We start from the raw sequence: 108,712 nt of genomic DNA, 5'->3' as shown, positions 1-108,712 counted from the left end.
TTACCCATTCGGGTAATTATGAACCGCTAAGAAGAAGTTAATTCTCTAGTTTATTTCGTAAAGTTTTACGATCAATTCCAAGAATTTTAGATGCTTTAGTTTTATTATTATCAGTAGCATTTAATACTTTTAAAATGTAGCGTTTTTCTATTTCTTTTAAAGGTAGTAATCTGTTATCGTTTGGAAAGTCAATATTAATCTTTAATGTATCGGGTAGATGTTCAACTTCTATAATTCCATCACACATAATTACGGCATGTTGAATCACATTTTCTAACTCTCGAATATTTCCAACCCAATGATACCTTTTCAAAACCTCTAAAGCTTTATTGCTAATTTTTATAAAGCGATCTTTATATTCGATACCATATTTTAGTAAAAACTTATCAACTAATAGTGGAATATCTTCTTTTCGTTCTCTAAGTGGAGCAACATTGATTTCAACAACCGTTAAGCGATAGTATAAGTCTTCGCGAAAGGTTTGTTTTTCAATCATTTTTTTAAGATCACTATTAGTTGCGGCAATAATACGAACCTCAATTTTTTCTGCTCTTTGTGAACCAACTTTTACAACCTCTTTTTCTTGTAATACGCGAAGCAATCTTGATTGTACAGCTAAAGAAGCATTTCCGATTTCATCTAAAAAGATTGTTCCATTATTTGCCGCTTGAAAAAAACCATTTCGATCTTTTTCCGCACCTGTAAACGCTCCTTTTGTATAACCAAAGAGTTCAGATTCTAATAAATTTTCTGGAATACCACCACAATTTACTGTAATAAATGGCGCTCTTGAAAATTTACCTTGATAATGAATAGCACGTGCAACAAGTTCTTTTCCTGTTCCGCTTTCGCCCTTTATAAAAATCGTAGCTTTATTATTTTTAACCCGTTCAATAATTTGAATTACGTCATTGATTTTTTCAGACTTTCCAATAATATCTCCATACGCTTGTTGGGTTTGTTCAGACAAGTTTACTTTTGTATTTGATGCTAGATTATCTTTCGGACTGAATGATTTTTCAATTGCTGTTTGTAATTCTGCTTTTGTAAATGGTTTGGTTAAATAATCTACAACACCTACTTTTATAGCAGTTAAAGAATCTTGTACTGATGGATAACCTGTAACCACAAGTTTTGGTACATTAGGATAATGCTCCGAAGCAAATTTTATCAATTCAAAACCATCTACTTCGGGCATTTTTAAATCTGTAATCAGTAAATCAATATGTGTATCTCGTAGAATGTGTACAGCTTCCTTTACTGAGATCGCTTTGTAGGTATGATAGCTCCACGATTTTAAATGTCGTTGTAAAAGTTCTAAAATATCGATATCATCATCTACGATAAGTATATTCTCTTTTTGTAAGTTCATCATTTAAAATTTAGGAAGTGTTACTGTGAACGTTGCGCCGTTTTCTACATTATTTTTTGCTGTGATAGTCCCGTTATGACTTGCTACAATACCGTGTACAACACTTAGACCAAGACCAGAACCATCACCAATTGGTTTTGTAGTGTAAAACGGTTGAAATACTTTCTCTAAGGCTTCTTTAGACAAACCAATTCCTTGATCTGAAACTTTAAGTATTATATTTTTTGAGGTTTGAAAAGCTTCAATAGTGACTAATCCGTTTTTTGGAGAAAAATAAATTGCATTAATAATTAAATTGAAAATGATTTGAGTCAACTGAATTTTGTCAGCTCGTAAAAAGAGTTCTTTATTTATAATTTTAATCGTATAATTTACACTTGCCTTTTTAAAAGAGGCATCAAGTAATGAAATGGCATCTTTGATGATTGGATTAATGTTTAGTTTTTGAATTTCTTGTGGCATTTCGCATGCAAAGAACATAAGTTTTTTAACAACTTCCCTAGCAAATATTGAATTATCAATGATCTTATCTAAGTCTTGTGTAACTTGATAATTATTTTTCAAGTCATCTTTCAATAACTCTGCAAATCCTAAAATATTAGCTAAAGGAGTATTTAATTCGTGGGCTATTCCAGCGGTAATTTTACCAAAAATTCTCAAACGGTCTGAATGTTCCATTTGTCTTTTTAGTAATTTTTCGTTTTCCTGTATTTCAATACGCTCCAAAAGATTGCCTAACTTTAAGGCAACATTATCAAGCAATGGCTGTTCTTCTATTAAAAATGATAAGCTTTTATCTGATAAAGAAGCAGTAATTCTACCCTTAATTTTATTGAAAATTACAATATTAGAAAATAAGGTAACATTACTATTAACTTTTTTAGTTGTGTAGTTTCCAATGGGAGTCTCAATAGCAATTTCTGTTTTTTTTGGTAGTTGAAATCCTTTTTTTAAACTCAATGCTATGGCACGAAATGTATTATTCATTTCATCTACGTCTGCATTGACAATGATTGATGATACTTCGTAGAGACAAGTTAATTCCTTAATACGTTCTTTTAAAGCTTCTTCTGTAATATTCATAAAAGTACTTTATCGTGTCAAGCTATTAGCTTTTTTTTGGATTATACATCACTACAATTTGAACTATAATGGCAAGAAGTATTAAAATGTAGATTTCGATTTGAGTAAATAGTTCGACAGTATCAATAGCTTTTTTGCTGATAGACATTTGTTTTCTTCCTTCGTCTAATTGAATTTTTGATAGACTTGCCAAGTTGCTCTTTAAATCGGTAATTTTATTTTTTAAAGAAGAATTCTCAGTCAAATTTGATTGGATATACTTTTGTTCAATAGTATCTAAAGCTCCTAAATTCGTTTTAAAATTTTTGAAAATAGTTTGTTCATTAGTAGTTAATTTCGTTTGCTCAAATCTTGAAACAAGTTCTTGTAAATTATTATTGATTTGATAATTTTGTTCAGTAAAAAATGAAGAATCAGTTAAAGCTATTGCAACTTCTTTTTTATGGATCGATTCTAACATTTCAAATATTAAATCATTTGCAACAAGTCTATCTTCATAAATTGTTGTAATAGAGTCTTTAACTCTTACAAAGTTACTTCTATCGATTAAATTTGTTAAGGCAATCAAGCCTAAAACCATCAAAATTCCTAAAACCCATTTTATTTTGTTATATACTGTCATAGCTATAATTTTAATTAAGATAAGCGTTAGTAAAGATACGATAAAAAAGAATAATTTAATATATAATGACAACTCGTAGAACGGTTTAATTTGAAGCTTTCCCAATTATCCAAATCTAATTTACCTATAAGCGATTTTCTTTTTATTTGTTCATTTACGTTATGTTTTTTTATGTATTTTTCATTTTTTGGTCACTAAGGAAAACTAATATTTTCAAGTGAATAAAATTAACTAAAAAATCAGTTGAAAATATAGGGCTTAAGGCATCAAAAGTGTACTGTTTCAAATTAATGTTAATTAAGTAAATCAATATTTTTTAGGGTTGAAATTCGTATGTTTGATAGTAATCATGCAAAATATTCACTTTATGCTAAAACCAAATTCAACATCTGAAAGTTCTTTTACAAGAGAAGAAGAAACAAAACTAAAAGTTACAAGATCGAAAGGTGTTTCCATAGAGTTAATGTTAGAAATTAAACAAGAGTTAGAGAATATGCTCTTATTTGCCATGCGAAACGGTAAAATTATTAATACGCAAGTAAATCCCTTAATTGAGAGCAATAATTTAGATAAATTGATTCAAGCTCATAATATTCTGGTAGAAAATATTAAGCCAGCTACACCTAAATCAGTCAAATATTTGAAAACATTATATAATAAAAAAAGAGGTACAAAACTGATAAGTACATTACCCGTAATACGAAATTTGATATTTCTAGCTTTGGTCTTTTTAATACTTTTTATTGGTACGTCTGTATCGGACAAGGTAGATATCAAATCATTATCCAAAGGTATTTTAGATAATCAAGGAGAATCTTTATTTTATAATTTACTATTTTTATGCTCAATGTCAGGTATTGGAGTGGTGTTTTATCTACTAAAAAAAATAAGTTTAAGCATTAAAAATGGAGCTTTAGTTCCTGAACAATCAATTTATTATGTAGCCATAATTATTTTAGGTATTATAGCAGGATTAATGCTTTCAGAAATCATATATTTTGATAGTAGTGACAGATCATCCATATTTAATAAGTGTATCTTAGCACTTGTAGGTGGATTTTCTTCAGATGCTATATTTAGTATACTAAAAGGAATTGTAGATAAAATCAAAACTATTTTAACAGTAAAGAAATTTTAATTAAAACTATAATTATTTATTAATTTTTTCATAATAATAGTAAGTGGAAATGGTATTATTATACCTTCTGGGTCAAATCTTTTTTAATGCTTTCTAAAATATCAATTTTTAAGTTGGAAGCTATCGCTGTAATTACAGCAAGCCCATTTAATTCTATAACCGAAGTCTTTCTTTGTAATAGATTTTATACCCAAATATAAAAACAAGTGAAAATCTGAAAATCACTGTTTTAAAAATTTATAGGTTTGCAAAACTATGTCATTTCTATGCAAAACCATACTTCAAAAAGATACTTCTTATTTTTTAATTTTTAATGGTCACACACTAAAAAATTACCCAGTGTTTAGTGTGTCCTTTTTTTGACCAAAAATACTTAATTATTTTTGACAAGCCATATGTGATTATTTATTTATACTTATATCAATACTGATTATTATCTATTCCTTAATTTATAATTTTGACTTATAATCATTGTATGATAATTTTGATACACTTAGATATAGTAATATATTGCCAAAAAATAAAGTTTCAATAACATTATAAATTTTTAAATTTTTGATATTTAAAAATTAAATTTACACAATCATACTTTTTTTTAATAATGAATAAGCCCTTAAAATCCTTTTTGAAGCAACTTAATATATTAGATGCTGTTTTCTGTAAAGATAATGGAAAGGAATATTACGGCTTTATTTCAGAGGTTCAGAAGAAAATAGAAATTATTAAACCTGATGCTTATTATGTCTTTAATAACAAACCTTTAATATTATTCTTTGATTTAACTTATGAAACTGATAATAATAGAGAAGCAGAAATTCACAAAAAGGTTTGGTCATTTGATAATTCTCCTGTTATTTTTGTTATAAAAGGTGAAGAAATAAAAGTTTATAACGCTCTTAATTACTCAAAAAAAGATGAGCATTTAGAAGAAATTAAACTTTCTGAAAATGAAAGAAATAGTAAATTCTCATTTTGGGAATTGCAAAGTGGTCATACATGGCAATGGTTACAAATGGAATATTTTGAAAAACGTTCAAAAAATCAGAAACGTAAAAGAGTTAATGAACAATTATTTCAGAATATTAAACAAGTAAGACAATATTTAACTAACAAACATTCTGAAAACTCTTTAAATGAAGAAGATGCTAACTCTCTGATATTAAGATTAATTTTCATAAGATATTTAATTGATAGAAAAGTAAAAATTGATAACACTTACTTACCAGGAAACTCAAATGATGTAAATGAAAGAAGAAAAAATTTTATCGAATTAATAAAAAAACCCTTAAAATTAAATTTATTATTCAAAAAGTTGAACACTAAATTTAATGGTGTACTATTTAAAAAACAAAATTTAGTTTTAACTCAAAAACAATCTAACGATTTAGCAGATATTTTTAAAGGGGAATTACAAGATGAGAACAATCTATTTAATGGATTTTTCTTTGAGATTTTCGACTTTTCTATAATACCAGTTGAAGTCATTTCTGGAATCTATGAGTCTTTAATAGATGAAAAGACAAGAAAACTTGATTCAGCAGTTTACACACCACCTTTTTTAGTAGAATATATTTTAAATGATACTGTTGATAAATATTTGGAAGAAAAAAATATTTCAGAATGTAAAATATTTGAAGTAGCTGTCGGTTCAGGTATTTTTCTTGTACAAAGTTTGAGAAAAATGATTGATAAGGAATTAGAATTAAATCCTAGTCAATCTCACAAAGAATTTAGTAAGAGGATTAGACAAATAGCAACAAGAAATTTATTTGGTGTAGATATTAATGAAGAAGCTTTAAAAGTAACTTGTTTTTCTATTTATATTGCTTTATTAGATTATCAAGATCCGAAAGATATAGATTCTTATGAATTTCCAGATTTATTAGATAAAAATTTATTTAAAGCAAATTTTTTTGACACAAATCATCGTTTTAATAAAATAATTAAAACAGAAATTCCAAAGTTCATTTTGGGAAATCCTCCCTGGAAAAATGGAAGTAAAGACAAAATCCATGTTGACTATTTAAAAAGTAATAAACTTTCAGGTGTAGTTAGTGATTATCAATTAGCTCAATCTTTCATATTAAGAACTAAAGATTTTTCACAGAACAATCTTAACACTCCTATTTGTTCTTTGGTTGTAACAAGTAAGGTTTTTTACAATAATAAAGCAATCAATTTTAAGAAAAGATTTTTATCAAAATTTAATTTAACAAAGTATCTTGACTTGTCTCCTGTCAGGAGAGATATCTTCAAAAATGCTATTAATCCTTCTGCAATAATTTTATTTAATTATGCCAATGATGAAATAACAAATAAAAATCAAGTTAAATTCTATTCCATAAAAAAGAATCTTTTTTTGAAAAAGTTTAATATGCTAATTTTTGAAAAACAAGACATTAAAAATATTCCTCAAGAGTATTTTATGAGATATTCCTACATGTTTAAGGTTGCTACTTATGGAAACACATTAGACTTTAACTTTATTAAAAGAATTCTAGAAAATTCTAACAATTATTCACTTAATAGCTTATTCAACGATAATTCTATTATTTCTGGAAAGGGCTTATTTAGGGGGACTCCCAAAAAGCACTACCCCTATCTTGAAGGAAAATCCCTAGTAAAAAGAAAAGAATTAAAAGAGTATTATACCCCTTTTAATGATAAATATTTCGTGTTCAAAAAAGAAGACACCTATTTAGAAGCAGGTAGAACAGAAGCGCTATTTAATGGAAAAAAAATAATTATTCAAAAAAGCACAGATAAAGAAACTAATATTAAGTTTACACTATTAGAAAATGGATATGCATTTGACAGTACAGTTTATGGAATAACTTTCGATGATTCGAACAAGCATTTACTTAAAATTATTTTTTCAATTTTTCTTTCTAAAATATATACATACTATCAATTTATGACTTCGTCAAGTTGGGGTATATATCGACCAGAATTATTAAAGACAGAACATTTATCATTTCCTTTTATAGCTCCAAATAATGAGGAAGAAAAAGTTTTAAATTCTTCTGTAGATTTATTCTTAAATAATCTTAAAAATCATTACGAAAATTTTTCTTTAGGTAACATCGAAATTGACAAAAATTCACTCTTAAAGATAGATTCAACAATCAATGAGCTTTATAAGGTTAATGCTTACGAAAATGACCTTATAGACTATACTTTGAATGTATCCCGTTATCAATTTCAAGAAAATAAACAATATTTAGTATCTAATTTTTCTGATGACAAGACAAGCTACAGATATAAAGATTTTGTATTAAAAGAATATGCTAGCGTTTATCTTAAAGAATTTAAAGAAATTTATTTAGATGAATATATACAAGTGGAAGTTTATCCCTTAGCCCATTTTATTGCTTTAAACTTTGTTTTCACATTGAAGAAACCAAAAAACAGTATAATCTATCCAAAAAACAAAAATAGCGAAAAAGAAGTATTAAAACGACTAGCTCATAATTTAAGTATATCACAACTTACCGATACAACAGACGCTACAAAAAACTTATTTATTCAAAAGGACATAAAAGGTTTTGAGGATAACTCTTTTTATATTATAAAACCGAACGAATACAAGTGTTGGCATAAAGCTATTGCTTGGTATGATGTTGCAGAGTTTAAAGAAGCAATTCAAGAGGCTGAAATAAATCAATTAAATCAAGATATTTAATGAGAATAAGTGCCTTTAATTTTTCAAAAAACAGAAAACATTTATCATTAACCAAATTAAGGATTAATAAAATTCTAACATGTATGATAAGCAGTTATGAGAAAATCCTTTCTGATGGTATAATCTTTAATTACGCTGATAAAGGTAGTATTAAAGAGGAGGATTATTTAAGAAATCGTTTAGTAGATGATTACCTTGAAAACGAATTAAATTCTATTAAAAATTCAACAAATAATTTCACTGTCAACAAAGAAGTTTCAGAGGAATATAGAAGTTCTTTAGATGGTCTATTACATAATGATCCTATTGATATTCATATTGTTGATTACGCTTTGAAAAACTCTTGGGGACAAAATACTAAACCATATTTTGCTATTGAATGTAAAAGATTAGTTAACTCAGTTTCAAATTATGTTAATGATACAAAAAAGGCTACAGAAAGAGATTACTCAAGATTGAGACTACCCTTTGAGGGACAACTAGGTTTCATAGAAAATAATAGCTGGAAACACGATACTGTCGTTCGGCTGATTAACAGAAACCTAGAATCAAATTCAAGTATAGAAACAACTCAAAAATTAGTAACTTTTATTTTAAAAGATAATTTTGATGCTTCTTACATTTCCAAACACAGGAAAAAAAATAAAACTTTATTTTCTGTTTATCATTTATTTTTTAATTATTGTAAAATTACATGTAATTAACATGTTGAAATACTTCAAGATTTTAAATAGGGGTTTAAGAAGCGTAGAATCTTCAGAACAACATTATACAAAAGGATTCACATCTGGTCGTCTCCCTGAAGGATATCCCCAAGCCACATATTGACTTTTATTTTCATCGGTATCAAGATGAACAAATGTCCTACCAACACCAATTCTTTTAAATCCAATATTACGAGCTTCATACACTAATTGATTTCTAATATCTGTGGAAGGTACACCAATATCAACTGCCATACATGTGGGGATTTTGTGCGATGACCTAGAAGCGCCACCCACCTTGCGATTATGCGCTTCACTTCTTGCTCCAGAATTTATCCAATCAAATATCGGATAGCCTGTACGCATTTCTAGCTGTTCTAACATCATAAGCAAACGTCTATCCATACAATTTCCTGATCCTGGCACATCAGGACTATCAAAGACTGATAAATCAATTTTACGAGTTACCCTGCGCGTGGATTTCTTCGACTGTTTCGTCAATCTGTATACAAAATAGACACCTATGGCAGTTAGCGCAAAAGTGCCTATTCCTATATAAAATAACTTATGATTATTTTGAGCCACAACCACAACCTTTCTTTTCTGAAGCTTTTCCTTTTTTATGACGTACATACAGATCAGAACCTAGCTTAAATGTACTAACCAATAAGAATGCTCCAAATAATAAATTTAATGCGCCACCGCCTTTATTTATGTTCATAGTGTGCTACTTTTTATATTTTTTAATTTCCGTTTCTAATTCACTGATACGATCACGTTGCTTGATGATGATTTGATTCATCTGAGTATTCTTACTCTCAAGCTTTATAATGGTTTGACTCATTTCAGCATTTTTAGCTTCTAATCGCCCAATCCGCTCACGTTGTAAGATATTTTTACTCTCAAGTTCTTTGATACGTCTATCCATATTTTCAGTCCATAGCTTGTAATTTTCAACTACCAAACTATTTGCCTGTGTGTTTAGATTATTAATCTCTGCATTTTTAAAACGTTTGTTCATCCTAAATTGAAATAACATTTCAATGAGTTTCCAAAAACCCGTTGCACTAAATACAATGGCACAAATCTTTAGTATTGACATAACACCTTATTTTAAAATTAGTATACCTGATGCCACTGCCAAGCCAGTAGTTAAAATCCATTTGACAAACTTCCCGCGTCTTATTTGTTTGTCCCTGTTTTTAATTATTTTATTTAGCTGATCTATGTGAAGCTGGTCATTTGTTTTGATACTATTCAAGTTTGTGATCTTGGATTCCAAACTGAAAATAATCAGATCCTTTTCATTTAGTAAACGCTTATATCTTGTGATATCAATTTCAAATAAATTGATTACACTATCCTGGTAAATGCTATACTCAAATTTCTTGGCAATAAATCTTGATTGTTCTATAGTGAAGCAAAAGTATTGTTCACGCTCAATGGTTTTTCTGATCGGTTCTAATGTTTGAGAAATACAAATAAAGTTCCATATCAGACATGCGATTGATAGTATTAATTTTCTCTTTAATCTCATAATGTAGATTTTCAATGATAAGCTGATTTTCATTGATTGCAGTAAGTAAGCTATCATTTAACTGTTGTCTTTTAAGTATCAATGAATCAAGCTGTAAATTCTTGTGTTCTAATTTTATATTTTCTTGCTCAAGCTTGATAATTTTTTGATGATCGATTCCTTTTGGATTGAAATAGATCATTACACCAATATTTATAGCAACCATAACCGCAATACAACTAATGAATATTCTAATTCTCATAAGCAGTAGGCTTTGGCTCTTTTATCTGAAACAAGTATCGAATAGTTTTTTGCAAAAGTAACTTGTGAAATACCAAAGCAAATACAAAGGATTGCAGTAAGATTTCTACATCAGTGATTGCATAACCTCTGATGAAATAAATAGCAGTTCCATATAATACTCCAATGATTAATACGCGGTAACGAGTTGCAATTTTGAATCTGAAAATTTTATAAAATAATCCTGTTACGTATTCCGTATTGAATCCGTATGAAATTAGAATGAAGGTAAATATATACGCCCAATCAAGCCTACTGATGTAATTCGATAATTGTGTGATGATCTCTGTCATGTGTTCTATGTTTTTAAATGTGATTTAATGGTTTGTAATTCTGCTTTTATAGCGGTTAATTGTTGGTTAGGAACAAAGTTTTTTACAAAATTTGCAATCACAATAATTGCCACTCCACTCAACAATAAGGCTACTATAACTTTTATCATTGTTTGATTTGTAAGGGTAATGGTTACTTCTGTTTTTAGTCCATCCTTGTCAACAAGTCCACCGATCAAATCTTTAATACTTCTTTTTTGTGGCATTTCTTTTCTTTTTACGTTTGCCTTCCATGTTTAAATCTCTGTAGAGTTGTTCGGTAACATTATCAGCCTTTAAATAACGTTTGACACGTTCTACCGTAAGGACATCATAATCATCGGTTACAACTCCGCTAGCACCATGATTTTTAAGCATGTATACTTTTAAGTTCCACACACGCTTTCCCTTGCTTCCTAGCTGTAGCGGGAAATCATCATTTGCTACTTTTTCTTCTTCAGCTATGGTTATCTTGGTTGGCTGGTTAACAACAATGTCATTGATAGTTGAAGTGTCCTTTGTAGCTACAGCTATATCTTGCACTTGCTTATCTGATTCTTGAATCTCAGGTAGTTCTAATGCTTGATTATCCGTATTATTTTCTAACTGAACCTTTTTATCCTGCGCTTTAGAAATGGATTTTTCCATAGAGACATTTTTAATAACGCTGAGATTTGTAGTAGTTTTTTGCAAGCTAGAGTCATCAGAACTCATTGGCAAATTAGCTGACTTTTTTTCTGTTGTTTCAAACTTTTCTGAGTTTTTATGCTCATCAATAATAACAAAGTCAGCATCTTCTGTTTCTTGTTGTTGCTTTAATGCTTCTTCTTGATTCCTTAAAATGCAGTACACAATGTATCCACATACCAAAATTCCACCTGCGACTAAAAGTCTTTTTTTTAAACTGATTGATTCCATTATTTTCCTAGTGTTTGTAATGCTTTTTTCATGTTGTTAATATCTGTAGCGCTAAAAGTTGTTTTATTTAATTTACTCTTTGCCGCTTTAGCTGTTTTCGGACCATATGCGCCATCAACGCCATCACGCTTTGCGCCCGTTCTGCCCAAATCTGCATTCAAGGTCTTTAGATAGCGTTGTAAAACTCTCACTAGACTACCGCGACTTCCATATTTGACAACGATTCTTGAGGAACTTGTCCCTGTAGGTGTCGTAGTTCTTGTTGTGGAAGGAGTATATGGCGGTGTACTGTATCTTGAAGGTATCGTAGGAATGCTAACGGTAGTTTCACTCATTTTTGTTGTTTTATCACGTTCCTTTTTTTTCTTGGAACTCATTACATAGTAAGCAATACCAATCCCCGTGAGTACAACCACAACACTTCCTATGATAATCGGTGTTTTGTGCTTTGTAAAGAATGACGATGTTATTTGTTTTTGATTTTTCATTTGTTTGTCTGTTTTATGATAATTTATAATTAGGTAATCGGTTTATGTATTTCCATACGTATAGTTTCATTTCCGAATGACTTAAAAAGCTGTTGAGATGTTGCCACAAATCTTTTTGATTGTGGTTGATGTAATAAGCTTTGGATAGACTTGCTACGTCTGTTTTACTTTGCAATTGTTTGAAAACGTCTCTAACGGCGTATTCATCGTCATTAAAAGTTCCCTTTGCATTGTGAAGTGTTTTTACTAAACCTTCTGCCGTTGACGCGCTAAAAACAATGATATTTTTTGGCGCAACCCACTTTTTTACATCTTCCATATAATTCATGTTAAAGGGTTTGTTCCAATTGGGTTCTTGTTTTACCGAAGCTGTGGTTGATGTGTTTATTTTTATTCCATTTCCAATATTGGATTGTGTAGATGCTATGGAGTAGCCTTGCGTATTACTCCCCTTTGTTTTGAAATAAAAAAATGCACCAACACCACTTAAAACAAGCGCGCCACCACCAACTATCCACCATGTATTTTGTGTGCTTTTCATATCTTATGCAGTTCTGTAATTTGGTTTTTTATTGACTATATCTAATACGATCTTGATTTCATTTTTATCGAAACGATCTTTTAAAACATCGATCAAATTCACTGATTCATCCCCACCTTGAAAAGCCTTCGCTACTTGGGAAACTTGAACCTTGTCTTTGAGTTTTCTAAACACGCTGTATACTTTCTGCTCATCGTCGCCACCTTGATACCAAGCACCAAAGGCGCTTTTAATTTGATTTGCATAGTATAAAGCGGTACTTTCTTGTAAGGCTATAACACTCCCGCTTACCCTTTGAGTAACCTTGTCTAAATAATGGATATCAAAGGCATTTTGACCACCTAAACCATTTTTAATTGGTTCTATTCTCGCGCTCAGGGCAATGAGTAATTTGCTTGTTAAGCGTTCTTGTTTTTTAGTGCGATCTCTAATGATGAAACTACCAATTAACAGTATTCCAACTCCCGCGCCCGATATGATGAATATGCTTTTTTTCATTTGCCTAATAATTTTGTAACGCGTCCTGTTGGGCTTAACATGGCTAAATCTTTAACGCTTAGATTTTTTGATGAATTTCGAAGTACCACAACAACACCTATCAGTACAATGATTAATAGAATTGGAATCCCAATAGATAGTATTTTTGTCATGCTTTTACTGAGTCCCAAAATATTACTACCGATCTCAGAGATATCGGCAATAGTTCGCGTGGCTAGGTTTGATACATCTAAATCATTTGCTTTTAACCACTTGTTAAAGGTTGGACTTGTGGTACAAAAAGTAGAGCCGTTAGACTTCCAAGTAACCAGCCAAATCATTTTTGCATTTTGTTTTCCAAGCTTATTTTTTAACTGCCTGTAGTAACTTGTCCAAAAGTCACAACTATCATCCGCTTCAGGAACTAGAAATAATTGATTCTCAACTTGTATTTGAATTGCCATTGTTAAAGATTAAAGATTGAATTGGTATATTCTCTGATTTGCCTTTGTGAAAAACCTTGATTTTTAAAGTATGTTTCTAATTTCCTCTTTTGTCTGATTTGAATTCGGATGCACAATCTCTTATGATATCTCGACGATATTTCTCTAGCAATCCAAAAACCTACGGCAATGCTTATGAGTGTTCTCATACCTTTTCTTGCGGTTTCTTGTAAATATTCTTTTCTGGTATACCGATAGAGACAAGCCAATCACTTACGCTAAAAGCTGGACTATCTTCTGCTATTTTGGTAGGTACTTCATTGAAACCCATAATCACGATATTTGGAAAACGAAGCACATAGAATTTTACAATAGTTTCAAGTGTTTGTTTTTGGGCATCGGTACGGGTGTCTTTATCCCAAGCTTCCTTTAGAGTACGTCCACCTACATAGGCGATGTTTTTGGCAATCCCTGTGAGACTTTCAACTCCCTTTGAGATTCCCCATACATCGGTTTGTGTTGGATTGTCCTCATTGATAATTACTTGTAAACTTCCATCGAAAGGAATCAGATAATCAAAGCCAGGACGATTAAATCCAAGTCCGTTATTGCGCTTAGTCTGCGTATGCTTTTTTATAATGACATCTTTTCCAAAGTCCTTTGCCTCAGAAGTGTCGGTACTGTGTATAATTAGATAATCTATTTCTTTCATCTTTGTTTTGTTTTAGTTATTGTGCGTTTTCAAGTCGTCTAAAACCAAGTAATCTATAAGCGGGATATCGCTGTATATTGACCTGATTTTTTTGATTGCCACCAAGTACATATATGTATTTTTTATCTTCTGAATAATTGATAAATAATCCAACATGACCTTTCCAACTATGTTTTTTCTCTCGCCAAAGAACTACCACATCGCCCTGTTTTGGCTTATCGATTTTTCTACCAACCGATAGCCATGAACGTGCATTTAACTTTCCACTTCTTTGTTTATTTGCCTTTAGTGCCACCCAATTCATAAAGGCGGAACACCATGCTGTCTCATCATTTGAAACCCACCTATGTCCGATTTCTTTGAAATAATTGACAATTACAGGATTGTGCAGTTTTCCTTTTTTCTCGGTAACACCGTACTGACTGTGTGCTATTTGTATTAATGTTCTCATTGCATGTATTTTTTTAAGTGTTTATTTCCAAGCTTCGGGTATGCCATTGCTCATTTGAACACCCGTTGAAATTCTCGCCTTCTCAGGTAAAAAATTGTACATCTCTAATTGCTGATAGTAGATTAAAAAGGTTACTTGTTGATTAGGATGTATGGTAAAGCGCCAACACACACGTCCATCGATGATATAGCCTTCCATTTCAAATACTTCTGATACATTCCCAAAGCCTTGTGGACTTTGATAGCTTCTAAGGGAAATAGACTCACATGTTTGTTTGCCTGATATGGAAGATTCAATAATTTGCAAGGTGTTGATACGCGCACTTGTTGAAGCCACCACTTTCACATGGCTTATAAGCATTGGATTGTATTTGAAATCCTCCCGAATTTGCTGGTAATCATCACTAACTTTGACCAATAGTTTTGAATTTCTTGTATAGACAAATAGCTTTCTAAGGGTTGCGTTGTTAAGTGCTATTGTGCCGTTTTTAGAACTTATGGCAAAGCTTCTATCAAAGCTGACCAATGGTATATGATCTACCACTTCCAAATCAGCATCAATCCGCGTAAATTTCTGCTCGTCTTGACTAGCTACATATATCAAGTTATTTAATGGATTGAATTCAATATCAATGGGCTCTAACGCCGTATTTAATATTTTTTCTGTGGCAAGTGTGGTGGTATTGACCACGACCAATGAATTCAGACTATCGTAGGCGATGTACATTTTTTGATTGATCGTATGATAGTAAAAGCTTACCTTATTCTCATTTGCTGTTGCTCGCTCAATCCATCCCTTTCTTACGCCATTTGAATTGTATACATCAACATTATTATTTGAAATATTGTGTATGTACAGGTCTCCATTATCGGTATTTACACCGAGTGTTTTTACTCCAGCAATAGTTAAATAATCAATAACCGTGTTATCAAAGGCAGTAATTTTTGTGACCGAATCTCTAACACTCTCCGTGATAAAGTAAGCGTCATCTATAGGATTGTACACCAAATCAATAGGATCGTTAGCTAGGGTAATTCTTCTTGAAATATTGAAATTCAAATCAACGGTAAAAAACTCTTTTTCTCGTATACCTGTAATCCCCACATACCCATATTCAATACTGTTAGGGTTGGTATTGACAACGATGTTGTTTGGATTTACAAGGGTAAGTTCATTGATGCGTAGTGATATGGTTTGCAATACTACAGCTTGGTCATTTACTATAATTAAAGAGTCATCCCTACTGCTGAGTACGTAAAATAGATCGTTTACAGGATTGTATACAACCTCTGAGGTAGCTAAAACTAAATCAGCTTCTTTTAATATTTCTTCAAATCCGTTTAAAGGATTAGCAATTGGTGCGCATTTATTTGTGCCCCATAAGGTAATCTCACGGGAGTCATCACTGCAATTAGTGACTGTTATTTGTGCAACTTCATTTTCTTCCAAGAGTTCTTTGTAGAACAATCGCAATCGCTCATGCTGGTCGTACCAATTATCTAGTTGCTTGTTCATTTTTTCTATAGTTTTCAATGAAATTAATAACCTGTTTTGTTCTGCTTATTTGAGATTTACCAACCATTTCAGGGTTGTTCCCAAATACTTTTGTAACGGCATATACCGCTTCGATAGTGGGGAAACCATAATCCAAATATTGTTTGATGCCACACAAATCTGCGGTGGTTTGACTCCGGGTATTTAAAAACCAGTGGCATCCCTCATGTGCCAATATGGCAACGCGTATCGGTACGGTATAGCCTAGAAATAGTTTTCGAGATATTTGTACGCGTGGCATTTTTCGATGTGTTCTCGCGGGTGTAATGAGTTCGTTTCCGAAGGCATCGGTAATTTTAGATAGATATTGAAATAAAAATTCTCCATCTTTGCTCTGATAAAATCCTGGAGCGCAGTAACCCGCTTTCTCTGAAAAATCTACAGCGAATTCAAAAAATTTGTATTGCGCATCAGTTGCCCACATCTTGATCTCAGGCATTTTTTCTACCCGAACATTTTCAATCTCAAAAGCCGTATCACTTGGACTGTTTTTATCGTAAATTTCCATTTCCAAACTCTTTGGAGATACAGGCATTGAGATCATAAATTCACGCTGTATCTCAGCGTTTTTAAATGTTGCTTTGCGTCTGAAATAATAGGAATTAGCATGCATTGGATTATAGAGTCGAATTCCTAGCTCAAAAGGCTTTTTTGACACTATTTTAAGACGTATTCTAAATCGCTTACTATTTGAGGGAATCGTAACTATCATTGGCTAAGGACTTGAACTTGTTTTGCTTTGTTGCTTTGTAAAATAACTAGCGTTACAATGCCAAGAACCGCAACACCACCAGCGATGTAAACGTAGGTTGGAATCCCTTTTTTCTGTTGTTGTTTTTCTTCCACAATTTCGCTGGCTTGACTACCCACTGAAAACTGATAATCAGAAGGTAAGTCACTTGGAATATTTGTAGTTTGTTTATCTTTTGGCATGACAATGGCATCTATAACACCACCAATGGCAGTTGCCCCACCAATATCCCTGTATACCTGTCCGACATCTTTGAAAAATTTACGTCGCTTTTGTTTTCGCTCTTGCACTTTGGCTGAAGAATTTCTTTTTAAACGCCTTGCTAATCTTCTTGCTTTTCGTTTGGCTTTTCGCTCGGCTCGTTTTTTTTTACTCCCAAAAAATTCATCATAATCATCCGCTAGAAAATGATTTTCAACAAGCGCCTGTGTTTCTCCTGATATCATTTATGCTGATTTTTTAAGTTTAACCTTTACTTTTTTTTGATGTTGAACATATTTGTAAATGCCAAAACCTGCCAAAGCGATTATTCCCACACCTGCTACAATTTTTACAATCTTGCTTACCCTAGCGTCTGACTGTTGTGCCTTTTTTACGGCTTGTTTTTCTTGACCTTGAGTAAGAGAACTTTGTTTTGATACCATAGTATCATTCCCTTGAACTTTGCTTGGTATTGCCGTTTTTTTAATGAGTTTGTCTATAGCAATCTTCTTTTTAGAAGCGACTACCGTTGCTTTTTTGTTGGGTATATTTTTTACAAGCATACCAGGCTTTACAACACCTGTATTTTTACTTTTTCTAAAATTTGTAATTGGTGGCAATTTGGTTGGACGACCTTTTACAATTTTTGGTTGTTTTTTTGTGGGTACTTTTACCTGAATAGGAAATCCGCTATTGGTAAAGCGAACAGGCGGTCTTCGCCTGCGGGATTTTCTTCTTACAATGCGACGTACTTTTGTTCTGTTGAAATCATCGTATTGTGCTATCTGTGTATTTGCTAATGAATCTATCATAGTATATTGCTAATATTTGATTTACAGTATCGCCTTTGAAGTGATACTATTTGTATGATCTAGCGCGTGTGAGATTGTTTCTGCTATTTTACAGCCGATCCCCCTACAGGTGGCATTGGCGGATATTGTGCATATGAAGGGATTTGCGGTTGTGGCTTTGGTTTTAGCGCAATAACCAATATGACACCTATAAAGACAACCCCTACGCCAATTCCAATCATCATATTTGTTTTCTTTTTCTCAGCTTCAGCTCTCTCTCTAGCTTCTTTGGCTTCTCTGAGTCTTTGTCTTTCTGCTTCCTGTCTACGCAATTCTGCTTCCCTACGTTCACGCGCCTGTTGGGCTTGCATTTCTCTTAATCGGCGTTCCATATCACGTTTTGCCGCGTTTGCTTGGGCAACTGCGTTTGTGACAGCGCCCGCGCCTGCACTTGATCCTGATCTACGTCGCTTTTTCTTGCCAATGAGTCCACCAACAATACCTAATGCCCCTTTGGCTAATACTCCCCAAAAGGGATCGTTTTCTTGGCTTGAAAAGCGAATCATCAGCTTTTCAAGGGAACTGATAAATCGGGTATTGTCTAATTTGATTTGTTCTACGATTTCACTGATAAGCTGTTCTTTGGAAGGATTTCCTTTGAAAAAAACATTGTGATAGCCTAGTAGCTCTTGAACGGGTTTTGAATAATTTAATACCAAATAGGTCAAATTATCAATCGCCCTGTTGTATAATATTTGTTCTTTATCCATTTATGATGATTTGAAGTTTAAACCATTACCGATGATGATCCCTGCAATAAAAACCACCCCTACGATTATTAAATCATCTTTGGTGGGTGCAAATCCAAAATTGCCTGATGCGGGTCTTTGTTCTGCTTGCTTTTTGGCAATGGCTTTTCGCGTGCGCAATTCATTCCAAATAAGTTGTACTTCTTGTGCTAACTTTTTATTGCTTGGGTTTTTATTGGACTCCTCTAAGATGCGATTGTAGTAATTGTTTAATTCCGCTAGGGTGTAATTCTCAAATTGATTCAGAAAATTATATTCATCCCCTGATCCATTGTATTTTGAATATCCACAAGAGTCACAGGAGTTTTGAGCATTATTGTAAGAATCATTTTGACACGATTCGCATACGCTTTTAATGGGCGCGCTATAGAGTTTTAAAATGGCTTCTTTATCAGGGTGTAAGCCTATGAGTTGTTTGATGACTTTTCTACCGCGCTTGCGTACAAGTTCTTTGATTGCTTCGGCTAGGTGTTTGTCATTATCAGGAACAACAAACCCGTAGTCATATAATAATTGTGAAACCTTTTCAATATTGTGATACACAATATAATCGATGCGGTTTTGCCCTAAATTTGAAAGTGTTTGTGTATTCATAATTCGTGTTTAAAATAATAGCCAGAGAAAGGCTTTTTGCTACCTTGACTCTGGCTATCTGTAAAGACTAACTAACAAGGTTAACTTGTCTTTAGGTTATCGCTTTTTTCGTCTAACTAGCTTGGTGGTAACACGTTTTGCTGGCTTTGGACGAACTGTGCGAACTCTTGGCGGTGTCACACGCGGACGATAGCGTCTTACACGTCTGCGTCTTGGACGCATACCATACGCCGTTGGTCGTCTTCTTCGAATCAAATCCAATTGTGGAAGCCCTGTAGTTCTTGGTGCGCGTGACAATTCTGCCACGTTGCTTCCTTTTAACAGATTTCCTAAGTTTGCTCTTGCTTTGATTGTGAAGGTAAAGACTGCCGTGACACCATCTTCAACAACAACGTTCAAGGAGTCTTGTCCTGTAACGTCCATTTCAAAGTTGTCATCGTCGATTAGCGTTTGTGTGAAGTTCTGCGGAGAAGTGGCATTTCGCGGTTGATACACGCGGGTAGTCTTTGAACCTGATGCGGTTCTACGATCGATACGCAATACATTATCAAATTGTAAGGCGTTGCTAACCGAATATTTCATACCCGCAATTTTAAACGGATTGCTTTTACTTTCTTCGCGGACTTCCTTGTGTGAGGATTCCTCAATATCTACTGTAACTCCTGCGGGTTGTGCTTTTTCAGCATTACCACCAAAGATTACAGCTTCTGCTGATGCGCCTGATGCATTTTTAACCACAACGGTTAACGTTCGGTCATTAGGATCGATCTTACCTAAACTTGAACTTGTGTAATCGTCGTAGTCTTCTTCATCATCATAAAGATCAAATTCTTCATCATATTCATCATCATAACCGACATACTCATCTTCCATGCCTTCAAATCCTGTATCGAAGTCATCCTCGTCATAGATTTCGTTATCGTAATCATCGTACTGATCTTCAGCCGATTCTTCATAACGCATTAATTCGTCTTCGTAACTCATAGTATTTGTGTGTGTTTAAATTGACTGTTGTTAAAAACAGTTCGTTAATTCTTTTTTTAAGGTGCTAAGGCTAGTATCTCTAAATACTATTTTTTAGCCGTTACTTGCTTTTTCTTCTCTGCAAGCTTTTTTGCTTTTGCTTTTTGCATCCAGGGAGCGACAATTAATGTCCCTATTAAAATTCCTGCTACGCCTGTACCTACCATATACATAATTGGTTTCCATGCGATATCTGAGTTTTTACCCATATCTTTTCGTTTTTAATTTTGATTATTGGTCAAGGTTCTCTAAAACCTTTTTATTTTGTTCTCTACGAAGATTATACTTAATTGTGGAAAAACATTTGTACGCGTTTGGTATGATACAAAAGCTTTAAGAAAGAGGGTAAATACTTGGGGAAGGGAAAGGAAAGAAACAAATCATACAGAATCATTTATAAACTCTAAGTAACTTTTAAAAATTATTTAAATGGAAATAGTTCTACTAACGTTCTCATTATAAAAATTATGCTATTTAAAAATATTACAGAACTAATATATAAGAGATTATAATTTTCTATGATTGAAAAAAATATAACTTTATGTAAGAATTTTATTTTACATTTAAACACTACTACTTTAAGTTAAGCATCATAACATCTATTTAAAAAATAAGACAAGAAATTAATGAATGAAGTTACCAAATGGATTAACATCGCTAAAAGCGATATAAAATCCTCAAAAATTTTATTAGAGAATGGTTGTTACAGTCAATCATATTTCTATTTTCAACAAGCTTCTGAAAAAGCAAATAAAGCCTATTGGTTATTTGATGGAACTTTAGATGAAAATCAATTAAAAAAAATTGGACATAATCAATTTAAGCCATTAAGAAGAAATATAGTTTCTGAAAAGAATAAAATTGATTACTTAAGAGATTTTGAAGAAAAGTCAGGTTTTCTATTAAATAGCCCTCTTTTTAAGAATGTAGACATCGACAAATATCAAGACAAACTCAATGAAGGCTTAAAATTCATTGATCGATTCAAAAAACGGAAAATTTTTGATTTTAGAGAAGAAGAACTTGTCGAAATGCTTGAAACTTTAGAGGGAATCAAAGAGATTAAGTTTGAAATGCCTGAGAATATTTCAGATTATTTAAAACAAATACTTAAAGATCAAATTGAATTGCTTCAAAAGTTCAAGACTGAAAATGCTGATGAACAAGCTCATAATTTATCGAATATTTTAAATGACCACAACAAGTTTAGTGAGTGTTTAAAATTAGTTAAAGAATTCCTTGATGGAATAGGAATACTTCTTTATGTCTCAAGTACTTTTAGATTCTGCTCGATTTTAACAGTTAGACATAGTAACTCTACTAGATATCCACAAGAACTTGATGGAAAAAGTCCTATTGACGTATATAATGATGATTTATTTATTATAAGAAAACAAAAAGACTTTTTAGCTCGTCTTGATGAAGCACTAGATAATTTATCAACGATTAGTATAAATTATAAGCCGATAGAAGTAAAGAAGAAGACTGAACTAGCAGTAAAAAATAAGTTATTTAAAATTCCTGATCCTACATGGAGTTACTTCGGAGCAAATAGTGAAGTTGATTTTTATAATTTATTTGTTGTGTTAAAAAACACTCATAAAGATGTACCTGAGAATATTGAAAAAGGACTTATAAGCTTTGAAAAACTTCAACAACTTAGCTATTATCACTATCCTGCTTATGGTGATGCATTTTCAAGATTGACTAAAATTTTTGAAATGTCAGTAAAGGCAAAAGCAAGAATTTTAAATATAGATTTGAAAAATTCTAACAATAAGGAAAAGACTCTGAATATCCTTATTAGAGAAATTAGTAGTGGATACAATAATTCTTTTAAAAAAAACATGGATTGGGGAAGAAAAATGAGAAATATGAATGCACACCCAGATTTGAATATTATTCATGGATATATTTTAAAAAAACCATTGATTCGATTAGTAAATATTATTAATGATATTTTTAGGACTAAAGGCTTTTTTGAAAATGAAATTAGAAATTTTCAGAAGATCAAATCAAATTATAAATCTTTAAATAAAGGGTTGTGGATATTAGATCAATATTTAATCCATTCAGTTGAAATAATAGCTGTAAGAAATAACTATTCTCTTTGGGTATTTTATCCTGTACGACGTAGATATCCTCATAATGAAAAAGGTAATATGTATGCTTTTGAACCGTTATTTGCAGTTATTAAGCATCATAAGTTTATCAATGATTCTCTTACTCTAATTACTTACGATGATATGAAAATAGAATTAATACCTACCAATAAAACTGAAAATATCGAAAAATTAAAACATTATCAAAGCCAAATAGATTCAACTACCGATAAAAACAATAAAATAATGGAATCTTCTAAAGAAAATAGTATTGGATACCAAATTGAAGTTTTTAAACACTTAATCTCTGTTTATTAATATTATGAAAATTAAAGTTGTATTTGACTTATCTATAAAACCTAAAACCAATTTAAATGAATATTTACGAAAGAGATAATATAAGGCGTAAATTACTTACCGAAACCTACAATCATTCAAAAGCTGACACACGTCAACCAATAGACTTAAAAGCATTAGGTCAATCTTTAAATATAGATTATTCTGAAATTCAAAAAGCATACTATTATCTCATAGATGAAGACTTACTTGAGCCTTACGGAACAGGATACACTGTAACAATTTCACATTTTGGAATTAAAACAGTTGAGTCTTACTTAAGGAAAATTGATTTTAGTGAGGATGAAAAATTTACTTCAACAGAAGTCTTTCAATTACGAATAATGCTTGATGAGATTAAAAAGGAATTAGTAAAAGTTTCATTCGGACAGCAAATTATATTTGATGAAATTGAAAAATCATTTGAGAGATCAAAAGTTGAAAATAAAGTAGACTGGAAAGAGTCGCTGGAAGAAAAAATACAGGATTGGACAGTAAATAAAATAATAGACGAATCTTCAAGCTTAATGTTTCAAGGCATTTTGGTAGGATTGAAAGTCGTAAATGAATAATATTTAACATGAAAAATATCAAAATATAAAGTATATAAAAGATATAATTTCCTTAGAATATACATCAAATATCGCGATTAGAATTCCAATACTCATAAAGGGTTTACCTCTTGTTACATAGCTAAAATAATGAAATACGTGCATCAGAATATTTAACCAAAATGTCATAAAAACAGGCATTCTTAAAAGAAATAAAAAGATTATTCCAACCAAAAATATAGATAATAAGTTCTTATTAGGAAAGTAATAATCTAAACTTAACCCCAAAACTACAATTGATACTCCTAAAAGATTTAAAATAAGATATAGACTATATTTTTTATCAAAATAATAAACTGTTTTTCTAAATAAAACGTAAGCATATTCATGGACACTAGAGAGGTAATGTTCTAATTCCTTAGCTTTTTCTGGTAACCATGCTTCAAACATAATTAATATAATACCGATTATAGATAAGATAGATATTTTCAAATAATAACAATTTATAATTCCTATTTAGTAATATATGTAAGTTTTTTCTTTTAAATGTTACGAATTTTATCAAATTCTTATTTTATTATCCTTATATTTATGTAATATTAATCTTTAATTTTTATTATTATGAATGAAGCTCAAAAATGGGAAGACGAAAGAAGGAAAGCTAGAGATAGCCAAAAATATTATCCCGATAAAGCACCCAAAGAAATAGATAAAAAAACTAAAAAAGAGAATAATACTCAGCATTGAATTTGATGAAAACGAAGCTTATCAGTAATCATTTTGATAATAGCTTCGTTTTTAGTCTTATAAATCTTATTGCCTTCAAAATCTTCTTCATTTAATAACATACGAACCTTTTTGCCTTCTTCTTGGTCAATAAACTTTTTACAGGCGCGAATAAATGCGGTTCTACTGCAACCTTTAATGCGTTGCTCGCGCATATTTACATACACAAAAAAACTTTTCTGTACTTTGTACTGATGCTCGGTAATGACTCCTTTTGCGAATGCGTATGAGCATAATTCATATTGTTCGTCTACGATAAGCTGTGCAATACGTACAATTTCATATTTAGGAATTCGATCACGATACCTGGTCACATCATCTACTTGATGATGCAATCGAAGCCAAGTACAATTTTGCCACTCAGAGGTCGTAATTTTAGCAACAGATTGATGCGTTAATAAAATATCAATTCCTTTGTGACGAACCGTACATAAAGCACCGATCATGGATTGCCCTTTTGCTCCAGACATGTAATGATCGATATCATCTAGCACGACCAATCCATTTTTAAAGTACTTCATAATTTTGGTAATAACTTCTTTTTTGTCAGTATTATCCATTGGCGAGCTGTCAGTATTAAAAGGGCGAATACGACGCGCGGAGACTTTGGTAAGCTTTCCCAAATGATTAGGACTTACCGTTCGAAAAGAGGGATAATCGTCATCATTGGTATCAAAGGCAAGTACTTTACGTCCTTTTTTTCCCTTCAAAAGATTATCCATCATATAATGTTTAATTTCTTGTTTGTTTCGATATGTTTTTCCAACTCCTGTTTCGCCACATACAAGCATAATCATGGGTTGGCGTTCAACGTTTTTATTTTTTGATCTCATAGCTACTTATCAACTATTTAGTTTCAGAATCATCTGCATATTCTACAATACTATTTTCAATCGCTTCATTTTGGGCAACAACCAAATTTTTATCATCATCATCATCTAAAGTATCACTTGAAAATTCTTGATCGTTAACAGGTGTTTGGCTTTGTTTAAAATCATCTTTATAGTCCGTTGATATTGTGTCCTTATCGGCTTGCTTTTTTTGTTCTTTGATAATTTCAATCAAACGATTTTCTAGATTTTTATTTTCTGCGCGAATCTCCATAACCGTTTGTCCTTTTTTAATTACTATGGAAGCTACCGCGCCCATTAATTGCTGTTCAGGGGTAAGCTGTTTGGCTTTTTTACGAATGACCTGTGAAAGCAGTGGACGAAGTAATGCTTTATCATCTTTATCAAGTAAAATCCTATCGACATTCTTTTCATTTTGAGTGTCAATCACATCCATAATTTCATTAAATTCATAAAACTCTTGATGCTTCTTTACTTTTACAAAAAAACTACCGCCAGCAGTTAGCATGTTGTTGGTAATTCCCAACAAGGCATCTGCGGTTTGATTTGCTTGTGACAATGGCATTTGAAAATCTTCTTCATTTACTTGCGGGTCACTCTGCGAGTACAGCTCATCTTCATTTATTTCCTGTTCAGGCGCATCCAATGGCTCTTGTTCTTTTTCATTTTCAATTTGATGGGTAACCTCTTTTCTGTAATCAATATCACTTTCCAATTCTGATACTGCTCCTTGATTTTTAGGTTTCCAAACATTCCAATTTTCATCTGCTTGTTCTTCATTATTTAAAGACGCTCCACCGATATCTTTTTCGACAACAGGTGTATTGAGTGGACTGCCATTTTCATTTTGAATTACCTCTAGTGGAATTTGATCTTTGCTTGTGGTTAAGGCTTGTTTTACCTCTGTTGAGATATGATTTTCTTCTGTCATTGCTTTTAAGAATTTAAATTTGAAATATGATTTATGATATAATTTTCTACGATTGTATGGAGACTCATAAATTTTGGATAGAATTTAGGTATGGAAATCATTTCTTCACATTTACTTTGAAAGTACCATACTGAACGCTTCTTTTGCTGGAAGATTTCGGATATTCTACCATAGCTGATTTGAGTATACTTGTGAATAATATAATAACACGACATTCGTGCGTCTTTATATTCAGTTAAATCACTTTGGTAAAATTTGTCCTTTTCAAGATCAAAAACTTCAATGCTTTTTGCAATGGTAAGTTCAACGATCTTTTTTGCACGTGCATCTTTATCTGATCCTACCTGTGTATTATCAATTAATCTTCCCAAAAACTTGACTGAATTTTGCAAACCAAACTTACCGATCATCACTTCAATGTGATCTTGTAAATCTCGATAATTGAACTCCTTTGATTTCATACTTAAAAAAGAATTGCTTTTGTTTTGTGCAAACTACAAAAAGTACCTTTTGGGTACTTTTTGTTCTTTTTTAGTTAAAGTTTGGCAATATTTTGCCTAAAATTTGGTGCTTTTTTATGAAATTTTGTTCTTATTTTCAGATAAACACCCTACTTTAGAATCAAAATATTGTATCGGTATTTAAAAACACGTATTCTTTTGATGAGATATTTTCCTATTGTCGTGTTCCATTTAAGATTCTTCCTAAGTCCTAAATCTATAAAGGTAGAACGTCCAATATTTTCTGTCTGTCCCAGTGCTACCAATTGATCTATAATAAACTCATCTGAATTGGCTTTTGTTTTTGGCTTTATTTTTTTAGAAGCTTCATGTTTTTCTTTGAATTCTTCGGTTAGCTCATTATTAGAAATTTCATCGCCATATACATCGTAGATGTCTTTGATAATTTCAGCATCTAGTTTTTCAAGCTGTTTTAGTAAACCACCTTTTCCACATGGGGTTATTTTTTCTAACAAATCATACATTTTGTCAAAAATCTTTATTTCCTCTTGAATCGCTGAAAGCAATAATTTTTTGTCAATCTTGTTTTTCTTTAAAAATTCTCTGTGTTCTATCTTTTCCATAATGTTAAGCGATTGTTGGTGTTAATTCTAGGTTTTTCCCAACGGCATTTTCAATAATATTTGAGAGTGCCGCTGTAGCGAGTGATGTAGCGATAATAATTCCTGAAGTTTTCAAGAGTTCCATTCCCTTTGGAAACTGTAACTTAAATTCTTCATTATTATCATTCTTGCCTAAATTGTAATAAATCAGGGCTTCGGCAAAACCAATGAGTAATCCCGCGCCTGTGATTATCAATACTTTCTTATTCATCGTTGTCTTTTTTTATTTTTTCTTCTTTCTTTTTGTATTTTTCTTCAATTTCCTGTTGAACCTCTTTGATTTTGAGCTGATCCATTCGATAGACTTTCATAATTTCTCGCCCTGTTTTGGAAAGGATTTTCTGTGAAGCTTCCAAAATATCAAGATTGTCTTTTAGATTATCAGGCACTAAATTTCCGATTGATATCAAATAACCTTCTATTTTTTCATGTCTCTTTTTTGCAGGTTTTTTTGGCTGTTCTTCACGTCTTTTTGCATTGTATTCTTTTATTTCTAGTCTACATTTTTTAATCCTTTCTCCATAAGCATCCATTTCCTCTTTAGTTAGCTTTTTCTTTTTTGGCGATTCTTTTGAAGGCTCATTAGTATTTTTAGACACTTTTTTCTCATCCTTATTTGTTGGTAAAGCTTCAGGGGAATTAGCCTGAATCATTTTATAGACTGCATCAATAGCTTCTTGTGCATCTTTTAAAAAGTCAGCTCTGTTTTCTTCTGCTTCATCAGCATAGTCCTCTAGTAATTCTAATGCCGTTGCTTTGATTGTTGGATATGCTACTTTTTCCAAGTCTATTGCTTGTAAATCTTGAATTGTCATAATTTTATTTTTGATTAATTTTTGCCATTTCTAATTCCAATGCTAAAATTTTGATTTTACGCATTCGTTCTCGTTCTCTGATTCTAATTCTAGCTTGCGCTTTGGTTTCTTTAACTTTTGTACCCTTTTTTGGTTTTATCAGTTCATATAAAAGCGCATCAGCTTTCAAGGCTTCAGCGACTTTATTTTTGAAATTATTGGATAGGCGTTTTACTTCTTCCCAAGCAGTAATCAAACTGAGTTTACTTCCCAAAAGACGAAGGATCTCACGTTGATTTTTAATTTTAACCGCCTTTAATTCATCAAGGGTTATATTTTTTGTTTTGTACATAATTTATAGTGTATGGTCAATTGCAAATTTTTGGTGGTAAAGCGTTTGTAAACTTGTGATAAAGTCATTTGCTTGTTTTTGATCTGTGTAATGAATGGAACAGAGTTCAGGTGTGCCATCCATTTTAAAGCACTCAAAGCGATAGTATTGAATTGGATTATCTTCATTGGATATATCAATGGTTCTCCACTGTAAAATCAGCGAATCTTTTCGCATGGTAGAAGTCATAATTTTAAAATCCCTACATTTCTCTTTGCAAGAATGATTGATCTCAATAGCGCGGTTCATCATCTTGTGTATGACCGCTTGATCTATATTTTTATTATTTTTTTCCATCTAATCTGTGTTTATAATTTGTAATTATGGTAGAAACTTCTCTAACAGCTTTATCCATTGCATAACTCTGCTCGAATACAAAACCATTTTTATTGACTGCTTCCACAAAATTATTCCCTAAATTCTTAGGTAAACTACCTAAGTTTTGTGGTATTTTATATCCAAAATAATCTGCCAAGACAATCAGTGTTTTAAATCCTCTGTACCTAAAATATCTTGGATCGCTTGACATTAACAATAGTTGATTGGTATCTAATTTATCTTGAAAGCGTTTTACTCTAATCTTAGCCAAAACAGTTTGTCCTCTAAAGTGGCTTCCAATCACTACATTGACTTCGACCGATATTCCTCTTTGCTCCATAAAAGCCACAAGCTCTGCGCACGCCAATCCCACAAATAAAATATTGTTCCCTTTTACTTTTGCATTTGCGCCCGCCATGATGTAGAGTTGCAATGAGGGATAGGAATTTTGTTTGTCTTTAAAGTAAGCGTACACACTTTTAACAGAGGTATGTAGTTGTTTTTTGCCTAGTTCAATATTGAGTTTGCTGATGTTTTCTTGCATGGGTGTTGCTGTGTTTATAGTATGAATTTTAAACATTCCCATAGATGCCCGATCAAAAGAGAAAACACCCAAACCACGATCATTGTATGCTATTTTAGGCTTAGGAAGTTCCAACTGCGCTAAATACTGTAAATACTCCGATAATTTATCTTTGATTTGTGGCTGTATTTCTTTTAGTAGTTCCATCCCTAAAAATGAATTATGTGACTCCAATTCTTTTATAGTATTTGGAATTGGCGATCCATACCAATCTTTTTTCATTTCTATTCTCTCTGAAGCCCTATTTTTTACAGCGTTCCAAATCGATTCATTATGGTTACTTAATTTCTTCGCCTTATGATCTATAAATTCATTAAATGCAAATACATTGTCAAATTGTATGTACTTATACGTTAATTCATTGTGAGATAGGATATGCTTTTTTGGAAGTTCCATTGATATATTTGTAAAATTTGATCCTAGAGATTGAAATTATTGATTGTTTTCTATGTGCTACATTCTACGTTTGTACTCCTCTTTGAAGACTTGCTTTTTTATACTTCCTTTGTAAGAGTTCAAAAAAGATTCTAAATTGATTTCCTCTTTAATTTTATGGGCTTTTGCTACACCCATAGCCATAAAGTAACTCTCAATAGCATCTTTGAGTGTCTTGCCGTTTGGTTGCTTTTTATAGGGTTTCCCATGTAAATCAGGCAATCCCAATTCGCGTTTCATCTCCAGGACATAGGCGCGCTGAAAATTCAGCATGGTACGAAGTGTCATAATATCTTCGGTATCATCATCATCGGCACTTTTTCCTTCATATCTTAATATTTCCCCTCGTATTTTTAAACAGATATCCACTAGATCAGGATATACTAATTCACGTTCTAAGGTCTCGTTAAAACCAATACGATAGATACAACCACTAAAACGATCTAACAGCGAAGCATCCTGTTTATTGTTCCCTACATAATTTCCACTTGCACCTTTTCCGATGACGTTTCCTGTGGCAATGCAACCAAAATTGGTATGCTTTACAATGGGCTGGTTATTACCATTGAAAATAATAGCATTTTCTTTGGCACTTTTTGCAAGGGCATCGTTTAATAATCCAGCAGTATTGGCATCCAATTTTGGCATTTCATCCAAAATTAAAATTTTGCCATCCCGCCAAGCTTCAATCAGTGCGCCCTCTTTATAACCTGTAATGGTTTGACCGCCTTTGATATCTATAGGCGAAGTCCATTGATTGCAGTTGACAATAGTAAAGGGCAACTCCCCACCATCATTTTCTTTTCGTCCGTTTATGGCATACGCGACTTTTTCGCCTATGGTAGTCTTTCCTGTTCCAGCACTTCCAACTAAGTAGGGATTGTTTCCCACGCTTAAATCATCCAAAATTTTAGCAAATTGTGGAATTTGATCTATCTCTGGAATGTCATATTTTATAATTCTCATTGTTCTAATGCTATTTGTAATTGACTAATTAATTCTTCGATCTCTGAAATTTCTGCAATTGTATCTTCATAGAAAATACGCCCTAGCTTTGCAATGGTGTAATCGCCTAAGACAAATTCCGCATTTCCTTCTTCATGTAAATTTTCAATAATGAAATTCCCTAGTAAGTTGATGGCTTCATGTAATTTTAATGTTCTTGCTTTTCTAACCACATCGTTAAAAAGCTTTTTGGGAGCGTTTTGGGCAAAGCTATTTTTCCATATCATATACGGCTCGCGAAGGCTTTCAAAAATTGGTTTTAGTGAATAGTTGTAGCGTTCTTTGTCGAGCAATGCACGGTTGTACACAACAATTCCAAAAGGAAATGCGGTTGTTGGCTCGATATAATTTGTAAATCCAACCGTAGGATTTGTTCCCTGACCATAGGCACGACCTAACGCATATTTATATTCTCCTTTGTCCTGTTGACTCCTGGACTTCCAATCTTCTTTGTTCTCGACTTCCCAATCTTCTAACTCTTTGGCTTCCCCTAAAAATTGAAGTTTATAGAAGTCTAGTCGTTTTAGAAATGCTTCTAAATTATCTTTGTGAAGTCTCGCGGTCATCTCGCCCGCATTTTGAATAAATTCAGGTAATGAGTCACTATGTTCATGTGCTTCTCTAAAAAGTAATACGCGTAATTTCTCATCAACCGATGCTTTCCACAATCCCTTTTTTGAAATGTAGACCTTAAATAAGGTGTCACTGATTCGTTTAAAACGTACAAGCACTTTATGATCTTCAAAAAATGCTTCGTTTTCTAAACTACTAATGGTTATGTAGCCGTGTGATATTGGATATAAAGCACCGTTTTTTTCTCCTTCTTGACCAAATTCACGATTCATTAAAATTCCACTTTTGATACGGTTATCTTTGGTGTTGTACTTAATGAGTTTGTTTTTTGAACCAATTTTATAGGAAACCTTTACGATGTTTTCAGTTAAAATCTGCCTGCGCTCTCGTTTTTTAGATGCTTTTTTAATCAGCGCGTTCCATTCTAACTCAACCATTTCCCGATCTGCATCCGTAATATTTTTGCTCTCTGTAAAAATCTGACTGATATACGCCTGTTCTGCGGGTTGAAGATTATAGGTTACTTGTTTTCTTGAGTCAGTTACTAAAAATTGCAAGCTAATGTTACTAAGGGTATAGGGATTTGACATTTTACCGCCTATGGAAATGCCAAGATAAATCCCCCATGAAGATTCTAATGAACCTACAAATGGCACACGTACTACATCGCCAATATCCCACATGGAAACATAATCAAGTATTTTTGATTGTGTGGCTTCTAACCCCGCAATATACATTGCCATATCCGATGTTTTAGAGGCAATGAGTTGTTCTATTTTTTCAAGATCACTTTTAATTTTTTCATTCGCCTGAGCATCAGCTCCGCTTCCTAATTTTGGAAGCGTATCACGATCATCTTTTAACTTTTTAAGGGTCTCTAATCGTTTTTCTTTTCGACTAGCGATGATTTTCGGGTACTTTTCAAGCAATTTGTTTTCAAATTCTTTACGCAGTTGAACTGGCTTGTTGCCTTGTAATTTTTCATAAATACGTTTATCAATTTCCTTTCGTGTATAAGGTCGTCTTAAGTTATTGATAATGGTCTGTTCACGCACAGCATCTTTCCCAAAAGGGGTTGTTCCGCCACTACCTTTGGCATATAGAAATCGTTTTTTTACATCTGCATCCAATCGTAAAAATTCCGTTTCTAAATCATACGTTCCATTTTGCTTTTCAAGTTTTATTTGATTCTCATATCGCTCAAATAGATCATTGTAAAGTGATTCTTGATCTTCTACTTGTAAGAGTCCTGCACGTCCTGTGAGTTGTAACATTGCGCCTTCTTTACTATCTTTTCTTACGCGTACCTTTTCTTTTTTAACTCTAATGTAACGATAGGTAGGATAGCCTAAAATATCCATTTTTTCGGGATGCTCACTAATCCACTGCCAAGCAACCTTATCGCCATATTTATTGAAAAAATCAGGACTCTCTAGGGTATCATCATTCGTATTTTGTGAGCCTGTAGTATTGGCATCTAGTGATTTCATCTTGCCTTTAAGCATGGACATTAATCGCTTTTCTAATGGAATATCACTAACGATGTACTGATATCCTGGTAGATGAACTTGTCCTGTTCTGTCAATACGTCCACGTTTTTGTACTTCAACATTGATATCTAGTTCTAATTGATGAATTAACATCTCACGTGGGCGCTGATCTAAAAAGTCTTTACTTGAATGCGCCGATGCGCCCGTGCTTCCACTTTGATTGATAAGTAAAACATCTATTGTTCCACTATTAAATTCTCGAAAGGCTTTTTCCGTATTTTTTCGATGTCCTACAATCACACCATAATCATCATTAGACATGTCAATACGCTGTGATCGTCCTGTAACTTCTGCCACTGTAAAATGTGAACCATTATGACCGCCTAAATGTTTTGGTTTTTTTTCTTTTTCAATCAAACTAATGAGTTTATCAATAGGAGAAATGGAAAGTCCTGTACGTTCTAAGCGCATCCGTTTACGGATATCTTTATATTTTTGAATTCCGTTATAGGGCAAATCTTCTAATGGAATGCGCTCTCTTGTTTTCTCATTTAAAAATGTAGTATAGTTGTAATAGAAAACAGAATCCAATCCTTTGACAAGGGTTCGTGTAAAGTCCATCGCTTGCAAGGGTAAAATATCGCCACTAAGCATTTTCAAATCTTTTAAAAATGTGCCCATAGTAGATTTAAAGGCGATCACTACTTTTTTATCTTGTTTTAGTAGGGAAATGGTTTCTTTGGCAACATCGACAACTTTAAGGGCAAATAGCATTTGATCCACCACATTAAAGACTCTTGAAAAATAAGGAGCTTGTTTAACGCCCAAACCACGTGGTGCTGACTTGGTAGAACCAGCTTCGGCTCTTGCTCTTGCGTGAATTTCAGCGAGTATCGGTGCAATGTAATCTTCTTCAAATTGAACTACCTCATTCATCAGCGAAATAATACGATTTACACTTGCGCGATTCTTACTTCTTCTTGGTTCTTCGTCCAATACTTTATATTCAATCTTGATGCCTTCACTTGAGCGTTGTCGTCTGATGAGTTGACCACTTTCCGCCAAATTGGAAGCTACTATTTCTTGCAATGCCAAACCGCCACTTTTCATAGCCATTACAAATTCAGAATCTCTGAGTCCTGTTTCCATAATAGCGGTCTTTTTTCCGTAGAAAGGCATCACTTCTGGGTATTTAGCAAAGGTCGCACTTAGGTAACAGCACACTTTGGTTTTGGGTAATACCTCGCGCATCCACCTTCCTATGATCGAATCATAACCGCCCGCCATGTGAGACTCATCCAAAATAAAAACTACTTTCTTGAATTTGGTACTGCCTTCGATACCATTAGAGATCATTTTTTCAAGCCAAAGACGCTTGTATGGGTGTGCCGATTGTATTTGTGAATAGGTGCAAAATACCATATCATAGCCTAATGGCATATGATCTAATGTTTGGGAAACCATCGTCGTTGGTACTTCTTCGGGATCGGGTAGACTCTTACCTATTGTCTTATACCATGCAATAGCTTCAGGACTCTCAGTAGGATATGCTGTTTCTTCTGTTAAAAGCGCTTTTTGTTCCACTTTTCCCAAAGGACTAAAAATGACCAATCCTTTAGCATCTTTGATTTGTGCATCACTACTATTGTTGATGATAAAAGGATTGATATTCTCAAAATTTATAGCTTTTAAGTCTCGATACATATCGGTAAATAAGTTAGGAGACTTGGTAAAGAATACAGGTAAATACCCTTGCATTACTGCATGTCTTATGACACTCGCGCCTTGCCGACCTTTTCCGATTCCTGTTTGATCGGCAATGATAATTCCTTGTTCTTTTTTAAATTGATGTAAATACAATCCAAGCGAATCGATTTGCTCGGCTGATAGCACATTCCACAACTCTTGTGTGGTTTTATATTTAAGTCCATCTCGAACTAAATTGTCAATATTCCCATGTCTCTGTACAATATGATCTAAAGAAGATTGCACTTCATAAGCCATATTTCTTGGAATCAGTGTATCCATGACATAGGATGCCTTTGATTTAGGCTCATATTTCACTAATGCTGTTTGATCTTCTGCTAATTTTAAAATTTCTTCACTGGATTGCGAAAAAAGATTTTCTTGTTCTTCAATTTGTAAAGCTTCACTGTTCATCTGTATAATTTGCTAAGGCTTCAAGGTAAGTTCGAAGCGTAATTTGTGTGTATAATTCGATGGCGTTTTCTTTGGAAATTCCGCTTTGTGAATAGGAATCTTCTGTTTTGATATCTGTTTTTTTCTTCCAACGAATCTCTAGCGACCATAAGGCATTTTGCACCCTGTCTGTATAGGCTAAAAAATGAGCGATTTCCTCTGCACTTCGACCATCGGTGTAGGTAATTCCCAAATAATCTTCAATGAGTCCAATGGGATTTTCCCCTGATGCTATCGATAGTTCCACTAGGGTATGAAGTTGCAAGTAAATACCCGCCTGATGATCTTCAAAGCGTGTAAAAGGCTTACTATTTGTAACCATAAATAGGATGGCACTATTGCTATCGGGCATTAATTCTGAATTGTAATAAATCATTCTCTTTTTGCGATTTGAAGTTGTTTAATAATTGTGTGAATATCAGGTTTGATATATTGTTTGACTGCTGACCATAAATCTTCAAAGGTGTCGATAACAGTATCTAAATGCGGTGCTGTATACTCTGTGGGGGCAACACCATTACCCACTGCTTTTCGACCGCCAATTAAGATGAGCATCGTTTTAGCAACTGCACCTTGCTTGTTGTATAATTTAAAGCTGTTCATATTCAGTACCACATCGACTTTATAAAAGTGATATAGCCAATTGAAAAATGGACGATATTTTGCAATGAATCCCTCATGGTCAAAATAAAGGTGTCCCATGATGATAATGGCGCATTTACCATTGTCTTTCATCGTGCGAAGTGCCAATCCTGACATGATGTGTTCCAGGCGTAAGTGTTGCACAAGTCCGCGCGTGTTGTTGAAATATTTTTTAATAATATGTTCTTTGTCTATTTTATCTTCTTCCCATTTGGCAAATGGTGGATTGGTAACCACCACATCAAAGGCTTTTTCCATTTCATTTGGAAATGGCTGTGCGCCATTGTTCATTGTGATTTTTTGAAATTGTTGAAATTCCAATGACTTTTTTCGACTTTTATCTATCTCGTTGACATGGGTTATTTTGGGATTTGCTCCCACAAGTAACAAACCGTTTCCAGCACTTGGCTCAAATATCGAATCAGCAGTATCCATCCCTGTATATTGGGCGATGATCGCGCCAATAGGACACGGTGTTGAATATTGTTTGTAGAGTTCTTTACTGCTGTCTGAATAGGCATACGTTGGTTGTATTTTATTCCAAAAGTGAACCATTTTTGAAAGCCTTGCTTCAAAGGAAATGGACTCGTTATAGATCATTTTGTACCATAAAAGCCAACTGAGTTCCACCGCTTCCCATAGTTCTCCCAAACTTGGTGCGCCTGTTTGCTCAAGCAAGTTTTCAATCTTTTTTTTGGATAATCGTGTTGCGTCTCTGTAGGCTAGATGCATCGTTGCAATCACACGATCTATATAATCTTCTTTGGTGCTTGGTAGTGCTTTTTGATTGTTTTCTTGTTCCTTTTTTTCGTGTGTATCGGTTTGAGCATTTAAATAATTTGTAATGACTTGCTTGGAGAGTTTAAGCCTTGATAGCTTAAAGGAAATATTCCTGTAGGCTTGTTTATATACAGGCTTTGTTTTTGGACGCTTGGTTTTTGGATTGATATATTTTTGCTGTTGCGTTACTAAATCACTTATTAACTTATCTATGATGACAATACCTTTTGCTAAATTCGCAATTGGTCGTCCATGCTCTACAACTGCCCACCATTTAAGCCTACTTTTTTCAGGCTCAAAAGAGTTTTCTAAAGCGCTCGCTAGGGTAGTTACCGAACTATACCCCGCGTGTATATTCACATAGGGATAATTCATATCGGTTGGAAAACCAAGCTGTTTAAAAGCTTCTTCGCCACGTTTTTCCCATTCCTTGAGTAAATCATTTCGATAGACTTGCATTTGGTAATGTCTCGGATGTGGAAGTTGTGATAATTGAAATAATTCTAATGCCGATGCATTGTGTAACTCATCTGTTTTGATATCGTATAAATGGGGAAAGTTTTTCTTTAAATCTTCAATATGATCTGCTGAAACTTTACCTGACTCAAAGGGTTCTTTCGCATGAATTGGAACTAACACATTCTCGACAATACCCTTGTATTGCTTAATATCTTTGGCAATAACTAAGGAACTTTCTTGGTTTGTAACTGCAATACTCATACCGCCTGTGTACTTAATTAAACGGTTGATTATTTTTGAGGATTGATTACGGATATCAGGCGATAAATCACAAGCCCAATCCTTGAAAGATTCGATACTTGAAGCTAGTTTTTCTAGGAGTTTGTTTTCATCTAAAATTTCTAAAACGTCTTCAAAGTCGTGAATCGTACTTGCAATAATGGTTTCTTGTTCGCCATTAAGATTATCTTCAATAGAAATTAATTCGTTGATAACTTCTTGTAACTCATAGTGTAATTCCTTTGTTATAGTAATCTGTGATGCTTCAACTTCTTTGGGATCACTTTCTTCTGTGCTATCTAAATAGTCTAAAATTACTTGCTTTGATTCCTCAATATTTTTTATGGTTAAAAGCATTCGGTAACAATCAAGTTCAGCTTGCTTGTTTTTTGATATTTTAAAGTCTGTTTCTAAACATTCTTGTTTTTTCTTTGATGTGAAATTCAGAAAAGCATCCATGTCTTGAATCATTTGCTGAAGATCTGCAATCGGTCTTGCATGACGTATCGCATACCACCAACTATGATTGTTATTTTTTTCTTTTGAGTGAAGCAAAAAATGTTCTAGTGGTTGAATATCGAGATAACCTTCTTTAAGATTGATATACGGGTATTTTAAATCCGTTGGAAAGCCAAGCGCATCAAATCCGCTTGCACCACGTCTTTCCCATTCCTGCGCTATTGTTTCTGCTTCAAGGGCAATTCCAAAAAATTGTGGATTCTCTAATTGTACCAAGTAAAATAAATCCAGCGCACAAACCTGATTCAAGTTTTCCTTTTGAATCTTTAAAAGATGTTTGTGAAAAAAATTAATTTCAAATTCCACATCAGTATCTTTGAATGCTCCAGAGGTAAATGGCGCTACCGCTTTTGTAGGAACTAATACGTTTTTAATTACTAGGTCATTGGCGTAAATGATTTGCTTTATAGCGGGTGTTGCTTTTTCTCTTTCAATTGTAAGGGTGGTATCTTCTAATAGCAATGAGAAATAATTTAGTACCCCAAGTAAAAAATCACGCTCGTTTTTTTGCATATCCTTTAGCCACGATGTAAGGGTATTAATGAGTTTTTTTAGGGCAATTTTGCGGACTTCATCACTTGAGAGTAACTGCATCTTTTTCAGTTCAACTATCAATTTGTTTAATATCGAACCATAAGGAGACTCAGCAATGCGTCCATCATTTTTAAATTCTTCTATCGCATCAGCAAGTTCATTTTCTAAAAAAGATTTTTGCGCGCTTTCTTTTTGACGTATGATCTCTAGTTTTAGCTTCTCTATATCTGCTAAAATTCTACCGTGTAATATTTCATACTGCACATCATCATCAGAAACAACTATCTGTTTAAAGGGAAGTGTTTCTTTTGTAGATTCAGCGTTTTTAGTTAGATAGTCAAAGACTGTTTGCCTAGATTTTTTTAAAAACTCAAATTCAGTACCAACCCTATAATAAATCTTGGCGATATTACTCGCCTTATCTATTTTTTTAGAGGTAATTTCTCTGAACTCTTTTAAAGTTGGTTCGAGCTTCTGTATCACTAAATCTATTTGTGCAAGTGCAGTTTCTAAATCCGTAAGTGGGCGAGCGTGTAGAAGTACATAATTTAATTGGTCTGCTTTGGCTTTTATACCTATAAAGTTTTCTAAGGCAGTAATATTGAAATAACCATATTCTAAATATACATACGGATATTTTAAATCTGTTGGAAAGCCAAGCTTTTCAATTTCGGCTAGTCCTCGTTTTTTCCACTGATGCTCTACATCATTAATCGTTATCGGAATCCCAAATGTTGGTGGGTGTCTAAGTTGCGCTAAATAAAATAATTCAAGTGCTGAAGCCTTATCTAAGGTATCTTTTGTAATGGTACGAAGTTCAGGAAATGCTTTCCATATTTCTGATGCTTGATCTTCTATGACTGCTCCCGAAGCGAATGGTTCTTCCGCTTTAATTGGAACTAATACATTATCAATAAGTTTATCTTTTACCCAAATACTACGCTTTATAGCTAATGCACCTTTTTCTAACTCTAATAGCTCATTAGTGTCATCCAAAAGCAATAGTAGTTCACTGATTATACCACGCACGTAACCACGCTCAAATGGCGCTAGGTCTTTTAGTGAAGCTTTGTACTTATTAATAGATTTTATCAAAGATTTTTTGACAAGATCATCGGTATCAAATTGTTCAGCTTCTTTCAAATCTTTGACCATTTCATCGATAATCGTCGATAAGATTTCATATACGCCAAGCTCGTCTTGTTCCATCATTGAAATAAGAATAGCTAGTTGATTTTTTATAAAGGAATCTGCTGGTTCTATCGTATCTTCTTTGATTACAATCGGCTTAATTTCTGTTTTGGCTGATTGCTTTACCTGTGCTTCTTGCCTTGATACTGGTCGTGGCGCTACTTGGATAGACTCCTGTAAGTTATCTTCACTTAAATTACCTGTTTTTAAGTTAGTTACACTTTTTCTATCTATTACATGATTGGAAGCTAATAGACTGCGAGCAAGTCGCTTTAATTTTTTATGTGAAATCTGTGAATCTTCAAACTTATTTCCATAAGTGAGCTTGCCAAACTCTCGGATTAAACCTGAAATAGTTTTATGATAGAGTTCAAAAACGATGTAGTCCTGTTCTTTAACTATATCATCTTCATTATAATATATGGTAACAGTGGTAAATAGTTTTTTGTTAATGCTATCCTCTGTTGGAGCAAATACAGGGTAATCCGTTACAGCTTCCCAACTTTTTCCTGAATTAATCATTTTTTTAAGGGATTTTATAAAGGAATCGTATACAGCAAACTTGGCTACCGTGTAGATGTTTCCGCCAAAAATTGATTTGACAAAACCTAACTCCCTAAGTACTTTTTGTAATTTTTTTGGGGGTAATTCACTGAAAATTAACTCGTAATTATTGCTTGTTGTATTCTCCTTTATATTTAATCTCATCTATTGTGATTTGCTTTTTACAAACTGTTATAAATGTAAATAAGTGAAGCTGTATTTCATTTGTACGCGTTTTGTACCGTTACAAAAATTGTAGTCCAAAATTGTAAGAAATATTTATTTTGTGTTTTTTCTTTCATACAAACACTGTAAAAAACACATATAAATTTTAATAAATTACCATTAGTTACTGCAACTATAGAAAGAGTTGTAAGAAAATGAAATTGTCACAAAATTGACATTAATACATTGGTCATCCCTTAAACTCAAAATGTATTGCGTATGTATGCCTTAGTTGATGTGAACAATATGTATTGCTCATGCGAACGTGTTTTTAATCCGAAATTAATCGGTAAACCTGTAGTAGTGCTATCAAACAATGATGGTTGTGTAATTTCTCGAAGTAATGAAGCCAAAAAACTAGGTATTCCTATGGGCGCGGTCACTCATTTATTTGAGAAAATATTTAAAGATCATCATGTGCAGGTGTATTCTTCCAATTATGAACTTTATGGAGATTTAAGTGATAGACTCATGCATGTCTTATCAAAGTTTACCCCTGATATAGAAGTATACAGCATCGATGAAGCCTTTTTACAATTCAAGGGATTTGAGCATTTTGACTTAAACGATTTGGGGATTGAAATAAAAGAAACTATTTTACAATATATCGGACTACCTATTAGTATCGGAATTGCCCCTACAAAAGCACTTGCTAAAGTGGCTAATAGAATCGCAAAAAAGTTTGATAAAAAAACAGGCGGTGTATATGTGATGGACTCGGAACACAAAAGAAAAAAAGCTCTTAATTGGCTAAGTATTGAAGATGTATGGGGAATTGGTCGACGTAATGCAAGTAAATTAAATCGTTACGGAATAACAAAAGCAATTCAATTTGCTGATGCACCTGATAATTGGGTGCGAAAAGAATTTTCTGTTGTAGGTCTTAGACTCAAAAAAGATTTACAGGGAATTCCAACGCTATCATTAGAAGAAGTTGAAAGTAAAAAATCTATTGCAGTTACTCGAAGCTTTGCTAAAACAAAAAATAATCTTCAGGACTTAAAAGAGATCATTGCCAGCTATGGGTGTGTAGCTTCTGAAAAATTACGTGTACAAAAAAGTTGTTGCAACCTTATTATGGTGTTTGTACATTCCAATAGGTTTAGAAAGGATTTACCACAATACAATAATTCATTGGTAGTAAAACTACCATATTCAACCAATTCAAGCCTGATAATTGCCAAATATGCAAAAAAAGCCATACAATCAATATTCAAAAAAGGCTACGAATTTAAAAAAGCGGGAATTATGGTCATGGGATTAGTTCCAGACAATGCTCAACAACTCAATATGTTTGAAGCTTGTAATTCGGATCATAAACAACTGATGTCAACCATTGACCGTTTGAACTCTAAATATGGAAAAAATACCTTAAATATTGCAAGCCAAAAATTAGATTCCTCTTGGGCAATGCGTCAGAATAATTTATCGCAAAACTATACAACTGATTTTAATGATATTCTTGTTTTGAATTGTAATTTTTAACTTTTTTTATTCTCAAAACTAATAATCATACTTAAATCTACACATGTTTACGTTTTAACCGTAATAGTTTTACAGTAAAAAAGTAAAAATACTTCGATTGCAAAATAACTTTTGCAATTATAAGATAGTTTATGATATTTTAGCAAAATATTTCAATATTTGAAAGTTTATACTTATTAATTAGCTGTGTACTTATCTTATAATCTTAATAAGTTTTATAGTATAATATTTTGAAATATTAAGAGGAATTTTTAACAAAACATAAGTCATTTGGTTATGAACCAACTAATGGAGTAAAATAATTTCTCAAAAAAAGAGGGAATGCTGATGCCCGTTTAAGTAGGCTTATTTTAATTATTTTTTTATGAAACATTTTTTTTCAGGTATTATGGTATTATTTTTCATATTTACCGTAAACAACCTAAATGCAACAGTAAATGATTTTGAAGCTGATGTAACCAATTACGAAACACCATGTGAAGCGTATGCACAAAGAGCTGCAACAAGTGAAAGCTTTGCTTACGGCGGTCAAAGTGGTTATACAGATGAAGAATATTTTAACGCGTATGTTGATTATTTGAATTATTGTTCATACGATGTATGGAATGAAAGTAGTAGTGGAGCTGTTCCTGCTCAACCAGTTTTTCTGTAACGATTAATTTTAAAAAACTCTCCCGAATGGATATAAAAAACTTAATAATAGTTGTTAGCTTTTTGTTGATAAGTTATTCTTATGGACAATCTAAAGGTTCAATAGAAGTAGAAGTTACCTATAAAAAAGCTTTAATTAATAATAAAGGTAAAAGCAAAACTCCAATAAAATTTGTCAACGATTTATCATATAAATTAATTGCAAACGATTCTGTTGCCTTATTCAAACGCAATGAATCAATGAAAACTGATACTGAATTTGATAATTCATATAGGTTAGCAACTCGTGGTGGAAATGGAATCTATTATAAAAATAGAAGAAAAAAAATCAAATTAAGACAAGTAGAAACTGCGGGAGAGTTATTTTTAATTACTTACCCATATAATGAATGGAATATAGAACTAACTAGAGAAACTAAAAAAATAGATCAATATACTTGTTATAAAGCTATACTAACAAAAGACGAGTATAGTTCTATACAAAAAAAGAAAGTTAAAATAAAAGCTATTGTATGGTACACTCCAGAAATTCCATTACCATTCGGAGTTGCGGGCTTCGATGGATTACCAGGTTTGGTTCTAGAAGTCACTAAAGGAGGAACTTATATAGTTGTTGATAACATTAAGTTTAAAACTAATAATTCTAAAACTAAAATTTTACCCCCAAAAGGCGGAATAGAAGTAACTGTAAAGGGATATAATGAGAAATTGTTAGAATTGTTTAAGAAAATAAGAAAAAGAAAAAATTAATGCATTTAGACTATTTTTCTTATAAGATTAGCTTTTTTCTAACGATCATTTTATTTTCAGTTTGTAAAATTAATGCTCAAAATATTGAATTATTTGGTAAGATAACAGATAGTTCTTTAGTTGAAATTGAGTTTGCAAATGTACTTGCTATTCCAAATGATAAAACTAATAAAGTAAAATTTGCGATTACCAATTCTAAAGGTAATTATAAAATTAGATTGAAAAGTTTTTCATCTTACACTTTCACAATTAGCCATTTAGGTTTTAAAAAACAAGTAATCAACTTAACAACCGATAGTCTCAATATTGAAAAAAATATTGTTTTAATCGAGGAAAAAGAAGAATTAGGAACTGTAACAATTAATTATACACCTCCCGTAACTATTAAACAAGATACTATAATTTATAAAACGGATGCTTTTACTAGCGGAGAAGAAAGGAAACTTAGGGACGTATTAAAAAAACTACCGAACGTGGAAGTAGACCGAAAAGGTAACGTATATATACAAGGCAAAAAAGTCACTAAAGTTTTGGTTGAGAATAAAGAATTTTTTACTGGGAATAGTAAACTTGCTGTAAATAATATTCCTGCTGATGCAGTAGATAAGATCGAAATATTAGACAATTACAATGAAGTATTCTTTTTGAAAAACCTTGAAGATACTGATGATATGGCTATGAATGTAAAGCTTAAAGAGAATAAAAAAAAGTTCTTATTTGGGGATATTGAAGCTGGTGGCGGTATCGTAGATAGATACTCTATACACCCATCTTTGTACTATTACAGTCCAAAAACAACTTTTAATCTGATAGGGGATTTTAATAATACAGGTGTCAAATCATTTACAGTAGAAGACTATGTAAGCTTTGAAGGTGGAATGAGAAATTTTTTAGACAATAGAGAATCATATTTTAACCTTACCAATGATAGTTTTTCAAGGTTTTTAAATAATACAGATTACAAAGAAAATAAAAATAATTTTGGTGCTTTGAGTTATACTCAAGAATTAACTTCAAACACAGAATTATCCTCATACCTTATTCACTCCAAAATTAGTTATGAAACTAAACAAGAATTTTTGAATGAATACTTTTCAGAAGAACAATTCACTGAAAATAGAGTAATTAATGGAATGCAAGATATAGATTTCAGCATCGGTAAAATTAAGCTAACATCAAAGAAAAATATTAATTCTAATTTACGTTCAAGTATAACAATAAAGTCTTACAAGTATGATATTTTTGAGAATACTTTGACACAAACTAATGCTAATTCTAACTACATTGAAACTAGCGCAAATAACATAACTACTTTTGTAAATAATGATATTCAATGGAATAAAAAATATAATGATAATCACACATTTAGTGTCTATGGTAAGTATTCATTCAATAATGGAAACTCACTAAACAATTTGCTTACTAATTCAGCTATTTTTGAATCGGTATTACCTTTAGAGCAATCAGAAAGTTATTCTATTTTCAAAGATGTATATTCTTTATCTCACAATGTTTTAGGAGGAGTTAAACACTATTGGATAATGAATAGATTAAGCCATATTTACACGACTTTTGGAGTGAAATATGACTTTCAAAAATACCAAACAAATGAGTTTCAATTATTAGACAACAATACACAAAATAACTTTGAAAACTCAAATTTTAATAATGATGTAAAACTAACTTTAGGAGATATCTTTTTTGGAGTTCACTATAAATTAAAAAAGGGAAAAATCACATTTAAACCTGCCTTGTTCTATCATACTTATATATGGAATTTTACTCAATTTAGAACTGATAGAGTTTCAGAAAATCAACATATAATTTTACCACAACTATCAACAGATTTTTCATTTACTAAAACAAAAAAGATTTCTTTTAAATATGACTATACGACTAGGTTTCCAAGTATCACACAGTTAAGTAACCGAATTACATTATTAAATTTTAACTCTCTTTATGTCGGAAATGAAACTTTGAAAAATGAAAGAATACATAAATTAAAATTACGCTTCAGCAATTTTAATTTATTCAAGGATCTTTATTACAGCTTGATCTTAAACTACCAAACAAAAGGCATTAACACTAAAAATGAAACTAATTTAGAAGGTATTAATTCAATTACTACTCCATCACAATTCAATTTTGCAGATTCTTTTTTCATTCTTGGCGGTAGTATTTCTAAAGGCTATGAAAAAATAAAATTTTCTTTAAGAGCCAATATTAATAAAGTAGATTACGACACACCTCTAAACGGAGAGTTAATTAATAATAATACCATAAGTTTTAATATAGGTAGTGGTTTTTCAACTCGATTTGAAAACTACCCCAATATCGAAGTAAATTACAATAAATCTATTTCAAAATATAGTAGCGTTTTTAATAATCAATTTAATCAAAATACCCTATCCACTTTTTTAGAGTATAATTTTTTGAAATCAATTATAATCAAAGCTAATTACAAATACGAAAATTATACAAACAATGAGCAAAATATTACTAATGAATTTAACATTTTAGACACTTCATTTTACTATCAAAAACCCAATACTGCATGGGGTTTTGAGTTATCAGCAAAAAACTTATTAAATATTAAGTTCCAACAAAGAAATTCATTGTCAAACGTCTTAATATCGGATGAAAGAACATTCATTCTTCCAAGAATAATAATGTTCAAATTGACCTATAAACTCTAATCATCTATGTAATACAATAACAATTTAAATAACGGGAATCCCTAAATAAGTTAGAATCATATTGTTAGTTAATAATAGAATTTGATCGCTTCTGAAAAACTTATAATAAACTTAAAATAGCCTCTAATTTGATTCTATTGGAGAAGAATATTTAACCTAAACACCTAATAATAATGAAGAAATTTTTTACATTATTTTGTTTTTTAATTATATTGTCTTGTCAAAAAGATGATAGTATCAATCAAGATCAAAATCAGGATTCATTAGCGAGAGCTAGAGTTCAAATAAAAGTCGGCAATGAGGTTTCTAAATCTGCCATAGAATATATTAAATTGAGGACAAACAATTCATTTACAGTAGAGAATAAAAAAAACTCAATTTCTTTATCAAAAACACCTTTCAGTTTTAAGTCATCTGGCTTAGGAATTGTAGATACGAATAAAGAAATCGTAGTTGTCAACGAATCGAATACTAAGCACACATTTAAAATTATTTCGCCGTTAGAAGAAAATAGTGTGACAAACTTGATTGTCGTAGAAACAGAAAATTCATCTTATGAGTATTTCATTAAATACAACTTTATAGGTAATATTCCCACTAATGAAGAAACCAATGCGATCGATTTATCTAAATTTTCAGGCACGATTGAAACCTTTAATAGCAACGGACAACAAATTGGATATATTAGTATGGAAAATGGTTCTATGACAAACAGTACAGGTCAGTTTTCCCCTTGTCCTGATGATCCGACTGATGAACCTTCAGATGATGATTCAAGTGGTTCTGATGCTAGTACTGGCATACCGAGTTCGAATTCTGCTGATGATAATGAAGTTTATAATAACGTTGACTCTAATAGTGGTGGCGAATTTGAAAACTTAGATGATGATTGTGGTTTAAGTTGGAGCTATGCAAGATGTGGTTGTGGCGGTGGTGCTGACGGACATCCTCCTAGTGGAGCGTGGTGTTGTCAAGGAAGCCCTATTATTATAACAGATTGTAATGGGAATGCTATAGCACAAAGAAGTTCAAACAATGATACTAAATTTAAAAATTCATTGACTGAACCTTGCGATGATGGCGATGTAGGTGTTTTAATTGATAAAGAGGATTGTGATACATCTAAAGAAGACTTACAGAAAATCTTTCCAGATATGACTGACGACGATGCTACATTATTAGCAAAAATGATTAACGATAAAGGTGCTGACTTTGGTATTGACTCAAAACATAAACTATGGCACTTTCTAGCTCAAGCTGGTCACGAAACTGGTGGATTTGCTAACTTAAATGTAACGGAAAGTACATATTGGACAACCGCTAGTTTATTGGCTAAAACATATCGTAAAAGATTTACAATGGATTCACTAATTGCTGTAAATGATTCTACAAAGTATTTTGCACCAGACTACCTCCAAAATTCTAGCGGTGTTGCTAATATTGCTATGTGTTGTAAATATGAAAATGGAGACGTGGCAAGTGGCGATGGCTACAAATATAGAGGTCGTGGTATATTTCAACTTACGTGGAAAGAAAATTATAGAAAATTTAAAGAATTTTATAATAATAAGTACGATCCTGATATAGATATTGTTAATACCCCTAGTGAGGTAGCAACAAATGATACCTTAGCCATACTAAGTGGTATGTGGTATTACAAAACACGGGTATTAGATAAGATGACTGTTGATTCAACAACGACAGTATATAAGTTAACAAAAAAAATTAATGAAGCAAGAGCTGGTCTTAAAGACCGAAAAAAAAGATTTAAAAAAGCAAAAGATTCGATTGATTGTGTAAACTAAAATATGAAAAATATGAAAAATATGAAATTTACAATTGTAACAATAGTATTATTGGTATGTATGCTAACTTCTTGTAAAGGACAAAGCAAACTAGAAACTCAGCAAACATATAGCACAGAAATAATAGGTATTTGGGAAAATAATTCGGAAGCAGGACATAAATTAGAATTTCTATCAAATGGAATATTAAAAATTTATTCAGAAAATCAATATGTAGGTTCTATGAATTATGCAGTTGTTATAACATGCAATGGGCATACTACAAGTGATAATAGAATATTTTTAAGTTTGGAAGAAGATGGAGATATTAGTTGTTCTACACTAGAAACAGTGAATGAAGACAATAATAATTTTTTATCTATGACTACAGAACAAGGAAAGTTAGAGACGTACACTAAAGTTAATTAATAAGTTTCTCACATGAATTAACATAATAATTAGCTAATTAATCTTAAAGAGTTATGGAATTCCATGACTCTTTTTTTTTTTACGTACTTAATATTACCTAACAAAACCTTACACTATTAACGGTAAAACCGTAAATAGTAAATTCTTACAACATACTTTTGCAAAATTGTGAAAGTTTTTTCTATTTTAGCATAATATTCGTTAATGGTTCTACTGTAAATTTCTGACTTCACGTTTTTTAAATACATTTGGAAATAATGTTAAATTTAAAACGAGAGACATGAAAAAAGTTGTATTTATTATATTGATTATGTTTGGATTATCATTTATTAACGGATGTACACCAAATAACTTAACAGATGAGGAAACTATTGAATTTCAAGCAACAGGTCACAAGGAAGTCGGAGATCCCGATGACCAAGATGACGAAGATGAAGTCGGTGGCTAAATATTTTTACCCATTAATGATTGTCGTAGTAGTGTCTATAAGTATTACTGCGACAATTATTCATAATTCAATACAAAAGGATTCTATTGAATTGAAAAATCATAAAAAGACGTTTCCTATATTATTGGATGATAGAGACACTAAATTAGAAAATAGTGTCATAGACTTAAAAAACAATAAGATAAATATCCTTGAGTACATTTCTATAAGAAAAAGTATATTAAATGAATATTCCAATAAGCATAAAAATTATGTTTCTAGGAAAAGAGAAATCATGGAAAATCAATCATATCTAGGATATTCTTCTTACAAGAATTTTTTACTTGGAATTGGTATTAGATTTTTTACTTTAATTGTAAGCCTATTTTATTTTAGTTCAAAAATAAAACAATATTACGAATCAAAAAATCAGAAAATTTTCTATTTAATTATTTCAAGTTCCTTTGTTCTGACTTCGGGTTATTGGTTTACATGGAGTTTAATATATAAAGTAAATTCTATAGGCGAATACGACTTTGAGCAATGGCACCAAAACGTTTTACTTATTGTCTCTCCAATTCTTATTTTAGCATCTTCTTACTTCTTATTCAAACATTATCAAACTATTGAAGAAAGGTTGAAGAAAGTAATATCTACTTTATTCGATCAAATATTATATGTTATTCCTGAGAATGGATTTGTCAAGGACGAAAAGGAAAATGACTACACTAAATTAAATACAAAAGTGATTATTGAAGTTGGAAAAGAAATTAATAAATAAATCAAATGTCGGAGTCAGAGAAAGCAAAAGAAATCTTAAACCAACTTAATAAGAAAGGATATATTAAAGATCGTTCTAAAAAGTCTTATGAAAAACGTTCCAAAAAAATAGAAGAAGAATTAATCAAATTAGAAGAAAGATCAAACGAAAAAGAAAGAAAAAATAATGAGTCTTTTATAAATTTACCTAGTGGACTTATATTTATGGTTGATAATTTTAAAATCACTACATAAATTTCTATTTACTTTTTTGAGAATTTACGATTGCTCCCAACTCCTTAATTTCTGCTAGGCGTTTTTCTAGCCTTTGTTCTACACTATCTTTTATAAATAATCGCAAGTACTCAGAAATTTCAAAATACTTTTCTTTATTTTTTATAAGTTCTTCAATAACATGTAACATCAAATCTTTAGAATTAGCGAAATAAACTTCTTTGTTATTTTCAAAATGCGTAATTAACTCATCTAGTTCAAATCTTACGCCCAACTTTTCAATATAAAAATCCTTATCATCTTTCAAGTACATTTCTCCCTCTCCACTTAAAAGCCACTTTCGCGAAACCTTGTAATTATTACAAAGGTAATCAGCTAATAAATCAAGAGTAGATTGGTGTGGATTCTCTGTTCTACCTTTAACAATATTTCTTATTGTTACTTGTGAAACTACTTGATTTAATTCTTCTGCTGTTTTGTAAGAACTAATTTTTAAATCATTGAATACTTTAGTTATTCTATCTTTCATTAATTGCGAAAGTTTTATTGTATTATTGTGAAATAATTATGATAATTACGAAAGTTTCCTTATTTTAGTAAGGTCGTTAAACCAAATATAAATAAACTATGAATAAAAGTATTTAGGATCGTGAAAAACAACTCATATAGAAATGAAAATTGCAAAATACTTTGTAAGCTTTTTACTTCAAAAATCTAAATAACATAGTTGTAATTTTTAATAAGAAATGGATAATATTTACGTATTAATCTTAATTATCATTAACCTCGTATTCATTGGAATCTTGTTATTTTTTATGTTTAAAATGCATAAAATTATTAATAATGTACATAGCATATTGAGTATAGAAAGTTTAAAATTTGACAAATTGGACTTTGCTGAAACTAAAGATCGAATCAAAGAAATGCACTCCGTAATATTAATGATGAAATTCGCAAAATTTTTAGAAAATATGGTTGATAATGAAGATGAAAAATAGCTTAAAAGCAAAGCTTTCAAAATCCCCGTTTTTAGAATAATCCGAAAAATACTTCTCATTTTCGGGGATTGAAAGCTTTAATTTTAGTCAAGCGAGTAGGCTTAATAAATTCTCAATTGACTGTTTTTTTAACATGTAACAAAGTGGCTATTTTGTTTAATATGCATGACTATTTTGATTTTTAAACGAAAGTTTAATTCGGGAATCAAAAATGCCACTTTGTTCTTTTGATTCAAAAAGTTGAATTTACTAAAATAAATTGAATGACCATTTAAATTATCGAATTCATCTTAACCCAAGTGTATCTATTGTAGCGTATTCCACTGAGCCTAACCAATTGTTATTGATAGCCTTTTTAACATAAAGATTCATGGTTAGTGAGACACAGTTTCTAGTAGGTATTTTTGTAATGGAAGTTATCATACTATTAGTTATCGTAAGATACTTCTATGTAAAAAACAAAAGAAGGAAGAAAATAAAAAATAAAGTGGATGAAGAAATCGAAAAGGAATTAACAAATAAAGATCGTAAATACCCCTAGCTAGTTCATAAGGAGCGCGTTAAGTATTTTAAAGGTTGGCTATGGTTTTTAACTAAACTCATGTTTAAATACTCTTTAAACAACTAAGGCGACAATAGGTAGTTTCAAAATCAGTCGCCTTGCCAGCCTAGAAATAAGAGTTAACACATTTTTTTTCAAGTTTTTCATCAGGCACTTTTGGTAGTGTTTGAAGGTGTGTTAAAAATGGAGTTTTAGGGTAATAACTCTAGCAAAGCGATAGCTGAATCGTTATCGCTTTGCTTAAAGTAATCAAATAACACGTAGAATGTATTTTTCTATTTCCAAACTATAAAAAGACACTTTTTGCAATACGGGTGTCAACATTCAAGATGTGTTTAGAGTGAGTTTTACATTTGCTTACTCTTTTAGCGGCAAAGCGATAGCTGAATCGTTGTCGCTTTGCCACTAAAAATTAAACGTACTGATTTTAACTTTCTGAGAAGTTTTTAAAGGGAACTGTAATCGATATAGGGTTTTGATTTTGGTTCTGTCAGTATGTAATGATCGGGTTGTAATGACAACCTGTGACCTAATCTAAACTTTTAGTTAGGCAGACAGGGCGGTTCTTACGATGGCTAGTCAGACCGCCCTGTTATCTAAAAGTAACATTTAATGATAGAATTATGAAAGAAAAAATAGTTTTAATCTTGGTCACACTAATACTCTGTAGTAGTTGTAGAGACATCAAAAAATTAGATGCTGAAGAAATGATTGCTAAAATAGTAGATCATCAAATCGTTTTCAATGATAAACAAAAACTAATTAAACAACTAGAAAATGACATATTACAAATCAAAAAAAAAGAGATCAAAATAAATGAACTCAATATCGATTCCAGTAAGGCTTTTGACAATAACTCTTTAAATATGATTCAACTCATAGGCAATACTAGAGATCGTTCATTACAGATTTCATATGTATTAAATAAGGAACATAATTCACTCTATATAACTTCAGGAAATACAATTTTAATTTGTGAAGGTTGTACCATTGGTTGCCTACCCAAACGATCAACAAATAATGAAGGTATTTGTACCCCATGTATCACTGAAGGTATTGATACTTGCTTTAAAACAGAATCATTATTACCCAACCAATGAAAAAAGGTCAATAGAGCATATTATGAACGCTTATAAATTACAATTCCTAAAAGGCTTTATTGCTGGATTTTTATTTGCAATTCTTTTTATCGTTGTATTTGTGATTGTGGCACTATATTATAATTTGGATAAAATCCTATGACCTAAAATTCCCAAACTGTAGTACCCTTTTTTTATCAGATGGAATCCTTGATACCCCAATTGAGGATTCCTATTTTAAACGTTCAGCATATCATGGTTCTTTTTAGCAATTACCACTAAATTATCGTAAAACTAAAATTGTGCTGAACAGAAAAGCCTTGCCCTAACAAGGCTTTTCTTTTTTATCAATTAAAAGAAGATTTCTTGACTAATATTCTGAATTTGCTTCTTTGAAAAGCTGTGGTTCTTCCACACATTTTTAATTGCCATACTTCCAATTTCTTTTTTAATACCTTTCACGTTAATTAGCAGATCAAGCGCCTTTATCCATTCAGGTTCTATCGAGGCTAAGAGTCCATCCACTCCATCAGTAATATTGTTACTTGCCGAATGATAAATTGAGGTAATCGTCGGAATTCCAAATGCTGATAGTTCCAAAAACAGATAACTACTGTGATGTTTGTTGTAGGTAGTATCTTTTGCCAAGAGCAAAGCTGAATCAAGCCTTAGCTGATTTAATTTAAAAAAGAAGGTTTTAAAATGAACTGTTTTATGAAATTCTATATCATTTTGTAAGTCCAGCTTCTCTATAAGCTCATAGGTTGTAGAACTACCTAAACAAACCACTTGAATTTTGTCTTTTAATTCTTTACTCATTTTTTGAAATAACTCTTTTATGAAATTCAAATCTTCCAAAGTTGGTTTTATGAGTCCAAGACGAAATAATTCTGTGTCGTTTTTAATGATTTTCGGCATACTTTCATATCCAATTTGAGAAATTAAATTTGGAATAAACCCAGTTACCACATCAGCATTTGGATGACGCAAATTTATATATCGATGTAAAAAGTTTTTGAATTTTAAATTGGCAACTAACAATAGATCCGCACACGCTAAATTGTTCTCCAGGTTATGCAATTCGATCTGTGAAATTTTTCTCTTATCGTAACTCATAGCATTTAATGCAAAATAATTCTGATCTATATTAAAAGTAATTTGAATCATTGGATTAAACGCCTCAATTGCTTTTAATAGATACGTGATATCACTAAAAATAGGTGGAAATATGATATAATCTGCCCACACTAACAAACGCTCATCTAGTACCGTTGTAAGGTCATTTAATGAATTATTAAAATCATTACTATCTATGTTTGTAATAATACTTTTATGCGTATTTGTTTTGTCTAATTCTAATGCTTGTGAAATTAAACGATAATACCCTGTCGCATTTAATTTCGGAGATACATAGAGTAAGTGAATTTTATCATCTTCGCCCAAATCATATTTGGTGCTGAACCTTATATTTGAAGCTAATTTTTCTTTTAAATGGATTATTTTTTTCATTGATTTTCTTGTTGATTAATTGCTACTTCTACTCCGCTAATAAACTTTGCTATACGTCTTTTTGAACTCATTTCATAAATTTCTGCGACTTTTACTTTAGCTCCATAATCTTCAATCTTTTTGTAAAAGCGAGCGAGTCCAATCTCACGTTTTTTTGTCTGTGAAAACTTATAATTCCAATCGATAGAATACAGAGTTCTCACATTTCCATCAGCAAACCAAACGATTAATTTGGTTTCTGAATCCTGTTTTAATTTCCAACCTTTTGATGCGCTCATTACCTAAAAAATTTAATTAATGAACTCATTGGTATTTCTTTTACAAATTGATCCTTATCAAATGCATCAATGATGACTTTTTCATCTTTAACATGAATCCATACGGCAAGATTTTCAACGTTCAAACCATTTTTTAATGCAAAATCATTCAAGTATTTCTTGATACTAAAGGCAATTTTGTTCTGAATTCTTGATAATTCTGCGGTTTCTCTGTCAATAAAGAAATAGGCAAGTTCTTTTGTTGGAATGGCTTGAATGGCTTTAGATTGATCGAACAAATAGGCTTTGATTGTATGATCTTTTTGCACAATTTTTAAAAAAAGACGTGCTTTTGGAATCTTGGTTTTACTTGAAATAAATGCTGTATTTTGAATGATATTTTTGGTTACCATTTTCTCATAGCCAAAAATATCAACCGATAAGTCTGTAACGGCATTTCTAATCTTTTGACTGAATGTACTAAGGGTGTTTTTTGATGTTTTTTTCATTTTATCATGTATTTACTGTGAGTGATTGAATGATGTTTTGTTTAAAATTGTAGCATAGAATTGATCCATCAATTCAGGAGAATTAAGGCTTTCAATACGCTTTTCACAATCTTTAAAAAGCTGTAAACGAGAAAGTTGTTTTGAAGTGTCTTTTTCCTCGTTATTTATAAAACGTCGAATTTGAGCGTGTAGCATCAGTTTGTCCCGAGTCTTTCGCTTTGCTTTCATATGAATTTCATACCAAGCTTTTGTTCCTGTAAATCCATATTTGTTAGTCACATCAAAGTACCTATCAGGCAATTGAACGTACCTATTTTTAGAATCTTTTGCTAGATATTTACGTACCAATTCAATACGCTGAACATAAATATTATGAACTTTTGCCAAGTTTCGCTCTGATACAGGCGCATACCAATCCCGCAACAACTCTTTTGCCCTTAACTGCTGATTTTTAGTGAGAAATGTATTTTTATAGATCGTCTCTTTAGAGAGATTCCATAGTGAATCCACATAGAGATTAAGGGAGGAAAAGCAACAAGTCTCAGGCATTGAAGCTGTGTCTTTTGCTTGTTTTATGACTTGTTTGCTTTGTCCTTCCTTCTCTACAACACTATTTTGTAAATCACTTACATTTGAGGAGTATTTTTTGCTGATTTTATCATCTTTTGGAACATTTTTTTGCGCGCCTGGTGTGCCTTTCAGGGGTGGCTCGTTACTCCTTTTTGCGCCTTCCTTCTCTACGTATCCTGTAAATTTGTTTCCAGTTTTGTTTCCAGAAAAATAATGTGACGTGAGCGCAAGCGAACTCCTTTTAATTTTGTTATCAACTGCTATTATTATATTATTTATGTAACTATTGTTACTAGAGTCAGATTGCGGACAAGTTGTCCGTAAAGAATTTTTAAAAAACTGATTATCAGTAGTTTTCTTTTTTTTGTCGTCTTCCAAAAATTCGTCTTTATTAACGGGTTTTAAACCGCTTATTAACAGAATATTTGAGTTAAAACGAAGCTGGTAATTCGCCTTTCTACCTTTATAAACTTTTTCGGTAAGTACTTTAGCATCTAATAGGCGCTGTATATGCCTTCTGATAGTCCTTGTACTAACATGAGCCATTTTTGCTAGTTGCTCGCTATTGGTTTCTAAGGGTGGAATATTATCCACTTCTAAAGGCTTGATTTTATGAGCCTTTAAAAGTGATAAACCATAAATTTTGATAATTTCTTTCGCCGTTGCAACAATGGGTTGTCGCAAATGATTAGAAAGCTTGTCGCTGTTTGAATTATGATGTTTTACAAATTGATCTAATCGCTTAAAAACCGTTGAAAAATGAATGATGTTCATCTGTGGAACAATTTCGACGCATCAGTTTCTGCTGTCTGCGACGTAGGTTTGGATTAGCGTGTTTTTTTAACATCTGAATATCATGTTTAATGCTTTCGATATGAGCCTTTACCACCTCATCATCTTTTTGAACAATGGACTTTTTCATAAGCTATTGTTCCTTTTTAATTGCTGATTCATCTTTACTTATCAGCTTATTGGATTTTTCATAGAGTTTCTTCAGCTTGGCTTCTTGTTCTTCTACAAGTTCCAAACAAGCCTCGTAACAAGACATCCAAGATTTTTGCCTTATCGTTACTTCATTGAAAAATTTACTGACAGTGGGTTGCGAACGTCCAGAACGATTTGCAACTTCTGTTGTTGGATTGTCGAATAACGACATCATCCTTTTTTTTAACGACTTATAGTCTTCTGAGCAATACATATATAAAAGGGTTTTAATGTCAAACTTATAAGTGCTAGTCAAGTTATAATTTAGGCGTTACCCATGTTTTGATAAGCTTTAACAAAACTTTATGGAAACCACATCAAACTCTTATAAACGTTAACAAAGTTTTGTATAAATTAGAACAAACTTTATAGCAAATTTCGCCAAACTTTACATAAAAAATTAACAAACTTTTGTATAAATTATACTAAAAATTAACCAAACTTTTATATAAATTTTACATAATTTTTGTTATATTTGATGACAAACACGACCAAATATAAATAAAAACAACTAAATTTTACTAAAAATAGTTGAATAACTTTTATGTGAAATGTACCGAAACCTTAAAATTTTCAGTAACTATTGAAAATAAACCTTCTAATTATGGAAAAAAACTACCCTAAAAAAAATCAAATTATTAAAATTGATGAGCTTTTTATAAAAGCCATCGATCAAATAGTCAAAGATTCTAAAAGTGCAGGAATTAAACCTGATAGCTACAACGGTATTAATAAACTAATCTATCCCCAAAGTATGGGACTTATCTCTAGAGTTAGCAAAGGAAAAAATCATATAACACACAAAGCCCTTATAAATTTTGCAAAAGAGTATAATGTGGATATGAATTACTTCTACCATGAAAATACCGAGTTTACATACGATTTAAATAATTTTTTACCAGCTCACAAACAGAAGAAAAAGATAGCGCTTGGGAAGGAAAAATTTAAAGAAGAAGATATCAAATTTGATACTGATAAAATTGAAGACTTTATAAGTTTTGAGCATGAACAATTAGCCAAAACTTTTAAACTTGATACACTTATCTGGACATTTTCAAAATTACTTCCAAAAGATGCTTCACAATTTTTTTATAATATTTTGAAAATAATTAAAGTGGATTATCAGACAAGAATTCTCGAATTAAATGAAAAAATTGATTTTTTAGAAAAAAGCATCAAAAAATTAAATAATGAATTAATTATTTCAAAAGATAACGAAAATAAAACTTTAAAAAAATTAATTGAAAAAATGAAATAGAAAAATTAATCAGTTAATTAACTAATAAACAGATAGTTAATTTTATAAAAATCAAACCACTTTTATTTTTAACGTTAAAAATAAAAGTGGTTTGATTTTTTTTGTGTACTTTTAAAAAAAATTAAATAAATCGTGAAAAAAACAGAAAAAATAAGCTTTTCAACTATTAATGAAAAGCTTAATAAAAAAATTTATCCCACAAAATTTATCACGGGTGTTTCCACACAAGTACTATTTACCTGGAAAAATCAATCACTAATTCCACTTTACAAACCTGTTGAAAAAGGTTGGAATAAATACAGTTTAGTTGATATATTATGGATAGGTATTATCGAAGAATTGAAAAAGTTTGGCTTTACTAATGAAAAGATTATAAGTATAAAAAATCAGCTATTAGTCATTGATGAAATAATTGAAAATGAACAGGACAAGGGAGAAGAAATTGAAATCTTAAATCTAGCCATTATCGAGATTTTTAAAAGTGCAAATCCGATTTACATCATTATTGATGAAAATGGAAATACACAAGTTTTAAATGCCTATGCAATCATTGATAAGATGCAAGCAAATAAACTAACAAATCATATAATCCTAAATCTTAACCAACTCATAAAACTTAATATAGAAGCGCTATATGAAGAACCTTCACTAGATGAGTTTAAAGGACTCAGCAAAGATGAGCTTCAAGTACTATTGATCCTACGATCTGAAAACTTTGAATCTGTGAAAATTATAAAGAAAGGTGGCGAGATTGATACCATAGAAAGTACAGAGATCGTTTCTAATGGCGAACGGATTTTGAATATCTTAAAAGGTCACGATTATCAACATATTGAAATTAAACAAGCACGTGGAAAAATTGTTCAAATCAAACGAACAATTAAAGAGCGTACATAATAATTTAGAATAAAAAAAGGGAGCTGGCTTCCCTGATAAGTCCAAACTAATATACTGACCGCAGAAACGGAAGTGTATTAATTTAATTAAAATGCAAATTAAAAAAACAGATGAAAAATTTATTGACTTAAAAAAATTAAGTGAAATTCTTCTAATGAGAGGGATTAGAAGTGCAAAGAATTGGTGTGAGACTGTAGGCATCAAAATACAAATTGTCGGTAATAAATCAGTAGTACATCGCTTTTTAGTAGATATGGAACTTGATAAAAGTTTGATCGTACAACTAAAGAAAAAATACCCGAAAAAATGGGAAGAACTCTATAGGTGTTATATCGACAATGACCGATTAGGATATCTTATGCTTCTTGAAGATAATCCTGAATTAAATATTAGAAAAATTTCTAATACCATTACTCCGATGTCTGATACTGCAAAATCATTTGCTAATTCTTAAAGGGTATGAAAAGAAAGAAATTACCCAGCAAAAGACATAAGGGATTATTTCTCTACTGCAATGAGTGCAAAAAATACTTCTCATATACTAAAACTACTGTTAAGCAAGGTAACGGAACAGTAATTAGAAAAGAACCTGAGTGCGGTAAGAGCAAATCAAAACTATCAAGATGTAAGTCTCCAGAAAAACATCGCTATAAAAGTCGATTACATTATCCTGGACAAAACCAAAGAATTATAAGCAATACCTTAAATGCAGAAACTTATAATGAAGCTGTGACACAAGCAATAGCATTTGAAGAAGAATTTAAGGCGAAATTATCCTTTACTGAACTGCCTTATGACACAAACAAAAGAGTATACTTATTTGATGCGCAGATCAGATACCTTGATTTTTTGAATGATATTGGTGTCCCTGACCATAAAAAAGTCAATAGATCAGATCATTATAAAAATGAAGTAAAAAGAAGCTTGTTATTATTTAATGAAGCACTTACTAAGAACAAGATTAATAAAAAATTAATGCTGGTCGATATGATAAATGATACGCATGTGGGCTATTTTCATTCACATTTGTTAGTCGATAAACAATACAGTAATAAAACCTATAACAATAAAATGACTTCGGTAAAAGGTTTTTTTAAATGGGCTATTAAAAAATTTAAACTCAATATTTATAATCCTTTTGAAGATGTTAGAAAAAGAACAGTTGCTGTTAAAAAAGAAACTATTAGTGGAAAAGAATTTAAAGATTTGTTAGCTATTTTATCCCCTGAAAATGGGATTGTATATGAAGGGCAAACTAAAAGAAATAGATATAAATCCTATTTAAAAGATGGTTTTGAATTAGCACTTCATACAGGTGGTAGACGCGAGGAAATTGTGGAACTCAAATGGAATATGATTAAAGAAATTGAAAATGAACCCACCTATATTGTAGTTCCGAATTTGAAAGTTCAACGCCAAAAAGGAGAAGGATTCAATGATAATGTTGCCCCGAAAATTATTCCCGTGACCAAAAGCCTATTAAAGTTATTGCTAAGACTCGGGTATAATGAAAATAAAGGAAGTCACAATTATATTTTAGTTCCTGATCGTTCAAAAACTTCTACAATTGCAATTATGAATAATCTATCGAAGGGTTTTTCACATTATTATAAAAAGCTTAATACAGATCGTGATTTGCAATTAAAATGCCTGAGAAAAACATACCTTAGTTATCTAAACTCGACCCTAAGCGGAGATACAAAATCTTTATCCTCTCATACCTCTGATGAGATTCTACAAAGACATTATATCGATGAGAGAATAATTAATAGAGCTGTTAAAGAACTTCAAATTTTTGACTCTTAAAACAGGCAAAAAGATACTTTTAATAGATACTTTTTTGTAATTTCGATTAAAATTTATTTTTATATCCAAATATTAAACAAGTAAAAATCTGAAAATCAGGTTCTTACTTGTTTTTTTAAAATAGATCAAAAGTTGTGAGTTGTGAGTTGTGAGTTGTGAGTTGTGAGTTGTGAGTTGTGAGTTGTGAGCCAAAAAGCCATTTTAGTAAATTAATGAAAATCAGTGTTTTAAAAATTCACAGATTTGCAAAACTATGTTATTTCTATGCAAAACCATACTTCAAAAAGATACTTTTTATTTATTAATTTTAACGGTTACATATTAAAAAATCAGCTAGTGTTTGAAACATTTTTATCTGACCAATATACATTTAATTATTTTAAGAAAATTTATATTTTAATGATAAAAGTCTTGAATAATCTGTTCCTATTTTATAACCACGTATGACCATTAGTCTTGGCGAAAATACGCCCAAAAAACATTTAATGAAACCTATGATTTTTCCAAATATTCCCAAGGCTTCTATAGGCATAAAACATATATGTATAGAAGACAGCTAAACAAGGAACACTTCGACTCTGCTCAGGATGAAAATACTTGTAAAATGTATTTGTAAAACAAAATTATTTTTAAAAGTAAAGAGTAATACCAAAAAAATGATATTACTCCTTACTGTAAATTTTTAATTAATTCTCTTAACTATTTCATTTTTAATATAATCCCTTATATGGGATAGATTATTTTAAAATAGTTATAGAGACAGCTCTGTAACCTACGTGGGATTAACAATTCCTTATTTTATGGGATTTAAGAAACGTTCGTATTTTCTAACATATCAAAGAACGAAGAAAAACAGCAATTAACATTCGAGTTAATTACTGTATTTCAATTATTTATAAAATTTAAATTAAGGTCATGCCCTAATTTACACCATTACCCTGTCTTCTTTGAAATTTTCAATACTCTTGAAATACTTCGAATCCCACAACCTTCTTTTAATAAAGAAATTATAAAACTATTTGTGTGTTTATTGTATGCTTCATAAGTATATTTCAAATGAAACTTCTTATTACAAGATATACATTTATAACGTTGTTTGTCACTTTGAAAACCATTTTTGACTGCTCGACTTCTACAATTTGGACATTGTATTTTTTCCATGTCCAAATGTAGCCCACGTAGGATTAATAATCCCTTATTTTACAGGATTTAAGAAACGCTCCTATTTTCTAATATATCAAAGAACGAACAAAAACAGCAATCAACATTTAAGTTAATCACTGTCTTTCAGTTATTTACATTTCAAATTAAAGCTATGCCCTAATTTACACCATTACCGCCGATCGGTTTTAAGGTATATCGATAAAGAATTTTTAAAGCTCAATTACCAACATATATCTTTTAAACTCATTGTTTTAATATTATTTTTTCCATTAATTTGAGTAATATAAATTGTATAGTCAAAGCGAGTAGTCAAATTATCATCGAGTAATTCACTCAAATCTTCGTTAATCATTTTAGATAAAATGCAAGATTCTGCACGATAGTTAATTTTATCGTTCATGAATTCTTTTAAACTTATCTTTTTAAATAACAAAGATTCGTTAGATTCATATCTTTTGTATGTGTATATATTCTCATCAATATGTAAAATAGCACTATAATTATTGTCACTAAATCCATTAAGACTTTCAATCAAATTTGCTTTTTTTATATTTTTTTTGTCAATTTTTTCAAAGAAATCTTTTCTAAGAACAGTGGTAACGTACTTAATTTCATTACTTAGATATCTATCAGTTCCTTTTTGAGAAACCTTTTCCCTGTTAGACTCTATAATGTGTTCCGTCAAATTATTGTTGACTTCTTTTAAAAGTGTTTCTTTTTGTGTTTTACAACTTAAAAAAAGTAAACATAATATTATTAGTCTGATTAAATTCATTTTAATTAGTTTTTATTCCACGTGACTGTAAAGTAATCTTTACACCTCTATTTTTATAATTAAATCTACTCTTATATATCTCACCTCCGTATACATCTTTTGCAACTCCTGGACTGGGATTTATTCTATCTCCATTTGTATTATAATATCTACTATTTCCGTTCATATCTATAATTCTAGATTTTTCTGCTCCAGGGTAAGATATTTTTAAACCTTGATTTGTATATGTATATGATTTATGAGTCTCATAATGTGTTCTGAGAGGAAGTCCGCTCTCTTGTCTAATCATATTTTCGATATGAGTAGCATAAATTTCTCCATCTGCTATTCGTTTCCCAGCATCCGTATAATACCAAAGTTTATTAGTTTCAGCATAACCTCTTGTATAATCATCGCGTATGTGTGACATCTCATGCCCTAAAGTTACATAATTTGGAGTTTCTATATATCCAGCTTGAGTAGAGATTTTTACCTTTTCATTTAAGTTCATACTGACAACACCACCAGATGCTTGTGCATTTCCTTGTGACTTCTTTATAGTTACATCATGCTCACTGCCGGAAAAATAATCAACTAAACCTTTTCCTGTTTTTCCACTTTTTTCTAATGTTTCAATTTCATTAAATGCTTTCATGACATAGTCTGACATGTATGCCTTGTCAACACCAACCCAATCTCCACTATCATTACGATATTCTCTTTTTCCATTATTATATCTAAACCTACTATCTTCTGTCTTCCCATCATTTATATAAACATAATCTCCATTGACATCTATAAATCGAATAGGATTATTAAATGTATATTGATATGGATTCATACTTTCATATTTTTCTGCGAATCTATCAATATTCATAAATCTTCCTATGGAGGCTTCATAATTTCTAGCTCCATAATCACTCCAATTTAAATTTAATTCGTTCTGCTCTTCTTTGCCGTTGTACCCATAATTATGATCTCTACCTGTAATTGTGCCATTATACCCTTTATGTTTGAGTCCAAAGGGATAATAATGATTCTCTTCTTTGATTTCCGTTTCAGGACTAATATTCCCATCACCATTCATGTCTTCATACGATAACCTGATGTTTCCTAAATGATCTTTGTATTGATAGGTGTAACTAAATCCAATAATTTTTGGAGTATTTGAAGCAAATTGTGGCTCTACATAGCCTTCTTCTGTATTAAAGAACGTAAGTACAACATTTGATTGTCCATGAGAATTTCCTCTTTTGTAAATGTAATTCCCTGCATAATAGGTATATGTTGCACCTGCAAACATAGAGTTATTGACTTCTTTTTCAAGTTTTACTCCGCTTGCGTCGTAAATGTAAGAAATCGTACTGCCATTATCAAATGTTATTTGTGTTGGAAGGTTTAAATAATTGTAAGTGATTAAGCTAATGTTCTTATTTTTATCCTTTACCATATTTCCATTAGCATCATAACTGTAGTCATTATTTACATCCGTTGGATCAATACTTGAGTGTACATTTCCATCATTGAATCCAAAACTCACGTTACTAGCATCGGTTACATTTAATAGCTGATTCCCTGAATATTGATAGGATAAATCATCCATCGTGTCAAAACTTGTTGCCGTAGCATTGATATGTCCTTCTCTTGTAAGAGTTGTGATGTTTCCATTACGATCATACTTTACCAAACCTAAGTTATAGTTCCCTGTATTATCTGTGGCGTTTGTAATTCTATTTAGCGCATCATAGGTATACTCATAACTTTTCAGCGAATTATCTTGTCCTTTAGTTTTCCAAAGTGTACTAGAGATATTTCCATTAAATAGTTTTTTGGTTGGATCAGTAATATCGTTGTATTTGATAGCAAAACTAAACAGATCATTTTCTTGATGGTTAACATTATTGATTCCTTTTAACCATCCGCGAACGTTATAGTTAAAGCCAACTTCTTGCAATTCTTTTTCCAAATCAACTAATACCAAATCTTCAATCTTTGCACCTGTACTATAGATAGAAACATCACCCAACAGCGGATTCCCCGTATCTACAACACTTGACATATAGAATAACTCATCATTTTTTAAGTAATAGATGTTAGTTCCTCTACGCTCTATTTTAAAAGTATCTCCCGTAAAATAGGTTGTTTTATCTCCTTTGTTAACTCCATTTTCATATACACGAACAGCTCCCCATGAGGTTGTATAGATCGCATAGTTCATCGAAGTGTATCCAGAAGTACCTGCTGTTTCTGAAAGTCCTACAATTACAGGCTCGTTATCTTGTGGTATCTGATAGCTTACATATCCATCCGCTGTAATACTTGTATCTGTAGTAAGTCCTGCATCCCATGTATTACTTCCTGTTATTTTAGAAATGGTGTTGCCACTAACACTAAGGTTTACAATGTTCGTATAACTACTAATACTTGGTAATTTTCCACCAACTTGCTTCATTTCTAACTGTCCAAGCGCATCATAATGATGTCTTGCGATGAGTTCTTTCGCGCCAGCATTGATTTGTTTGGTTTGATACAATAGACGTGAATTCTCATCATATACATACGCATCAGTAGTAACAATAGGACTGGTTTTAGCTCTGATATGCGTAGTTCGTGTCTCCAACGGTTTTCCTGTAAAGTCTAGGCGACTACTCACGGCATCTTGTGTATCTAAATATTCATTTTTTGAAGTAACATGAATTGCACGTGCCTTTTCATCATAGTAAGATTCGCTTGTTGTCCAGTCATTCGTTCCAATAGTTCGTACTTTCCCTCCTGTTGGAAGCCCTTTTACATTTTCTGCAAACGATTGTCCATAGACTGAATAACCCACGTGTATATTTTCTAATTCTGTACCAGTACTGTATACAACACCATTTCCAACAAGTATTCCCGAATAGGTAATATCAATTACATGGAAGATATCTCCGTTTTTCTTAAACAGGATTTGATCCTCGTAGCGTTCTACTCTAAAGGTATCTCCTTGTTCTGAATAGGTCACTGGAATGGATTCTGGACTGTTACTATCGTTGTATACATATACGCGGTTATTATTATAGCCTGTATAAATACGATAGTTGATAGCTTGGTAACTAATTGAAGATGCTGTTGCTTGATGTGAGAGTCCCACCATCATTCGTTTGTCTTCATTTCCTATGGTGTACTCAATATATCCATCCCCTTCAATAGTCGCGTCAGTGATAAATCCTGAATTTGTCCAAGAATCATCCGCATTTTTTTTCCATGTGATGGCATCGACATCTTCAAGTAAGGTAGGATTCAAATTGTAGTTCGCTTCTAATGAGTTTTGTGTATCCCAAGAGTAATCATCATAATAATTTACCGTAAGTATAATAACCGAAGTATCATTTGGATAGTTAGCATTGGTATAAAATATAGATGTATTTCCAATACTTGTTGCCGCTATTGATCTAGTTTCATAAGTATTAGCACTATCCATCTGTGCTTGTAAAACTGTTCGATCTCCCGAATGAATCACAAGCCCTGTATAGGCTATTCTTCCAAAAACATCATATTTAGTAAATAACCATTTATTTTCTGCTCTTAGGTTGGCATCTTGCGTCAGTACTGGACGATCTAACTTATCATAGACAATATATTCTTTTTCCTTCGCAGGTAATTGTTTTTGAATGAGTCTGTTTCTATGATCGTATGTGTACTGATAACACAAATTCGTTAATTCATCATTAGAGATACTATCAGACACATCAACCAAAGGTGGTACTACATGCGTTAAATTTCCATAATCATCATAGATATAATAGGTATCATGGCGGACATTATTATTGAATGTTCTTTTTAAAACTACACGACCTAATTTATCTGTAAATTCTATAGCAGTATGGTCATTTGCGTGATTTTGATTTGACTGATTTTGATTTGGTTGCCAGTTTTCATCTTTGACTATAGATTTGTAGAGTTCTCCTGCTAAATAATATCCATCGTCATCTAAACTCATATTTGTAAATCCGTTTCCTGTATAGCTCACACTAAAACGTTTTACATTATCATAATCCATATCTGTAAATACTCCATTGTGAGTATTGGTTTGATACTCCATTTTAATGGTGTGGTCTGTATCTGAAGTCGTATCTAATTGCCAAGCATTCCCAGGCGCGCCTTGTTCCAACACTCTAGCAAGCGGTGAGTTTTCTAATGATTTTTCACTATATGGATTGGTTGTATTCTCATACTTAGCCGTATTATAAAAAGTAGCTTGATCGGTAAACATATCGCTATGAATACTACCGTTTAAAGAAACAGTTGCATACGGTAAAAATTCTTTGACTTGTCTGCCTAATTCATCATATTCAAATGGAGTTACAATATCTTGTCCATTTCCTCCTTGACGAATTCCAATAGCTTGTTTGGCTCTTCCAAGACCATCAGCATAATTGATGCTTTCAATCTTGTCCCAATGTTTAATATTAAGACCATCTTGTGTTGCCTTTTGGTAAGTGGTAGATTTTACGTAATTATCTAAAGAGTTATTTCCGTTCTTGTAGAAATATTCATTAGCACTTAAGATATTCTTTTCGGCATCTTTTACCTGTTTTAATCGGTGCAGGTCATCATATTCAAAATAGCTGGTATATCCTCTTGGATCGGTAGTTCGCGTCATTCCAACTAAAGGATCATAGGTTAGTGTAGTGACCATAGCATCTGGAAACTCTGCTCTTAAATCATCTAAAGCTAGTTGCAAGATGTTTTCAGTAACGGTATCCACATCTGCATTTGAGCCAGTATATACATTCGCTAGGGCTGTAGTTTGTGCACTACTCATACTGGCATACGATACATTTTCTAGTTTTGCAATTGGATACATACTATCATATCCCCATACATAGCTGATACGCGTCCCATCTGTTTGAGAAACTTCTATAGGCTGTCCAAAGTTTGTATAGCCATGAAATTGTACTCGTGATTGTCTTGCGGTGTTTGACTTAGCACTTTTAATCTCTGATACTTTGATGATATTAGGATAAAATTCCTTAAAAATACGCTGTGTATCATACACAAGACTTCCGTTTTTATACTGTTTTGTTTGAACAGGCGCTTCAATTTGATTGAGCGTCACCATTTTATTTAAATCTGTTTGCTCAGCAGTAGTGTATTCAGATAACTCATAATCGTATGGATATAAAATTTCTTCTTTGTAGGTAGTTGTAATTCCACCTTCTAAAAACGCTGTAGTTTTTTCTGTAACTCTGTTTTTAGTATTGTAGATTGTATTAGTAGTAGTTACCGTTTGTGACTGTACATCATTTTCATCATAGAAATATTCCGTTCTAATTGTTTGATTTGGCAATAAAATTCCTTTGATGTAGTTAAAAGCGCTAAAAATTACATCTGTTCCTGAGTTTGCATTAGGGTCTGAGTTAGATGAATGGCACGTGCCTACAGTAACATCTTGTCCAACACCTGGACCACAAAACTCTCCATGATTTTCTACATTGCCTTGGCTGTAATTAGTATATGAATTATAAAACTGATCCCACGGACAATCTACACTCTGTGTTTCAAAAGTGGTATATGAAGTCTCTGCGATACTTGATACATCTGTGTAGGTATATGTTTCTTCTATTAAAAGTTTTTGGTCTTTATCAAAAACCTGTTTTTTCTCTAAAACACCACGTTTATAATCTTTATTCTCTACGGGTAAAAAAGGATAGTCCGTATTATCAGACGTTAGTATTTCAATATCTCTTGGTGAGATAAAAGTGTATAATTCTCCACCATTGTTAGATGCATTAGAAGCTGATTGTCCATTTCCGACTTCTTCTTTTTTTACATATACTTTTTTGTAACCTACATAATTCCCTTTGGTAGTTGGCGTAAGTACTTCATTAAGATCACGTGTTACTTGATATTCTACTAAATAAGGATCTCTGTAGATAGTTCTATCGAGTCCGCCACATTCATACCTTGACACAAACGGATGCATTTTCCCTTTGTAATAGGTTCTTTTGTTTAGATTTGCTTCATAAGAACCACTTGACACATAATCATCCATTGAGGCAACAGTAAAATCTTCTACAAGATGATTATCTCTATAATTATACGTAGTCTTTTGTGCTTCTGTGCCCTCATCTGTAAAAACCACTTCTTTAATTCGAAGCCCGCCACCTTTCATTACCTTGGTAACAAGGTTGTATTCTGTGTATTTTAAATCAATGGTAATATCTACTCCTGTTTGCGAGAAATCACATTGTGTAATCTCGTCTTGCGGAGTTCTAAGTTCTACAAAATACCAACCTGAGGTTATGGAAGGATAATCAGTTGTTGTATTCACATTAAAAGTATATGCGAAATCATTAGCTACATACTGAAAATCTGACACCTGTGCGCCTAAATAATTTCCGTTAGAAGGAGGTGTAACGCTAACCCCTGGTTTTGGCTCTACTTTGGATAGAGAAATAGTATGTTTACTTACATCTGCACAACTTTGTGTAATCAAATTGCTTTTTCCTAACTGAATTTTCTGTCCATCATCTATATACAATAATAACTTGTTGTTAGAAATTTGCTGACCTTGTTGAATGTATAAACTTCCATAACGATTGTATACTTGCCTGTTAGCAGGAATTTTTGTGTAGTCGTAATTTTGGATTCCTTGATAACTAAAATCATTGCTCTGAAAAGTAAATTCTTTTTTCCCGCCAAGTGGATATGTAATAGAAGCTAAAGTTCCTGTGGTAATTTTAGTAGGATTTACAACTCTACCTATAGTCGTAATACTATGCGTGGCGATGGTGTTATAATCTCCGTTGTAATATCCCCAAGTATCTTTTAATTCGCTTCCAAAACCAGGCAATTCATTCAAGTTTTTGTAATCAAGACTGTACTGTAAATTCTCTGAACCAAATACTTCGGTTACACCTGTTAAAAACAATCGATTATTGCTAGAAGTTGTATAGCTAAAATTAATTTGTTTGTGCAAGTTTCCATTAGGCTGAAAAATCTGAATAGTATTTAATTTCCCTCCTGAACTGATATTGGTATTGACCGTATTGGCTAAAAACTCAGGATGTCCATTACTATCTAAATTATATTTAATTTTCGTTCCATCACGCATGGTAACTTCATCTACATATTTTTGTGTACTTAAAATATGCTGAGAAGAAGAAATTATTTTTGGTAATAACATTCCTTGGTTAATACCTCTTACTTGAGTAGTTCCAAAGTCTGGATTACCAATGAGTTGGTTTCTTGTGGTAGATACAGGCGTATGATAATTCTCTTGAACATCTTGATAAGTAAAACTACACAATACAATATCATTAGGGAGTCTCACATCTTTTAAATGCCAAGCGTTGATTGCTCCATCTCCCATAGTAGTTGAGCCTGATGAAGTATTTCCATACTGGCTAGTAGTGACTGTATTATTGTAAATTACATTAGAACTTGTTTCTTCAAAGGTATAGATATATCCATTGGTGTCTGTTACTTCAAACTTTGTGATTTCAAAATCTACGTTATGGTATATCGTAATGATATCGTTAGTATCACTTCCTATAATTACAGGAGTTAATTGTCCTTGAACATTTTTAACAATAAAGCGTCCGCTTCTTCCAAAGAAATTATATTGATATAAATCATACTGCGAATCGTACTTATCGAGTCCATTGGCTGTCTTCCATAAAAATTCTTCTTTTTGTGCTGGAGATAAATTATTAAAGTTCTCATATCCATTGTGGAACACTCCACGTCCTAGTAATTGTGAATTATTTTCATCAGGAAGACCGCGTACCGTTCGTGAGATCACACCACCTGTTGCCATTGAAAATCCTGTTCCAAGCCAACCTGAGCGTTCATCAATACGAACACCTTGCGTATTATACTGTATGCCAATTGGATAATTTAGCATATCTGAAATGGTAACACTTCCTAGTGGAATACCAATACTTGGTTGCCCTGAATATAAATCCACCGAGACTTCTTCAAACCGCATAAGATTTGCCACCGTTGGAGAAGGTGGAATAATTGTTGGCAAGGCAATTTCGTCTTGACCGTTAGGAGAGCTTTGTTGTGCTTGCATAAAGCCGAAGCTTACAAGCAAACACAAAAATGCAATAACATTTTTCATATAATTCTGATTTTTATTTATTAATTATTTTTGTTTTAAAAGATTCTTTTGTAGTTATACTGCCGCTTTCAAAGCAATATTTGATGTAGTTTTTACCATTTTCTTTGAAATCACACGATTTTTTCGAAAGCTCACAGGTAAAACCGTTTCCCCTTTGAGATATACCAAACGATACTTGGATTCATAAGATTTTAAATGACTTAGATTGATTACATAAGAGCGATGAATACGAACAAAACCATCATCTGAGAGTTCTTCTTCATAGTATCCAATCGGTTTACAACTAAGCTGACGTGTACCATCTGTTAAATGAAACCATGTATAACATTCGTTGGCTTCTATATACCTAATCTGTTCTTTTAGCAAATACTCACCCTTGTGTTTGCTACCCAAACGAATATGTTTAGTACTGTTTGAAACATCCTGTTTGTAGTTGTTTTTTTCTTTTGTTATTTTCATGCATTACTGTTTTAAATTTCTACTCTTTTTTGGGTTGGTGATTCGTTGGGAATTGGGTTTGTAAATCAAAGTAGGGCACTTTTTCTGTTCGATGCAATTATTTTGTATAAGCGTCAAATTGCCACCAACGAGCGTCATATTTTGATAAAATATTATGTTTTTTCTTATTAATTTTATGTTAATAGAAAATTTTGAATCATAATGATTCCTCTTGCAAAAATGTTGAAATTCATCAAACTTTTGCATGTAATTCTTATTACAATCCTGTCATTGCAGTAAAAAGTATTTAGAGTAGTTTTTTTTTTAATTATGTGAGTAGATATTTAGATTTAAGAAATAATTTGTCTTATTTCTATAAATAGTTGTTTTAGTAATTTTGGAAAGAGAAGTAAGTACTTTTTTTTCAAACCACTAAAAGTGAAGAAGAACTCAAGAATTTACAACTATGTTATTTCTATGTAAAACCACACTTCAAAAAAAGGACTTTTTTATTTTATATTTTCAAAGTCATATATTAAACAATTACCAGATGTATGGAGTGTTTATATTTCAACAATTTACATTGTGGACTTTTGAAAGACTAACATCAATATAGCTGAGAAAGTTTTTAAAGTGTCAAATACCAAAACTTTTCACTTCAAACCCCTTCCAAGTTGGTATTTAAAATTCAACTTAGAAATGACTTACACAAAAGGATTTATATCTGGTCGTCTCCCCGAAGGATATCCCCAAGCTACATATTGGCTTTTATTTTCATCGGTATCAAGATGAACAAATGTTCGTCCAACACCAATTCTTTTAAATCCAATATTACGAGCTTCATACACTAATTGATTTCTAATATCTGTGGAAGGTACACCAATATCAACTGCCATACATGTGGGGATTTTGTGCGACGACCTTGAAGCGCCACCAACTTTGCGATTATGCGCCTCACTTCTTGCTCCAGAATTTATCCAATCAAATATCGGATAGCCTGTACGCATTTCTAGCTGTTCTAACATCATTAGCAAACGTCTATCCATACAATTTCCTGATCCTGGCATATCAGGACTATCAAAGACTGACAAATCAATTTTACGAGTTATCCTGCGCGCGGATTTCTTTGACTGTTTCATCAATCTGTATACAAAATAGACACCTATGGCAGTTAGCGCAAAAGTGCCTATTGTTATATAAAATAACTTATGATTATTTTGAGCCACAACCACAACCTTTCTTTTCTGAAGCTTTTCCTTTTTTATGACGTACATACAGATCAGAACCTAGCTTAAATGTACTAACCAATAAGAATGCTCCAAAAAGTAAATTTAATGCGCCACCGCCTTTATTTATGTTCATAGTGTGCTACTTTTTATATTTTTTAATTTCTGTTTCTAATTCACTGATACGATCGCGTTGCTTGATGATGGTTTGATTCATCTGAGTATTCTTACTATCAAGTTTTATAATTGTTTGACTCATTTCAGCATTTTTAGCTTCTAGTCTTACAATCCGCTCACGTTGTAAGATATTTTTACTCTCAAGTTCTTTGATACGTCTATCCATGTTTTCAGTCCATAGCTTGTAATTTTCAACTACCAAACTATTTGCCTGTGTGTTTAGATTATTAATCTCTGCATTTTTAAAACGTTTGTTCATCCTAAATTGAAATAACATTTCAATGAGTTTCCAAAAACCCGTTGCACTAAATACAATGGCACAAATCTTTAGTATTGACATAACACCTTATTTTAAAATTAGTATACCTGATGCCACTGCCAAGCCAGTAGTTAAAATCCATTTGACAAACTTCCCGCGTCTTATTTGTTTGTCCTTGTTTTTAATTATTTTATTTAGCTGATCTATGTGAAGCTGGTCATTAGTTTTGATACTATTCAAGTTTGTGATCTTGGATTCCAAACTGAAAATAATCAGATCCTTTTCATTTAGTAAACGCTTATATCTTGTGATATCAATTTCAAATAAATTAATTACACTATCCTGGTAAATGCTATACTCAAATTTCTTGGCAATGAATCTTGATTGTTCTATAGTGAAGCAAAAGTATTGTTCACGCTCAATGGTTTTTCTGATCGGTTCTAATGTTTGAGAAATACAAATAAAGTTCCATATCAGACATGCGATTGATAGTATTAATTTTCTCTTTAATCTCATAATGTAGATTTTCAATGATAAGTTGATTTTCATTGATTGCAATAAGTAAACTATCATTTATCTTTTGTCTTTTAAGTATCAATGAATCAAGCTGTAAATTCTTGTGTTCTAATTTTATATTTTCTTGCTTAAGCTTGATAATTTTTTGATGATCGATTCCTTTTGGATTGAAATAGATCATTGTACCAATATTTATAGCAACCATAACCGCAATACAACTAATGAATATTCTAATTCTCATAAGTAGTAGGCTTTGGCTCTTTTATCTGAAAAAAGTATCGAATAGTTTTTTGCAAAAGTAATTTGTGAAATACCAAAGCAAATACAAAGGATTGCAGTAAGATTTCAACATCAGTGATTGCATAATCTCTGATAAAATAAATAGCAGTTCCATATAATACTCCTATGATTAATACACGATATCTTGTTGCTATTTTAATTCTGAAAATTTTATAAAATAATCCTGTCACGTATTCTGTATTGAATCCGTATGAAATTAGAATGAAGGTAAATATATACGCCCAATCAAGTCTGCTGATGTAATTCGATAATTGTGTGATGATCTCTGTCATGTGTTCTATGTTTTTAAATGTGATTTAATGGTTTGTAATTCTGCTTTTATAGCGGTTAATTGTTGGTTAGGAACAAAGTTTTTTACAAAATTTGCAATCACAATAATTGCCACTCCACTCAACAATAAGGCTACTATAACTTTTATCATTGTTTGATTTGTAAGGGTAATGGTTACCTCTGTTTTTAGTCCATCTTTGTCAACAAGTCCACCGATCAAATCTTTAATACTTCTTTTTTGTGGCATTTCTTTTCTTTTTACGTTTGCCTTCCATGTTTAAATCTCTGTAGAGTTGTTCGGTAACATTATCAGCCTTTAAATAACGTTTGACACGTTCTACCGTAAGGGCATCATAATCATCTGTTACAACTCCGCTAGCACCATGATTTTTAAGCATGTATACCTTTAGATTCCACACACGCTTTCCCTTGCTTCCAAGCTGAAGCGGGAAATCATCATTTGCTACTTTTTCTTCGTTGGGTATGGTTACCTTGGTTGGCTGGTTAACAACAATGTCATTGATCGTTGAAGTATTCTTTGTAGCTACAGCTATATCTTGCGCTTGCTTATCTGATTCTTGAATCTCAGGTAGCTTTGATACTTGAATATCTATATTATTTTCTAACTGAACCTTTTTATCCTGTGCTTTAGAAATGGATTTTTCCATAGAGACATTTTTAATAACACTGAGATTTGCAGTAGTTTTTTGCAAGCTAGAGTCATCAGAACTCATTGGCGAATTAGCTGTCTTTTTTTCTACTGTTTCAAACTTTTCTGAGTTTTTATGCTCATCTATAATAACAAAGTCAGCATCTTCTGTTTCTTGTTGTTGCTTTAATTCTTCTTCTTGATTCCTTAAAATGCAGTACACAATGTATCCACATACCAAAATTCCACCTGCGACTAAAAGTCTTTTTTTTAAACTGATTGATTCCATTATTTTCCTAGTGTTTGTAATGCTTTTTTCATGTTGTTAATATCTGTAGCGGTAAAAGTTGTTTTATTTAATTTACTCTTTGCCGCTTTAGCAGTTTTCGGACCATATGCGCCATCAACGCCATCACGCTTTGCGCCAGTTCTGCCCAAATCTGCATTTAAGGTTTTTAAATAGCGTTGTAAAACTCTCACTAGACTACCGCGACTTCCATATTTGACAACGATTCTTGAGGAACTTGTTCCTGTAGGTGTAGTAGTTCTTGTTGAGGAAGAAGTATATGGTGGTGTGCTGTATCTTGAAGGTATCGTAGGAATGCTAACGGTAGTCTCACTCATTTTTGTTGTTTTATCACGTTCCTTTTTTTTCTTGGAACTCATTACATAGTACGCAATACCAATCCCCGTGAGTACAACCACAACACTTCCTATGATAATCGGTGTTTTGTGCTTTGTAAAGAATGACGATGTTATTTGTTTTTGATTTTTCATTTGTTTGTCTGTTTTATGATAATTTATAATTAGGTAATCGGTTTATGTATTTCCATACGTATAGTTTCATTTCCGAATGACTTAAAAAGCTGTTGAGATGTTGCCACAAATCTTTTTGGTTGTGGTTGATGTAATAAGCTTTGGATAGACTTGCTACATCTGTTTTACTTTGCAATTGTTTGAAAACGTCTCTAACGGCGTATTCGTCGTCATTAAAAGTTCCCTTTGCATTGTGAAGTGTTTTTACTAAACCTTTTGCCGTTGATGGGCTTAGAACAATGATATTTTTTGGCGCAACCCACTTTTTTACATCTTCCATATAATTCATGTTAAAAGGTTTGTTCCAATTGGGTTCTTGTTTTACCGAAGCTGTGGTTGATGTGTTTACTTTTATTCCATTTCCAATATTGGATTGTGTAGATGCTATGGAGTAGCCTTGTGCATTACTCCCCTTTGTTTTGAAATAAAAAAATGCACCAACACCGCTTAAAACTAGCGCGCCACCACCAACTATCCACCATGTATTTTGTGTACTTTTCATATCTTATGTAGTTCTGTAATTTGGTTTTTTATTAACTATATCTAATACGATCTTGATTTCATTTTTATCGAAACGATCTTTTAAAACATCGATCAAATTCACTGATTCATCCCCACCTTGAAAAGCCTTCGCTACTTGGGAAACCTGAACCTTGTCTTTGAGTTTTCTAAACACACTGTATACTTTCTGCTCATCGTCGCCACCTTGATACCAAGCACCAAAGGCACTTTTAATTTGATTTGCATAGTATAAAGCGGTACTTTCTTGTAAGGCTATAACACTCCCGCTTACCCTTTGAGTAACCTTGTCTAAATAATGGATATCAAAGGCATTTTGACCACCTAAACCATTTTTAATTGGTTCTATTCTCGCGCTCAGGGCAATGAGTAATTTGCTTGTTAAACGTTCTTGTTTTTTAGTGCGATCTCTAATGATGAAACTACCAATTAACAGTATTCCAACTCCCGCGCCCGATATGATGAATATGCTTTTTTTCATTTGCCTAATAATTTTGAAGCGCGCCCTGTTGGGGTTAGCATGGCTAAATCTTTAACACTTAGATTTTTTGATGAATTTCGAAGTACCACAACAACACCTATCAGTACAATGATTAATAGAATTGGAATTCCAATAGATAGTATTTTTGTCATGCTTTTACTGAGTCCCAAAATATTACTACCGATCTCCGAGATATCGGCAATGGTTCGCGTGGCTAGGTTTGATACATCTAAATCATTTGCTTTTAACCACTTGTTAAAGGTTGGACTTGTGGTACAAAAAGTAGAACCGTTAGACTTCCAAGTAACCAGCCAAATCATTTTTGCATTTTGTTTTCCAAGCTTATTTTTTAACTGCCTGTAGTAACTTGTCCAAAAGTCACAACTGTCATCCGCTTCAGGAACTAGAAATAATTGGTTTTCTACTTGTATTTGAATTGCCATTGTTATAGGTTTAATATTGATTTGGTATATTCTTTTATTTGCCTTTGTGAAAAACCTTGATCTTTGAAATAGGCTTGTAATCTTCTTTTTTGTTTTAATTGAATTTGAGTGCACAATCTCTTATGATATCGTGATGAGATTTCTCTAGCAATCCAAAAACCTACGGCAATGCTTATGAGTGTTCTCATACCTTTTCTTGCGGTTTCTTGTAAATATTCTTTTTTGGTATACCGATAGAGACAAGCCAATCACTTACACTAAAAGCTGGACTATCTTCTGCTATTTTGGTAGGTACTTCATTGAAACCCATAATCACGATATTTGGAAAACGCAGTACATAGAATTTTACAATGGTTTCTAGTGCTTGTTTTTGTGCATCGGTACGGGTGTCTTTATCCCAAGCTTCCTTTAGAGTACGTCCACCTACATAAGCGATGTTTTTGGCAATTCCTGTGAGACTTTCAACTCCCTTTGAGATTCCCCATACATCGGTTTGTGTTGGATTGTCCTCATTGATAATTACTTGTAAACTTCCATCGAAAGGAATCAGATAATCGAATCCAGGACGATTAAAACCAAGTCCGTTATTGCGCTTAGTCTGCGTATGTTTTTTTATAATGACATCTTTTCCAAAGTCCTTTGCCTCAGAAGTGTCGGTACTGTGTATAATTAGATAATCTATTTCTTTCATCTTTGTTTTGTTTTAGTTATTATGCGTTTTCAAGTCGTCTAAAACCAAGTAATCTATAGGCGGGATATCGCTGTATATTGACCTGATTTTTTTGATTGCCACCAAGTACATATATGTATTTTTTATCTTCTGAATAATTGATAAATAGTCCAACATGCCCTTTCCAACTATGTTTTTTTTCTCGCCAAAGAACTACCACATCGCCCTGTTTTGGCTTATCGACTTTTCTACCAACCGATAGCCATGAACGTGCATTTAACTTTCCACTTCTTTGTTTATTTGCCTTTAGTGCCACCCAATTCATAAAGGCGGAACACCATGCTGTCTCATCATTAGAAACCCACTTGTGTCCGATCTCTTTGAAATAATTGACAATTACAGGATTGTGCAGTTTTCCTTTTTTCTCGGTAACACCGTACTGACTGTGTGCTATTTGTATTAATGTTCTCATCGCATCTATTGTTTTTAAATGTTTATTTCCAAGCTTCGGGTATGCCTTTACTCATTTGAACACCCGTTGAAATTCTTGCCTTCTCAGGTAAAAAATTGTACATTTCTAATTGCTGATAGTAGATTAGAAAGGTTACTTGTTGATTAGGATGTATGGTAAAGCGCCAACACACACGCCCATCGATGATATAGCCTTCCATTTCAAATACTTCTGCTACATTCCCAAAGCCTTGTGGACTTTGATAGCTTCTAAGGGAAATAGACTCACAAGTTTGTTTGCCTGATATGGAAGATTCAATAATTTGCAAGGTGTTGATACGCGCACTTGTTGAAGCCACCACTTTCACATGGCTTATAAGCATTGGATTGTATTTGAAATCCTCCCGAATTTGCAGGTAATCATCACTAACTTTGACCAATAGTTTTGAATTTCTTGTATAGACAAATAGCTTTCTAAGTGTTGCGTTGTTAAGTGCTATTGTGCCGTTTTTGGAACTTATGGCAAAGCTTCTATCAAAGCTGACCAATGGTATATGATCTACCACTTCCAAATCAGCATCAATACGCGTAAATTTCTGCTCGTCTTGACTAGCTACATACATCAAATTATTTAATGGATTGAATTCAATATCAATGGGTTCTAATGCCGTATTTAATATTTTTTCTGTGGCAAGTGTGGTAGTATCAACCACGATCAATGAATTCAGACTATCATAGGCGATATACATTTTTTGATTGATCGTATGATAGTAAAAGCTTGCCTTATTCTCATTTGCCGTTGCTCGCTCAATCCATCCCTTTCTTACGCCATTGGAATTGTATACATCAACATTATTATTTGAAATATTGTGTATGTACAGGTCTCCATTATCAGTATTTACACCGAGTGTTTTTACTCCCGCAATGGTTAAATAATCAATAACCGTGTTATCAAAGGCAGTAATTTTTGTGACCGAATCCCTAACACTTTCCGTGATATAGTAAGCGTCATCAACAGGATTGTACACCAAATCAATAGGATCGTTAGCTAGGGAAATTCTTCTTGAAATATTGAAATTCAAATCAACGGTAAAAAACTCTTTTTCTCGTATACCTGTAATCCCCACATATCCATATTCAATACTGTTAGGATTGGTATTGACAACGATATTGTTTGGATTTACAAGGGGAAGCTCATTGATGCGTAGTGATATGGTTTGCAATACTACTGCTTGGTCATTTACTATAATTAAAGAGTCATCCCTACTACTGAGTACGTAAAATAGATCATTCACAGGATTGTATACAACCTCTGAGGTAGCTAAAACTAAATCAGCTTCTTTTAATATTTCTTCAAATCCATGTAAAGGATTAGCAATTGGAGCGCATTTATTTGTGCCCCATAAGGTAATCTCACGGGAGACATCACTGCAATTAGTGACCGTTATTTGTGCAACTTCATTTTCTTCCAAGAGTTCTTTGTAGAACAATCGCAATCGCTCATGCTGATCGTACCAATTATCTAGTTGCTTGTTCATTTTTTCTATAGTTTTCAATGAAATTAATAACCTGTTTTGTTCTGCTTATTTGAGATTTACCCACCATTTCAGGGTTGTTCCCAAATACTTTTGTAACGGCATATACCGCTTCGATAGTAGGGAAACCATAGTCCAAATATTGTTTGATACCACACAAATCTGCGGTGGTTTGACTGCGGGTATTTAAAAACCAGTGGCATCCCTCATGTGCTAGTATGGCAACGCGTATCGGTACGGTATAGCCTAGAAATAGTTTTCGAGATATTTGTACGCGTGGCATTTTTCGATGTGTTCGCGCGGGTGTGATGAGTTCATTTCCGAAGGCATCGGTAATTTTAGATAGATATTGAAATAAAAATTCTCCATCTTTGCTCTGATAAAATCCTGGAGCGCAGTAACCCGCTTTCTCTGAAAAATCTACAGCGAATTCAAAAAATTTGTATTGCGCATCAGTTGCCCACATCTTGATCTCAGGCATTTTTTCTACCCGAACATTTTCAATCTCAAAAGCCGTATCACTTGGACTGTTTTTATCATAAATTTCCATTTCCAAACTCTTTGGAGATACAGGCATTGAAATCATAAATTCACGCTGTATCTCAGCGTTTTTAAATGTTGCTTTGCGTCTGAAATAGTAGGAATTAGCATGCATTGGATTATAGAGTCGAATTCCTAGCTCAAAAGGCTTTTTTGACACTATTTTAAGACGTATTCTAAATCGCTTACTATTTGAGGGAATCGTAACTATCATTGGCTAAGGGCTTGAACTTGTTTTGCTTTGTTGCTTTGTAAAATAACTAGCGTTACAATGCCAAGCACCACAACACCACCAGCGATGTAAGCATAGGTCGGAATCCCTTTTTTCTGTTCCTGTTTTTCTTCCACAATTTCGCTGGCTTGACTACCCACTGAAAACTGATAATCAGAAGGTAAGTCACTTGGAATGTTCGCAGTTTGTTTATCTTTTGGCATGACAATAGCGTCTATAACACCACCAATGGCAGTTGCCCCACCAATATCCCTGTATACCTGTCCGACATCTTTGAAAAATTTACGTCGCTTTTGTTTTCGCTCTTGCATTTTGGCTGAAGAATTTCTTTTTAAGCGTCTAGCTAATCTTCTTGCTTTTCGTTTGGCTTTTCGCTCGGCTCGTTTTTTTTTACTCCCAAAAAATTCATCATAATCATCCGCTAGAAAATGATTTTCAACAAGCGCCTGTGTTTCTCCTGATATCATTTATGCTGATTTTTTAAGTTTAACTTTTACTTTTTTTTGATGTTGAACATATTTGTAAATGCCAAAACCTACCAAAGCGATCATCCCCACACCTGCAACAATCTTTACAATCTTGCTTACCCTAGCGTCTGACTGTTGTGCTTTTTTTACGGCTTGTTTTTCTTGACCTTGAGTAAGAGAACTTTGTTTTGATACCGCAAGATCATTCCCTTGAACTTTGCTTGGCTTTGCCGTTTTTTTAATGAGTTTGTCTATAGCAATCTTCTTTTTGGAAGCGACTACTGTTGCTTTTTTGTTGGGTATATTTTTTACAAGCATGCCAGGCTTTACAACACCTGTATTTTTACTTTTTCTAAAATTTGTAATTGGTGGTAATTTGGTTGGACGACCTTTTACAATTTTTGGTTGTTTTTTTGTGGGTACTTTTATCTGAATAGGAAATCCGCTATTGGTAAAGCGAACAGGCGGTCTTCGCCTGCGGGATTTCCTTCTTACAATGCGACGCACTTTTGTTCTGTTGAAATCATCGTATTGTGCTATCTGTGTATTTGCTAATGAATCTATCATAGTGTATTGCTAATATTTGATTTACAGTATCGCCTTTGAAGTGATACTATTTGTATGATCTAGCGCGTGTGAGATTGTTTCCGCTATTTTACAGGCAATCCCCCTACAGGTGGCATTGGCGGATATTGCGCATATGAAGGGATTTGCGGTTGTGGCTTTGGTTTTAGCGCAATAACCAATATGACACCTATAAAGACAACCCCTACGCCAATTCCAATCATCATATTTGTTTTCTTTTTTTCAGCTTCAGCTCTCTCTCTAGCTTCTTTAGCTTCTCTGAGTCTTTGTCTTTCTGCTTCCTGTCTACGCAATTCTGCTTCTCTACGTTCACGCGCCTGTTGGGCTTGCATTTCTCTTAATCGGCGTTCCATATCGCGTTTTGCCGCGTTTGCTTGAGCAACTGCATTTGTGACAGCGCCCGCGCCTGCACTTGATCCTGATCTACGTCGCTTTTTCTTGCCAATGAGTCCACCAACAATACCTAATGCCCCTTTGGCTAATACTCCCCAAAAGGGATCGTTTTCTTGGCTTGAAAAGCGAATCATCAGCTTTTCAAGGGAACTGATAAATCGGGTATTGTCTAATTTGATTTGTTCTACGATTTCACTGATAAGCTGTTCTTTGGAAGGATTTCCTTTGAAAAAAACATTGTGATAACCTAGTAGCTCTTGAACGGGTTTTGAATAATTTAATACCAAATAGGTCAAATTATCAATCGCCCTGTTGTATAATATTTGTTCTTTATCCATTTATGATGATTTAAAGTTTAAACCATTACCGATGATGATCCCTGCAATAAAAACCACCCCTACGATAATTAAATCATCTTTGGTGGGTGCAAATCCAAAATTGCCTGATGCGGGTCTTTGTTCTGCTTGCTTTTTGGCAATGGCTTTTCGCGTGCGCAATTCATTCCAAATAAGTTGTACTTCTTGTGCTAACTTTTTACTGCTTGGGTTTTTATTGGACTCCCCTAAGATGCGATTGTAGTAATTGTTTAATTCTGCTAGGGTGTAATTCTCAAATTGATTCAGAAAATTATATTCATCCCCTGATCCATTGTATTTTGAATATCCACAAGAGTCACAGGAGTTTTGAGCATCATTGTAAGAATCATTTTGACACGATTCGCATACGCTTTTAATGGGCACGCTGTAGAGTTTTAAAATGGCTTCTTTATCAGGGTGTAAGCCTATGAGTTGTTTGATAACTTTTCTACCGCGCTTACGTACAAGTTCTTTGATTGCTTCGGCTAGGTGTTTATCATTATCAGGAACAACAAACCCGTAGTCATATAATAATTGTGATACCTTTTCAATATTGTGATACACAATATAATCGATGCGGTTTTGCCCTAAATTTGAAAGTGTTTGTGTATTCATAATTCGTGTTTAAAATAATAGCCAGAGAAAGGCTTTTTGCTACCTTGACTCTGGCTATCTGTAAAGACTAACTAACAAGGTTAACTTGTCTTTAGGTTATCGCTTTTTTCGTCTAACTAGCTTGGTGGTAACACGTCTTGCTGGCTTTGGACGAACTGTGCGAACTCTTGGCGGTGTCACACGAGGACGATAGTGTCTTACACGTCTGCGTCTTGGACGCATACCATACGCCGTTGGTCGTCTTCTTCGAATCAAATCCAATTGTGGAAGTCCTGTAGTTCTTGGTGCGCGTGACAATTCTGCCACGTTGCTTCCTTTTAACAGATTTCCTAAGTTTGCTCTTGCTTTGATTGTGAAGGTAAAGACTGCCGTGACACCATCTTCAACAACAACGTTCAAGGAGTCTTGTCCTGTAACGTCCATTTCAAAGTTGTCATCGTCGATTAGCGTTTGTGTGAAGTTCTGCGGAGAAGTGGCATTACGCGGTTGATACACACGAGTAGTCTTTGAACCTGATGCGGTTCTACGATCAATACGCAATACATTATCAAATTGTAAGGCGTTACTAACCGAATATTTCATACCCGCAATTTTAAACGGATTGCTTTTACTTTCTTCGCGGACTTCCTTGTGTGAGGATTCCTCAATATCTACTGTAACTCCTGCGGGTTGTGCTTTTTCTGCATTACCGCCAAAAATTACAGCTTCTGCTGATGCGCCTGATGCATTTTTAACCACAACGGTTAACGTTCGGTCATTAGGATCGATCTTACCTAAACTTGAACTTGTGTAATCGTCGTAGTCTTCTTCATCATCATAAAGATCAAATTCTTCATCATATTCATCATCATAACCGACATACTCATCTTCCATGCCTTCAAATCCTGTATCGAAGTCATCCTCGTCATAGATTTCGTTATCGTAATCATCGTACTGATCTTCAGCCGATTCTTCATAACGCATTAATTCGTCTTCGTAACTCATAGTATTTGTGTGTGTTTAAATTGACTGTTTTTAATAACAGTTCGTTAATTCTTTTTTTTTTAAGGTGCTAAGGGTAGTATCTCTAAATACTATTTTTTAGCCGTTACTTGCTTTTTCTTCTCTGCAAGCTTTTTTGCTTTTGCTTTTTGCATCCAGGGAGCGACAATTAATGTCCCTATTAAAATTCCTGCTACGCCTGTACCTACCATATACATAATTGGTTTCCATGCGATATCTGAGTTTTTACCCATATCTTTTCGTTTTTAATTTTGATTATTGGTCAAGGTTCTCTAAAACCTTTTTATTTTGTTCTCTACGAAGATTATACTTAATTGTGGAAAAACATTTGTACGCGTTTGGTATGATACAAAAGCTTTAAGAAAGAGGGTAAATACTTGGAAGAAACTTGTTAAAATTCAAACACAAACAGGATATTTTATTACTCTTTAAAATGTGTTGGTTAACATTTAATATAATAGATGAGTTTTTTAAAACATACAATCATGCTAACACAAAGAATATTTTCACTTTGTTATTAGTGAATAATTCCTAAATTGCGCTGAAATTATCAAAAAACTTATTAGCTACATAGTTTAGAAATTAGTCAGACTTGACTTGCTAAAAAAAATGGTAAAAGTTATCCGTACAATAATGAATTCACAAGAAACGAAAGATAACTGAGATTGGAAGACTTATACAAAATTGCAGAAATACTTCAAGTAAACGCAAATGATTTACTTGTAGATAGCTAAAATAATATTGGGAAATAAGATGAGCAAAGAACAAAAAGTAACAGGCAACATACAACCACCAAACAAGGATTTGTTAATACTAAAACAAAACTTCCCAAGCTGTTTTGACAAAAACGGAGAATTTGACTTTGAGAAATTCAAAAGCCAACTTTCAAAAAACGAAATCAACTTTTCAAAAGAAAGTTACGGAATGGATTGGCTCGGTAAATCTTACGCTCGTTTATTGGCAACAGACGAAGCAACTACGCTTTTAAAAGAAGATGAAACTTTTAACCAAAAAGAAGAAAATAAAAACTCTGAAAACTTACTCATAAAAGGCGACAATTTAGAAGTGCTAAAGCACTTATCGAATGCCTATTATGAAAAAGTGAAAATGATATATATTGACCCACCTTACAATACAGGTAGTGATGGTTTTGTATATGCAGACGACAGAAAATTTACTTCAGAAGAACTACAAGAGTTGGCAGGAGTAAACGAAGAACGAGCGAAACGAATTTTAGATTTTACACAAAGTAAAAGCAACTCTCATTCTGCTTGGTTAACCTTTATGTACCCAAGATTGTATATTGCCAAACAACTTCTTAAAGAAGATGGCGTAATTTTCGTTTCTATTGATGATAATGAAGTAGCACAACTTCGTTTATTGATGGATGAAGTTTTTGGTGAGGAGAATTTTTTAGGAGAGTTTGTTGTTAACTCTACACCAAATGCAAGAGATTATGGTCATATTGGAAAAATGCACGAATATGTTGTTTTTTATTCTAAAAATGAACAAAACGCTCAAACGAATCTTTTAGAGGAAAAAGAAAAGACTTTTAAGTTTAAGGATAAAAAAGGAGGATTTAACATACATCCTCTTTATAATAGCAATGTTGCTTTTACACCAGATAATAGACCTAACCTTTATTACCCATTTTACTTAAACCCTCAAAAACAAAGTAACGGTTTTTTTGAAATTAGTTTAGAAAAAAAAGAAGGATTAATCGAGGTTTTTCCTGCAAAATCACAAAAAGAAGGGATTCAATTTGTTTGGAGGTGGGGCAAAGAAAAGTCACAAAAAAACTTAAATGAAGAAATTATTGGCTATCAAAATGGTGATGGTAGTTTTAGAGTAGTTCAAAAAATGAGACATTCTGAAAAATTAATCAGAAGTTTAGTTTTAGACAAAGGTGTTTCCAGTAGACGAGGAACAGCAGAAGTAGAAAGAATTTTCGGCAAAAAAGTTTTCAGTTTTCCTAAGCCTATTACTTTAATTAAAAGTTTTGCTTTAATTGGTTTAAACCAAAATGATTTAATTCTTGATTTTTTCGCAGGTTCGGGCACCACAGGAGATGCTGTAATGCAATTAAATTCAGAAGATGGTGGACAGCGTAAATTTATTCTAGCACAATTACCAGAACTCATAGACCCAAAAAGTAATAAAACGGCTTACGATTTTGTTAAGAATGATTTGAAAGTAGAAACACCTACAATTTTTGATATTACCAAAGAACGATTAATTAGAGCAAGTAAAAAAATACATGAAGAAAATCTTGCCTTGAGCGAAGCCAAAAGGAAAGACTTAACCAGCCTAGATTTAGGTTTCAAAGTATTTGAGACCATTCCAATATGGGATGATTATAATTTTGAAGCAGATGAATTAGACGCTAAACAAATGGTGCTATTTGACGAAACTAAACTTACTCCAGAAGACATAAAAGCATTATTGGTTACTTGGAAAACCTATGATGGTATTTCACTTACTACAAGTATACAAGAAACTGACTTAAAAGGTTACACAGCTCATTACAGTAATGAGAAATTATATTTAATGGATAAAGGTTTTACGACCGAAAATTTAAAAATACTATTAGAAAAAATTGATAGTGATAAAGATTTTAATCCAACAACAATTATTGCATTTGGTTATCATTTTGAAAGTAAAAGTTTGCGTGAAATAAGCGAAAATATGAAGTCTTACGCTAACAAAAAAAGTATTGACATTGACTTTATAACACGCTACTAACTATGAAAGGATTTAATTTTGAAAAAAATCTTCAGCATCAAACACAAGCGGTAAAAAGTACTGTATCTGTTTTTGATAATCTAGAAGTAGAAAACCCAAAAGGAATTGATAAACAATTTTTGAATCCTGTAATAGATATTTATAGTGATGTTAAAACAAGTTATGCTGAAAACATTTATGCCTTACAAAAACAAAATGGTATTGACCAAAAGATAAAGCGTAATAGCAACATCATAGATATTATGATGGAAACAGGAACAGGAAAAACCTACACCTATACCAAAACCATTTTTGAACTCAACAAAAACTACGGTCTTTTTAAATTTATTGTGATTGTTCCCACGCTTTCTATTAAAGCTGGAACAGTCGATTTTTTAAAAAGTGATAGTGCAAGAGCACATTTTAAAGAGCAATATGGAAAAACCATTAAATTACATATCGTAGAAAGTAAAAAAGGAGGTAAAAACAAAAAAACGTTTATGCCACCAGCTGTTAATAGTTTTGTAAATGCTGGAGTTTACGAAAAAAACAACATCCAGGTAATGGTTATTAATGCAGGAATGGTAAACTCTGAAACAATGCGAAAGAGTTTTGATAAAGGCATATTTGATAAGCACACAATTCCTTTTAAGGCAATTTCGGCAGTTAGTCCTTTTGTAATCATAGATGAACCCCATAAGTTTTCAAAAGCCAACAAAACTTGGGAGAATATTCAAAAAATGAAACCGCAATTTATTTTGCGATATGGTGCAACATTTAAAGAATATGAAAATTTAGTGTATACTTTAACTGCTGTCGATTCTTTCAATCGTAATTTAGTAAAAGGTGTAATTGGTCATATCACAGAATTTGAAAGCGGAAAGAATGCTATTGTAAAACTCAATAATACGGACGGAAAAGAAGCCACTTTTGAATTGCTGGAAGACAAGAGTAAAAAGTTGTTTAAACTCACTAGAAAAGAAAGTTTACAAAGAGTACATTCTGCAATGGAAGATTTGTATATAGAGAGTTTAAACAAAAGTAAAGTTGTTTTATCTAATGGAATAGAATTATCTAAAGGCGATAAATTAAACCCATATTCTTATGCAGAAAAACTGCAAGAAATAATGATTCAAAAAGCCATAAAAAGCCATTTTGAAAATGAGAAACAGTTACTTACTCGACCTGTAAAAATTAAACCAATTACATTATTCTTTATTGATAATATTGACGAATACAGAAATGACGATGGTTATTTAAAAAACACTATTGAAAAGTTAATACAAGCTGAAGTAGAAACTTTGCTTAAAACAGAAAAGAATACCTTTTACAAAGCATATCTTGAAAAAACTTTAAAGGACATAAGTCTTACACACGCAGGTTATTTTTCAAAAGATAATTCGGAAAAAGATGAAGCCATAGAAAAAGAAATAAATGAAATATTGCACGATAAACAAGCAATGCTTGATTTGGATAATCCAAGACGTTTTATTTTTTCAAAATGGACCTTACGAGAAGGGTGGGATAACCCAAATGTTTTTCAGATTTGTAAATTAAGAAGTAGTGGTAGCGATATTTCTAAACTACAAGAAGTTGGTAGAGGTTTAAGACTTCCTGTTAACGAATACGGTAACCGTGTAAAAGATGAACAGTTTTATTTGAATTACTTTGTAGATTTTACAGAAAGTGATTTTGTAGATAAATTAGTAAATGAAATAAACGAGAAATCTGGTGCAATTTCAATAGAAGATATTCCAGAAAAATTATCAGACGATATTGTTAAGAAGATTTGTGAATTATACGAAACTACAGAAGATGATTTATTCGAAATATTAGACGATAATAGTGTTGTAACAAGGTCTAATAAATTCAAAGAAGGTGGTTTTGACTTTATTAAACATAACTATCCTAAAATATTTGAAGGTGTTGGTTCTAACAAAGTCAGAAAATCTACAGATAAGAAAAAGCAAGTCAGCATACGAACAGAAAAATACAGCGAATTAAAAGAGCTTTGGGAAAAATTAAATGAAAAGGTAATTTTAGAATACAAGTTTGAAAAAGAAGAACAATTCAAATTACTTTTTATCAATTTCTTGAATGAACAAAATAGTCATTTTACCATTGAGGGAATAAAAGAAAAAACAGCACAAATTAAGATAACTGATAATATTGCTGGAGCCATAGAGGAACAAGAAATTTATGGAAATGAGATAACGCCAATCTCTACTATGAAATACAGTAGTTTCATGAAGGAATTAGCAAAATCATTAAATATCAATATAAAGACTTTAAACAGTTCTTTTGTTGATTCTAATATTGATATCAATAAATTTCTAAATATTGCTACAGTTCGCATTATTAAGCAAAAATTCGAGAATTATTTAATGTTTAACGCAATAGATAAATTTGGAATTGAATATCAAAAAGTGAGCAATGAAATTCATCCAACTAAATTTACGGACGAAAAAGGAGATGTTTTAAAAGAAATTTCAGCTTCTGATGTTGGTGTTATGTATTCGAAAAATAAAGTAGCAGACAGATATTTACTAGATGAATTGTTTTACGATTCTGAATTAGAAAAAGAAAATATTGAACAGAACTTGAAAGAAGTAGTTGTTTTTTCTAAAATACCTAAAAACTCAATAAAGATTCCTGTTGCTGGCGGAAAAAGTTATTCGCCTGATTTTGCTTATGTTTTGGATTATGAAGACAAATCGAAAAAACTATACTTTGTCGTTGAAACAAAAAATACTACAGAAGAAAGTTTGAGAAATGAGGAAAAACAGAAAATAAGACACGCCGAAAAGTTCTTTGGAGATACAATTAAAATTAAATTCAGAAAACAATTTAGTAACAAGAAAATTGAAAATTTAATACGAGAAATTATAGTTAACCAAAAATAGGTAATAAGACTATCCATTACCATGAAAACGAAGCTTATCAGTTATCAACTTGATAATCGCTTCGTTTTTAGTCTTATAAATTTTATTTCCTTCAAAATCTTCTTCATTTAGAAGCATACGAACCTTTTTGCCTTCTTCTTGGTCAATAAACTTTTTACAGGCACGAATAAAAGCGGTTCTACTGCAACCTTTGATGCGTTGCTCACGCATGTTTACATACACGAAAAAACTTTTCTGTACTTTGTACTGATGCTCGGTAATGACTCCTTTTGCAAATGCAGTCGAGCATAATTCATATTGTTCGTCTACGATAAGCTGTGCAATACGTACAATTTCATATTTAGGAATTCGATCACGATACCTGGTCACATCATCTACTTGATGATGCAATCGAAGCCAAGTACAATTTTGCCACTCAGACGTTGTGATTTTAGCTACCGATTGATGCGTTAATAAAATATCAATTCCTTTGTGGCGAACCGTACATAAAGCACCGATCATGGATTGCCCTTTTGCTCCAGACATGTAATGATCGATATCATCTAGCACGACCAATCCATTTTTAAAGTACTTCATAATTTTGGTAATAACTTCTTTTTTGTCATTATTATCCATTGGCGAGCTGTCAGTATTAAAAGGGCGAATACGACGCGCGGAAACTTTGGTAAGCTTTCCCAAATGATTTGGACTTACCGTTCGAAAAGAGGGATAATCGTCATCATTGGTATCAAAGGCAAGTACTTTACGCCCTTTTTTTCCCAACAAAAGATTATCCATCATATAATGTTTGATTTCTTGTTTGTTTCGATACGTTTTTCCAACTCCTGTTTCGCCACATACAAGCATAATCATGGGTTGACGTTCGACGTTTTTATTTTTTGATCTCATAGCTACTTATCAACTATTTAGTTTCAGAATCATCTGCATATTCTACAACACTATTTTCAATCGCTTCATTTTGGGCAACAACCACATTTTTATCATCATCATCTAAAGCATCACTTGAAAATTCTTGATCGGTAACAGGTGTTTGGCTTTGTTTAAAATCATCTTTATAGTCCGTTGATATTGTGCCCTTATCGGCTTGCTTTTTTTGTTCCTTGATAATTTCAATCAAACGATTTTCTAGATTTTTATTTTCTGCGCGAATCTCCATAACCGTTTGTCCTTTTTTAATTACTATGGAAGCTACCGCGCCCATTAATTGCTGTTCAGGGGTAAGCTGTTTGGCTTTTTTACGAATGACCTGTGAAAGCAGTGGACGAAGTAATGCTTTATCATCTTTATCAAGTAAAATCCTATCGACATTCTTTTCATTTTGAGTGTCAATCACATCCATAATTTCATTAAATTCATAAAACTCTTGATGCTTCTTTACTTTTACAAAAAAACTACCACCAGCAGTTAGCATGTTGTTAGTAATTCCCAACAAGGCATCTGCGGTTTGATTTGCTTGTGATAATGGCATTTGAAAATCTTCTTCATTTACTTGCGAGTCACTCTCTAAGTACAGCTCATCTTCATTTATTTCCTGTTCAGGCGCATCCAATGGCTCTTGTTCTTTTTCATTTTCGATTTGATGTTCTACTGTTTTCCTGTAATCAATATCGCCTTGTAGTTCTGATACTTCTCCCTGGTCTTTAGGTTTCCAAACGTTCCAATTTTCATCTTTTAGTTCTTCATCATTTGAACGTTCTCCACCGATATCTTTTTCGACAACAGGTGTATTGAGTGGACTGCCATTTTCATCTTGAATTACCTCTAGTGGAATTTGATCTTTGCTTGTGGTTAAGGCTTGTTTTACCTCTGTTGAGATATGACTTTCTTCTGTCATTGCTTTTAAGAATTTAAATTTGAAATATGATTTATGATATAATTTTCTACGATTGTATGGAGACTCATAAATTTTGGATAGAATTTAGCTATGGAAATCATTTCTTCACATTTACTTTGAAAGTACCATACTGAACGCTTTTTTTGCTGGAAGATTTCGGATATTCTACCATAGCTGATTTGAGTATACTTGTGAATAATATAATAACACGACATTCGTGCGTCTTTATATTCAGTTAAATCACTTTGGTAAAATTTGTCCTTTTCAAGATTAAAAACTTCAATGCTTTTTGCAATGGTAAGTTCAACGATCTTTTTTGCACGTGCATCTTTATCTGATCCTACCTGTGTATTATCAATTAATCTTCCCAAAAACTTGACTGAATTTTGCAAACCAAACTTACCGATCATCACTTCAATGTGATCTTGTAAATCTCGATAATTGAACTCCTTTGATTTCATACTTAAAAAAGAATTGCTTTTGTTTTGTGCAAACTACAAAAAGTACCTTTTGGGTACTTTTTGTTCTTTTTTAGTGAAAGTTTGGCAATATTTTGCCTAAAATTTGGTGCTTTTTTATGAAATTTTATTCTAAATTTCAGGTAAACACCCTACTTAAGAATCAAAATATTGTATCGGTATTTAAAAACACGTATTCTTTTGATGAGATATTTTCCTATTGTTGTGTTCCATTTAAGATTCTTCCTAAGTCCTAAATCTATAAAGGTAGAACGTCCAATATTTTCTGTCTGTCCCAGTGCTACCAATTGATCTATAATAAACTCATCAGAATGCACTTTTGTTTTTGGCTTTACTTTTTTAGAAGCTTCGTGTTTTTCTTTGAATTCTTCGGTTAGCTCATTATTAGAAATTTCATCGCCATATACATCGTAGATATCTTTGATAATTTCAGCATCTAGTTTTTCAAGCTGTTTTAGTAAACCACCTTTTCCACATGGGGTTATTTTTTCTAACAAATCATGCATTTTGTCAAAAATCTTTATTTCCTCTTGAATCGCTGAAAGCAATAATTTTTTGTCAATCTTGTTTTTCTTTAAAAATTCTCTGTGTTCTATCTTTTCCATATGTTAAGTGATTCTTGGTGTTAATTCTAGGTTTTTCCCAACGGCATTTTCAATAATATTTGAGAGCGCCGCAGTAGCGAGTGATGTAGCGATAATAATTCCTGAAGTTTTCAAGAGTTCCATTCCCTTTGGAAACTGTAACTTAAATTCTTCATTATTATCATTCTTACCTAAATTGTAATAAATCAGGGCTTCGGCAAAACCAATGAGTAATCCCGCGCCTGTGATAATCAATACTTTCTTATTCATCGTTGTCTTTTTTTATTTTTTCTTCTTTCTTTTTGTATTTTTCTTCAATTTCCTGTTGAACCTCTTTAATTTTGAGCTGATCCATTCGATAGACTTTCATAATTTCTCGCCCTGTTTTGGAAAGGATTTTCTGTGAAGCTTCCAAAATATCAAGATTGTCTTTTAGATTATCAGGTACTAAATTTCCGATTGACAGCAAATGACCTTCTATTTTTTCATGTCTCTTTTTTGCAGGTTTTTTTGGCTGTTCTTCACGTCTTTTTGCATTGTATTCTTTTATTTCTAGTCTACATTTTTTAATCCTTTCTCCATAAGCATCCATTTCCTCTTTAGTTAGCTTTTTCTTCTTTGGCTTTTCTTTTGAAGGCTCATTAGTATTTTCAGACACTTTTTTCTCATCCTTATTTGTTGGTAAAGCTTCAGGGGAATTAGCCTGAATCATTTTATAGACTGCATCAATAGCTTCTTGTGCATCTTTTAAAAAGTCAGCTCTATTTTCTTCTGCTTCATCAGCATAGTCCTCTAGTAATTCTACTGCCGTTGCTTTGATTGTTGGATATGCTACTTTTTCCAAGTCTATTGCTTGTAAATCTTGAATTGTCATAATTTTATTTTTGATTAATTTTTGCCATTTCTAATTCCAATGCTAAAATTTTGATTTTACGCATTCGTTCTCGTTCTCTGATTCTAATTCTAGCTTGCGCTTTAGTTTCTTTAACTTTTGTACCCTTTTTTGGTTTTATCAGTTCATATAAAAGCGCATCAGCTTTCAAGGCTTCAGCGACTTTATTTTTGAAATTATTGGATAGGCGTTTTACTTCTTCCCAAGCAGTAATCAAACTGAGTTTACTTCCTAAAAGACGAAGAATCTCACGTTGATTTTTAATTTTAACCGCCTTTAATTCATCGAGGGTTATATTTTTTGTTTTGTACATAATTTATAGTGTATGGTCAATTGCAAATTTTTGGTGGTAAAGCGTCTGTAAACTTGTAATAAAGTCATTTGCTTGTTTTTGATCTGTGTAATGAATGGAACAGAGTTCAGGTGTGCCATCCATTTTAAAACACTCAAAACGATAGTATTGAATTGGATTATCTTCGTTGGATATATCAATGGTTCTCCACTGTAAAATCAGCGAATCTTTTCGCATAGTAGAAGTCATAATTTTAAAATCCCTACATTTCTCTTTGCAAGAATGATTGATCTCAATAGCGCGGTTCATCATCTTGTGTATGACCGCTTGATCTATATTTTTATTATTTTTTTCCATCTAATCTGTTTTTATAATTTGTAATTATGGTAGAAACTTCTCTAACAGCTTTATCCATTGCATAACTCTGCTCGAATACAAAACCATTTTTATTGACTGCATCCACAAAATTATTCCCCAAATTCTTAGGCAAACTACCTAAGTTTTGTGGTATTTTATATCCAAAATAATCTGCCAAGACAATCAGTGTTTTAAATCCTCTGTACCTAAAATATCTTGGATCGCTTGACATTAACAATAGTTGATTGGTATCTAATTTATCTTGAAAGCGTTTTACTCTAATCTTAGCCAAAACAGTTTGTCCTCTAAAGTGGCTTCCAATCACTACATTGACTTCGACCGATATTCCTCTTTGCTCCATAAAAGCCACAAGCTCTGCGCACGCCAATCCCACAAATAAAATATTGTTCCCTTTTACTTTTGCATTTGCGCCCGCCATGATGTAGAGTTGCAATGAGGGATAGGAATTTTGTTTGTCTTTAAAGTAAGCGTACACACTTTTAACGGAGGTATGTAGTTGTTTTTTGCCTAGTTCAATGTTGAGTTTGCTGATGTTTTCTTGTATGGGTGTTGCTGTGTTTATAGCATGAATTTTAAACATTCCCATAGATGCCCGATCAAAAGAGAAAACACCCAAACCACGATCATTGTATGCTATTTTAGGCTTAGGAAGTTCCAACTGTGCTAAATACTGTAAATACTCCGATAGTTTATCTTTGATTTGTGGCTGTATTTCTTTTAGTAGTTCCATCCCTAAAAATGAATTATGTGACTCCAATTCTTTTATAGTATTTGGAATTGGCGACCCATACCAATCTTTTTTCATTTCTATTCTCTCAGAAGCCCTATTTTTTACAGCGCTCCAAATCGATTCATTATGATTACTTAATTTCTTCGCCTTATGATCTATAAATTCATTAAATGCAAATACATTGTCAAATTGTATGTACCTATACGTTAATTCATTGTGAGATAGGATATGCTTTTTTGGAAGTTCCATTGATATATTTGTAAGATTTGATCCTAGAGATTGAAATTATTGATTGTTTTCTATGTACTACATTCTACGTTTGTACTCCTCTTTGAAGACTTGCTTTTTGATACTCCCTTTGTAAGAGTTCAAAAAAGATTCTAAATTGATTTCCTCTTTAATTTTATGGGCTTTTGCTACACCCATAGCCATAAAGTAACTCTCAATAGCATCTTTGAGTGTCTTGCCGTTTGGTTGCTTTTTATAGGGTTTTCCATGTAAATCAGGCAGTCCCAATTCGCGTTTCATCTCCAGGACATAGGCGCGCTGAAAATTCAGCATGGTACGAAGTGTCATAATGTCTTCGGTATCATCATCATTGGCACTTTTTCCCTCATATCTTAATATTTCCCCTCGTATTTTTAAACAGATATCCACCAGATCAGGATATACTAATTCACGTTCTAAGGTCTCGTTAAAACCAATACGATAGATACAACCACTAAAACGGTCTAATAGAGAAGCATCCTGTTTATTGTTCCCTACATAATTTCCACTTGCTCCTTTTCCGATGACATTTCCTGTGGCAATGCAACCAAAATTGGTATGCTTTACAATTGGCTGGTTATTACCATTGAAAATAATAGCATTTTCTTTGGCACTTTTTGCAAGGGCATCGTTTAATAATCCAGCAGTATTGGCATCCAATTTTGGCATTTCATCCAAAATTAAAATTTTGCCATCCCGCCAAGCTTCAATCAGTGCGCCCTCTTTATAACCTGTAATGGTTTGACCGCCTTTGATATCTATAGGCGAAGTCCATTGATTGCAGTTGACAATAGTAAAGGGCAACTCCCCACCATCATTTTCTTTTCGTCCGTTTATGGCATAAGCGACTTTTTCGCCTATGGTAGTCTTTCCTGTTCCCGCACTTCCAACTAAGTAGGGATTGTTTCCCACGCTTAAATCATCCAAAATTTTAGCAAATTGTGGAATTTGATCTATCTCTGGAATGTCATATTTTATAATTCTCATTGTTCTAATGCTATTTGTAATTGACTAATTAATTCTTCGATCTCTGAAATCTCTGCAATTGTATCTTCATAGAAAATACGCCCTAGCTTTGCAATGGTGTAATCGCCCAAGACAAATTCCGCATTTCCTTCTTCATGTAAATTTTCAATAATGAAATTCCCAAGTAAGTTGATGGCTTCATGTAATTTTAATGTTCTTGCTTTTCTTACTACATCATTGAAAAGCTTTTTGGGAGCGCTCTGGGTAAAGCTATTTTTCCATATCATATACGGCTCGCGAAGGCTTTCAAAAATTGGTTTTAGTGAATAGTTGTAGCGTTCTTTGTCGAGCAATGCACGGTTATACACAACAATTCCAAAAGGAAATGCGGTTGTTGGCTCGATATAATTTGTAAATCCAACCGTAGGATTTGTTCCCTGACCATAGGCACGACCTAACGCATATTTATATTCTCCTTTGTCCTGTTGACTCCTGGACTTCCAATCTTCTTTGTTCTCGACTTCCCAATCTTCTAACTCTTTGGCTTCTCCTAAAAATCGAAGTTTATAGAAGTCTAGTCGTTTTAGAAATGCTTCTAAATTCTCTTTGTGAAGTCTTGCGGTCATCTCGCCCGCATTTTGAATAAATTCAGGTAATGAGTCACTATGTTCATCTGCTTCTCTAAAAAGTAATACGCGTAATTTCTCATCAACTGATGCTTTCCACAATCCTTTTTTTGAAATGTAGACATTAAATAAGGTCTCACTGATTCGTTTAAAACGTACAAGCACTTTATGATCTTCAAAAAACGCTTCTTTTTCTAAGCTACTTATGGTTATATAGGCATGGGATATTGGATATAAAGCACCGTTTTTTTCTCCTTCTTGACCAAATTCACGATTCATTAAAATTCCACTTTTGATACGGTTATCTTTGGTGTTGTACTTAATGAGTTTGTTTTTTGAACCAATTTTATAGGAAACCTTTACGATGTTTTCCGTTAAAATCTGCCTGCGCTCTCGTTTTTTAGATGCTTTTTTAATCAGCGCGTTCCATTCTAACTCAACCATTTCCCGATCTGCATCCGTAATATTTTTGCTCTCTGTAAAAATCTGACTGATATACGCTTGTTCTGCGGGTTGAAGATTATAGGTTACTTGTTTTCTTGAGTCAGTTACTAAAAATTGCAAGCTAATGTTACTAAGGGTATAGGGATTTGACATTTTACCGCCTATGGAAATGCCAAGATAAATTCCCCATGAAGATTCTAATGAACCTACAAATGGCACACGTACCACATCGCCAATATCCCACATGGAAACATAATCAAGTATTTTTGATTGTGTGGCTTCTAATCCCGCAATATAGATTGCCATATCCGATGTTTTAGAGGCAATGAGTTGTTCTATTTTTTCAAGATCACTTTTAATTTTTTCATTCGCCTGAGCATCAGCTCCGCTTCCTAATTTTGGAAGCGTATCACGATCATCTTTTAACTTTTTAAGGGTCTCTAATCGTTTTTCTTTTCGACTAGCGATGATTTTCGGATACTTTTCAAGCAATTTGTTTTCAAATTCTTTACGCAGTTGAACAGGCTTGTTGCCTTGTAATTTTTCATAAATGCGTTTATCAATTTCCTTTCGTGTATAAGGTCGTCTTAAGTTATTGATAATGGTATCTTCACGCACAGCATCTTTCCCAAAAGGGGTGGTTCCGCCACTACCTTTGGCATATAAAAATCGTTTTTTTACATCTGCATCCAATCGTAAAAATTCCGTTTCTAAATCATACGTTCCATTTTGCTTTTCAAGTTTTATTTGATTCTCATATCGCTCAAATAGATCATTATAAAGTGATTCTTGATCTTCTACTTGTAAGAGTCCTGCACGTCCTGTGAGTTGTAACATTGCGCCTTCTTTACTATCTTTTCGTACGCGTACCTTTTCTTTTTTAACTCTAATGTAACGATAGGTAGGATAGCCTAAAATATCCATTTTTTCGGGATGCTCACTAATCCACTGCCAAGCAACCTTATCGCCATATTTATTGAAAAAGTCAGGACTCTCTAGGGTATCATCATTCGTATTTTGTGAGCCTGTAGTATTGGCATCTAGTGATTTCATCTTGCCTTTAAGCATGGACATTAATCGTTTTTCTAATGGAATATCACTAACGATGTACTGATATCCTGGTAGATGAACTTGTCCTGTTCTGTCAATACGTCCGCGTTTTTGTACTTCAACATTGATATCTAATTCCAATTGATGAATTAACATCTCACGTGGGCGCTGATCTAAAAAGTCTTTACTTGAATGTGCCGATGCGCCCGTGCTTCCACTTTGATTGATAAGTAAAACATCTATTGTTCCACTATTAAATTCTCGAAAGGCTTTTTCCGTATTTTTTCGATGTCCTACAATCACACCATAATCATCATTAGACATGTCAATACGTTGTGATCGTCCTGTAACTTCTGCCACTGTAAAATGTGTACCATTATGACCGCCTAAATGTTTTGGTTTTTTTTCTTTTTCAATCAAACTAATGAGTTTATCAATAGGAGAAATGGAAAGTCCTGTACGTTCTAAGCGCATCCGTTTACGGATATCTTTATATTTTTGAATTCCGTTATAGGGCAAATCTTCTAATGGGATGCGCTCTCTTGTTTTCTCATTTAAAAATGTAGTATAGTTGTAATAAAAAACAGAATCCAATCCTTTGACAAGGGTTCTTGTAAAATCCATCGCTTGCAAGGGTAAAATATCGCCACTAAGCATTTTCAAATCTTTTAAAAATGTGCCCATGGTAGATTTAAAGGCGATCACTACTTTTTTATCTTGTTTTAGTAGGGAAATTGTTTCTTTGGCAACATCGACAACTTTAAGGGCAAATAGCATTTGATCCACCACATTAAAGACTCTTGAAAAATAAGGTGCTTGTTTAACACCCAAACCACGTGGTGCTGATTTGGTAGTGCCAGCTTCGGCTCTTGCTTCTGCATGAATTTCAGCAAGAATAGGAGCAATATAATCTGCTTCAAACTCAACCACTTCATTCATCAGCGAAATAATACGATTTACACTTGCGCGATTTTTACTTCTTCTTGGTTCTTCGTCCAATACTTTGTATTGTATCTTAATGCCTTTACTTGAGCGTTGTCGTCTGATGAGTTGACCACTTTCCGCCAAATTGGAAGCTACTATTTCTTGCAATGCCAAACCGCCACTTTTCATAGCCATTACAAATTCAGAATCTCTAAGTCCTGTTTCCATAATAGCGGTCTTTTTTCCGTAGAAAGGCATCACTTCTGGGTATTTAGCAAAGGTCGCACTTAGGTAACAGCACGCTTTGGTTTTGGGTAATACCTCGCGCATCCACCTTCCAATAATGGAATCATAACCGCCCGCCATGTGAGACTCATCCAAAATAAAAACTACTTTCTTGAATTTGGTACTGCCTTCGATACCATTAGAGATCATTTTTTCAAGCCAAAGACGCTTGTATGGGTGCGCCGATTGTATTTGTGAATAGGTGCAAAATACCATATCATAGCCTAATGGCATATGATCTAATGTTTGGGAAACCATCGTAGTTGGTACTTCTTCGGGATCGGGCATACTTTTACCTATTGTCTTATACCATGCAATAGCTTCAGGACTCTCTGTGGGATATGCTGTTTCTTCTGTTAAAAGCGCTTTTTGTTCCACTTTTCCCAAAGGACTAAAAATGACCAATCCTTTAGCATCTTTGATTTGTGCATCACTACTATTGTTGATGATAAAAGGATTGATATTCTCAAAATTTATGGCTTTTAAGTCTCGATACATATCGGTAAATAAGTTAGGAGACTTGGTAAAGAATACAGGTAAATACCCTTGCATCACTGCATATCTTATGACACCCGCGCCTTGCCGACCTTTTCCGATTCCTGTTTGATCGGCAATGATAATTCCTTGTTCTTTTTTAAATTGATGTAAATACAATCCAAGCGAATCGATTTGCTCGGCTGATAGCACATTCCACAACTCTTGCGTGGTTTTATATTTAAGTCCATCACGAACTAAATTGTCAATATTCCCATGTCTCTGTACAATATGATCTAAAGAAGATTGCACTTCATAAGCCATATTTCTTGGAATAAGTGTATCCATGACATAGGATGCCTTTGATTTAGGCTCATATTTCACTAATGCTGTTTGATCTTCTGCTAATTTTAAAATTTCTTCACTTGATTGCGAAAAAAGATTTTCTTGTTCTTCAATTTGTAAAGCTTCACTGTTCATCTGTATAATTTGCTAAGGCTTCAAGGTAAGTTCGAAGCGTAATTTGTGTGTATAATTCGATGGCGTTTTCTCTGGAAATTCCGCTTTGCAGGTAGGAATCTTTGGTTGCTATATCTGTTTTTTTCTTCCAACGAATCTCTAGTGACCATAAGGCATTTTGCACCCTGTCTGTATAGGCTAAAAAATGAGCGATTTCCTCTGCACTTCGACCATCGGTGTAGGTAATTCCCAAATAATCTTCAATGAGTCCAATGGGATTTTCCCCTGATGCTATCGATAGTTCCACTAGGGTATGAAGTTGCAAGTAAATACCCGCCTGATGATCTTCAAAGCGTGTAAAAGGCTTACTATTTGTAACCATAAATAAGATGGCACTATTGCTATCGGGCATTAATTCTGAATTGTAATAAATCATTCTCTTTTTGCGATTTGAAGTTGTTTAATAATTGTGTGAATATCAGGTTTGATATATTGTTTGACTGCTAACCATAAATCTTCAAAGGTGTCAATAACAGTATCTAAATGTGGTGCTGTATACGCTGTGGGGGCAACACCACTCCCCACTGCTTTTCGACCGCCAATTAAGATGAGCATCGTTCTAGCAACTGCGCCTTGCTTGTTGTAGAGTTTAAAGCTGTTCATATTCAGTACCACATCGACTTTATAAAAGTGATATAGCCAATTGAAAAATGGACGATATTTGGCAATGAATCCCTCATGGTCAAAATAAAGGTGTCCCATGATGATAATGGCGCATTTACCATTGTCTTTCATGGTACGAAGTGCCAATCCTGACATGATGTGTTCCAAACGTAAGTGTTGCACAAGTCCGCGCGTGTTGTTGAAATATTTTTTAATGATATGTTCTTTGTCTATTTTATTTTCTTCCCATTTGGCAAATGGTGGATTGGTAACCACCACATCAAAGGCTTTTTCCATTTCACTTGGAAATGACTCTGCGCCATTGTTCATTGTGATTTTTTGAAATTGTTGAAATTCCAATGACTTTTTTCGACTTTTATCGATCTCGTTGACATGGGTTATTTTTGGATTTGCTCCCACAAGTAACAAACCGTTTCCAGCACTTGGCTCAAATATCGAATCAGCAGTGTCCATTCCTGTATATTGTGCGATAATTGCGCCGATAGGACACGGTGTAGAATATTGTTTGTAGAGTTCTTTACTACTGTCTGAGTAGGCGTAGGTAGGCTGTATTTTATTCCAAAAGTGAACCATTTTTGAAAGCCTTGCTTCAAAGGAAATGGACTCGTTATAGATCATTTTGTACCATAAAAGCCAACTCAGTTCTACCGCTTCCCATAGTTCTCCCAAACTTGGTGCGCCTGTTTGCTCAAGTAAGTTTTCAATCTTCTTTTTGGATAATCGTGTTGCGTCTCTGTAGGCTAGATGCATCGTTGCAATCACACGATCTATATAATCTTCTTTGGTGCTTGGTAGTGCTTTTTGATTGTTTTCTTGTTCCTTTTTTTCGTGTGTATCGGTTTGAGCATTTAAATAATTTGTAATGACTTGCTTGGAGAGTTTAAGCCTTGATAGCTTAAAGGAAATATCCCTGTAGGCTTGTTTATATGCAGGCTTTGTTTTTGGACGCTTTGTTCTTGGATTGATATATTTTTGCTGTTGCGTTACTAAATCACTTATTAACTTATCTATGATGACAATACCTTTTGCTAAATTCGCAATTGGTCGTCCATGCTCTACAACTGCCCACCATTTAAGCCTACTTTTTTCAGGCTCAAAAGAGTTTTCTAAAGCGCTCGCTAGGGTAGTTACCGAACGATATCCCGCGTGTATATTCACATAGGGATAATTCATATCGGTTGGAAAACCAAGCTGTTTAAAAGCTTCTTCGCCACGTTTTTCCCATTCCTTGAGTAAATCATTTCGATAGACTTGCATTTGGTAATGTCTCGGATGTGGAAGTTGTGATAATTGAAATAATTCTAATGCCGATGCATTGTGTAACTCATCTGTTTTGATATCGTATAAGTGAGGAAAGTTTTTCTTTAAATCTTCAATATGATCTGCTGAAACTTTACCTGACTCAAAGGGTTCTTTTGCATGAATTGGAACTAACACATTCTCGACAATACCGTTGTATTGCTTAATATCTTTGGCAATTACTAAGGAACTTTCTTGGTTTGTAACTGCAATACTCATACCGCCTGTGTACTTAATTAAACGGTTGATTAATTTTGCGGATTGATTGCGGATATCAGGCGATAAATCACAAGCCCAATCCTTGAAAGATTCGATACTTGAAGCTAGTTTTTCTAGGAGCTTGTTTTCATCTAAAATTTCTAAAACGTCTTCAAAGTCGTGAATCGTACTTGCAATAATGGTTTCTTGTTCGCCATTAAGATTATCTTCAATAGAAATTAATTCGTTGATAACTTCTTGTAACTCATGGTGTAATTCCTTTGTTATTGTAATCTGTGATGCTTCAACTTCTTTGGGATCACTTTCTTCTGTGCTATCCAAATAGTCTAAAATTACTTGTTTTGAGTACTCAATATTTTTTATGGTTAAAAGCATTCGGTAACAATCAAGTTCAGCTTGCTTGTTTTTTGATATTTTAAAGTCTGTTTCTAAACATTCTTGTTTTTTCTTTGATGTGAAATTCAGAAAAGCATCCATGTTTTGAATCATTTGCCCAACATCTGCAATCGGTCTTGCATGACGTATCGCATACCACCAACTTTGATTGTTGTTTTTTTCTTTTGAGTGAAGCAAAAAATGTTCTAGTGGTTGAATCTCGAGATAACCTTCTTTAAGATTGATATACGGGTATTTTAAATCCGTTGGAAAGCCTAGCGCATCAAATCCACTTGCACCACGTCTTTCCCATTCCTGTGCTATTGTTTCTGCTTCAAGGGCAATTCCAAAAAATTGTGGATTCTCTAATTGTACCAAGTAAAATAAATCTAGCGCACAAACCTGATTCAAGTTTTCCTTTTGAATCTTTAAAAGATGTTTGTGAAAAAAATTAATTTCAAATTCCACATCAGTATCTTTGAATGCTCCAGAGGTAAATGGCTGTACGGCTTTTGTAGGAACTAATACGTTTTTAATTACTAGGTCATTGGCGTAAATGATTTGCTTTATAGCGGGTGTTGCTTTTTCTCTTTCAATTGTAAGGGTGGTATCTTCTAATAGCAATGAGAAATAATTTAATACCCCAAGTAAAAAATCACGCTCGTTTTTTTGCATATCCTTTAGCCACGATGTAAAGGAATTAATGAGTTTTTTTAGGGCAATTTTGCGGACTTCATCACTTGAGAGTAACTGCATCTTTTTCAGTTCAACTATCAATTTGTTTAATATCGAACCATAAGGAGACTCAGCAATGCGTCCATCATTTTTAAATTCTTCTATCGCATCAGCAAGCTTATTTTCTAAAAAAGATTTTTTCGCTCTTTCTTTTTGACGTATGATCTCTAGTTGTAGCTTCTCTATATCTGCTAAAATTCTACCGTGTAATATTTCATACTGCACATCATCATCAGAAACAACTATCTGTGTAAAGGGAAGTGTTTCTTTTGATGATTCAACGTTTTTAGTTAGATAGTCAAAGACTGTTTGTCTAGACTTTTTTAAAAACTCAAATTCAGTACCAACCCTATAATAAATCTTGGCGATAGTACTCGCTTTATCTATTTTTTTGGAGGTAATTTCTCTGAACTCTTTTAAAATTGGTTCGAGCTTCTGTATCACTAAATCTATTTGTGCAAGTGCGGTTTCTAAATCCGTAAGTGGTCGAGCGTGTAGAAGTACATAATTTAATTGGTCTGCTTTGGCTTTTATACCTATAAAGTTTTCTAAGGCAGTAATATTGAAATAACCATATTCTAAATATACATACGGATATTTTAAATCCGTTGGAAAGCCAAGCTTTTCAATTTCGGCTAGTCCTCGTTTTTTCCACTGATGCTCTACATCATAAATCGTTATGGGAATCCCAAATGCGGGTGGGTGTCTAAGTTGCGCTAAATAAAATAATTCAAGTGCTGAAGCCTTATCTAGGGTATCTTTTGTAATGGTATGAAGTTCAGGAAATGCTTTCCATATTTCTGATGCTTGATCTTCTATGACTGCTCCCGAAGCGAATGGTTCGTCCGCTTTAATTGGAACTAATACATTATCAATAAGTTTATCTTTTACCCAAATACTACGCTTTATTGATAATGCTCCTTTTTCTAACTCTAATAGCTCATTAGTGTCATCCAAAAGCAATAGTAGTTCACTGATTATACCACGCACGTAACCACGCTCAAATGGCGCTAGGTCTTTTAATGAAGCTTTGTACTTATTAATAGATTTTATCAAAGATTTTTTGATAAGATCATCGGTATCTAATTGTTCAGCTTCTTTCAAATCTTTGACCATTTCATCGATAATCGTCGATAAGATTTCATATACGCCAAGCTCGTCTTGTTCCATCATTGAAATAAGAATAGCTAGTTGCGCTTTTATAAAGGAATGTGCTGGTTCTATCGTATCTTCTTTGGCTACAATCGGCTTCATCTCTGTTTTGGCTGATTGCTTTACCTGTGCTTCTTGCCTTGATGCTGGTTGTGGCGCTACTTGGATAGACTCCCGTAAGTTTTCTTCGCCTAAATCACCTGTTTTTAAGCTAGTTACACTTTTTCTGTCTATTACATGGTTGGAAGCTAATAGACTGCGAGCAAGTCGCTTTAATTTTTTATGTGAAATCTGTGAATCTTCAAACTTATTTCCATAAGTGAGCTTGCCAAACTCTCGGATTAAACCTGAAATAGTTTTATGATAGAGTTCAAATACAATATAATCTTGTTCTTTAACAATATCATCTTCATTATAATAAATGGTAACAGTGGTAAATAGTTTTTTGTTAATGCTATCCTCTGTTGGAGCAAATACAGGATAATCCGTTACAGCTTCCCAACTTTTTCCTGAATTAATCATTTTTTTAAGGGATTTTATAAAGGAATCGTATACAGCAAACTTGGCTACCGTATAGATGTTTCCACCAAAAATTGATTTGACAAAACCTAACTCCCTAAGTACTTTTTGTAATTTTTTTGGGGGTAATTCACTGAAAATTAACTCGTAATTATTGCTTGTTGTATTCTCCTTTATATCTAATCTCATCTATTGTGATTTGCTTTTTACAAACTGTTATAAATGTAAATAAGTGAAGCTGTATTTCATTTGTACGCGTTTTGTACCGTTACAAAAGTTGTAGTCCAAAGTTGTAAGAAATATTTATTTTGTGTTTTTTTTATACAAACACTGTAAAAAACACACACAAGCATTCTTCCTAAAAATCTACTCATTACTTAGCTAGTCAATTCATAAGTACAACTCATTACTAAACGATTAGTTAAAATGATTGCTTCATATAAATGTCTCAAGGTAGTTTTTCAAAACACACTAATCATTAAGTGATTAGTTGAAAAAATCAGAACTAATTTGAGGAATTTACCATAAACAATTACGCTTATATATTATTTTCAACAAAACCTATGTATTTATTTATTTTTGAATAAAGTAGCATATATGCGTAGGACAATAACCCTTATTTTAAGTTGTTTACTAATTTTTAGTTGTAAAACTATTACTGTAAATCAAAAATCACAATTATTAACTAAAACACGAGTTGAACTAGGCTCCATTGGCTTGGTTAATGGTTCAATGATTACTAGCAATTACGAAAGCATTGCTATTCCAACTTTTGATAAAGAATTGAAATTAAACGTACAAGCTATTTCTTTTTCTAAAAATACTTTCAAAGCCTTTGCAAAAGCAAATCAACAGCCTCAAAAAGTAGCTTTACATTATGTCGATTCACTAGAAATCAAACCTAAATATGTACTGTTGCAATTTGTTGATCGTGTAGCAATTACGGAAGCTTTGAATAATCCAAAAAATACAGGATTACGATCGTATTTGGAAAACAAAGAAGATGCACAAATGGTAAGCAGCATTTCTATAGCTTTTCCTGAAAATAAGATTCGTGAATTAGAGAAAGCCTCCGAGGTATTTTTAGTACAATCGCCCTCCAAGAAGTTTAGCTTAAAACTTAAAAGTTTTAATGGAAAGTATCAAACATTGGAGTTTGCGGAAGGTGTTGTTTTTGCGTATCAAACGTCAAGCTTTTGTTGGAAAGAGAACAGTAAACACAAACTTGTGATTGCAGATATTGTAAGTGGCTTAGAAAGTTGTCCGCCAAACACCTATCGTAAATCGCAAAAAGCAGTTCAAAAGAATGATTATTTCAAATTATAGAAACAGATGAAAAAATATTTATACGCTTTATTTACCATATTTTTAATCGTTAGTTGCTCCGATATTATTGAAGTTCCAGATATTTCTGAGAATACAGTTACACTTGTTGCGCCTTCTAATAATTCAACACTTGCTATTACAACAATAACATTGTCATGGAATCCTGTAGCTGATGCAGAACGTTATCAAGTACAAGTAGCACGTCCAGATTTTGAGAATATTTTACAGCTTGAAAAAGATTCGATTGTTTCTGAAAATTCTATTTCGGTGCAATTGGAAGCTGGAAATTCGTATCAGTGGCGTGTAAGAGCCATCAATAGTGAATATGTTACTTCATATGCGACGTATTCATTTACCATTGAATGATGACAAAGAAGAAAAAAACATACTTATTATTAATAGTTGTTCTTGGAATTTGGGGAACGATTGGCTATCAGATTTTTTCAAAATTAAATCCTGAAGATGCGCCCGTTGTTGCTGTGAATTCTGATATTTCTTTTTCGCCAAAACAAACTACTAAAAAAGATACATTTAGTATTCATAACAAACACCGTGATCCGTTTTTGGGAAAGCCATATCAAAGTAATCAGAGAAAAAGAGTTCGTAGCATTTCCAAAACCAAAAAGGATACTGTTGTTTTTCCACCGATAATCTATAAAGGTGTAATTTCTAAACAGGAAAGCGTGCAAAACATCTACATCATTGAAGTTAGCGGAATTCAACAACTTTATAAAATTGGAAAAACAATTACCGATATCAAATTGATTAAAGGAACTAAAAAATTAATCACAATATCATTTAAAGGGAAAAGAAAAACGATTCCTATTTCTAAATAAAACGTGTCATTAAATGTAAAAATAAACGAATGAAATTTCACAAAGTAAAAGCAGGTTCATTACAGTTTGCCATTATGATTTCTGCCATCATAGCGGTATTGCTATCTGTTTTTATTGTACTTGTGCATTCACATACGTTGTTTGCTAAAAAATCTGACTTACTTATTGAAACCATTCAGCAAACTGAAAATATACTCTTAGCTAAATCACAGGATTTCTCCGTTAAAAGAGATACTATTTTTAGTCAGATCGACACTGAAATAGCTACATCTTCAAAAATACATCAAAGTTATTGGGGAATGTATGGTAAAACCTATGTTGAAACGAAATCAAAAGCAAAATCATTTAAAAAAATTGCACTTACAAGTGGTTGGCAGAAAGATGAAGATCGAATTGGGTTGTATTTACAAGAAACTAATCGTCCACTTATTATTGTTGGAAATACAAAAATTGAAGGTAAGACATTTTTACCCGCTAGAGGTGTTCGCGCAGGAACAATTTCAGGAAATTCATATTACGGAAACAAACTTGTGTACGGAACTATTTTAAAAAGTAATGAAACGCTTCCTGAGCTTCCTAAACAATTGACAAATTACATTGCTAGTTTGCAAACACTTCCACTTCCTGTTGATGACGGTCGCTATATAAATTTAAAACAAGGAAATACGTATACAAATTCATTTACAAAACCTGTCAAAACTGTATTTGATCGAGGTGAATTGGATTTGTTAGATGTAAAACTAATCGGAAATATCCTAGTCCGATCTGACAAAAAAATAAAAATAGCAGCTTCCACAACACTCAAGGATGTTATTCTAGTTGCTCCTGAAATTGAGATTGAAACCAATACCAAAGGAACGTTTCAAGCGATAGCAACTAAGCGGATTATTGTTGGAAAAAATTGTGAACTTAGTTATCCTTCTTCTCTGGTTATTCTTGCAGAAGATACTTTAGAAGAAGTTTCTAATTCGACAGAAAAAGAGCATATTTTTATAGATACAGATACAACAATGAAAGGTATTATTTGCTATTTACAGAACAAAACAAACAATCGTTTTGAGCCACAAATACTATTAAAAGAAAATACAACCGTTGAAGGTTTTGTGTATTGTCAGCAACAAATAGAGTTACTAGGAAACATAGAAGGAAGTGTATATACCAAAGGATTTATCACCAAACAATTTGGTTCTGTATATCAAAATCATATTTATAATGGAACCATTTCTAATGTCGCTTTAATAAATGAATACGTAGGTTTTCCATTTGAAAATCTCGATTATAAAATTGTAAAATGGTTGTACTAAAAAAAATAAAAGCAGCGACATTGATGGAAACCTTAGTTGCTACAGTACTTATTGTAGTGATCTTTATGGTTTCAACTTTTCTGTTGAATTCACTTTTTAATACTACCGTAAAAAATAATACAAATGCTGTGCGGACTCATATTTCTGAACTTGTCTATTTGTCTGTGCACGATAAACTAACTATTCCGTATGATGATGAGTTTGAAAATTGGTACATCTCCATAGAAAAAGTAGACAAAAAGCTCATTTTTGAAGCACAACATAAGGAAACGGATAAAACGATTCGTGTTGAACAATATGAAAATTATAATGGGCAGTAAACAATGACAAAGAATTCTCATAAAATACAAGCATTTACACTTAGCGAAATGATTATTGTGGTATTACTTACCGTGATTGTAGCAGGAATTGCTTTTTCTGTATTGCAATTAGTGCAGAAACACATGTATGCTATTCAAGCGAATTTTAGCAATGCTACCAGTGTTACCTTGTTAGAACAATCGCTTTGGATTGATGCCAATCGTTGCAATCATATCAAATACGAAGAAGATACGAGCACATTGTATTTTATTTCTGAGATTGATACCACAAGCTACACATTTGAAAAAGAGTACATTCAAAAAGAGACAGATACTTTTGATGTCGCTATCGCTGATAAAGTATTTTATTTTAAAGGAGAAGAAACGATTGCTGCCAAAGTAGATGCTTTTAAATTGATTACAGCGAAAGAGTTTAGAAATACGGCTCTTTTTATTTACAAACGAAATACCGCTAATACCTATATGAATCCATGAGTTTTAAATTAGAAAATATTAGCAATTCAAAGAAGGCTTCTGGTGTAAAAAAATCGGAGTTATCTTCTGTTTTACAAAAAGAGATTGTCCTTTTCGGAAACAGTTTTTCCAATAAACTCAAAGAGGATTTTTATACCGAACTCGCTGTATTATTAAGCGCAGGCGTTTCTTTGAAAGAAGGTTTGGAACTGCTATACAATTCACAAAAGAAAAAAACAGCAAAGCAAATTCTTGGAGAGATTGTAGCGGAACTTATTGAAGGAAAGAGTATGTCTGAAGTAATTCATTTGCAAAAAGCTTTTACAGAATATGAGTATTACTCTATTAAAATTGGAGAAGAAACAGGAACCCTGGCAATGGTTGTAAAACAATTGGGTGCTTTTTATGCGCGTAAGAATCAACAGCGTAGCGATGTGATTAGCGCACTTACGTATC

General features: G+C 32.7%; 112 protein-coding genes. 29 read left to right on the top strand and 83 right to left on the bottom strand.

What is annotated here, in order from left to right:
• Window positions 1-37: 37 nt before the first annotated feature.
• The 3 genes from KAOT1_RS00650 to KAOT1_RS00640 are packed head-to-tail and all read right to left on the bottom strand — an operon-like array spanning window position 38 to window position 3,077.
• Window positions 38-1,372, bottom strand: coding sequence for a sigma-54-dependent transcriptional regulator (locus KAOT1_RS00650; protein WP_040559789.1), 1,335 nt, complete (start codon window positions 1,370-1,372; stop codon window positions 38-40).
• Window positions 1,373-1,375: 3 nt separating this feature from the next.
• A complete protein-coding gene (locus tag KAOT1_RS00645) occupies window positions 1,376-2,455 on the bottom strand; it encodes a sensor histidine kinase (protein ID WP_007092720.1) in 1,080 nt (359 codons plus the stop codon).
• Between the two features lie 25 nt (window positions 2,456-2,480).
• Window positions 2,481-3,077 (bottom strand): MCP four helix bundle domain-containing protein, encoded by a 597-nt coding sequence (locus KAOT1_RS00640; RefSeq protein WP_007092719.1) that lies wholly within the window; start codon window positions 3,075-3,077, stop codon window positions 2,481-2,483.
• A 367-nt stretch (window positions 3,078-3,444) separates the two neighbouring features.
• Between KAOT1_RS00640 and KAOT1_RS00635 the strand changes: the two genes are divergently transcribed.
• From KAOT1_RS00635 to KAOT1_RS00625, 3 genes are all read left to right on the top strand, one after another.
• Window positions 3,445-4,215: a hypothetical protein gene (locus tag KAOT1_RS00635; protein WP_007092718.1), complete on the top strand. Its 771-nt coding sequence runs from the start codon at window positions 3,445-3,447 to the stop codon at window positions 4,213-4,215.
• Window positions 4,216-4,840: 625 nt separating this feature from the next.
• Entirely contained in the window at window positions 4,841-7,897 is a 3,057-nt protein-coding gene (locus KAOT1_RS00630) for a DNA methyltransferase (RefSeq protein WP_238528666.1), read from the top strand.
• Window positions 7,897-8,601 (top strand): hypothetical protein, encoded by a 705-nt coding sequence (locus KAOT1_RS00625; RefSeq protein ID WP_007092716.1) that lies wholly within the window; start codon window positions 7,897-7,899, stop codon window positions 8,599-8,601. The genes KAOT1_RS00630 and KAOT1_RS00625 overlap by 1 nt, the downstream gene beginning before the upstream one ends.
• A gap of 63 nt (window positions 8,602-8,664) precedes the next feature.
• On the opposite strand, the gene KAOT1_RS00620 is transcribed toward KAOT1_RS00625, so the two are convergent.
• The 21 genes from KAOT1_RS00620 to KAOT1_RS23270 all read right to left on the bottom strand — a co-directional run bounded on the left by KAOT1_RS00620 (window position 8,665) and on the right by KAOT1_RS23270 (window position 20,690).
• Entirely contained in the window at window positions 8,665-9,186 is a 522-nt protein-coding gene (locus tag KAOT1_RS00620; RefSeq protein ID WP_007092715.1) for a D-Ala-D-Ala carboxypeptidase family metallohydrolase, read from the bottom strand.
• Window positions 9,173-9,322 carry a hypothetical protein gene (locus tag KAOT1_RS23275; RefSeq protein WP_007092657.1) on the bottom strand — a complete coding sequence of 50 codons (150 nt, stop codon included), beginning with the start codon at window positions 9,320-9,322 and terminating at the stop codon, window positions 9,173-9,175. Before KAOT1_RS23275 ends, KAOT1_RS00620 begins: the two co-directional genes overlap by 14 nt.
• A gap of 6 nt (window positions 9,323-9,328) precedes the next feature.
• Complete coding sequence (locus KAOT1_RS00615) at window positions 9,329-9,703, bottom strand: hypothetical protein (protein WP_007092714.1); 375 nt, start codon at window positions 9,701-9,703, stop codon at window positions 9,329-9,331.
• Window positions 9,704-10,040: 337 nt separating this feature from the next.
• Window positions 10,041-10,379, bottom strand: a complete 339-nt coding sequence (locus tag KAOT1_RS00610) for a hypothetical protein (RefSeq protein ID WP_007092713.1) — start codon at window positions 10,377-10,379, stop codon at window positions 10,041-10,043.
• Window positions 10,369-10,710: a hypothetical protein gene (locus KAOT1_RS00605; RefSeq protein ID WP_007092712.1), complete on the bottom strand. Its 342-nt coding sequence runs from the start codon at window positions 10,708-10,710 to the stop codon at window positions 10,369-10,371. The genes KAOT1_RS00610 and KAOT1_RS00605 overlap by 11 nt, the downstream gene beginning before the upstream one ends.
• 5 nt (window positions 10,711-10,715) lie before the next feature.
• Entirely contained in the window at window positions 10,716-10,955 is a 240-nt protein-coding gene (locus KAOT1_RS00600) for a hypothetical protein (RefSeq protein ID WP_007092653.1), read from the bottom strand.
• On the bottom strand, window positions 10,933-11,646 hold the full coding sequence (locus tag KAOT1_RS00595; protein WP_007092711.1) for a hypothetical protein: 714 nt from the start codon (window positions 11,644-11,646) through the stop codon (window positions 10,933-10,935). The genes KAOT1_RS00600 and KAOT1_RS00595 overlap by 23 nt, the downstream gene beginning before the upstream one ends.
• Complete coding sequence (locus tag KAOT1_RS00590) at window positions 11,646-12,134, bottom strand: peptidoglycan-binding domain-containing protein (protein WP_040559235.1); 489 nt, start codon at window positions 12,132-12,134, stop codon at window positions 11,646-11,648. Before KAOT1_RS00590 ends, KAOT1_RS00595 begins: the two co-directional genes overlap by 1 nt.
• A 13-nt stretch (window positions 12,135-12,147) precedes the next feature.
• A complete protein-coding gene (locus tag KAOT1_RS00585; RefSeq protein ID WP_007092709.1) occupies window positions 12,148-12,675 on the bottom strand; it encodes a hypothetical protein in 528 nt (175 codons plus the stop codon).
• Window positions 12,676-12,678: 3 nt separating this feature from the next.
• The gene (locus KAOT1_RS00580; protein WP_007092708.1) at window positions 12,679-13,173 is read right to left on the bottom strand and encodes a hypothetical protein; all 495 of its coding nucleotides are present in this window, start codon (window positions 13,171-13,173) and stop codon (window positions 12,679-12,681) included.
• Window positions 13,170-13,616: a hypothetical protein gene (locus tag KAOT1_RS00575; protein ID WP_007092707.1), complete on the bottom strand. Its 447-nt coding sequence runs from the start codon at window positions 13,614-13,616 to the stop codon at window positions 13,170-13,172. Before KAOT1_RS00575 ends, KAOT1_RS00580 begins: the two co-directional genes overlap by 4 nt.
• Before the next feature lie 184 nt (window positions 13,617-13,800).
• Entirely contained in the window at window positions 13,801-14,307 is a 507-nt protein-coding gene (locus KAOT1_RS00570) for a peptidoglycan recognition protein family protein (RefSeq protein ID WP_007092706.1), read from the bottom strand.
• Between the two features lie 16 nt (window positions 14,308-14,323).
• Window positions 14,324-14,758 carry a TIGR02594 family protein gene (locus tag KAOT1_RS00565; protein ID WP_007092705.1) on the bottom strand — a complete coding sequence of 145 codons (435 nt, stop codon included), beginning with the start codon at window positions 14,756-14,758 and terminating at the stop codon, window positions 14,324-14,326.
• 21 nt (window positions 14,759-14,779) lie between these two features.
• Window positions 14,780-16,273, bottom strand: a complete 1,494-nt coding sequence (locus KAOT1_RS00560) for a YncE family protein (protein WP_040559234.1) — start codon at window positions 16,271-16,273, stop codon at window positions 14,780-14,782.
• Window positions 16,254-16,970, bottom strand: coding sequence for a hypothetical protein (locus KAOT1_RS00555; protein WP_238528662.1), 717 nt, complete (start codon window positions 16,968-16,970; stop codon window positions 16,254-16,256). Before KAOT1_RS00555 ends, KAOT1_RS00560 begins: the two co-directional genes overlap by 20 nt.
• A 50-nt stretch (window positions 16,971-17,020) precedes the next feature.
• Complete coding sequence (locus KAOT1_RS00550; protein ID WP_007092703.1) at window positions 17,021-17,509, bottom strand: hypothetical protein; 489 nt, start codon at window positions 17,507-17,509, stop codon at window positions 17,021-17,023.
• Window positions 17,510-18,076, bottom strand: coding sequence for a hypothetical protein (locus tag KAOT1_RS00545; protein WP_007092702.1), 567 nt, complete (start codon window positions 18,074-18,076; stop codon window positions 17,510-17,512).
• An 83-nt stretch (window positions 18,077-18,159) separates the two neighbouring features.
• Window positions 18,160-18,774 carry a PRKR-interacting protein 1 gene (locus KAOT1_RS00540; protein ID WP_238528664.1) on the bottom strand — a complete coding sequence of 205 codons (615 nt, stop codon included), beginning with the start codon at window positions 18,772-18,774 and terminating at the stop codon, window positions 18,160-18,162.
• A gap of 51 nt (window positions 18,775-18,825) precedes the next feature.
• Window positions 18,826-19,458: a hypothetical protein gene (locus KAOT1_RS00535; RefSeq protein WP_007092700.1), complete on the bottom strand. Its 633-nt coding sequence runs from the start codon at window positions 19,456-19,458 to the stop codon at window positions 18,826-18,828.
• 96 nt (window positions 19,459-19,554) lie between these two features.
• Window positions 19,555-20,442, bottom strand: coding sequence for a hypothetical protein (locus KAOT1_RS00530; RefSeq protein ID WP_007092699.1), 888 nt, complete (start codon window positions 20,440-20,442; stop codon window positions 19,555-19,557).
• A gap of 86 nt (window positions 20,443-20,528) precedes the next feature.
• Entirely contained in the window at window positions 20,529-20,690 is a 162-nt protein-coding gene (locus KAOT1_RS23270; protein ID WP_007092637.1) for a hypothetical protein, read from the bottom strand.
• A 417-nt stretch (window positions 20,691-21,107) separates the two neighbouring features.
• On the opposite strand from KAOT1_RS23270, the gene KAOT1_RS00525 reads away from it, so the two are divergent.
• A complete protein-coding gene (locus KAOT1_RS00525; protein WP_007092698.1) occupies window positions 21,108-22,901 on the top strand; it encodes a HEPN domain-containing protein in 1,794 nt (597 codons plus the stop codon).
• A 56-nt stretch (window positions 22,902-22,957) separates the two neighbouring features.
• Window positions 22,958-23,491, top strand: coding sequence for a hypothetical protein (locus tag KAOT1_RS00520; RefSeq protein WP_007092697.1), 534 nt, complete (start codon window positions 22,958-22,960; stop codon window positions 23,489-23,491).
• 18 nt (window positions 23,492-23,509) lie between these two features.
• On the opposite strand, the gene KAOT1_RS00515 is transcribed toward KAOT1_RS00520, so the two are convergent.
• A complete protein-coding gene (locus KAOT1_RS00515; RefSeq protein ID WP_157559952.1) occupies window positions 23,510-23,962 on the bottom strand; it encodes a hypothetical protein in 453 nt (150 codons plus the stop codon).
• A gap of 129 nt (window positions 23,963-24,091) precedes the next feature.
• Between KAOT1_RS00515 and KAOT1_RS23630 the strand changes: the two genes are divergently transcribed.
• On the top strand, window positions 24,092-24,217 hold the full coding sequence (locus KAOT1_RS23630) for a hypothetical protein (protein ID WP_007092695.1): 126 nt from the start codon (window positions 24,092-24,094) through the stop codon (window positions 24,215-24,217).
• Here KAOT1_RS23630 and KAOT1_RS00510 read toward each other — a convergent pair.
• The 13 genes from KAOT1_RS00510 to KAOT1_RS00450 all read right to left on the bottom strand — a co-directional run bounded on the left by KAOT1_RS00510 (window position 24,208) and on the right by KAOT1_RS00450 (window position 40,061).
• Window positions 24,208-25,089, bottom strand: coding sequence for a zonular occludens toxin domain-containing protein (locus tag KAOT1_RS00510; protein ID WP_050765193.1), 882 nt, complete (start codon window positions 25,087-25,089; stop codon window positions 24,208-24,210). The two genes, KAOT1_RS23630 and KAOT1_RS00510, sit on opposite strands and share 10 nt — an antisense overlap.
• Before the next feature lie 13 nt (window positions 25,090-25,102).
• Window positions 25,103-26,038: a hypothetical protein gene (locus KAOT1_RS00505; protein ID WP_007092693.1), complete on the bottom strand. Its 936-nt coding sequence runs from the start codon at window positions 26,036-26,038 to the stop codon at window positions 25,103-25,105.
• 5 nt (window positions 26,039-26,043) lie between these two features.
• Window positions 26,044-26,499, bottom strand: a complete 456-nt coding sequence (locus KAOT1_RS00500) for a hypothetical protein (protein ID WP_007092692.1) — start codon at window positions 26,497-26,499, stop codon at window positions 26,044-26,046.
• A gap of 149 nt (window positions 26,500-26,648) precedes the next feature.
• The gene (locus tag KAOT1_RS00495; RefSeq protein ID WP_007092691.1) at window positions 26,649-27,122 is read right to left on the bottom strand and encodes a hypothetical protein; all 474 of its coding nucleotides are present in this window, start codon (window positions 27,120-27,122) and stop codon (window positions 26,649-26,651) included.
• A gap of 4 nt (window positions 27,123-27,126) precedes the next feature.
• Entirely contained in the window at window positions 27,127-27,372 is a 246-nt protein-coding gene (locus tag KAOT1_RS00490; RefSeq protein ID WP_007092690.1) for a hypothetical protein, read from the bottom strand.
• Window positions 27,365-27,976 carry a hypothetical protein gene (locus KAOT1_RS00485; protein WP_007092689.1) on the bottom strand — a complete coding sequence of 204 codons (612 nt, stop codon included), beginning with the start codon at window positions 27,974-27,976 and terminating at the stop codon, window positions 27,365-27,367. The genes KAOT1_RS00490 and KAOT1_RS00485 overlap by 8 nt, the downstream gene beginning before the upstream one ends.
• Before the next feature lie 4 nt (window positions 27,977-27,980).
• Window positions 27,981-28,307, bottom strand: a complete 327-nt coding sequence (locus KAOT1_RS00480; RefSeq protein WP_007092628.1) for a hypothetical protein — start codon at window positions 28,305-28,307, stop codon at window positions 27,981-27,983.
• A gap of 3 nt (window positions 28,308-28,310) precedes the next feature.
• Window positions 28,311-28,643 carry a hypothetical protein gene (locus KAOT1_RS00475; RefSeq protein WP_007092627.1) on the bottom strand — a complete coding sequence of 111 codons (333 nt, stop codon included), beginning with the start codon at window positions 28,641-28,643 and terminating at the stop codon, window positions 28,311-28,313.
• Window positions 28,630-29,643 carry a DUF7192 family protein gene (locus KAOT1_RS00470; RefSeq protein ID WP_007092688.1) on the bottom strand — a complete coding sequence of 338 codons (1,014 nt, stop codon included), beginning with the start codon at window positions 29,641-29,643 and terminating at the stop codon, window positions 28,630-28,632. Before KAOT1_RS00470 ends, KAOT1_RS00475 begins: the two co-directional genes overlap by 14 nt.
• A gap of 57 nt (window positions 29,644-29,700) precedes the next feature.
• Complete coding sequence (locus KAOT1_RS00465) at window positions 29,701-30,648, bottom strand: AAA family ATPase (RefSeq protein WP_007092687.1); 948 nt, start codon at window positions 30,646-30,648, stop codon at window positions 29,701-29,703.
• A complete protein-coding gene (locus tag KAOT1_RS00460) occupies window positions 30,645-34,910 on the bottom strand; it encodes a strawberry notch C-terminal domain-containing protein (protein WP_007092686.1) in 4,266 nt (1,421 codons plus the stop codon). Before KAOT1_RS00460 ends, KAOT1_RS00465 begins: the two co-directional genes overlap by 4 nt.
• The gene (locus KAOT1_RS00455) at window positions 34,900-35,325 is read right to left on the bottom strand and encodes a hypothetical protein (protein WP_007092685.1); all 426 of its coding nucleotides are present in this window, start codon (window positions 35,323-35,325) and stop codon (window positions 34,900-34,902) included. Before KAOT1_RS00455 ends, KAOT1_RS00460 begins: the two co-directional genes overlap by 11 nt.
• The gene (locus KAOT1_RS00450) at window positions 35,322-40,061 is read right to left on the bottom strand and encodes an N-6 DNA methylase (protein ID WP_007092684.1); all 4,740 of its coding nucleotides are present in this window, start codon (window positions 40,059-40,061) and stop codon (window positions 35,322-35,324) included. Before KAOT1_RS00450 ends, KAOT1_RS00455 begins: the two co-directional genes overlap by 4 nt.
• A gap of 279 nt (window positions 40,062-40,340) precedes the next feature.
• Between KAOT1_RS00450 and KAOT1_RS00445 the strand changes: the two genes are divergently transcribed.
• From KAOT1_RS00445 to KAOT1_RS00410, 9 genes are all read left to right on the top strand, one after another.
• Window positions 40,341-41,606 carry a Y-family DNA polymerase gene (locus KAOT1_RS00445; protein WP_007092683.1) on the top strand — a complete coding sequence of 422 codons (1,266 nt, stop codon included), beginning with the start codon at window positions 40,341-40,343 and terminating at the stop codon, window positions 41,604-41,606.
• A gap of 364 nt (window positions 41,607-41,970) precedes the next feature.
• Window positions 41,971-42,258: a hypothetical protein gene (locus tag KAOT1_RS00440; protein ID WP_040559231.1), complete on the top strand. Its 288-nt coding sequence runs from the start codon at window positions 41,971-41,973 to the stop codon at window positions 42,256-42,258.
• Window positions 42,259-42,284: 26 nt separating this feature from the next.
• A complete protein-coding gene (locus KAOT1_RS00435; protein WP_007092681.1) occupies window positions 42,285-43,007 on the top strand; it encodes a GLPGLI family protein in 723 nt (240 codons plus the stop codon).
• Window positions 43,007-45,703, top strand: coding sequence for a carboxypeptidase-like regulatory domain-containing protein (locus tag KAOT1_RS00430; protein WP_007092680.1), 2,697 nt, complete (start codon window positions 43,007-43,009; stop codon window positions 45,701-45,703). Before KAOT1_RS00435 ends, KAOT1_RS00430 begins: the two co-directional genes overlap by 1 nt.
• A gap of 173 nt (window positions 45,704-45,876) precedes the next feature.
• Window positions 45,877-47,508, top strand: coding sequence for a glycoside hydrolase family 19 protein (locus KAOT1_RS21695; protein ID WP_007092679.1), 1,632 nt, complete (start codon window positions 45,877-45,879; stop codon window positions 47,506-47,508).
• A 21-nt stretch (window positions 47,509-47,529) separates the two neighbouring features.
• A complete protein-coding gene (locus tag KAOT1_RS00420) occupies window positions 47,530-47,916 on the top strand; it encodes a hypothetical protein (RefSeq protein ID WP_162014324.1) in 387 nt (128 codons plus the stop codon).
• A 310-nt stretch (window positions 47,917-48,226) separates the two neighbouring features.
• On the top strand, window positions 48,227-48,364 hold the full coding sequence (locus KAOT1_RS22585; RefSeq protein ID WP_157559950.1) for a hypothetical protein: 138 nt from the start codon (window positions 48,227-48,229) through the stop codon (window positions 48,362-48,364).
• A 16-nt stretch (window positions 48,365-48,380) separates the two neighbouring features.
• Window positions 48,381-49,124, top strand: a complete 744-nt coding sequence (locus tag KAOT1_RS00415; protein WP_007092676.1) for a hypothetical protein — start codon at window positions 48,381-48,383, stop codon at window positions 49,122-49,124.
• Window positions 49,125-49,129: 5 nt separating this feature from the next.
• A complete protein-coding gene (locus KAOT1_RS00410; protein WP_007092675.1) occupies window positions 49,130-49,357 on the top strand; it encodes a hypothetical protein in 228 nt (75 codons plus the stop codon).
• 4 nt (window positions 49,358-49,361) lie between these two features.
• Here the strand turns inward: KAOT1_RS00410 and KAOT1_RS00405 are convergent, their stop codons facing one another.
• A complete protein-coding gene (locus KAOT1_RS00405; protein WP_007092674.1) occupies window positions 49,362-49,865 on the bottom strand; it encodes a hypothetical protein in 504 nt (167 codons plus the stop codon).
• Window positions 49,866-51,519: 1,654 nt separating this feature from the next.
• Here KAOT1_RS00405 and KAOT1_RS00395 point away from each other — a divergent pair.
• Complete coding sequence (locus tag KAOT1_RS00395; RefSeq protein WP_007092671.1) at window positions 51,520-51,996, top strand: hypothetical protein; 477 nt, start codon at window positions 51,520-51,522, stop codon at window positions 51,994-51,996.
• Window positions 51,997-52,326: 330 nt separating this feature from the next.
• Here KAOT1_RS00395 and KAOT1_RS00390 read toward each other — a convergent pair whose 3' ends face one another.
• From KAOT1_RS00390 to KAOT1_RS00370, 5 genes are all read right to left on the bottom strand, one after another.
• Complete coding sequence (locus tag KAOT1_RS00390) at window positions 52,327-53,484, bottom strand: type III PLP-dependent enzyme domain-containing protein (protein WP_007092670.1); 1,158 nt, start codon at window positions 53,482-53,484, stop codon at window positions 52,327-52,329.
• Complete coding sequence (locus tag KAOT1_RS00385) at window positions 53,481-53,762, bottom strand: hypothetical protein (protein ID WP_007092669.1); 282 nt, start codon at window positions 53,760-53,762, stop codon at window positions 53,481-53,483. Before KAOT1_RS00385 ends, KAOT1_RS00390 begins: the two co-directional genes overlap by 4 nt.
• Window positions 53,762-54,250 (bottom strand): hypothetical protein, encoded by a 489-nt coding sequence (locus tag KAOT1_RS00380; protein ID WP_007092668.1) that lies wholly within the window; start codon window positions 54,248-54,250, stop codon window positions 53,762-53,764. The genes KAOT1_RS00385 and KAOT1_RS00380 overlap by 1 nt, the downstream gene beginning before the upstream one ends.
• Window positions 54,251-54,262: 12 nt before the next feature.
• The gene (locus tag KAOT1_RS00375) at window positions 54,263-55,594 is read right to left on the bottom strand and encodes a hypothetical protein (RefSeq protein WP_007092667.1); all 1,332 of its coding nucleotides are present in this window, start codon (window positions 55,592-55,594) and stop codon (window positions 54,263-54,265) included.
• 151 nt (window positions 55,595-55,745) lie between these two features.
• Window positions 55,746-55,979, bottom strand: coding sequence for a hypothetical protein (locus tag KAOT1_RS00370; protein WP_238528660.1), 234 nt, complete (start codon window positions 55,977-55,979; stop codon window positions 55,746-55,748).
• 429 nt (window positions 55,980-56,408) lie between these two features.
• Between KAOT1_RS00370 and KAOT1_RS00365 the strand changes: the two genes are divergently transcribed.
• The 4 genes from KAOT1_RS00365 (at window position 56,409) to KAOT1_RS00350 (ending at window position 59,765) form a co-directional block, all read left to right on the top strand.
• On the top strand, window positions 56,409-57,062 hold the full coding sequence (locus KAOT1_RS00365) for a hypothetical protein (RefSeq protein WP_007092665.1): 654 nt from the start codon (window positions 56,409-56,411) through the stop codon (window positions 57,060-57,062).
• 132 nt (window positions 57,063-57,194) lie between these two features.
• The gene (locus tag KAOT1_RS00360; RefSeq protein ID WP_007092664.1) at window positions 57,195-57,959 is read left to right on the top strand and encodes a MerR family transcriptional regulator; all 765 of its coding nucleotides are present in this window, start codon (window positions 57,195-57,197) and stop codon (window positions 57,957-57,959) included.
• A gap of 91 nt (window positions 57,960-58,050) precedes the next feature.
• Window positions 58,051-58,413 (top strand): hypothetical protein, encoded by a 363-nt coding sequence (locus tag KAOT1_RS00355; protein ID WP_007092663.1) that lies wholly within the window; start codon window positions 58,051-58,053, stop codon window positions 58,411-58,413.
• A gap of 5 nt (window positions 58,414-58,418) precedes the next feature.
• Window positions 58,419-59,765 carry a hypothetical protein gene (locus KAOT1_RS00350; protein ID WP_007092662.1) on the top strand — a complete coding sequence of 449 codons (1,347 nt, stop codon included), beginning with the start codon at window positions 58,419-58,421 and terminating at the stop codon, window positions 59,763-59,765.
• A gap of 933 nt (window positions 59,766-60,698) precedes the next feature.
• On the opposite strand, the gene KAOT1_RS23805 is transcribed toward KAOT1_RS00350, so the two are convergent.
• The 26 genes from KAOT1_RS23805 to KAOT1_RS23260 all read right to left on the bottom strand — a co-directional run bounded on the left by KAOT1_RS23805 (window position 60,699) and on the right by KAOT1_RS23260 (window position 82,959).
• Window positions 60,699-60,926, bottom strand: coding sequence for an IS1/IS1595 family N-terminal zinc-binding domain-containing protein (locus tag KAOT1_RS23805; protein WP_433991533.1), 228 nt, complete (start codon window positions 60,924-60,926; stop codon window positions 60,699-60,701).
• Between the two features lie 223 nt (window positions 60,927-61,149).
• The gene (locus tag KAOT1_RS00345; RefSeq protein WP_007092661.1) at window positions 61,150-61,704 is read right to left on the bottom strand and encodes a hypothetical protein; all 555 of its coding nucleotides are present in this window, start codon (window positions 61,702-61,704) and stop codon (window positions 61,150-61,152) included.
• Window position 61,705: 1 nt separating this feature from the next.
• Window positions 61,706-69,787 (bottom strand): DUF6443 domain-containing protein, encoded by an 8,082-nt coding sequence (locus KAOT1_RS00340; RefSeq protein ID WP_007092660.1) that lies wholly within the window; start codon window positions 69,785-69,787, stop codon window positions 61,706-61,708.
• A 54-nt stretch (window positions 69,788-69,841) separates the two neighbouring features.
• Entirely contained in the window at window positions 69,842-70,246 is a 405-nt protein-coding gene (locus KAOT1_RS21690) for a LytR/AlgR family response regulator transcription factor (protein ID WP_007092659.1), read from the bottom strand.
• 683 nt (window positions 70,247-70,929) lie between these two features.
• Window positions 70,930-71,451, bottom strand: coding sequence for a D-Ala-D-Ala carboxypeptidase family metallohydrolase (locus tag KAOT1_RS00330; protein ID WP_007092658.1), 522 nt, complete (start codon window positions 71,449-71,451; stop codon window positions 70,930-70,932).
• Window positions 71,438-71,587 (bottom strand): hypothetical protein, encoded by a 150-nt coding sequence (locus KAOT1_RS23265; protein ID WP_007092657.1) that lies wholly within the window; start codon window positions 71,585-71,587, stop codon window positions 71,438-71,440. The genes KAOT1_RS00330 and KAOT1_RS23265 overlap by 14 nt, the downstream gene beginning before the upstream one ends.
• A 6-nt stretch (window positions 71,588-71,593) precedes the next feature.
• The gene (locus KAOT1_RS00325; RefSeq protein WP_007092656.1) at window positions 71,594-71,968 is read right to left on the bottom strand and encodes a hypothetical protein; all 375 of its coding nucleotides are present in this window, start codon (window positions 71,966-71,968) and stop codon (window positions 71,594-71,596) included.
• A 337-nt stretch (window positions 71,969-72,305) separates the two neighbouring features.
• Window positions 72,306-72,644 carry a hypothetical protein gene (locus tag KAOT1_RS00320; protein WP_007092655.1) on the bottom strand — a complete coding sequence of 113 codons (339 nt, stop codon included), beginning with the start codon at window positions 72,642-72,644 and terminating at the stop codon, window positions 72,306-72,308.
• The gene (locus tag KAOT1_RS00315) at window positions 72,634-72,975 is read right to left on the bottom strand and encodes a hypothetical protein (RefSeq protein ID WP_007092654.1); all 342 of its coding nucleotides are present in this window, start codon (window positions 72,973-72,975) and stop codon (window positions 72,634-72,636) included. The genes KAOT1_RS00320 and KAOT1_RS00315 overlap by 11 nt, the downstream gene beginning before the upstream one ends.
• A 5-nt stretch (window positions 72,976-72,980) precedes the next feature.
• Complete coding sequence (locus KAOT1_RS00310) at window positions 72,981-73,220, bottom strand: hypothetical protein (protein WP_007092653.1); 240 nt, start codon at window positions 73,218-73,220, stop codon at window positions 72,981-72,983.
• A complete protein-coding gene (locus tag KAOT1_RS00305) occupies window positions 73,198-73,911 on the bottom strand; it encodes a hypothetical protein (RefSeq protein WP_007092652.1) in 714 nt (237 codons plus the stop codon). The genes KAOT1_RS00310 and KAOT1_RS00305 overlap by 23 nt, the downstream gene beginning before the upstream one ends.
• On the bottom strand, window positions 73,911-74,399 hold the full coding sequence (locus tag KAOT1_RS00300; protein WP_007092651.1) for a peptidoglycan-binding domain-containing protein: 489 nt from the start codon (window positions 74,397-74,399) through the stop codon (window positions 73,911-73,913). Before KAOT1_RS00300 ends, KAOT1_RS00305 begins: the two co-directional genes overlap by 1 nt.
• A 13-nt stretch (window positions 74,400-74,412) precedes the next feature.
• Entirely contained in the window at window positions 74,413-74,940 is a 528-nt protein-coding gene (locus KAOT1_RS00295; protein WP_007092650.1) for a hypothetical protein, read from the bottom strand.
• A 3-nt stretch (window positions 74,941-74,943) separates the two neighbouring features.
• The gene (locus KAOT1_RS00290; protein WP_007092649.1) at window positions 74,944-75,438 is read right to left on the bottom strand and encodes a hypothetical protein; all 495 of its coding nucleotides are present in this window, start codon (window positions 75,436-75,438) and stop codon (window positions 74,944-74,946) included.
• Window positions 75,435-75,881 (bottom strand): hypothetical protein, encoded by a 447-nt coding sequence (locus tag KAOT1_RS00285; protein ID WP_007092648.1) that lies wholly within the window; start codon window positions 75,879-75,881, stop codon window positions 75,435-75,437. The genes KAOT1_RS00290 and KAOT1_RS00285 overlap by 4 nt, the downstream gene beginning before the upstream one ends.
• 2 nt (window positions 75,882-75,883) lie before the next feature.
• Window positions 75,884-76,069, bottom strand: a complete 186-nt coding sequence (locus KAOT1_RS00280; RefSeq protein ID WP_007092647.1) for a hypothetical protein — start codon at window positions 76,067-76,069, stop codon at window positions 75,884-75,886.
• On the bottom strand, window positions 76,066-76,572 hold the full coding sequence (locus KAOT1_RS00275; protein ID WP_007092646.1) for a peptidoglycan recognition protein family protein: 507 nt from the start codon (window positions 76,570-76,572) through the stop codon (window positions 76,066-76,068). Before KAOT1_RS00275 ends, KAOT1_RS00280 begins: the two co-directional genes overlap by 4 nt.
• 19 nt (window positions 76,573-76,591) lie before the next feature.
• Window positions 76,592-77,023, bottom strand: coding sequence for a TIGR02594 family protein (locus KAOT1_RS00270; protein WP_007092645.1), 432 nt, complete (start codon window positions 77,021-77,023; stop codon window positions 76,592-76,594).
• A gap of 22 nt (window positions 77,024-77,045) precedes the next feature.
• Window positions 77,046-78,539 carry a YncE family protein gene (locus KAOT1_RS00265; RefSeq protein ID WP_040559229.1) on the bottom strand — a complete coding sequence of 498 codons (1,494 nt, stop codon included), beginning with the start codon at window positions 78,537-78,539 and terminating at the stop codon, window positions 77,046-77,048.
• Window positions 78,520-79,236, bottom strand: coding sequence for a hypothetical protein (locus KAOT1_RS00260; protein ID WP_238528662.1), 717 nt, complete (start codon window positions 79,234-79,236; stop codon window positions 78,520-78,522). The genes KAOT1_RS00265 and KAOT1_RS00260 overlap by 20 nt, the downstream gene beginning before the upstream one ends.
• Before the next feature lie 50 nt (window positions 79,237-79,286).
• Window positions 79,287-79,775, bottom strand: coding sequence for a hypothetical protein (locus KAOT1_RS00255; protein WP_007092642.1), 489 nt, complete (start codon window positions 79,773-79,775; stop codon window positions 79,287-79,289).
• On the bottom strand, window positions 79,776-80,342 hold the full coding sequence (locus tag KAOT1_RS00250; RefSeq protein ID WP_007092641.1) for a hypothetical protein: 567 nt from the start codon (window positions 80,340-80,342) through the stop codon (window positions 79,776-79,778). It lies immediately after the preceding gene.
• A gap of 83 nt (window positions 80,343-80,425) precedes the next feature.
• Window positions 80,426-81,091, bottom strand: coding sequence for a PRKRIP1 family protein (locus KAOT1_RS00245; protein ID WP_007092640.1), 666 nt, complete (start codon window positions 81,089-81,091; stop codon window positions 80,426-80,428).
• Entirely contained in the window at window positions 81,092-81,724 is a 633-nt protein-coding gene (locus tag KAOT1_RS00240; RefSeq protein ID WP_007092639.1) for a hypothetical protein, read from the bottom strand.
• 96 nt (window positions 81,725-81,820) lie between these two features.
• Complete coding sequence (locus tag KAOT1_RS00235; RefSeq protein ID WP_007092638.1) at window positions 81,821-82,708, bottom strand: hypothetical protein; 888 nt, start codon at window positions 82,706-82,708, stop codon at window positions 81,821-81,823.
• An 89-nt stretch (window positions 82,709-82,797) separates the two neighbouring features.
• Entirely contained in the window at window positions 82,798-82,959 is a 162-nt protein-coding gene (locus tag KAOT1_RS23260) for a hypothetical protein (protein WP_007092637.1), read from the bottom strand.
• A 520-nt stretch (window positions 82,960-83,479) separates the two neighbouring features.
• Here KAOT1_RS23260 and KAOT1_RS00230 point away from each other — a divergent pair.
• Window positions 83,480-85,468 (top strand): site-specific DNA-methyltransferase, encoded by a 1,989-nt coding sequence (locus tag KAOT1_RS00230; protein WP_007092636.1) that lies wholly within the window; start codon window positions 83,480-83,482, stop codon window positions 85,466-85,468.
• Window positions 85,469-85,470: 2 nt separating this feature from the next.
• Entirely contained in the window at window positions 85,471-88,350 is a 2,880-nt protein-coding gene (locus KAOT1_RS00225) for a type III restriction-modification system endonuclease (protein WP_007092635.1), read from the top strand.
• Window positions 88,351-88,359: 9 nt separating this feature from the next.
• Here the strand turns inward: KAOT1_RS00225 and KAOT1_RS00220 are convergent, their stop codons facing one another.
• From KAOT1_RS00220 to KAOT1_RS00160, 13 genes are all read right to left on the bottom strand, one after another.
• Entirely contained in the window at window positions 88,360-89,238 is an 879-nt protein-coding gene (locus KAOT1_RS00220; RefSeq protein WP_050765191.1) for a zonular occludens toxin domain-containing protein, read from the bottom strand.
• A gap of 13 nt (window positions 89,239-89,251) precedes the next feature.
• Window positions 89,252-90,184, bottom strand: a complete 933-nt coding sequence (locus KAOT1_RS00215) for a hypothetical protein (protein WP_007092633.1) — start codon at window positions 90,182-90,184, stop codon at window positions 89,252-89,254.
• Window positions 90,185-90,189: 5 nt separating this feature from the next.
• Window positions 90,190-90,645: a hypothetical protein gene (locus KAOT1_RS00210; RefSeq protein WP_007092632.1), complete on the bottom strand. Its 456-nt coding sequence runs from the start codon at window positions 90,643-90,645 to the stop codon at window positions 90,190-90,192.
• A 149-nt stretch (window positions 90,646-90,794) separates the two neighbouring features.
• Entirely contained in the window at window positions 90,795-91,268 is a 474-nt protein-coding gene (locus KAOT1_RS00205) for a hypothetical protein (protein WP_007092631.1), read from the bottom strand.
• Window positions 91,269-91,271: 3 nt separating this feature from the next.
• Entirely contained in the window at window positions 91,272-91,517 is a 246-nt protein-coding gene (locus tag KAOT1_RS00200; protein ID WP_007092630.1) for a hypothetical protein, read from the bottom strand.
• Window positions 91,510-92,121, bottom strand: a complete 612-nt coding sequence (locus KAOT1_RS00195; protein WP_007092629.1) for a hypothetical protein — start codon at window positions 92,119-92,121, stop codon at window positions 91,510-91,512. Before KAOT1_RS00195 ends, KAOT1_RS00200 begins: the two co-directional genes overlap by 8 nt.
• 4 nt (window positions 92,122-92,125) lie before the next feature.
• The gene (locus KAOT1_RS00190) at window positions 92,126-92,452 is read right to left on the bottom strand and encodes a hypothetical protein (protein ID WP_007092628.1); all 327 of its coding nucleotides are present in this window, start codon (window positions 92,450-92,452) and stop codon (window positions 92,126-92,128) included.
• A 3-nt stretch (window positions 92,453-92,455) separates the two neighbouring features.
• The gene (locus KAOT1_RS00185) at window positions 92,456-92,788 is read right to left on the bottom strand and encodes a hypothetical protein (protein WP_007092627.1); all 333 of its coding nucleotides are present in this window, start codon (window positions 92,786-92,788) and stop codon (window positions 92,456-92,458) included.
• On the bottom strand, window positions 92,775-93,788 hold the full coding sequence (locus tag KAOT1_RS00180) for a DUF7192 family protein (RefSeq protein WP_007092626.1): 1,014 nt from the start codon (window positions 93,786-93,788) through the stop codon (window positions 92,775-92,777). The genes KAOT1_RS00185 and KAOT1_RS00180 overlap by 14 nt, the downstream gene beginning before the upstream one ends.
• A gap of 57 nt (window positions 93,789-93,845) precedes the next feature.
• Window positions 93,846-94,793: an AAA family ATPase gene (locus KAOT1_RS00175; RefSeq protein ID WP_007092625.1), complete on the bottom strand. Its 948-nt coding sequence runs from the start codon at window positions 94,791-94,793 to the stop codon at window positions 93,846-93,848.
• On the bottom strand, window positions 94,790-99,055 hold the full coding sequence (locus KAOT1_RS00170) for a strawberry notch C-terminal domain-containing protein (protein ID WP_007092624.1): 4,266 nt from the start codon (window positions 99,053-99,055) through the stop codon (window positions 94,790-94,792). Before KAOT1_RS00170 ends, KAOT1_RS00175 begins: the two co-directional genes overlap by 4 nt.
• Complete coding sequence (locus tag KAOT1_RS00165) at window positions 99,045-99,341, bottom strand: hypothetical protein (protein ID WP_238528661.1); 297 nt, start codon at window positions 99,339-99,341, stop codon at window positions 99,045-99,047. The genes KAOT1_RS00170 and KAOT1_RS00165 overlap by 11 nt, the downstream gene beginning before the upstream one ends.
• A 125-nt stretch (window positions 99,342-99,466) precedes the next feature.
• Window positions 99,467-104,206, bottom strand: a complete 4,740-nt coding sequence (locus KAOT1_RS00160; protein WP_007092622.1) for an N-6 DNA methylase — start codon at window positions 104,204-104,206, stop codon at window positions 99,467-99,469.
• A gap of 408 nt (window positions 104,207-104,614) precedes the next feature.
• Here KAOT1_RS00160 and KAOT1_RS00155 point away from each other — a divergent pair, with 408 nt between their 5' ends.
• The 7 genes from KAOT1_RS00155 to KAOT1_RS00125 all read left to right on the top strand — a co-directional run.
• Window positions 104,615-105,343 (top strand): hypothetical protein, encoded by a 729-nt coding sequence (locus tag KAOT1_RS00155; RefSeq protein WP_007092621.1) that lies wholly within the window; start codon window positions 104,615-104,617, stop codon window positions 105,341-105,343.
• Window positions 105,344-105,349: 6 nt separating this feature from the next.
• Window positions 105,350-105,709 (top strand): fibronectin type III domain-containing protein, encoded by a 360-nt coding sequence (locus tag KAOT1_RS00150; RefSeq protein WP_007092620.1) that lies wholly within the window; start codon window positions 105,350-105,352, stop codon window positions 105,707-105,709.
• Window positions 105,709-106,179 (top strand): hypothetical protein, encoded by a 471-nt coding sequence (locus KAOT1_RS00145; RefSeq protein ID WP_007092619.1) that lies wholly within the window; start codon window positions 105,709-105,711, stop codon window positions 106,177-106,179. The genes KAOT1_RS00150 and KAOT1_RS00145 overlap by 1 nt, the downstream gene beginning before the upstream one ends.
• 29 nt (window positions 106,180-106,208) lie before the next feature.
• Window positions 106,209-107,483: a hypothetical protein gene (locus KAOT1_RS00140; RefSeq protein WP_007092618.1), complete on the top strand. Its 1,275-nt coding sequence runs from the start codon at window positions 106,209-106,211 to the stop codon at window positions 107,481-107,483.
• Window positions 107,471-107,803: a hypothetical protein gene (locus tag KAOT1_RS00135; RefSeq protein WP_007092617.1), complete on the top strand. Its 333-nt coding sequence runs from the start codon at window positions 107,471-107,473 to the stop codon at window positions 107,801-107,803. The genes KAOT1_RS00140 and KAOT1_RS00135 overlap by 13 nt, the downstream gene beginning before the upstream one ends.
• Window positions 107,804-107,806: 3 nt before the next feature.
• Window positions 107,807-108,277: a PulJ/GspJ family protein gene (locus KAOT1_RS00130; RefSeq protein WP_007092616.1), complete on the top strand. Its 471-nt coding sequence runs from the start codon at window positions 107,807-107,809 to the stop codon at window positions 108,275-108,277.
• Window positions 108,274-108,712: type II secretion system F family protein (locus tag KAOT1_RS00125; protein ID WP_007092615.1), on the top strand; the 439-nt coding region annotated here is incomplete at its 3' end. The genes KAOT1_RS00130 and KAOT1_RS00125, both read left to right, overlap by 4 nt.

The organism is Kordia algicida OT-1 (genome assembly GCF_000154725.1).
Lineage (GTDB): Bacteria > Bacteroidota > Bacteroidia > Flavobacteriales > Flavobacteriaceae > Kordia > Kordia algicida.
Note: the sequence above shows the minus strand (reverse complement) of the source record. Positions and strands in the feature narration are given on the sequence as shown.

What these genes read in the sequence shown, in the direction of transcription:
- KAOT1_RS00650 (WP_040559789.1), bottom strand. Translation starts at nt 1,372, where the DNA reads ATGAACTTACAAAAAGAGAATATACTTATCGTAGATGATGATATCGAT.
- KAOT1_RS00645 (WP_007092720.1), bottom strand. Translation starts at nt 2,455, where the DNA reads ATGAATATTACAGAAGAAGCTTTAAAAGAACGTATTAAGGAATTAACT.
- KAOT1_RS00640 (WP_007092719.1), bottom strand. Translation starts at nt 3,077, where the DNA reads ATGACAGTATATAACAAAATAAAATGGGTTTTAGGAATTTTGATGGTT.
- KAOT1_RS00635 (WP_007092718.1), top strand. Translation starts at nt 3,445, where the DNA reads ATGCTAAAACCAAATTCAACATCTGAAAGTTCTTTTACAAGAGAAGAA.
- KAOT1_RS00625 (WP_007092716.1), top strand. Translation starts at nt 7,897, where the DNA reads ATGAGAATAAGTGCCTTTAATTTTTCAAAAAACAGAAAACATTTATCA.
- KAOT1_RS23275 (WP_007092657.1), bottom strand. Translation starts at nt 9,322, where the DNA reads ATGAACATAAATAAAGGCGGTGGCGCATTAAATTTATTATTTGGAGCA.
- KAOT1_RS00615 (WP_007092714.1), bottom strand. Translation starts at nt 9,703, where the DNA reads ATGTCAATACTAAAGATTTGTGCCATTGTATTTAGTGCAACGGGTTTT.
- KAOT1_RS00610 (WP_007092713.1), bottom strand. Translation starts at nt 10,379, where the DNA reads ATGAGAATTAGAATATTCATTAGTTGTATTGCGGTTATGGTTGCTATA.
- KAOT1_RS00605 (WP_007092712.1), bottom strand. Translation starts at nt 10,710, where the DNA reads ATGACAGAGATCATCACACAATTATCGAATTACATCAGTAGGCTTGAT.
- KAOT1_RS00600 (WP_007092653.1), bottom strand. Translation starts at nt 10,955, where the DNA reads ATGCCACAAAAAAGAAGTATTAAAGATTTGATCGGTGGACTTGTTGAC.
- KAOT1_RS00595 (WP_007092711.1), bottom strand. Translation starts at nt 11,646, where the DNA reads ATGGAATCAATCAGTTTAAAAAAAAGACTTTTAGTCGCAGGTGGAATT.
- KAOT1_RS00590 (WP_040559235.1), bottom strand. Translation starts at nt 12,134, where the DNA reads ATGAAAAATCAAAAACAAATAACATCGTCATTCTTTACAAAGCACAAA.
- KAOT1_RS00585 (WP_007092709.1), bottom strand. Translation starts at nt 12,675, where the DNA reads ATGAAAAGCACACAAAATACATGGTGGATAGTTGGTGGTGGCGCGCTT.
- KAOT1_RS00580 (WP_007092708.1), bottom strand. Translation starts at nt 13,173, where the DNA reads ATGAAAAAAAGCATATTCATCATATCGGGCGCGGGAGTTGGAATACTG.
- KAOT1_RS00575 (WP_007092707.1), bottom strand. Translation starts at nt 13,616, where the DNA reads ATGGCAATTCAAATACAAGTTGAGAATCAATTATTTCTAGTTCCTGAA.
- KAOT1_RS00570 (WP_007092706.1), bottom strand. Translation starts at nt 14,307, where the DNA reads ATGAAAGAAATAGATTATCTAATTATACACAGTACCGACACTTCTGAG.
- KAOT1_RS00565 (WP_007092705.1), bottom strand. Translation starts at nt 14,758, where the DNA reads ATGAGAACATTAATACAAATAGCACACAGTCAGTACGGTGTTACCGAG.
- KAOT1_RS00560 (WP_040559234.1), bottom strand. Translation starts at nt 16,273, where the DNA reads ATGAACAAGCAACTAGATAATTGGTACGACCAGCATGAGCGATTGCGA.
- KAOT1_RS00550 (WP_007092703.1), bottom strand. Translation starts at nt 17,509, where the DNA reads ATGATATCAGGAGAAACACAGGCGCTTGTTGAAAATCATTTTCTAGCG.
- KAOT1_RS00545 (WP_007092702.1), bottom strand. Translation starts at nt 18,076, where the DNA reads ATGATAGATTCATTAGCAAATACACAGATAGCACAATACGATGATTTC.
- KAOT1_RS00535 (WP_007092700.1), bottom strand. Translation starts at nt 19,458, where the DNA reads ATGAATACACAAACACTTTCAAATTTAGGGCAAAACCGCATCGATTAT.
- KAOT1_RS00530 (WP_007092699.1), bottom strand. Translation starts at nt 20,442, where the DNA reads ATGAGTTACGAAGACGAATTAATGCGTTATGAAGAATCGGCTGAAGAT.
- KAOT1_RS23270 (WP_007092637.1), bottom strand. Translation starts at nt 20,690, where the DNA reads ATGGGTAAAAACTCAGATATCGCATGGAAACCAATTATGTATATGGTA.
- KAOT1_RS00525 (WP_007092698.1), top strand. Translation starts at nt 21,108, where the DNA reads ATGAATGAAGTTACCAAATGGATTAACATCGCTAAAAGCGATATAAAA.
- KAOT1_RS00520 (WP_007092697.1), top strand. Translation starts at nt 22,958, where the DNA reads ATGAATATTTACGAAAGAGATAATATAAGGCGTAAATTACTTACCGAA.
- KAOT1_RS23630 (WP_007092695.1), top strand. Translation starts at nt 24,092, where the DNA reads ATGAATGAAGCTCAAAAATGGGAAGACGAAAGAAGGAAAGCTAGAGAT.
- KAOT1_RS00510 (WP_050765193.1), bottom strand. Translation starts at nt 25,089, where the DNA reads ATGAGATCAAAAAATAAAAACGTTGAACGCCAACCCATGATTATGCTT.
- KAOT1_RS00505 (WP_007092693.1), bottom strand. Translation starts at nt 26,038, where the DNA reads ATGACAGAAGAAAATCATATCTCAACAGAGGTAAAACAAGCCTTAACC.
- KAOT1_RS00500 (WP_007092692.1), bottom strand. Translation starts at nt 26,499, where the DNA reads ATGAAATCAAAGGAGTTCAATTATCGAGATTTACAAGATCACATTGAA.
- KAOT1_RS00495 (WP_007092691.1), bottom strand. Translation starts at nt 27,122, where the DNA reads ATGGAAAAGATAGAACACAGAGAATTTTTAAAGAAAAACAAGATTGAC.
- KAOT1_RS00490 (WP_007092690.1), bottom strand. Translation starts at nt 27,372, where the DNA reads ATGAATAAGAAAGTATTGATAATCACAGGCGCGGGATTACTCATTGGT.
- KAOT1_RS00485 (WP_007092689.1), bottom strand. Translation starts at nt 27,976, where the DNA reads ATGACAATTCAAGATTTACAAGCAATAGACTTGGAAAAAGTAGCATAT.
- KAOT1_RS00480 (WP_007092628.1), bottom strand. Translation starts at nt 28,307, where the DNA reads ATGTACAAAACAAAAAATATAACCCTTGATGAATTAAAGGCGGTTAAA.
- KAOT1_RS00475 (WP_007092627.1), bottom strand. Translation starts at nt 28,643, where the DNA reads ATGGAAAAAAATAATAAAAATATAGATCAAGCGGTCATACACAAGATG.
- KAOT1_RS00470 (WP_007092688.1), bottom strand. Translation starts at nt 29,643, where the DNA reads ATGGAACTTCCAAAAAAGCATATCCTATCTCACAATGAATTAACGTAT.
- KAOT1_RS00465 (WP_007092687.1), bottom strand. Translation starts at nt 30,648, where the DNA reads ATGAGAATTATAAAATATGACATTCCAGAGATAGATCAAATTCCACAA.
- KAOT1_RS00460 (WP_007092686.1), bottom strand. Translation starts at nt 34,910, where the DNA reads ATGAACAGTGAAGCTTTACAAATTGAAGAACAAGAAAATCTTTTTTCG.
- KAOT1_RS00455 (WP_007092685.1), bottom strand. Translation starts at nt 35,325, where the DNA reads ATGATTTATTACAATTCAGAATTAATGCCCGATAGCAATAGTGCCATC.
- KAOT1_RS00450 (WP_007092684.1), bottom strand. Translation starts at nt 40,061, where the DNA reads ATGAGATTAAATATAAAGGAGAATACAACAAGCAATAATTACGAGTTA.
- KAOT1_RS00445 (WP_007092683.1), top strand. Translation starts at nt 40,341, where the DNA reads ATGTATGCCTTAGTTGATGTGAACAATATGTATTGCTCATGCGAACGT.
- KAOT1_RS00440 (WP_040559231.1), top strand. Translation starts at nt 41,971, where the DNA reads ATGAAACATTTTTTTTCAGGTATTATGGTATTATTTTTCATATTTACC.
- KAOT1_RS00435 (WP_007092681.1), top strand. Translation starts at nt 42,285, where the DNA reads ATGGATATAAAAAACTTAATAATAGTTGTTAGCTTTTTGTTGATAAGT.
- KAOT1_RS00430 (WP_007092680.1), top strand. Translation starts at nt 43,007, where the DNA reads ATGCATTTAGACTATTTTTCTTATAAGATTAGCTTTTTTCTAACGATC.
- KAOT1_RS21695 (WP_007092679.1), top strand. Translation starts at nt 45,877, where the DNA reads ATGAAGAAATTTTTTACATTATTTTGTTTTTTAATTATATTGTCTTGT.
- KAOT1_RS00420 (WP_162014324.1), top strand. Translation starts at nt 47,530, where the DNA reads ATGAAATTTACAATTGTAACAATAGTATTATTGGTATGTATGCTAACT.
- KAOT1_RS22585 (WP_157559950.1), top strand. Translation starts at nt 48,227, where the DNA reads ATGTTTGGATTATCATTTATTAACGGATGTACACCAAATAACTTAACA.
- KAOT1_RS00415 (WP_007092676.1), top strand. Translation starts at nt 48,381, where the DNA reads ATGATTGTCGTAGTAGTGTCTATAAGTATTACTGCGACAATTATTCAT.
- KAOT1_RS00410 (WP_007092675.1), top strand. Translation starts at nt 49,130, where the DNA reads ATGTCGGAGTCAGAGAAAGCAAAAGAAATCTTAAACCAACTTAATAAG.
- KAOT1_RS00405 (WP_007092674.1), bottom strand. Translation starts at nt 49,865, where the DNA reads ATGAAAGATAGAATAACTAAAGTATTCAATGATTTAAAAATTAGTTCT.
- KAOT1_RS00395 (WP_007092671.1), top strand. Translation starts at nt 51,520, where the DNA reads ATGAAAGAAAAAATAGTTTTAATCTTGGTCACACTAATACTCTGTAGT.
- KAOT1_RS00390 (WP_007092670.1), bottom strand. Translation starts at nt 53,484, where the DNA reads ATGAAAAAAATAATCCATTTAAAAGAAAAATTAGCTTCAAATATAAGG.
- KAOT1_RS00385 (WP_007092669.1), bottom strand. Translation starts at nt 53,762, where the DNA reads ATGAGCGCATCAAAAGGTTGGAAATTAAAACAGGATTCAGAAACCAAA.
- KAOT1_RS00380 (WP_007092668.1), bottom strand. Translation starts at nt 54,250, where the DNA reads ATGAAAAAAACATCAAAAAACACCCTTAGTACATTCAGTCAAAAGATT.
- KAOT1_RS00375 (WP_007092667.1), bottom strand. Translation starts at nt 55,594, where the DNA reads ATGAACATCATTCATTTTTCAACGGTTTTTAAGCGATTAGATCAATTT.
- KAOT1_RS00370 (WP_238528660.1), bottom strand. Translation starts at nt 55,979, where the DNA reads ATGATGTCGTTATTCGACAATCCAACAACAGAAGTTGCAAATCGTTCT.
- KAOT1_RS00365 (WP_007092665.1), top strand. Translation starts at nt 56,409, where the DNA reads ATGGAAAAAAACTACCCTAAAAAAAATCAAATTATTAAAATTGATGAG.
- KAOT1_RS00355 (WP_007092663.1), top strand. Translation starts at nt 58,051, where the DNA reads ATGCAAATTAAAAAAACAGATGAAAAATTTATTGACTTAAAAAAATTA.
- KAOT1_RS00350 (WP_007092662.1), top strand. Translation starts at nt 58,419, where the DNA reads ATGAAAAGAAAGAAATTACCCAGCAAAAGACATAAGGGATTATTTCTC.
- KAOT1_RS23805 (WP_433991533.1), bottom strand. Translation starts at nt 60,926, where the DNA reads ATGGAAAAAATACAATGTCCAAATTGTAGAAGTCGAGCAGTCAAAAAT.
- KAOT1_RS00345 (WP_007092661.1), bottom strand. Translation starts at nt 61,704, where the DNA reads ATGAATTTAATCAGACTAATAATATTATGTTTACTTTTTTTAAGTTGT.
- KAOT1_RS00340 (WP_007092660.1), bottom strand. Translation starts at nt 69,787, where the DNA reads ATGAAAAATGTTATTGCATTTTTGTGTTTGCTTGTAAGCTTCGGCTTT.
- KAOT1_RS21690 (WP_007092659.1), bottom strand. Translation starts at nt 70,246, where the DNA reads ATGAAAATAACAAAAGAAAAAAACAACTACAAACAGGATGTTTCAAAC.
- KAOT1_RS23265 (WP_007092657.1), bottom strand. Translation starts at nt 71,587, where the DNA reads ATGAACATAAATAAAGGCGGTGGCGCATTAAATTTACTTTTTGGAGCA.
- KAOT1_RS00325 (WP_007092656.1), bottom strand. Translation starts at nt 71,968, where the DNA reads ATGTCAATACTAAAGATTTGTGCCATTGTATTTAGTGCAACGGGTTTT.
- KAOT1_RS00320 (WP_007092655.1), bottom strand. Translation starts at nt 72,644, where the DNA reads ATGAGAATTAGAATATTCATTAGTTGTATTGCGGTTATGGTTGCTATA.
- KAOT1_RS00315 (WP_007092654.1), bottom strand. Translation starts at nt 72,975, where the DNA reads ATGACAGAGATCATCACACAATTATCGAATTACATCAGCAGACTTGAT.
- KAOT1_RS00310 (WP_007092653.1), bottom strand. Translation starts at nt 73,220, where the DNA reads ATGCCACAAAAAAGAAGTATTAAAGATTTGATCGGTGGACTTGTTGAC.
- KAOT1_RS00305 (WP_007092652.1), bottom strand. Translation starts at nt 73,911, where the DNA reads ATGGAATCAATCAGTTTAAAAAAAAGACTTTTAGTCGCAGGTGGAATT.
- KAOT1_RS00300 (WP_007092651.1), bottom strand. Translation starts at nt 74,399, where the DNA reads ATGAAAAATCAAAAACAAATAACATCGTCATTCTTTACAAAGCACAAA.
- KAOT1_RS00295 (WP_007092650.1), bottom strand. Translation starts at nt 74,940, where the DNA reads ATGAAAAGTACACAAAATACATGGTGGATAGTTGGTGGTGGCGCGCTA.
- KAOT1_RS00290 (WP_007092649.1), bottom strand. Translation starts at nt 75,438, where the DNA reads ATGAAAAAAAGCATATTCATCATATCGGGCGCGGGAGTTGGAATACTG.
- KAOT1_RS00285 (WP_007092648.1), bottom strand. Translation starts at nt 75,881, where the DNA reads ATGGCAATTCAAATACAAGTAGAAAACCAATTATTTCTAGTTCCTGAA.
- KAOT1_RS00280 (WP_007092647.1), bottom strand. Translation starts at nt 76,069, where the DNA reads ATGAGAACACTCATAAGCATTGCCGTAGGTTTTTGGATTGCTAGAGAA.
- KAOT1_RS00275 (WP_007092646.1), bottom strand. Translation starts at nt 76,572, where the DNA reads ATGAAAGAAATAGATTATCTAATTATACACAGTACCGACACTTCTGAG.
- KAOT1_RS00270 (WP_007092645.1), bottom strand. Translation starts at nt 77,023, where the DNA reads ATGAGAACATTAATACAAATAGCACACAGTCAGTACGGTGTTACCGAG.
- KAOT1_RS00265 (WP_040559229.1), bottom strand. Translation starts at nt 78,539, where the DNA reads ATGAACAAGCAACTAGATAATTGGTACGATCAGCATGAGCGATTGCGA.
- KAOT1_RS00255 (WP_007092642.1), bottom strand. Translation starts at nt 79,775, where the DNA reads ATGATATCAGGAGAAACACAGGCGCTTGTTGAAAATCATTTTCTAGCG.
- KAOT1_RS00250 (WP_007092641.1), bottom strand. Translation starts at nt 80,342, where the DNA reads ATGATAGATTCATTAGCAAATACACAGATAGCACAATACGATGATTTC.
- KAOT1_RS00245 (WP_007092640.1), bottom strand. Translation starts at nt 81,091, where the DNA reads ATGGATAAAGAACAAATATTATACAACAGGGCGATTGATAATTTGACC.
- KAOT1_RS00240 (WP_007092639.1), bottom strand. Translation starts at nt 81,724, where the DNA reads ATGAATACACAAACACTTTCAAATTTAGGGCAAAACCGCATCGATTAT.
- KAOT1_RS00235 (WP_007092638.1), bottom strand. Translation starts at nt 82,708, where the DNA reads ATGAGTTACGAAGACGAATTAATGCGTTATGAAGAATCGGCTGAAGAT.
- KAOT1_RS23260 (WP_007092637.1), bottom strand. Translation starts at nt 82,959, where the DNA reads ATGGGTAAAAACTCAGATATCGCATGGAAACCAATTATGTATATGGTA.
- KAOT1_RS00230 (WP_007092636.1), top strand. Translation starts at nt 83,480, where the DNA reads ATGAGCAAAGAACAAAAAGTAACAGGCAACATACAACCACCAAACAAG.
- KAOT1_RS00225 (WP_007092635.1), top strand. Translation starts at nt 85,471, where the DNA reads ATGAAAGGATTTAATTTTGAAAAAAATCTTCAGCATCAAACACAAGCG.
- KAOT1_RS00220 (WP_050765191.1), bottom strand. Translation starts at nt 89,238, where the DNA reads ATGAGATCAAAAAATAAAAACGTCGAACGTCAACCCATGATTATGCTT.
- KAOT1_RS00215 (WP_007092633.1), bottom strand. Translation starts at nt 90,184, where the DNA reads ATGACAGAAGAAAGTCATATCTCAACAGAGGTAAAACAAGCCTTAACC.
- KAOT1_RS00210 (WP_007092632.1), bottom strand. Translation starts at nt 90,645, where the DNA reads ATGAAATCAAAGGAGTTCAATTATCGAGATTTACAAGATCACATTGAA.
- KAOT1_RS00205 (WP_007092631.1), bottom strand. Translation starts at nt 91,268, where the DNA reads ATGGAAAAGATAGAACACAGAGAATTTTTAAAGAAAAACAAGATTGAC.
- KAOT1_RS00200 (WP_007092630.1), bottom strand. Translation starts at nt 91,517, where the DNA reads ATGAATAAGAAAGTATTGATTATCACAGGCGCGGGATTACTCATTGGT.
- KAOT1_RS00195 (WP_007092629.1), bottom strand. Translation starts at nt 92,121, where the DNA reads ATGACAATTCAAGATTTACAAGCAATAGACTTGGAAAAAGTAGCATAT.
- KAOT1_RS00190 (WP_007092628.1), bottom strand. Translation starts at nt 92,452, where the DNA reads ATGTACAAAACAAAAAATATAACCCTCGATGAATTAAAGGCGGTTAAA.
- KAOT1_RS00185 (WP_007092627.1), bottom strand. Translation starts at nt 92,788, where the DNA reads ATGGAAAAAAATAATAAAAATATAGATCAAGCGGTCATACACAAGATG.
- KAOT1_RS00180 (WP_007092626.1), bottom strand. Translation starts at nt 93,788, where the DNA reads ATGGAACTTCCAAAAAAGCATATCCTATCTCACAATGAATTAACGTAT.
- KAOT1_RS00175 (WP_007092625.1), bottom strand. Translation starts at nt 94,793, where the DNA reads ATGAGAATTATAAAATATGACATTCCAGAGATAGATCAAATTCCACAA.
- KAOT1_RS00170 (WP_007092624.1), bottom strand. Translation starts at nt 99,055, where the DNA reads ATGAACAGTGAAGCTTTACAAATTGAAGAACAAGAAAATCTTTTTTCG.
- KAOT1_RS00160 (WP_007092622.1), bottom strand. Translation starts at nt 104,206, where the DNA reads ATGAGATTAGATATAAAGGAGAATACAACAAGCAATAATTACGAGTTA.
- KAOT1_RS00155 (WP_007092621.1), top strand. Translation starts at nt 104,615, where the DNA reads ATGCGTAGGACAATAACCCTTATTTTAAGTTGTTTACTAATTTTTAGT.
- KAOT1_RS00150 (WP_007092620.1), top strand. Translation starts at nt 105,350, where the DNA reads ATGAAAAAATATTTATACGCTTTATTTACCATATTTTTAATCGTTAGT.
- KAOT1_RS00145 (WP_007092619.1), top strand. Translation starts at nt 105,709, where the DNA reads ATGACAAAGAAGAAAAAAACATACTTATTATTAATAGTTGTTCTTGGA.
- KAOT1_RS00140 (WP_007092618.1), top strand. Translation starts at nt 106,209, where the DNA reads ATGAAATTTCACAAAGTAAAAGCAGGTTCATTACAGTTTGCCATTATG.
- KAOT1_RS00135 (WP_007092617.1), top strand. Translation starts at nt 107,471, where the DNA reads ATGGTTGTACTAAAAAAAATAAAAGCAGCGACATTGATGGAAACCTTA.
- KAOT1_RS00130 (WP_007092616.1), top strand. Translation starts at nt 107,807, where the DNA reads ATGACAAAGAATTCTCATAAAATACAAGCATTTACACTTAGCGAAATG.